At 62.7% G+C, this 115,343-nt stretch carries 94 protein-coding genes and 1 tRNA gene (1 of these 95 running past the window's edge); 49 read left to right on the forward strand and 46 right to left on the reverse strand.

Features of this window, described 5'->3' with window-relative positions; translation table 11 throughout:
- On the forward strand, positions 1–702 hold a 702-nt coding region (locus AC07OK_RS08660; RefSeq protein WP_494689930.1), incomplete at its 5' end, for a transposase.
- A 31-nt stretch (positions 703–733) separates the two neighbouring features.
- Here the strand turns inward: AC07OK_RS08660 and AC07OK_RS08665 are convergent.
- Genes AC07OK_RS08665 through AC07OK_RS08680 form a run of 4 tightly spaced genes read right to left on the reverse strand, consistent with a single transcriptional unit; the run spans position 734 to position 5,624 of the window.
- Positions 734–1,708, reverse strand: a complete 975-nt coding sequence (locus tag AC07OK_RS08665; RefSeq protein ID WP_494689931.1) for a quinone oxidoreductase family protein — start codon at positions 1,706–1,708, stop codon at positions 734–736.
- A 42-nt stretch (positions 1,709–1,750) separates the two neighbouring features.
- On the reverse strand, positions 1,751–2,137 hold the full coding sequence (locus AC07OK_RS08670) for a methylglyoxal synthase (protein WP_217946156.1): 387 nt from the start codon (positions 2,135–2,137) through the stop codon (positions 1,751–1,753).
- A 7-nt stretch (positions 2,138–2,144) separates the two neighbouring features.
- Positions 2,145–3,053 (reverse strand): DMT family transporter, encoded by a 909-nt coding sequence (locus AC07OK_RS08675; protein ID WP_494689932.1) that lies wholly within the window; start codon positions 3,051–3,053, stop codon positions 2,145–2,147.
- Between the two features lie 54 nt (positions 3,054–3,107).
- Positions 3,108–5,624, reverse strand: a complete 2,517-nt coding sequence (locus AC07OK_RS08680; RefSeq protein WP_494689933.1) for an alkaline phosphatase D family protein — start codon at positions 5,622–5,624, stop codon at positions 3,108–3,110.
- 179 nt (positions 5,625–5,803) lie between these two features.
- Between AC07OK_RS08680 and AC07OK_RS08685 the strand changes: the two genes are divergently transcribed.
- The 10 genes from AC07OK_RS08685 (at position 5,804) to AC07OK_RS08730 (ending at position 14,757) form a co-directional block, all read left to right on the forward strand.
- Positions 5,804–6,913: a glycosyltransferase family 9 protein gene (locus AC07OK_RS08685; protein ID WP_494689934.1), complete on the forward strand. Its 1,110-nt coding sequence runs from the start codon at positions 5,804–5,806 to the stop codon at positions 6,911–6,913.
- A 51-nt stretch (positions 6,914–6,964) separates the two neighbouring features.
- Positions 6,965–7,690 (forward strand): YebC/PmpR family DNA-binding transcriptional regulator, encoded by a 726-nt coding sequence (locus AC07OK_RS08690; RefSeq protein ID WP_494689935.1) that lies wholly within the window; start codon positions 6,965–6,967, stop codon positions 7,688–7,690.
- A 6-nt stretch (positions 7,691–7,696) separates the two neighbouring features.
- Positions 7,697–8,965: a phosphoribosylamine--glycine ligase gene (gene purD, locus AC07OK_RS08695; protein WP_494689936.1), complete on the forward strand. Its 1,269-nt coding sequence runs from the start codon at positions 7,697–7,699 to the stop codon at positions 8,963–8,965.
- Between the two features lie 6 nt (positions 8,966–8,971).
- Positions 8,972–9,886: an oxygen-dependent coproporphyrinogen oxidase gene (hemF, locus tag AC07OK_RS08700; protein ID WP_494689937.1), complete on the forward strand. Its 915-nt coding sequence runs from the start codon at positions 8,972–8,974 to the stop codon at positions 9,884–9,886.
- 13 nt (positions 9,887–9,899) lie between these two features.
- Complete coding sequence (locus AC07OK_RS08705) at positions 9,900–10,559, forward strand: nicotinate-nucleotide adenylyltransferase (RefSeq protein WP_494689938.1); 660 nt, start codon at positions 9,900–9,902, stop codon at positions 10,557–10,559.
- Positions 10,560–11,249, forward strand: a complete 690-nt coding sequence (gene rsfS, locus AC07OK_RS08710) for a ribosome silencing factor (RefSeq protein ID WP_217946163.1) — start codon at positions 10,560–10,562, stop codon at positions 11,247–11,249.
- A gap of 20 nt (positions 11,250–11,269) precedes the next feature.
- On the forward strand, positions 11,270–11,740 hold the full coding sequence (gene rlmH, locus AC07OK_RS08715; protein ID WP_020701344.1) for a 23S rRNA (pseudouridine(1915)-N(3))-methyltransferase RlmH: 471 nt from the start codon (positions 11,270–11,272) through the stop codon (positions 11,738–11,740).
- A gap of 11 nt (positions 11,741–11,751) precedes the next feature.
- Positions 11,752–12,372, forward strand: a complete 621-nt coding sequence (locus AC07OK_RS08720; protein ID WP_494689939.1) for a Maf family protein — start codon at positions 11,752–11,754, stop codon at positions 12,370–12,372.
- A gap of 77 nt (positions 12,373–12,449) precedes the next feature.
- Complete coding sequence (gene rng / locus AC07OK_RS08725; RefSeq protein ID WP_494689940.1) at positions 12,450–13,916, forward strand: ribonuclease G; 1,467 nt, start codon at positions 12,450–12,452, stop codon at positions 13,914–13,916.
- A gap of 67 nt (positions 13,917–13,983) precedes the next feature.
- The gene (locus AC07OK_RS08730) at positions 13,984–14,757 is read left to right on the forward strand and encodes a hypothetical protein (RefSeq protein ID WP_494689941.1); all 774 of its coding nucleotides are present in this window, start codon (positions 13,984–13,986) and stop codon (positions 14,755–14,757) included.
- A 27-nt stretch (positions 14,758–14,784) separates the two neighbouring features.
- Here AC07OK_RS08730 and AC07OK_RS08735 read toward each other — a convergent pair whose 3' ends face one another.
- Positions 14,785–15,237 (reverse strand): hypothetical protein, encoded by a 453-nt coding sequence (locus tag AC07OK_RS08735; RefSeq protein WP_494689942.1) that lies wholly within the window; start codon positions 15,235–15,237, stop codon positions 14,785–14,787.
- A gap of 92 nt (positions 15,238–15,329) precedes the next feature.
- Here AC07OK_RS08735 and AC07OK_RS08740 point away from each other — a divergent pair, with 92 nt between their 5' ends.
- Both AC07OK_RS08740 and AC07OK_RS08745 read left to right on the forward strand, forming a co-directional pair.
- Positions 15,330–15,989, forward strand: coding sequence for a hypothetical protein (locus tag AC07OK_RS08740; protein ID WP_494689943.1), 660 nt, complete (start codon positions 15,330–15,332; stop codon positions 15,987–15,989).
- A 16-nt stretch (positions 15,990–16,005) separates the two neighbouring features.
- The gene (locus tag AC07OK_RS08745) at positions 16,006–16,716 is read left to right on the forward strand and encodes a thioesterase (protein WP_494689944.1); all 711 of its coding nucleotides are present in this window, start codon (positions 16,006–16,008) and stop codon (positions 16,714–16,716) included.
- On the opposite strand, the gene AC07OK_RS08750 is transcribed toward AC07OK_RS08745, so the two are convergent.
- Complete coding sequence (locus AC07OK_RS08750; RefSeq protein ID WP_494689945.1) at positions 16,713–18,272, reverse strand: GGDEF domain-containing protein; 1,560 nt, start codon at positions 18,270–18,272, stop codon at positions 16,713–16,715. The two genes, AC07OK_RS08745 and AC07OK_RS08750, sit on opposite strands and share 4 nt — an antisense overlap.
- Positions 18,273–18,285: 13 nt before the next feature.
- Positions 18,286–19,353 carry a lipopolysaccharide heptosyltransferase II gene (gene waaF / locus AC07OK_RS08755; RefSeq protein ID WP_494689946.1) on the reverse strand — a complete coding sequence of 356 codons (1,068 nt, stop codon included), beginning with the start codon at positions 19,351–19,353 and terminating at the stop codon, positions 18,286–18,288.
- Positions 19,354–19,513: 160 nt separating this feature from the next.
- On the opposite strand from waaF, the gene AC07OK_RS08760 reads away from it, so the two are divergent.
- Positions 19,514–21,775 (forward strand): glycosyltransferase family 9 protein, encoded by a 2,262-nt coding sequence (locus tag AC07OK_RS08760; protein WP_494689947.1) that lies wholly within the window; start codon positions 19,514–19,516, stop codon positions 21,773–21,775.
- Positions 21,776–21,803: 28 nt separating this feature from the next.
- On the opposite strand, the gene AC07OK_RS08765 is transcribed toward AC07OK_RS08760, so the two are convergent.
- Positions 21,804–22,406: a response regulator transcription factor gene (locus tag AC07OK_RS08765; RefSeq protein WP_494689948.1), complete on the reverse strand. Its 603-nt coding sequence runs from the start codon at positions 22,404–22,406 to the stop codon at positions 21,804–21,806.
- Positions 22,396–24,033 carry a sensor histidine kinase gene (locus AC07OK_RS08770; RefSeq protein WP_494689949.1) on the reverse strand — a complete coding sequence of 546 codons (1,638 nt, stop codon included), beginning with the start codon at positions 24,031–24,033 and terminating at the stop codon, positions 22,396–22,398. The genes AC07OK_RS08765 and AC07OK_RS08770 overlap by 11 nt, the downstream gene beginning before the upstream one ends.
- Before the next feature lie 338 nt (positions 24,034–24,371).
- Between AC07OK_RS08770 and AC07OK_RS08775 the strand changes: the two genes are divergently transcribed.
- Complete coding sequence (locus tag AC07OK_RS08775) at positions 24,372–25,346, forward strand: VirK/YbjX family protein (protein ID WP_494689950.1); 975 nt, start codon at positions 24,372–24,374, stop codon at positions 25,344–25,346.
- Positions 25,347–25,387: 41 nt separating this feature from the next.
- Positions 25,388–25,621, forward strand: coding sequence for a DUF6139 family protein (locus AC07OK_RS08780; protein WP_217941119.1), 234 nt, complete (start codon positions 25,388–25,390; stop codon positions 25,619–25,621).
- Here the strand turns inward: AC07OK_RS08780 and dnaE are convergent, their stop codons facing one another.
- Positions 25,622–29,179 (reverse strand): DNA polymerase III subunit alpha, encoded by a 3,558-nt coding sequence (gene dnaE, locus AC07OK_RS08785; RefSeq protein WP_494689951.1) that lies wholly within the window; start codon positions 29,177–29,179, stop codon positions 25,622–25,624.
- A 132-nt stretch (positions 29,180–29,311) separates the two neighbouring features.
- Between dnaE and AC07OK_RS08790 the strand changes: the two genes are divergently transcribed.
- Complete coding sequence (locus AC07OK_RS08790; RefSeq protein ID WP_494689952.1) at positions 29,312–29,623, forward strand: type II toxin-antitoxin system HicB family antitoxin; 312 nt, start codon at positions 29,312–29,314, stop codon at positions 29,621–29,623.
- 253 nt (positions 29,624–29,876) lie between these two features.
- Here the strand turns inward: AC07OK_RS08790 and AC07OK_RS08795 are convergent, their stop codons facing one another.
- Together AC07OK_RS08795 and AC07OK_RS08800 are read right to left on the reverse strand one after the other, a co-directional pair.
- Positions 29,877–30,050 (reverse strand): TA system antitoxin ParD family protein, encoded by a 174-nt coding sequence (locus AC07OK_RS08795; protein WP_494689953.1) that lies wholly within the window; start codon positions 30,048–30,050, stop codon positions 29,877–29,879.
- Between the two features lie 10 nt (positions 30,051–30,060).
- Entirely contained in the window at positions 30,061–30,330 is a 270-nt protein-coding gene (locus AC07OK_RS08800) for a BrnA antitoxin family protein (RefSeq protein ID WP_494689954.1), read from the reverse strand.
- A gap of 199 nt (positions 30,331–30,529) precedes the next feature.
- Here AC07OK_RS08800 and AC07OK_RS08805 point away from each other — a divergent pair, with 199 nt between their 5' ends.
- Positions 30,530–31,420, forward strand: a complete 891-nt coding sequence (locus AC07OK_RS08805; RefSeq protein WP_494689955.1) for a sulfurtransferase — start codon at positions 30,530–30,532, stop codon at positions 31,418–31,420.
- A 37-nt stretch (positions 31,421–31,457) separates the two neighbouring features.
- Here AC07OK_RS08805 and AC07OK_RS08810 read toward each other — a convergent pair whose 3' ends face one another.
- The 6 genes from AC07OK_RS08810 to AC07OK_RS08835 all read right to left on the reverse strand — a co-directional run bounded on the left by AC07OK_RS08810 (position 31,458) and on the right by AC07OK_RS08835 (position 41,835).
- Positions 31,458–31,661 (reverse strand): DUF6447 family protein, encoded by a 204-nt coding sequence (locus AC07OK_RS08810; RefSeq protein WP_494689956.1) that lies wholly within the window; start codon positions 31,659–31,661, stop codon positions 31,458–31,460.
- 26 nt (positions 31,662–31,687) lie between these two features.
- Complete coding sequence (locus tag AC07OK_RS08815; protein ID WP_494690160.1) at positions 31,688–33,016, reverse strand: TolC family outer membrane protein; 1,329 nt, start codon at positions 33,014–33,016, stop codon at positions 31,688–31,690.
- 8 nt (positions 33,017–33,024) lie between these two features.
- Positions 33,025–34,386, reverse strand: a complete 1,362-nt coding sequence (locus AC07OK_RS08820; protein ID WP_494689957.1) for an HlyD family type I secretion periplasmic adaptor subunit — start codon at positions 34,384–34,386, stop codon at positions 33,025–33,027.
- A gap of 3 nt (positions 34,387–34,389) precedes the next feature.
- Positions 34,390–36,258 (reverse strand): type I secretion system permease/ATPase, encoded by a 1,869-nt coding sequence (locus tag AC07OK_RS08825; protein ID WP_494690161.1) that lies wholly within the window; start codon positions 36,256–36,258, stop codon positions 34,390–34,392.
- Between the two features lie 341 nt (positions 36,259–36,599).
- On the reverse strand, positions 36,600–40,049 hold the full coding sequence (locus AC07OK_RS08830) for a beta strand repeat-containing protein (RefSeq protein WP_494689958.1): 3,450 nt from the start codon (positions 40,047–40,049) through the stop codon (positions 36,600–36,602).
- Between the two features lie 358 nt (positions 40,050–40,407).
- The gene (locus tag AC07OK_RS08835) at positions 40,408–41,835 is read right to left on the reverse strand and encodes a FecR family protein (RefSeq protein ID WP_494689959.1); all 1,428 of its coding nucleotides are present in this window, start codon (positions 41,833–41,835) and stop codon (positions 40,408–40,410) included.
- Between the two features lie 261 nt (positions 41,836–42,096).
- Here AC07OK_RS08835 and AC07OK_RS08840 point away from each other — a divergent pair, with 261 nt between their 5' ends.
- The 14 genes from AC07OK_RS08840 (at position 42,097) to AC07OK_RS08905 (ending at position 60,807) form a co-directional block, all read left to right on the forward strand.
- Positions 42,097–43,920 carry a CHASE2 domain-containing protein gene (locus tag AC07OK_RS08840; protein ID WP_494689960.1) on the forward strand — a complete coding sequence of 608 codons (1,824 nt, stop codon included), beginning with the start codon at positions 42,097–42,099 and terminating at the stop codon, positions 43,918–43,920.
- Complete coding sequence (locus tag AC07OK_RS08845) at positions 43,908–45,188, forward strand: tetratricopeptide repeat protein (RefSeq protein ID WP_494689961.1); 1,281 nt, start codon at positions 43,908–43,910, stop codon at positions 45,186–45,188. The genes AC07OK_RS08840 and AC07OK_RS08845 overlap by 13 nt, the downstream gene beginning before the upstream one ends.
- Positions 45,189–45,270: 82 nt before the next feature.
- Complete coding sequence (locus AC07OK_RS08850; RefSeq protein ID WP_494689962.1) at positions 45,271–46,023, forward strand: Crp/Fnr family transcriptional regulator; 753 nt, start codon at positions 45,271–45,273, stop codon at positions 46,021–46,023.
- A gap of 167 nt (positions 46,024–46,190) precedes the next feature.
- Positions 46,191–46,991, forward strand: a complete 801-nt coding sequence (locus AC07OK_RS08855) for an ABC transporter permease (RefSeq protein ID WP_494689963.1) — start codon at positions 46,191–46,193, stop codon at positions 46,989–46,991.
- 21 nt (positions 46,992–47,012) lie between these two features.
- A complete protein-coding gene (locus tag AC07OK_RS08860; RefSeq protein WP_494689964.1) occupies positions 47,013–48,233 on the forward strand; it encodes an ABC transporter ATP-binding protein in 1,221 nt (406 codons plus the stop codon).
- On the forward strand, positions 48,230–49,666 hold the full coding sequence (locus tag AC07OK_RS08865; RefSeq protein WP_494689965.1) for a class I SAM-dependent methyltransferase: 1,437 nt from the start codon (positions 48,230–48,232) through the stop codon (positions 49,664–49,666). Before AC07OK_RS08860 ends, AC07OK_RS08865 begins: the two co-directional genes overlap by 4 nt.
- A complete protein-coding gene (locus AC07OK_RS08870) occupies positions 49,666–53,388 on the forward strand; it encodes a glycosyltransferase (protein WP_494689966.1) in 3,723 nt (1,240 codons plus the stop codon). The genes AC07OK_RS08865 and AC07OK_RS08870 overlap by 1 nt, the downstream gene beginning before the upstream one ends.
- 183 nt (positions 53,389–53,571) lie before the next feature.
- On the forward strand, positions 53,572–54,564 hold the full coding sequence (locus tag AC07OK_RS08875; protein WP_494689967.1) for a glycosyltransferase family 2 protein: 993 nt from the start codon (positions 53,572–53,574) through the stop codon (positions 54,562–54,564).
- 51 nt (positions 54,565–54,615) lie between these two features.
- Positions 54,616–56,691, forward strand: a complete 2,076-nt coding sequence (locus AC07OK_RS08880; protein WP_494689968.1) for a DUF7024 domain-containing protein — start codon at positions 54,616–54,618, stop codon at positions 56,689–56,691.
- A 7-nt stretch (positions 56,692–56,698) separates the two neighbouring features.
- On the forward strand, positions 56,699–57,076 hold the full coding sequence (locus AC07OK_RS08885) for a GtrA family protein (protein WP_494689969.1): 378 nt from the start codon (positions 56,699–56,701) through the stop codon (positions 57,074–57,076).
- Positions 57,073–57,960 carry a GNAT family N-acetyltransferase gene (locus AC07OK_RS08890; RefSeq protein WP_494689970.1) on the forward strand — a complete coding sequence of 296 codons (888 nt, stop codon included), beginning with the start codon at positions 57,073–57,075 and terminating at the stop codon, positions 57,958–57,960. Before AC07OK_RS08885 ends, AC07OK_RS08890 begins: the two co-directional genes overlap by 4 nt.
- Positions 57,950–58,747, forward strand: coding sequence for a PIG-L family deacetylase (locus AC07OK_RS08895; protein ID WP_494689971.1), 798 nt, complete (start codon positions 57,950–57,952; stop codon positions 58,745–58,747). Before AC07OK_RS08890 ends, AC07OK_RS08895 begins: the two co-directional genes overlap by 11 nt.
- A complete protein-coding gene (locus tag AC07OK_RS08900; protein WP_494689972.1) occupies positions 58,744–59,886 on the forward strand; it encodes an acyltransferase family protein in 1,143 nt (380 codons plus the stop codon). The genes AC07OK_RS08895 and AC07OK_RS08900 overlap by 4 nt, the downstream gene beginning before the upstream one ends.
- A 69-nt stretch (positions 59,887–59,955) precedes the next feature.
- Positions 59,956–60,807, forward strand: coding sequence for a class I SAM-dependent methyltransferase (locus tag AC07OK_RS08905; protein ID WP_494689973.1), 852 nt, complete (start codon positions 59,956–59,958; stop codon positions 60,805–60,807).
- Between the two features lie 25 nt (positions 60,808–60,832).
- On the opposite strand, the gene AC07OK_RS08910 is transcribed toward AC07OK_RS08905, so the two are convergent.
- On the reverse strand, positions 60,833–62,404 hold the full coding sequence (locus tag AC07OK_RS08910) for a DEAD/DEAH box helicase (RefSeq protein ID WP_494689974.1): 1,572 nt from the start codon (positions 62,402–62,404) through the stop codon (positions 60,833–60,835).
- Positions 62,405–62,713: 309 nt separating this feature from the next.
- Between AC07OK_RS08910 and AC07OK_RS08915 the strand changes: the two genes are divergently transcribed.
- Both AC07OK_RS08915 and AC07OK_RS08920 read left to right on the forward strand, forming a co-directional pair.
- The gene (locus AC07OK_RS08915; RefSeq protein ID WP_494689975.1) at positions 62,714–65,818 is read left to right on the forward strand and encodes a ligand-binding sensor domain-containing diguanylate cyclase; all 3,105 of its coding nucleotides are present in this window, start codon (positions 62,714–62,716) and stop codon (positions 65,816–65,818) included.
- A 7-nt stretch (positions 65,819–65,825) separates the two neighbouring features.
- Positions 65,826–66,017, forward strand: a complete 192-nt coding sequence (locus AC07OK_RS08920; RefSeq protein ID WP_494689976.1) for an oxidoreductase-like domain-containing protein — start codon at positions 65,826–65,828, stop codon at positions 66,015–66,017.
- On the opposite strand, the gene AC07OK_RS08925 is transcribed toward AC07OK_RS08920, so the two are convergent.
- The 3 genes from AC07OK_RS08925 to AC07OK_RS08935 all read right to left on the reverse strand — a co-directional run bounded on the left by AC07OK_RS08925 (position 66,014) and on the right by AC07OK_RS08935 (position 71,690).
- The gene (locus AC07OK_RS08925; protein ID WP_494689977.1) at positions 66,014–67,639 is read right to left on the reverse strand and encodes a methyl-accepting chemotaxis protein; all 1,626 of its coding nucleotides are present in this window, start codon (positions 67,637–67,639) and stop codon (positions 66,014–66,016) included. The genes AC07OK_RS08920 and AC07OK_RS08925 overlap by 4 nt on opposite strands.
- A gap of 97 nt (positions 67,640–67,736) precedes the next feature.
- The gene (locus tag AC07OK_RS08930) at positions 67,737–69,440 is read right to left on the reverse strand and encodes an alkaline phosphatase family protein (protein WP_494689978.1); all 1,704 of its coding nucleotides are present in this window, start codon (positions 69,438–69,440) and stop codon (positions 67,737–67,739) included.
- Complete coding sequence (locus tag AC07OK_RS08935; RefSeq protein WP_494689979.1) at positions 69,441–71,690, reverse strand: TonB-dependent receptor; 2,250 nt, start codon at positions 71,688–71,690, stop codon at positions 69,441–69,443. It abuts the gene before it with no gap.
- A gap of 210 nt (positions 71,691–71,900) precedes the next feature.
- Here AC07OK_RS08935 and AC07OK_RS08940 point away from each other — a divergent pair, with 210 nt between their 5' ends.
- Together AC07OK_RS08940 and AC07OK_RS08945 are read left to right on the forward strand one after the other, a co-directional pair.
- The gene (locus AC07OK_RS08940; RefSeq protein WP_494690162.1) at positions 71,901–73,175 is read left to right on the forward strand and encodes an NRAMP family divalent metal transporter; all 1,275 of its coding nucleotides are present in this window, start codon (positions 71,901–71,903) and stop codon (positions 73,173–73,175) included.
- Positions 73,176–73,214: 39 nt separating this feature from the next.
- On the forward strand, positions 73,215–73,541 hold the full coding sequence (locus AC07OK_RS08945; RefSeq protein ID WP_494689980.1) for a hypothetical protein: 327 nt from the start codon (positions 73,215–73,217) through the stop codon (positions 73,539–73,541).
- Here AC07OK_RS08945 and AC07OK_RS08950 read toward each other — a convergent pair.
- Positions 73,534–75,315: a putative bifunctional diguanylate cyclase/phosphodiesterase gene (locus AC07OK_RS08950; protein WP_494689981.1), complete on the reverse strand. Its 1,782-nt coding sequence runs from the start codon at positions 75,313–75,315 to the stop codon at positions 73,534–73,536. The genes AC07OK_RS08945 and AC07OK_RS08950 overlap by 8 nt on opposite strands.
- A gap of 823 nt (positions 75,316–76,138) precedes the next feature.
- The gene (locus AC07OK_RS08955; protein ID WP_494689982.1) at positions 76,139–76,744 is read right to left on the reverse strand and encodes a LysE/ArgO family amino acid transporter; all 606 of its coding nucleotides are present in this window, start codon (positions 76,742–76,744) and stop codon (positions 76,139–76,141) included.
- An 87-nt stretch (positions 76,745–76,831) separates the two neighbouring features.
- On the opposite strand from AC07OK_RS08955, the gene AC07OK_RS08960 reads away from it, so the two are divergent.
- The gene (locus AC07OK_RS08960) at positions 76,832–77,716 is read left to right on the forward strand and encodes a LysR family transcriptional regulator ArgP (protein WP_494689983.1); all 885 of its coding nucleotides are present in this window, start codon (positions 76,832–76,834) and stop codon (positions 77,714–77,716) included.
- Here the strand turns inward: AC07OK_RS08960 and AC07OK_RS08965 are convergent.
- Entirely contained in the window at positions 77,708–78,790 is a 1,083-nt protein-coding gene (locus AC07OK_RS08965; protein WP_494689984.1) for a histone methylation protein DOT1-like protein, read from the reverse strand. The two genes, AC07OK_RS08960 and AC07OK_RS08965, sit on opposite strands and share 9 nt — an antisense overlap.
- Positions 78,791–78,801: 11 nt before the next feature.
- The gene (locus tag AC07OK_RS08970) at positions 78,802–79,164 is read right to left on the reverse strand and encodes a DUF5710 domain-containing protein (protein ID WP_445230050.1); all 363 of its coding nucleotides are present in this window, start codon (positions 79,162–79,164) and stop codon (positions 78,802–78,804) included.
- A gap of 104 nt (positions 79,165–79,268) precedes the next feature.
- Between AC07OK_RS08970 and AC07OK_RS08975 the strand changes: the two genes are divergently transcribed.
- From AC07OK_RS08975 to AC07OK_RS08985, 3 genes are all read left to right on the forward strand, one after another.
- Positions 79,269–80,156 carry a bifunctional helix-turn-helix transcriptional regulator/GNAT family N-acetyltransferase gene (locus AC07OK_RS08975; protein WP_494689985.1) on the forward strand — a complete coding sequence of 296 codons (888 nt, stop codon included), beginning with the start codon at positions 79,269–79,271 and terminating at the stop codon, positions 80,154–80,156.
- 67 nt (positions 80,157–80,223) lie between these two features.
- The gene (locus tag AC07OK_RS08980; RefSeq protein WP_494689986.1) at positions 80,224–80,853 is read left to right on the forward strand and encodes a hypothetical protein; all 630 of its coding nucleotides are present in this window, start codon (positions 80,224–80,226) and stop codon (positions 80,851–80,853) included.
- A 69-nt stretch (positions 80,854–80,922) separates the two neighbouring features.
- Positions 80,923–82,482, forward strand: a complete 1,560-nt coding sequence (locus AC07OK_RS08985) for a S10 family peptidase (RefSeq protein WP_494689987.1) — start codon at positions 80,923–80,925, stop codon at positions 82,480–82,482.
- A gap of 60 nt (positions 82,483–82,542) precedes the next feature.
- Here the strand turns inward: AC07OK_RS08985 and AC07OK_RS08990 are convergent, their stop codons facing one another.
- Positions 82,543–83,925 (reverse strand): aminotransferase-like domain-containing protein, encoded by a 1,383-nt coding sequence (locus AC07OK_RS08990; RefSeq protein ID WP_494690163.1) that lies wholly within the window; start codon positions 83,923–83,925, stop codon positions 82,543–82,545.
- 134 nt (positions 83,926–84,059) lie between these two features.
- Here AC07OK_RS08990 and AC07OK_RS08995 point away from each other — a divergent pair, with 134 nt between their 5' ends.
- Positions 84,060–84,299: a hypothetical protein gene (locus AC07OK_RS08995; RefSeq protein WP_494690164.1), complete on the forward strand. Its 240-nt coding sequence runs from the start codon at positions 84,060–84,062 to the stop codon at positions 84,297–84,299.
- A 285-nt stretch (positions 84,300–84,584) separates the two neighbouring features.
- Here the strand turns inward: AC07OK_RS08995 and AC07OK_RS09000 are convergent, their stop codons facing one another.
- The 3 genes from AC07OK_RS09000 to AC07OK_RS09010 all read right to left on the reverse strand — a co-directional run bounded on the left by AC07OK_RS09000 (position 84,585) and on the right by AC07OK_RS09010 (position 86,086).
- Positions 84,585–85,007 carry a helix-turn-helix domain-containing protein gene (locus tag AC07OK_RS09000; protein WP_494689988.1) on the reverse strand — a complete coding sequence of 141 codons (423 nt, stop codon included), beginning with the start codon at positions 85,005–85,007 and terminating at the stop codon, positions 84,585–84,587.
- Positions 84,995–85,276, reverse strand: coding sequence for a type II toxin-antitoxin system HigB family toxin (locus tag AC07OK_RS09005; RefSeq protein ID WP_494689989.1), 282 nt, complete (start codon positions 85,274–85,276; stop codon positions 84,995–84,997). The genes AC07OK_RS09000 and AC07OK_RS09005 overlap by 13 nt, the downstream gene beginning before the upstream one ends.
- Before the next feature lie 609 nt (positions 85,277–85,885).
- On the reverse strand, positions 85,886–86,086 hold the full coding sequence (locus AC07OK_RS09010; protein ID WP_494689990.1) for a hypothetical protein: 201 nt from the start codon (positions 86,084–86,086) through the stop codon (positions 85,886–85,888).
- A 246-nt stretch (positions 86,087–86,332) separates the two neighbouring features.
- On the opposite strand from AC07OK_RS09010, the gene AC07OK_RS09015 reads away from it, so the two are divergent.
- On the forward strand, positions 86,333–87,013 hold the full coding sequence (locus AC07OK_RS09015) for a hypothetical protein (RefSeq protein ID WP_494689991.1): 681 nt from the start codon (positions 86,333–86,335) through the stop codon (positions 87,011–87,013).
- A 158-nt stretch (positions 87,014–87,171) separates the two neighbouring features.
- Here the strand turns inward: AC07OK_RS09015 and AC07OK_RS09020 are convergent, their stop codons facing one another.
- On the reverse strand, positions 87,172–89,343 hold the full coding sequence (locus AC07OK_RS09020; protein WP_494689992.1) for an AAA family ATPase: 2,172 nt from the start codon (positions 89,341–89,343) through the stop codon (positions 87,172–87,174).
- Positions 89,344–89,558: 215 nt separating this feature from the next.
- A complete protein-coding gene (locus AC07OK_RS09025; RefSeq protein WP_494689993.1) occupies positions 89,559–90,128 on the reverse strand; it encodes a recombinase family protein in 570 nt (189 codons plus the stop codon).
- Between the two features lie 316 nt (positions 90,129–90,444).
- On the opposite strand from AC07OK_RS09025, the gene AC07OK_RS09030 reads away from it, so the two are divergent.
- Positions 90,445–95,391 (forward strand): DEAD/DEAH box helicase, encoded by a 4,947-nt coding sequence (locus AC07OK_RS09030; protein WP_494689994.1) that lies wholly within the window; start codon positions 90,445–90,447, stop codon positions 95,389–95,391.
- 28 nt (positions 95,392–95,419) lie between these two features.
- Here the strand turns inward: AC07OK_RS09030 and AC07OK_RS09035 are convergent, their stop codons facing one another.
- Positions 95,420–96,088: a hypothetical protein gene (locus AC07OK_RS09035; protein ID WP_494689995.1), complete on the reverse strand. Its 669-nt coding sequence runs from the start codon at positions 96,086–96,088 to the stop codon at positions 95,420–95,422.
- Positions 96,089–96,417: 329 nt separating this feature from the next.
- Between AC07OK_RS09035 and AC07OK_RS09040 the strand changes: the two genes are divergently transcribed.
- The gene (locus tag AC07OK_RS09040; protein ID WP_494689996.1) at positions 96,418–96,741 is read left to right on the forward strand and encodes a hypothetical protein; all 324 of its coding nucleotides are present in this window, start codon (positions 96,418–96,420) and stop codon (positions 96,739–96,741) included.
- 268 nt (positions 96,742–97,009) lie between these two features.
- Here the strand turns inward: AC07OK_RS09040 and AC07OK_RS09045 are convergent, their stop codons facing one another.
- Positions 97,010–98,602 (reverse strand): hypothetical protein, encoded by a 1,593-nt coding sequence (locus AC07OK_RS09045; RefSeq protein ID WP_494689997.1) that lies wholly within the window; start codon positions 98,600–98,602, stop codon positions 97,010–97,012.
- A gap of 383 nt (positions 98,603–98,985) precedes the next feature.
- Here AC07OK_RS09045 and AC07OK_RS09050 point away from each other — a divergent pair, with 383 nt between their 5' ends.
- A complete protein-coding gene (locus tag AC07OK_RS09050; RefSeq protein ID WP_494689998.1) occupies positions 98,986–99,282 on the forward strand; it encodes a DUF6626 family protein in 297 nt (98 codons plus the stop codon).
- 81 nt (positions 99,283–99,363) lie between these two features.
- Positions 99,364–99,816, forward strand: coding sequence for a DUF6641 family protein (locus AC07OK_RS09055; RefSeq protein WP_494689999.1), 453 nt, complete (start codon positions 99,364–99,366; stop codon positions 99,814–99,816).
- A gap of 55 nt (positions 99,817–99,871) precedes the next feature.
- Here the strand turns inward: AC07OK_RS09055 and AC07OK_RS09060 are convergent, their stop codons facing one another.
- The 8 genes from AC07OK_RS09060 to ybiB form a co-directional block, all read right to left on the reverse strand.
- On the reverse strand, positions 99,872–101,260 hold the full coding sequence (locus AC07OK_RS09060) for a site-specific integrase (RefSeq protein ID WP_494690000.1): 1,389 nt from the start codon (positions 101,258–101,260) through the stop codon (positions 99,872–99,874).
- Positions 101,261–101,417: 157 nt separating this feature from the next.
- Positions 101,418–101,496, reverse strand: a tRNA-Ile gene (locus tag AC07OK_RS09065).
- Between the two features lie 102 nt (positions 101,497–101,598).
- On the reverse strand, positions 101,599–103,839 hold the full coding sequence (rpoD, locus tag AC07OK_RS09070) for an RNA polymerase sigma factor RpoD (protein ID WP_494690001.1): 2,241 nt from the start codon (positions 103,837–103,839) through the stop codon (positions 101,599–101,601).
- Positions 103,840–104,329: 490 nt separating this feature from the next.
- Positions 104,330–106,126, reverse strand: a complete 1,797-nt coding sequence (gene dnaG / locus AC07OK_RS09075) for a DNA primase (protein ID WP_494690002.1) — start codon at positions 106,124–106,126, stop codon at positions 104,330–104,332.
- 94 nt (positions 106,127–106,220) lie between these two features.
- The gene (locus tag AC07OK_RS09080) at positions 106,221–106,670 is read right to left on the reverse strand and encodes a GatB/YqeY domain-containing protein (protein ID WP_116991516.1); all 450 of its coding nucleotides are present in this window, start codon (positions 106,668–106,670) and stop codon (positions 106,221–106,223) included.
- A gap of 141 nt (positions 106,671–106,811) precedes the next feature.
- A complete protein-coding gene (gene rpsU / locus AC07OK_RS09085; RefSeq protein WP_008451879.1) occupies positions 106,812–107,024 on the reverse strand; it encodes a 30S ribosomal protein S21 in 213 nt (70 codons plus the stop codon).
- Between the two features lie 194 nt (positions 107,025–107,218).
- A complete protein-coding gene (locus AC07OK_RS09090; protein ID WP_494690003.1) occupies positions 107,219–108,427 on the reverse strand; it encodes a BaiN/RdsA family NAD(P)/FAD-dependent oxidoreductase in 1,209 nt (402 codons plus the stop codon).
- Positions 108,428–108,487: 60 nt separating this feature from the next.
- Positions 108,488–109,477 carry a DNA-binding protein YbiB gene (gene ybiB, locus AC07OK_RS09095; protein ID WP_494690004.1) on the reverse strand — a complete coding sequence of 330 codons (990 nt, stop codon included), beginning with the start codon at positions 109,475–109,477 and terminating at the stop codon, positions 108,488–108,490.
- Positions 109,478–109,551: 74 nt separating this feature from the next.
- Between ybiB and AC07OK_RS09100 the strand changes: the two genes are divergently transcribed.
- On the forward strand, positions 109,552–110,610 hold the full coding sequence (locus AC07OK_RS09100; protein ID WP_494690005.1) for a 3-deoxy-7-phosphoheptulonate synthase: 1,059 nt from the start codon (positions 109,552–109,554) through the stop codon (positions 110,608–110,610).
- Between the two features lie 6 nt (positions 110,611–110,616).
- On the opposite strand, the gene AC07OK_RS09105 is transcribed toward AC07OK_RS09100, so the two are convergent.
- Positions 110,617–110,931, reverse strand: coding sequence for a Rieske (2Fe-2S) protein (locus AC07OK_RS09105; protein WP_494690006.1), 315 nt, complete (start codon positions 110,929–110,931; stop codon positions 110,617–110,619).
- A gap of 186 nt (positions 110,932–111,117) precedes the next feature.
- Between AC07OK_RS09105 and tsaD the strand changes: the two genes are divergently transcribed.
- The gene (tsaD, locus tag AC07OK_RS09110; RefSeq protein ID WP_494690007.1) at positions 111,118–112,158 is read left to right on the forward strand and encodes a tRNA (adenosine(37)-N6)-threonylcarbamoyltransferase complex transferase subunit TsaD; all 1,041 of its coding nucleotides are present in this window, start codon (positions 111,118–111,120) and stop codon (positions 112,156–112,158) included.
- On the opposite strand, the gene AC07OK_RS09115 is transcribed toward tsaD, so the two are convergent.
- Complete coding sequence (locus AC07OK_RS09115; protein WP_494690008.1) at positions 112,155–112,334, reverse strand: hypothetical protein; 180 nt, start codon at positions 112,332–112,334, stop codon at positions 112,155–112,157. The two genes, tsaD and AC07OK_RS09115, sit on opposite strands and share 4 nt — an antisense overlap.
- Positions 112,335–112,467: 133 nt before the next feature.
- The gene (locus AC07OK_RS09120) at positions 112,468–113,388 is read right to left on the reverse strand and encodes a LysR family transcriptional regulator (protein WP_494690009.1); all 921 of its coding nucleotides are present in this window, start codon (positions 113,386–113,388) and stop codon (positions 112,468–112,470) included.
- A gap of 108 nt (positions 113,389–113,496) precedes the next feature.
- Here AC07OK_RS09120 and AC07OK_RS09125 point away from each other — a divergent pair, with 108 nt between their 5' ends.
- Positions 113,497–114,357 (forward strand): oxidoreductase, encoded by an 861-nt coding sequence (locus AC07OK_RS09125; protein ID WP_494690010.1) that lies wholly within the window; start codon positions 113,497–113,499, stop codon positions 114,355–114,357.
- On the opposite strand, the gene AC07OK_RS09130 is transcribed toward AC07OK_RS09125, so the two are convergent.
- Positions 114,354–115,343: the 3' portion of a metal-dependent hydrolase gene (locus AC07OK_RS09130; RefSeq protein ID WP_494690011.1), read on the reverse strand. The gene runs 261 nt beyond the window's last position; only the last 990 of its 1,251 coding nucleotides appear in the window; its start codon lies beyond the right edge, outside the window — the gene reads right to left on this strand; the stop codon is at positions 114,354–114,356. The two genes, AC07OK_RS09125 and AC07OK_RS09130, sit on opposite strands and share 4 nt — an antisense overlap.

Genomic DNA, 115,343 nt, shown 5'->3' on the forward strand with positions numbered 1-115,343 from the left:
CGCGCCACTTGGTTCAAGATGCTTGATCAGCAAGGATGGGCGTGGATCGGGCGTATTCGCAATCGCGATATGGTGTGTGCAGACGGGGCCACTGATTGGGCGGGCTGCAAGACTTTATATGCCTCGGCGAACTTACAGCCCCGCGATCTCGGCAACTTTTCTTACGCCCGCGCCAATCCCGTTCGATGCGGCCTGATGATCTATCGCCGCTTACCCAAGCAGCGTCACCATAAGACAAAGCTGGGCAAGCCTTGCCATAGCTCCAATAGCAACAAGGCGCGTGCAGCTCAAAAAGAACCCTGGTTGTTGGCGGTGTCGCCTCGTCTGAAGTCGCTCAGTGCAAGGGAGGTGATTCGTGCTTACACAGGGCGGATGCAGATTGAACAAACCTTTCGTGATCTGAAGTGCCAACGCTCGGCATTGGGATTGAGTACCTGCCAAACCCGCAGCGGGCCACGGATGGCTATGCTGCTACTCATTGGCGCCTTGGCTTCCTACGCGCTATGGATCATCGGTCTGGCAAAACGTCGCAGTGCCCCCGCTATCAACTACGGAAGTGTCAAGCAGTCGACGCCCACCTTGTCTGTCGTGGGCCTAGCCATGTTCTGGCTGGATCAGAACCGTCACCTCAAAATTACTCGAAGTCAGCTCACCATCGCTCTTGGCGAGCTGAGATCGTTAATCGCTATCTTCAAAATTTGAGGGGAAGGTTCAGGACTTGACCCCCGAGGTTTTACGGCAGCAGGATGGAGGAGCCGGTGGTCTTGCGCGCTTCCAGTTCGGCATGGGCCCGGGCCACGTCGGCCAGCGCGTAACGCTGGCGGACGTCGATCTTGACCTCGCCGCTGGCGACCACGCCGAACAGCGACTTCGCCGCCGCCTCCAGATCCTCGCGCCTGGCCATGTAGGACATCAGCGACGGCCGCGTGATGAACAGCGAACCGCGATTGGCCAGCTCGCTCAGGCTGAACGGCGGCACCGGCCCCGAGGCGCTGCCGAAACTGACCATCGTGCCCAGCGGCTGCAAGCAGTCCAGCGAGCCGATGAAGGTGTCCTTGCCGATCGAGTCGTACACCGCCGCCACACCCTTGCCGTCGGTGATCTCCCTGACCCGCTCGGTGAAGTTTTCCTGGTTGTAGTTGATGACGTGGTGCGCGCCGTTCTCGGTGGCCAGCGCCGCCTTCTCTTCCGAACCCACCGTGCCGATCAGCGTCACGCCCATCACCTTGGCCCACTGGCAGGCGATCAGCCCGACGCCGCCGGCCGCCGCGTGGAACAGGATGGTGTCGCCGGCCTTCAGCGGCACCGTGCGGTGGAACAGGTACTGCACCGTCAAGCCTTGCAGCATCATCGCCGCCGCCGTGTCGAAGCCGATTTTCTCCGGCAGCACCAGCAGCTGCGAGGCCGGCATATTGCGCGCCTCGGCATAGGCGCCGATCGGCCGGCCCGCATAGGCCACGCGGTCGCCCACCTGTACCTCGGTCACGCCCTCGCCCACCGCCTCGACCACGCCGGCGCCCTCCATGCCCAGGCCGTTCGGCAGCGGCTGCACATACTGGCCGCTGCGGAAGTACACATCGATGTAGTTCAGGCCGATCGCCTCGTGGCGCACCTGCGCTTCACCGGGGCCGGGCGGCCCCAGCTCCACGTCCACCAGCTCCATTACTTCCGGACCGCCGACGCGGTTGATGCGGATTGCCTTGCTCATGTCTGACTCCGTTGTGGGGGAATGCGAAGAGTGTAGTCCCGGTCAGGCCGTCGCGGCGCGCAGCTGCAACTGCGACAGCACCAGGTGCGCCGACGAGAGGTTGGTGGCGCACGGCGTGTTGTGCACGTCGCAGGCGCGCACCAGGGCGTTGATGTCCGGTTCGTGCGGCTGCGGCGTCATCGGATCGCGCAGGAAGATCACGCAGTCGATCAAGCCCTCGACCAGCATCGAGCCGATCTGCAAGTCGCCGCCGAACGGGCCCGAATGCTTGCGGTCCACCGTCAGCCCCAGTTCGTTGATCAGGCGGCCGCCGGTGGTGCCGGTGGCGGTCAGGGTGCAGGTGGCGAGGAAGTCCTTGTACTCGCCGGCCAGCGCGATCATGTCGTCTTTTTTCTTGTCGTGGGCAATCAGGGCAATCCGGGTTTTCATGTCGATCCTATTTTTTTGACAGCAGATAAATCCCGGCCAGCACCAGCGTGGTGCCTCCCAACTGCCAGGACGTGACAGGCTCGCCCAGCAGCAGCGCGCCCAGGAACAGCGTTGAAACGGGGCCGATCATACCAGCCTGCGAGGCGGTGCCGGCGCCGATGCGCTGGACCGCGGTCATGGTCATAAACACCGGCATCACGGTGCACACGATGCCGTTGACCAGCGACAGCCCATACACCGGCAGCGGCTGGATCAGCCCGGAAGCCGGCCGCAGCAGGAAGAACTGGCCGATGCAGGCCACGCTGGAGACGCACATCGCATACGACACCAGCCGCAGCGCGCCGAGGCGCCGCACCATCTCGCCCGACAGCAGCAGGTACACCGAATACGCGGCGGCCGAGCCGGTGACCAGCGTGGCGCCGAGGATGACGTTCTTGCTGCCGCTGTTGAGGTCATGCAGGAACACGAAGACGATGCCGCAATAGGAGGTCAGCAGCGCCAGCCACTGCTTGCGGCTGATGTGCTGCTTGAGCACGGTGGAGGAGATCAGCAGCACGAAGGTCGGCGTCAGGAACAGGATCAGCCGTTCGAGGCCGACCGAGATGTATTGCAGGCCGAGGAAGTCGAGGAAACTGGAGAGGTAGTAGCCGACCAGGCCGAGGCCGACAATGCGCCAGCGGTCGGCGTTCGACAGCGGCGCTTCGGTGCGCATCTTCCACAGCGCGACGGCGGCGAACACCGGCAGCGAGAAGATCATGCGGAAGGCGATCAGCGTGACGGCGTCGATCTGATAGCGGTACAGCAGCTTGGCCACCACCGCCTTGGTCGAGAACAGAACCGCCCCGCCGATGGCGATACCCAAGCCGCCCAGATAGGCGGCACGCGCCGGCGCGCTGTCCGTGATGCTTTTTTCCATACCGGAATTGTACGGGCAAACGGACAGCGCCGCTGGCGGCGTCTGGTTTTACGCTCAGCTGATAGCGACGGCGGCCGAACCGGCCGTCACGGTGGCGGTGGTCACGCGGGCCACCACGCTGGTCGGCGCGTTGCCGCCCACCAGCTTGTTGACCTGCTTGAACTGCGCCACCATCTTGCCCGGCGTGAGCGTGACCAGCGTGAAACCCTGCGCATCGGTGTTCAGATGCTTGATCCACGGGTTGTTGCCCAGGCCGGCCAACTGCTGTGCCAGCGCCAGCAGCGAGACGCTGAAGTCGCTGCTCGCCTGCAGCCCCGCCAGCACCGCGCTGGTGGTCGGGTCCAGCTGCGCCTCCGGCAAGCCCTTGGCGCCCAGCGCGCCGCGCACCTGCACGCGGATCTGTTCCAGCAGGCTGGCCACGGTCGGCGCGGCCTTGCCCATGGTGTAGTCCAGCATGTTGATCGAGATGCTCAGGGTGCCCAGGCCGGTGACCGGGATCGCCAGCGGGTACGACACCAGCGCCGCGATGTCGCCCAGCGCCGACGCCGCGTCGCGCAGGTAGCTGAAGAACGAGTCCGAGCTGATGCCGGCCGACACCAGGTCCACCATCACCGGCGTGCCGCCGCCGGTGGCGTCGAAGTCGTCGCTGACGGTGCCGGCGAAGAAGGCGTGGATGTCGCCGGTGATCGCCACCACGTTGCTGATGCTGTTGGTCTTCAGGTGGCCCATCAGCGCCTTGCGTTCGCTGTTGTAGCCGTCCCACTGGTCGCAGTTGAGCAGGAAGCGCGCGAAGAACGGCGCCAGCGTCGCCTTCTTGCCCGACGCCGCCACGAACGGCGAGTCGATCTTCTTGGCCTGGATGTCCGGCTTGATGTAGCCGAAGGCGATGGTCTGCGCGCCGGCGCCGGCCAGCAGCGCCGGCGTCGCGCCGTTGGCCACGAGGTAGACGCGGCTGTACGCGGCCGCCGCGATGCTCGCCTGCGCAACCGTCAGGCCGGCCTTGACGCCTGCTGCGACCTGCGTCTCCAGCGTGCCGGCGGGGCCGGTCTGGGCGATCGCGCCGCCGCCCTGTTGCGCCACGGCCGCCGAGGCGCCCGCGGTGACCGCCGCCACGATCGCGGCCGCCAGCGGGAAGTTGCCGCCGGTGGCGACGGCGGTGCTGCCGATCGAGGCCGCGATGGTCGGCACCGCGTTCAAGGCCAGCAAGGTGGCGATGGCGTCCACGCCGTTCAGGCCCATGCGCAGCAGCGACACTTCATTGCCCCACAGTTTCCAGGTCGAGGTGGCGGCCTTCATCTTGTCCATCCACCACTGGCGCTGGGTGGTGCCCAGCATGGTGACGGTGGCCAGCGGCTCCAGGCCGATGGCGGTCGAACCGGCCATCTTCTGCGCCTCGACCGTGTTGAACACGTCCTGCTGCACCAGGTAGCGCGAGCCGATGCGGCCCAGCGGCAGGCCGGTGGCCGGATTGATCGACGATTCCGGGATCACGTGGTCGGCGCGGTACAGGCGCTCGTCGGTCATCACCAGCTGCATCAGCTTGCCGAACTGGAAGTCGCGGTAGATCTTGATGTTCTGGAAGCTGGTGGTGGCGGTGTCGAGGTTGACGTCGGCCGGCATGTATTCGAACCAGGCCTGGTTGGCGTTGCGGCGACGGCCGGTCTGGTGCAGGTCCGAGCCGTCGGCGTTGAAGCTGCCGTCGTAGGTCTGGGCGTCGCCCCAGGCGTCGTCCGAGAACTCGTGGTCGTCCCAGATGGCGATGAAGGCGAAGCGCTCGTGCAGCGCCTGCAGGCGGGCGTCGGTGCGGTACTTCTTGTACAGGTAGCGGTAGTCGGCCAGCGTGGTGGCGTACTTGGCGCCCGAGGTGCCGCTCTTGAAGGCGCCGTCCGGCAGCGTGAGCGCGTCATGGCGCGCTTCGACCGCGCCCTGCTGGAAGCTGTCGCCCACGGTTTCGTAGATGTAATCGCCCAGGTGGACGATGAAGTCCAGGTTTTCGCCGACGATGCTGGTCATCGCGCCCCAGTGGTTGACGCTCCAGTCCTGGCAGGTCATGTAGGCGAATTGCAGCTGCGAGACGTCGGCGTCGGCGGCCGGCGCGGTCTTGCAGCGGCCGACGTTGGAGCGCGTGTCGCCGGCGACGAACTGGTAGTAGTACACCGTGTTGGGATTCAGGCCGGTCACCTTGTGGCGCACGGTGTTGTCGTACTGCGACTGCAACGGCAGCTTGATGTCGACCACGGTGGCGCCGCTGAGCGCGGTGCTGCCGCCCAGGGCCGCGCCGTTGTCGACGGCGGTCATCACCAGGCGGATCGCGCTGTCCGAGGCGCTCGGCGCGGGCGCCACGCCGTCGGCAGCGGCCGGCACGGCGCGGGTCCACAGCATGATGCTGTCGCTGTGCGGGTCGCCGGAGGCTACGCTCTGCGGGAACTTCCAGGCGCCGCTGGCCAGCGGCAGATCGGTGGCACCATCGGCGGATGCGGAGCTGCTGCCGCCACAGGCAACCAGGCCGGCGCCGGAGGCGACCGAAACCGTAATAAAGCTGCCGTATTTGAGAAACTGCCTTCTATCCATGTCTGCTCCGCTTTTTTATAATGTGAAAATGTGAAAATATAAATAGTAGCAGCAAGATATGACAGCATCTCTACAAAAAATGGAGGACCGCCTCTAGGAGTAATATTCTTCCAGTTGCTTAACATAATTTGACTTTCTTACACCTGTACAGCGCCGACAATTACTGGCAAGCTCCACAAATGAAACAACTGATTCCCCCGACACTGCTTGCCCAGGCAAAAAAAATCCTGATCGTCACCCACATGGCGATCGGCGACTTCACTTACATGCAAATGTGCTTCCGCGCCCTCAAGCGCGCCCATCCGCACCTGGAAATCCACCTGTGGGTCGACGAGCGCCGACGTTCGGCCAACCCCGAGGATTGGCCGCACCTGAAGAACTACTCGCTGTACGACTGGCTGGCCGCCAGCCCCTACATCGACAAGACCTACGACCAGAACTACAGCCCGGCCCTGCACGCGCAATCGATCGCCGAGGCGCGCCGCGAGGACTATCCGATCGTCGCCTCGCTGACCCACATGGCCTGCCACCGCTACGCCAGGCTGACGCGCGAAATCTGCCCGCGCGGCTTCATCCTCGGCCTGGCCAAGCAGAAATACCGCTTCTTCGAGCTGTCCAAGAAGCTCAGCATCCTGAAATTCAACGCCACCATTCCGCTCTACGAATCGCAGGAACGCGACGTGCCGCACGTCAGCGACATCTACGCGCAATGGTTCACCAAGGCCTTCGGCCTCGACATCCCCAAGCTGGACCGCTACCCGGTGATCCACATCCCGGACCAGTGGACCGCTTATGCGCGCGATCAATTTTCCACCTGGGGCCTGGGCTCGAAGGTAGTGTTCATCAACACCTACTCCAAGGGCCCGGAGCGCTGCTGGCCGCTGGAGCGCGCCTTCGAGCTGATCAGGGAAATGCGCAGCCATCCGCAATGGCGCGACGCCGGCTTCGTGGTCAACGTGGTGCCGGAAGACCTGCCGGCCGCGCGCGAGATTTATAAAAATGCAGCCTTGCCTGATACGCATCTTTTCTCCGCGGTCGACAACTTCTTCCAGCTGCCCGCCATCCTCGCCCTGTGCAGCCTGATCGTCACCGTGGAAACCGCGGTGATGCACCTGGCGAACGCGGTGCACGTGCCGGTGATCGCCCTGATGCGCCAGAACAATCCGGAATGGGTGCCGATCGACCGCGAAAACAGCGCCGTCATCCTGGTCAAGGAGATGGACGCGTGGGTGACGAAAATCGAGTTGCCAGAGGTGATGGAAAAGGTTTTGAGTTGGCCCCTATGCTAGAATACCGCCCTCACCGCACACCAATGACATACCGCCGAAGGAAGACCGAACATGGCTGGACACAGCAAATGGGCCAATATCAAGCACAAAAAAGCAGCAACCGATGCTAAACGTGGCAAGATCTGGACCCGCCTCATCAAGGAAATCACCGTGGCTGCACGCATGGGCGGCGGCGACCTGACCTCCAACCCGCGACTGCGCCTGGCCGTGGACAAGGCGGCCGACGCCAATATGCCCAAGGATAACGTGCAACGCGCGATCACCCGCGGCACCGGCGGCGAGGACGGCGCGGCCTACGAAGAGGTTCGCTACGAAGGCTACGGCATCGGCGGCGCGGCCGTCATCGTCGACTGCATGACCGACAACCGCGTGCGCACCGTGGCTGAAGTACGCAACGCCTTCAACAAAAACGGCGGCAACATGGGCAACGAAGGCTCGGTGGCCTTCATGTTCAAGCACTGCGGCCAGTTCCTGTTCGCCCCGGGCACCAACGAGGACGCGCTGATGGAAGTGGCGCTGGAAGCGGGCGCCGAAGACGTGGTGGCCGACGACGAAGGCGGCTTCGAGGTGCTGTGCGGCCCGCACGACTTCGCGACGGTCAAGGATGCGCTGGAAGCGGCGGGCTTCAAGGCCGAAGTGGCCGAGATCATCATGAAGCCGGCCACCGAAACCGTATTCACCGGCGATAACGCCGTCAAGATGCAAAAACTGCTGGACGCGTTGGAAGCGCTGGACGATGTCCAGGAAGTCTATTCCAACACGCTGATCGAAGACTGAGGATTTATGAAAATATTGGTAGTCGGCTCCGGCGGCCGTGAACATGCGCTGGCTTGGAAATTGGCGCAATCGGAACGTATCCAGATGGTGTATGTCGCCCCTGGCAACGGCGGCACCGCGCGCGATTCGCGCCTGGTCAACGTCAACATCACGGACCTGCATGAACTGGCGACCTTCGTCGAGCAGGAGCACATCGGCCTGACCGTGGTCGGTCCCGAGACCCCGCTGGCCGGCGGCATCGTCAACCTGTTCCGCGCGCGCGGCCTGAAGGTGTTCGGCCCGACCAAGGAAGCGGCCCAGCTGGAGTCGTCGAAGGACTTCGCCAAGGCCTTCATGCAGCGCCACGGCATCCCGACCGCCAAGTACCAGACCTTCTCGGACGTCGCGCAAGCGCACGCCTACGTCGACGCCAACGGCGCACCGATCGTCATCAAGGCCGACGGCCTGGCCGCCGGCAAAGGCGTGGTGGTGGCGATGTCGCTGGAAGAAGCGCACCAGGCGGTGGACGACATGCTGGCCGATAACCGCTTCGGCGACGCCGGCGCCCGCATCGTCATCGAGGAATTCCTGGCCGGCGAAGAAGCGAGCTTCATCGTCATGTGCGACGGCAAGAACATCCTGCCGCTGGCCACCAGCCAGGACCACAAGCGCCTCAAGGACAACGACGAAGGCCCGAACACCGGCGGCATGGGCGCGTATTCGCCTGCGCCTATCGTCACGCCGGCCATGCACGCCCGCGTGATGCGCGAGATCATCAACCCTACCATCGCCGGCATGGCGAAGGACGGCATCGTCTTCACCGGCTTCCTGTACGCCGGCCTGATGATCGACGCCCAGGGCAATCCGCGCACCTTGGAATTCAACTGCCGCATGGGCGATCCCGAGACCCAGCCGATCATGTCGCGCCTGAAGACCGACCTGGTGGCGGTGATGGAACACGCCGTCAACGGCACGCTGGACCAGGTCGAACTGGAATGGGACCGCCGCACCGCCGTCGGCGTCGTGCTGGCAGCGGCCGGCTACCCGGACGCGCCGCTGAAAGGCGCCGTCATCGACGGCATCCCGGCCGAAACGCCGGAATCGGTGACCTTCCACGCCGGCACCACCGAAGTGGGTGGCCAGCTGCAGGTGACCGGCGGCCGCGTGCTGTGCGTGGTCGGCCTGGGCGACAGCATCAAGATCGCCCAGAAGCAGGCTTACGAAGTGGTCGACCAGATTTCGTTCGACGGCATGCAGTGCCGCCGCGATATCGGCTGGCGCGGCCTCAAGCATTAGGATAAGATGTCGTCCTTTCCGCACCCTTCCGCCGTCAAGGCCTACCTGCTCGGCCTGCAAGATCGTATCGTGCAGGCGCTGGAGGCCGTCGACGGCAAGCCTTTCCTGCGCGACGCGTGGGACCGGCCCGAGGGTGGAGGCGGCATTTCGCGCCTGATCGAGGAAGGCAACGTCATCGAGCGCGGCGGCGTCAACTTCTCGCACGTGATGGGCGCCAAGCTGCCGCCATCGGCGTCGGCGCACCGCCCCGACCTCGGCGGCCAGCCGTGGGAAGCGATGGGCGTGTCGCTGGTGATCCATCCACGTAATCCATACGCGCCGACGGTGCACATGAATGTGCGCTTCTTCACCACGACCACCGCCGACGGCGAGCCGGCGTGGTGGTTCGGCGGCGGCATGGACCTGACGCCCTACTACGGCGACAAGCAGGACGTGAAGCACTTCCACCAGGCCTGCGCCGATGCGCTGCAACCGTTTGGCGATGCGCTGCACCCGCGCTTCAAGCAATGGTGCGACGAGTATTTTTACCTGAAACACCGCCAGGAAGCGCGCGGCGTCGGCGGCATCTTCTTCGATGACTACAACGAAGCGGGCTTCGAGCAAAGCTTCGCCATGATGCAAAGCGTCGGCGACGCTTTCCTCAAGGCCTACCAGCCCATCCTGGAACGCCGCAAGGACACGCCGTACGGCGAACGCGAACGCGACTTCCAGGCCTATCGCCGTGGACGTTACGTCGAGTTCAACCTGGTGTTCGACCGCGGCACGCTGTTCGGCCTGCAATCGGGCGGCCGCACCGAGGCGATCCTGATGTCGATGCCGCCCATCGTCAAATGGCGCTATCGCTGGGAGCCCGAGGCCGGCACGCCGGAAGCGGCGCTGTACAGCGATTTCCTGCCGCATCGCGACTGGCTCGCCGCGTGACGATGGCCTGCTGATGGTCTACCGAACTGCACTGCTGGGAGGCAGCTACGATCCGGTGCATCATGGTCACGTCGCACTGGGCGCGCTCTTTGCGCAGCTGCTGCAAGTAGACCAGTTGCGCGTGATCCCCGCCGGCCTGCCCTGGCAGAAGTCCACCCTGAAGGCGACGCCGCGCCAGCGCGCCGAGATGGTGGCGCTGGCCTTCGCCGGCGCGGCATACGACGTCGTGGTCGACCTGCAGGAAATCGAACGCGGCGAACAGGGACTGGCCACCTACACGATCGACACGCTGCGCCAGGTGCGCGCAGAGCTGGGCCCGTCGGCCTCCATCTCTTTTTTGATGGGCGCCGACCAGCTGCAACGGCTCGATACCTGGCATGAATGGCAGGCGCTGTTCGACTACGCCCATATCTGCGTAGCCGCCCGCCCCGGCTTTAACCTGGCCACCGCCGGCCTTGCGCCGGCAGTGGCCGAGGCGATTTCCCGCCGTCTGGGAACGCCTGAACAAATCCGCAACACGCCGCACGGTCTGACTTATCTGGCACAAGACTTCGCGGTGGATATCTCCGCCACCGAAATACGTGCGGCATTACAACGGGGGGATAGCGCAAACTCGCTTATCCCGCCGCTAGTGCTAGACTATATTGAACAACATAATCTATACAAAAGCTAAATGGACATCAAAAAACTGCAATCCCTCGTCGTTGACGCCCTCGAAGACGTCAAGGCCCAAGATATCGCCCTGTTCGATACCACCCACCTGACCAGCCTGTTCGACCGGATCGCCATCGCCTCCGGTACCTCCAACCGCCAAACCAAGGCGCTGGCCGCCTCGGTGCGCGACAAGGTCAAGGCCGCCGGCGGCGACGTCTACGGCATGGAAGGCGAGGACACCGGTGAATGGGTGCTGGTCGACCTGGGCGACATGATCGTCCACATCATGCAGGCGCCGATCCGCGCCTACTACCGCCTGGAAGAGCTGTGGGGCGACAAGCCGGTCAAGGTCGGCGCCGCCAAGCGCAAGTCCACCGCCGAAGGCGAAGCCGCCGACGAGCCGAAGAAGATCAGCAGCCACATGGCCGCCGGTAAAGCCAAGGTCGACGTCAAGCCGGTGATCGAGAAGAAAACCCCGGCCCGCAAAGCCGCCGCCGCCAAACCGGCCGCCGCCGCGAAAAAGCCGGCCGCCAAGAAAGCCGCTGCTGTCCCGGCCGGCAAGACCATCAAGGTCGGCAAGACCAAGTCCGCCGTCGCCGCCGCCGAAGTGCTGAAGTCCCTGCCGCCTAAGCGCAAGGTCGCCAAGCCCAAGGCCGACGAAGCGCCGGTCAAGACCGTCATCAAGCGTATCAAAAAAGTCGAAGAGTAACGCTGTATGGGTAACTGCGCATGCAGCTGATCATCGCTGCGGTCGGTCACAAGATGCCGGCCTGGATAGAAACGGGCTTCGCCGAATACGCGAAGCGCATGCCGCCGGAACTGAAAATCGTGCTGAAGGAAATCAAGCCGGTCGACCGTTCGGGCAGCAAGACCGCCGCCACCGCGATGGCGCTCGAACGCGAGCGCATCGAGGCGGCGCTGCCCAAATCCGTCCGCATCATTGCGCTCGACGAGCGCGGCAAGGACCTGACTTCGGTCGGCCTGTCGCAGCAGCTGGAAGCCTGGCAGCAGGACGGCCGCGACACGGCCTTCCTGATCGGCGGCGCCGACGGCCTCGATCCGGAGCTGAAAGCCCGCGCCGAAGGCTTGATACGCATTTCCAGTATGACGCTGCCGCATGGTATGGTACGGGTACTGCTGGCGGAACAGCTGTACCGTGCTTGGTCCATCACACAGAACCACCCTTATCACCGCGTTTAAAACATAACTATATGAAGCCGGTCGACAAAAAGATTTACCTCGCGTCCAAGAGCCCGCGACGCCGCGAACTGCTGCGCCAGGTGGGCATCGATTTCGAATTGCTGCTGCTGCGCAGCGACGGCCCGCGCGGCCCCGACGTCACCGAGGACGTGCAGCCCGGCGAAGCGCCGCTCGACTACGTGTCGCGCGTGGCGCGCGAAAAGGCCGCGTTTGCGGCCGACCTGGTGGTCAAGCGCCGCATGGCGCCGCGCGTGGTGCTGGCGGCCGACACCACCGTCACCATCGACGGCGCCATCCTCGGCAAGCCGGCCACGCCCAACGAAGCCATCGCCATGCTGCAACAGCTGTCCGGCCGCACCCACCAGGTGCTGACCGCGATCGCCGTGCATTCGGCCGATTTCGCCGGCCAGATCACGCAGGTGTCGGACGTGACCTTCGGCGTGCTGTCGCCGGCCGCCATCAGCGCCTATTGCGCCACCTCGGAACCCTACGACAAGGCCGGCGGTTACGGCATCCAGGGCCCGGCCGCGCAGTTCATCGAACACATCACCGGCAGCCATTCCGGCATCATGGGCCTGCCGCTGTACGAGACCGCGCAGCTGCTGCGGCAGGCGGGTTTGCCGCTACCCTGAGCGGCGTGTATGATCGTCGTTCAGCCACAGCGATTACAGAAGCCGCAGTTTGCAAAAACCAGCGGCCGATGAGACAAATGAACGAAGACATCCTGATCAACATCACCCCGCAGGAAACCCGGGTCGCCCTCATCTTGCAGGGCGCCGTGCAAGAGCTGCACATCGAACGCACGCTCACGCGCGGCCTGGCCGGGAATGTCTACTCCGGCAAGGTCGTGCGGGTGCTGCCCGGCATGCAGTCGGCCTTCATCGACATCGGCCTGGAGCGCGCGGCCTTCCTGCACGTGGCCGACATCTGGGAAGCCCGTCCGCACGACGGCGGCCAGAACGCCGTGCCGACCCCGATCGAGAAGATCCTGTTCGACGGCCAGGTGCTGACGGTGCAGGTGATCAAGGACCCGATCGGCACCAAGGGCGCGCGCCTGTCGACCCAGATCTCGATCGCCGGCCGCATGCTGGTCTACCTGCCGCAGGACGCCCACATCGGCATCTCGCAGAAGATCGAAAAGGAATCGGAGCGCGAAGCGCTGCGCGTGCGGCTGCAAAGCCTGCTGCCGGCCGACGAAAAGGGCGGCTACATCGTGCGCACCCAGGCCGAGGACGCGTCCGACTCGGACATCGCGGCCGACGTCGAATACCTGCGCAAGACCTGGGGCGCGATCGTCCTCGGCGCCAAGACCAAGCCCGCCACCACCCTGCTGCACCAGGACTTGAGCCTGGCCCAGCGCGTGCTGCGCGACTTCGTCCACGACGACACCGCCACCATCCAGGTCGACTCGCGCGAGAACCACCTGGCCTTGCTGGAATTCGGCCAGGCCTACACGCCGGGCGTGCTGCCGCGCCTGCAGCACTACACCGGCGAGCGTCCGCTGTTCGACCTGTACGGCGTGGAGGAAGAGATCCTGCGCGCGCTGGGCCGGCGCGTGGACCTGAAGTCCGGCGGCTACCTAATCGTCGACCAGACCGAGGCGATGACCACCATCGACGTCAATACCGGCGGCTTCGTCGGCGGCCGCAATTTTGCCGACACCATCTTCAAGACCAACCTGGAGGCGGCGCACGCGATCGCCCGCCAGCTGCGGCTGCGCAACCTGGGCGGCATCATCATCCTCGACTTCATCGACATGGAAAACACCGAGCACCGCAACGCCGTGCTGCAGGAGTTGAAGAAGACGCTGTCGCGCGACCGCACCAAGGTGTCGGTGTCGGGCTTCTCGGCGCTGGGGCTGGTGGAGATGACGCGCAAGCGCACCCGCGAATCGCTGGCCCACATCCTGTGCGAACCGTGCCCGGCGTGCAGCGGCAAGGGACAAGTGAAGACCTCGCGCACCATCTGCTACGAAATCCTGCGCGAACTGCTGCGCGAAGCCAAGCAGTTCAACCCGCGCGAATTCCGCATCCTCGCCTCGCAGGAGGTGGTGGACATGTTCCTGGAAGAGGAATCGCAGCACCTGGCGATGCTGGGCGACTTCATCGGCAAGAAAATTTCGCTGCAGGTGGAGACCGCCTACCATCAGGAGCAGTACGACGTGATCCTGATGTAGTTTTTTATTGCCAAATTCAAAAACATGCCCTTACACTTAGTTTCCCTGGCAAAACAAAGAGGATGGCATGATCAGCAAAAAAACGACCTGCGCGCCGCTGGCGGCGCTCTTTCTTGCTCTCGCCGGATGTGGCGGCGGCGGCGGTGGTAGTAGTGGCGCTGCAAGCCCGTCCGCGCCGGCGCCGAGCGCGCAGGGAGCCTACTCGGGCAGCTACTCGAACGGCAGCCAGCATTTCACGGTGGTGCTGGAGAACGATCAGTTCTATACGCTGTACGGCAACACCACCGGCGGCGTGTTCGCGCTGGCCGGCTTCGTGCAGGGCAACGGCAGCTCCAGCAACGGCAGCTTCACCGCGAGCGACGTCAGGGACGCGACCGCCGCCGGCCAGCTGCTGTCCGGCTCACTCAGCGCCACCTATATCGCCGGCACCAGCTTCAACGGCACGCTGACGGAAGGCGCCAACACGGTCGCGTTCAGCGGCGCGCCGCTGGCGAGCAGCGTCTACAACTACAACGCCGCGGCGAACCTGGCCGACATCGCCGGCGTCTGGAACCTGACCTCGCTGCGCGGCTTCGCCAACACCTTCACCATTGCGGCCACCGGCAGCTTCACCGCCGTGTCGGGCGGCTGCTCCTTCAGCGGCAGCTTCACGCCGCGCAGCTCCGGCAAGAACGCGTTCGACGTCGCCGTCACCTATGGCCCCGCGCCCTGCCTCCTGCCCGGACAATCGCTCAGCGGCCTGGCGATCGACTACCCCATCTCCGCCGGCTCGCGGCAGCTGGTCATCGCGCTGCTGAACCCGGCGCGCACCAGTTCCTCGGCCTTCGTCGGCGTGCGCTGATGCTGATGCAAGCGGCCGGCGCGACGCCTAGCGGGTCGGCGTCACGCTGATCACGGTGCGGCCCAGGTCGATACCCCTGATCTGCACCGAGCCGAAATTGCTGCTGTCGTTGACGCCGGCGCGGATGTTTTGCAGGTCGAGCTCGCCGATCGTCGCCGGCAGCGCCAGGTTGACCGAGCCGTCCGCGTTCATGCGCAAGGCCGCGCCGTCCGTCCCATACGCCACATCCCTGGCCGTCACGTCGGCATTGAGCAGGCCCAGCAGCGGGAACAACTGCGTTCCCATGCCGGCGGCCTTGCTGTCGCCCCCGCCCCCGAACAAGCCATGCAGTGGAAACAGGCTCCGGCTCAGCGACCTGGCCGGCAGGCGCGGCGCGGGCGCCGGGATCGGCGTCGACACGCCACGCAACTCGGCGTCGTTCAGCACGTGCAGGGTGCCGCCCGTTTCGGCGGCCGCGATGGCGGCGGCGCCGAGCAACATGGTACCTGCAAGAATTTTAAGAATAGCCATATGGGACCTCAGCTTGATGTGATGGCATAATTGTAATATCAATCACACTGATCGGAGACAGCATGACGATACCTTACACCCTGGCGGCACTCGGATTGGGCCTGGCGCTGGCGGCGCCGTTCGCGCCGGCGGACGACCACGCCCCGGTGGCGGCGCCCGCGCCGGCCGTCGGCGATTCCTGGACCTACCAATACACCGACGTCTGGAAGGGCGCCAAGGGCAACCTCAACCGCATCGAGGTGACCGCCGTCGACGCCGCCGGCGTGCACGTGGACATCAAACGCGCCGCCAGCGGCGCCCTGCTGACCAGGCAGCTGTTCAGCGCCGAGATGAATCCCATCGACCGCGGCGCCATGCACTTCGCGCCCGCGTTCGCGCGCTACGCCTTCCCGCTGGCACCCGGCAAGGAGTGGACCACCAACGCCACCGGCGACAATCCCAAGTCCGGCAAGCACTGGCGCTACCGCATCAAGGGCAAGGTGCTAAACTGGGAGAAGATCACGGTGCCGGCCGGCCAGTTCGACGCGCTGAAGCTGGAGGTGGAAGCCTTGTACAACGGCGAGGAGCCCAACAGCCCGGGCGGCAGCGGCCAGCTGACCGAGACGCTGTGGTTCGCGCCCGAGGTGAACAACTTCGTCAAGCTGGACTACCGCGATACCGACTGGAATGGCCGCATCTTCAACCGCGACAGCTGGGAGCTGACCACCTATGTGCGCAAATAGGCACTTGTGAGACCGCATGGACGGCGCCGACACCCACCCAGCGCCCTACAGTGACGGACGGCTGCACGCCCGTCCCGCGCTGCTGCGCCAGCAAGCGACCGCCCTGCCCCTGGCGCTGCCGCCCGGCAGCCACCGGCTGGGCTTCCCCAACCATCGCCACGCGCGCCTGCATGTGCCGCCGCACGACGGCGCCACGCCGCTGCCGCTGCTGGTGCTGCTGCACGGCGCCGGCGGCCAGCACGGCGGCGGCGACGCCATCGCGCTGGCGCACGCCACCCTGCACGGTTCGCTGCTGCTGATGCCGGAAGCGCTGTCGACCAGCTGGGACGTGCTGCGCGGCGGCTACGGCCCCGACCTGGCCTTCATCGACCGCCTGCTGGTGTGGACCATGCAGCGCTACGAGGTCGACGCCGACGCCGTCACCCTCGGCGGTTTTTCCGACGGCGCCTCGTATGCGCTGTCGGTCGGGTTGATGAACGGCGAATTGTTTTCCGACATCCTGGCGTTCTCGCCCGGCTTCATGGCGCCGCTGCGGCGCAGCGGCATGCCGCGCGTGTTCATCGCCCACGGCAAGGGCGACCAGGTGCTGTCGGTGGAACGCGGCAAGGCCATCGCCGTGCGCCTGGCCGGCGAAGGCTACCAGGTGCGCTATGCGGAATTCGACGGCGCCCACGTGGTCTCGCCGCCGGTGGCCCACGCCGCGCTGCGCCAGCTGGCGCTGCGCTAGGCGGCGCTGTCCGGCGGCGGCGTGGTGGCCGGCGGCGCGGCCGGCATGGCGGCCACGCCGACCTGGTTGCGGCCGGCCGACTTGGCCGCGTACAGCGCCTTGTCGGCCGCCGCCACCAGCTGGCCGGAGCTGTCGCCCCGCCGCGGCGCCATCGCCGCCACGCCGGCGCTGATGGTCAGCACGCCGAACGGGCTGCCGCGGTGCGCGGTCTGCAAGGCCTCGATCGCCAGCCGGATGCGCTCGGCCACCGCCTGCGCGCCGGCGAGCTCGGTGTCCGGCAGCAGGATGGCGATTTCCTCGCCGCCGTAGCGCGCCACCACGTCGCCGGCGCGCTTGGGCGTCAGCGCGCGTATCAGCTTGCTCACGGCGCGCAGGCAATCGTCGCCGGCGCCGTGGCCGTACAGGTCGTTGTACTGCTTGAAGTAGTCGACGTCGATCATCACGAAGGCCAGCGTGTCGGCGTGGCGCATGGCGCGGCTGAACTCGTTGCCGAGCGTGACGTCGAGCTGGCGGCGGTTGGCCAGCCCGGTCAGGCCGTCCTGCATCGCCAGCCGCTCCAGCGTGCGGTTGGCGCTTTCCAGCGCGTCGCGCGCCTGCAACAACTCGGCCTGGGCCTGCACCCGCAAATTGATCTGGGCCACCAACCGCTTGCCGAAAAAGCCCAGCAGCGCGGCCAGCACGATCACGCCGATCGAGCGGGTGAAGCTGTCGTGGCGCCAGTGCTCCAGCATCTCTTCCTGCGACAGCGCGGCCGTCACGAACAGCGGATAGTGCTCCAGCGCGCGGTAGCTGTTGTAGCGCAGCTCGGCGTCGTAGGGCGAGGCGAACAGGCCGCTGCCGTTGCGCTGGGCGCGGTAGGCCTGGAACAGCGGGGTATCGCGCAGGCTGGTGCCCACCCGCTGGTCGTCGAACGGCTGGCGCAGCATCAGCACGCCCTGGCTGGAGATCAGCGCCACCGCGCCGCGCGCGCCGATGTCGAAGCTCTGGTAGAAGCGGCGGAAGTAGTCGATGTCCAGCGTGGCCAGCGCCACGCCGGCGAAACTGCCGTCGGCCTTGTTCAGGCGGCGCGACACCGGGATGATCCACTTGCCGCTGCTGCGGCTGATCACCGGCCCGCCCACATGCGGCCCGCGCCCGGCGTGGGTGCGGTGGTACACAAAGTATTCGCGGTCGGCATTGTTGAGCGACGGGCCCAGCACGGCGGGCGAGTTGACCAGCCACTGGCCGGCTTCGCCGTAGATGAACAGGCCGGCCAGCTGCGGCAGGTTGGTCACGTGCACCAGCATTTGCCGGCGCACCCGTTCCAGCTGCGGCGCGCCCACGCCGTCGGTCTCGACGCGTTCGACCAGGTCGGCCAGCGAGGTGTCGGCGGCCTTGATGGTGTCGTCGGCGTGCTGCGCCATGGCGCGCGCCACGTTCGAGGTCAGGCGCTCCATCTCCAGCACCTGGGCGTCGCGCGCGATCAGGCTGCGCCAGACGTCGACCGCCACCAGCGACAGGCAGACCACGCCGACAAACAGCGTGGCCCAGAACGTGATCGTGTAGCGTTTAAACATGGCGGCGCATGGCTCAGCCCACCGGCAGCATGGGCTGCAGGCTGCGCCACACCAGCGCCGGCGTCAGCTTGACCATGCAGTCCTGGTGGCCCAGCGGGCACTCGCGCTGCTTGCACGGCGCGCAGGTCAGCCGCAGCGACAGCGCCGCCGCCATATCGGAAAACGGCGGCGCGTGGTCGGGATCGGTGGGGCCGTACAGCGCCACCACCGGCCGGTTCAGCGCCGAGGCGATGTGCAGCAGGCCGGAATCGTTGGCGACCACGGCGGCGCTGGCGGCGATCAGGGCGATGGCCTCGGCCAGGCTGGTCGAGCCGGCCAGGTTGAACAGGGCGCCGCCCGCCACGCCGGCCGCCACCTCGGCGCAGGCCGGCTGGTCCTTGGGCGAACCGAGCAAGGCGATCTGGGTGGCGCCGTCGCGCGCCAGCAGCGCTTGCGCCAGGCCGGCGAAGTGCGCCGCCGGCCAGCGCTTGGCGCCGCCGAATTCGGCGCCGGGCGCGAACGCCACCAGCGGCCGCGCCGGGTCGATGCCGTGGCGCCGCAGCACCTCGGCCCTCTGCTGCGCGCCGACCGCCATACGCGGCTTGGGCAGGGCGGCGCGCCGGGCGGCGTCCTGCAGCGCCTGCGGCGCGGTCGCCAGCGCGGCGTAGAACGCCACCATCGGCCGCGGCGGCGTTTCATCGTGGTGCATCACATTGATCAGGCCGTGCCGGCTCTCGCCCTTGTAGCCGACCCGGCGCCCGATGCCGGCCAGCCAGGGGATCAGCGCGTATTTGATGGTGTTGGGCAGCACGTAGGCGTCGGCGTAGCCGCGCCGGCGCAGCAGGCGCGCATATTTCCAGCGCTCGCGCAGTTGCAGCGCGCCGTGGCGGAACGGGGTTTCCAGCACCTCGTCGACTTCGGCCATCTGCCGCCACACCGGCGACACCGCCGGCGGCGCCAGCACGTCGATCGGCCGCTCCGGATGGGCCGCGCGCAGCAGTTGCAGCAGGGGCTGGGCCATGACGGCGTCGCCGATCCAGTTGGGGGAAATGACCAGGGTGCGCGGGACGCTCCCGGCGGTGACGTTTTTATCTTGTAACACGGAGTCTTTCTTCGTCAGGCCGGTGGCCCATGCCGGCTCGATTATCGCCCATCGCGGCCCCAGCCACAAGCCGACCATGGCCCGGAATCCCCGCGCCGAACTGCTATAATCGGCCTTTTTAGCCGGCCTCCGCCGCCTCCACCGCCCTCACCGTGTGACCATGACTCCAGCCAGCTCCTCGACGCCGCAAACCGAATATGGGGGGCCGCTTTCCTCCACGATGATTTTCCTGCTGCCGGCGCTGGCGCTGTCGAGCAAGGTCGGCCTCGGCCTGGTCCAGTTGCTGATCCTGCTGCTGCTGTTCCGCCGCGGCCCGCTGATGCTGGCGCTGTACCGCCGCCACTGGAGCGACATCGGCGGCGTGGTGATGGCCTTCGGCGGCTATTTCCTGGTATCGCTGCTGCGCCTGCTGCTGGACCGCCAGAGCCTGCACACCCTGGACGGGCCGTCGCGCCTGCTGTTCGGCCTCAGCTGCATCGGCGTGATGTACTACCTGCGCCCGCGCGCCCGCCATTTCTGGCTGGGCCTGGGCTTTGCCGCCGTGCTGTCGGCGCTGGTCGCGCTGTACCAGGTCACGATCGGCGGCCTGGACCGGGCGATCGGCTTCACCCATCACGAAATCACCTTCGGCGACCTGGCGCTGGCCTGCGGCCTGATGTCGCTGTGCGGCCTGAGCGACCTGCGCCACACCCGCTTCGCCTGGCTGCCCGTGGTCGGCCTGCTGTGCGGCCTGTTGGCGTCGATGCTGTCGGCCTCGCGCGGCGGCTGGCTGGCGCTGCCGCTGGTGCTGATCCCGGTGGTGCGCTACGGCGCGCGCATGTACGGCCGCCGCCTGCTGCTGGCCGGCGCCGTGCTGCTGGCGCTGGTGCTGCTGGCGTTCGCCGTGCCGGCCACCGGCGTGGCGGTGCGGATCGCCCAGGCGTTCGCCGACATCAACAACTATCTGGTGCTGGGTGACGCCAACACCTCGGTCGGCATCCGCCTGGAGCTGTGGAAGGCGTCGTGGATGATGTTTTCCGAACATCCGTGGCTGGGCGTGGGCCGCGAACAATTCGACGTCGCGCTGCACGCGCTGGCGGCCCAGGGCCGCTTGCAGCAGTCGGCGGCGCTGCTCTACAGCAGCAGCCACAACGACATGCTGAACTGCCTGGCCACCGGCGGCCTGCTCGACTTCAGCCTGCTGCTGACGATGTATATCGCGCCGCTGTGCTTCTTCGCCGGCCAGCTGCGCCGTCCGGACCAGGGCCAGCATCCGCTGGCGCTGGCCGGCATGGTGGCGGTGGTGGCCTTCTTCGCCTTCGGCCTGACCGACGTGATGTTCTGGCTGATGATGCCGAAAGTGTTTTACGTGATGATGGTGTGCAGCCTGGTCGGCATGTGCCTGGCCGCGCAATACCCGGCGCCGGTGCCGCGCCGCATCCTGATCGCCCGCACCGACAATATCGGCGACGTGGTGCTGACCCTGCCGCTGGCGGGCTACCTGAAGCAGTTGTATCCGCAGGTCGAGGTGGTGTTCCTGTGCCGCCGCTACGCCGCCGCCGTGGTGGCGCAGTGCCGCCACGTCGACCGGGTGCTGACCCTGGAAGAACTGGGCGACGACTGGGCGCACGGCCTGGCGCAGACCGGCTGCGACACCATGATCTTCACCTTCCCGCAGCGCACCCTGGCGGCGGCGGCGCGCCGCTCCGGCATCCAGCGCCGCATCGGCAGCAGCCACCGCATCCACCACTGGTACCACTGCAACCGCCTGGCGACCTTCAGCCGCGCCAATTCGCCGCTGCATGAGGCGCAGCTGAACTTCAAGCTGCTGCTGCCGCTGGGCGTGGACGTGGAGCCGCCGCTGGAGCAGTTGAAGACCATGTACGGCCTGGACACGCCGCACCATCCGGCCGCCGACGCCGTGCTGGCCGCGCCGGGCTTCAAGCTGATCCTGCATCCCAAGTCCAACGGCAACGGCCGCGAATGGCCGCTGCAACACTACACGACGCTGGCGCGCCTGCTGGGCGCGGCCGATGGCGTGCGGGTGCTGGTCACCGGCAGCGCGGCCGAAGGCGAGCTGTTGGCGCAACAGGCGCCGGCGTTGCTGGCCTTGCCGAATGTGGAGAATCTGTGCGGCCGCCTGGACCTGGACGGCTTCACCGCGTTGATCGGCGGCTGCGACGGCCTGATCGCCAGCGGCACCGGGCCGCTGCACCTGGCGTCCGCGTTGGGACGGCCGGCGCTGGGCCTGTTCCCGCCGCTCAAGCCGATCGACATCGTGCGCTGGGGCGCGCTGGGCCCGCGCGCGCGCAGCCTGTGCACGCCGGCGGCCTGCGGCCATTGCGAGGACGCGGCGCGCTGCACCTGCATGCTGGCGATTACGCCGGAGCAGGTGTTGGAGGTGGTGGAATCGTGGCGTGCCGAGGCGCTGGTGCCGGCCTAGTCCTGCACGCAGTTAGGCCGGCACGCAGTTAATCCTGCATCGTTATCCGCACCAGGTCGGCGACATTGTCGACCCCCAGCTTGGCCATCAGCCGCGCCTTGTGCACTTCCACCGTGCGCACGCTGATGCCCAGCGCCGGCCCGATCTCGCGGTTGTGGCGGCCCAAGACCACCAATTGCATCACCTCGCGCTCGCGCGGCGTCAGCTCGCTCAGCAGGCTGACGCTGCGGCTGCGCCGTTGCTGCTCGCTGTGCACGCTGCGCGCGCGCGCCAGCGCCTCGTCGATGGCGGCAATCAGCTTGACGTCGTCGAACGGCTTTTCCAGGAAGTCCACCGCGTCCGCCTTGAACGCCGCGCGCGCCATGCTGACGTCGCCGTGGCCGCTCATGATGATCACCGGCAGCCCCCAGCCGCGCCGTTTCAGCTCCATCTGCAGGCTCAGCCCGTCCATGCCGGACATGCGGATGTCGATCAGCATGCAGCCGCGCCAGGCCGGCTGCCACGATTGCAGGAAAGCCTCGCCGCTGGCGAACATCGCGGTGCGGTAGCCGCGCACGCCCAGCAACAGGCCCAGCGCGTCGCGCACCGACGGGTCGTCGTCGACGATGAATACGGTCAAATCATGCTGCATAGCTCACCTGCTCTCCATCCTGCTCCAAAGGACGCGCCAAAGGCAGCGCCATCCTGAAAATTCCATGCTCGCCCACTTCGGCCCACAGCGATCCGCCGTGCGCCTCCATGATGGCGCGGCTCAGCACCAGCCCCAGTCCCAGGCCGCTGGCCTTGGACGACACAAACGGCTCGAACAGCCGCGCCGCCAGCGCCGCCGACACGCCCTTGCCGCTATCCTCCACCGACAGCTGCAGGCAGCCGCCCTGCTGCTGCTGCCCCTTACCCTTACCCTTGCGCTTGCCGTCCAGCCGCTGGCCCGACACGGTGATGCGGCGCGCGCCGGCCGGCTGCTCCTGCACCGCCTCCAGCGCGTTGGCCAGCAGGTTGCGCAGCACCAGTTCCAGCTGCAAGCGGTCGGCCAAAATCGTCAGCGGCGGAATCTCGCCCACCACCAGCTCGACCCCATGCTCGCGCAGCTGGGCGAAGAACTGCTGGCTGATGCCCGACACCAGTTGGCCGGCATCGACCGGCTCCAGCTTCATCGCGCCGGTGCGGAAGAAATCGCGCAAGCGTCGCACCACGTCGGCGGCCCGGCCCGATTCGGCGATCATGCGCTGGATCGCGCCCTTGAGCACGTCGCCGCTCTCGCCCCGCTCCAGCAAATATTCGCATGCCTTGCCGTAGGCGGCCAGCGCCGTCAACGGCTGGTTCAATTCATGCGCCAGCGCGGCCGCCATCTCGCCGGCCGCCGCCAGCCGCATCGTCTGCTTGAGCTCGCTGGCCACCTTGCGCAGCTCGTCTACCGCGATGCCGATCGAAAAACCCACCAGCGCCAGCACCGCGTCCAGCATCTGCAATTCGTGCACGGCGATATTGACCGCGTTGTTCCATTTGACCAGCGCGCCTATGCCCGCCTGCAGCATAAACACCATCAGCGCCGTGCCGAACAGGCCCTGGCGGAACGCCGCCCAGATCACCGGCAGGAACAGGAAATAAAAATGCTTGAACTCCGAGGTGGCGATGGTGCCGAACACCATGTCCAGCACGCCGATCGCCAGCGCCAGATAGGCCAGCGTCTCGGCCCGCCACACCGTCGCCCGCAAGCGCTGGCGGTCGCCCGCGCTGGCCAGCATCCAGATCAGCGGCATCGACACCAGCACCCCGACCATGTCGCCAATGCCGAAGCGCAGCACCGCCTCGCCCCACTGCCCGGCCGGAATCAGCCCGGCCGCCGACAACACGGAGATATAGCCGACATCGTTGATCATGGTGCCGACCACCACGATCAGCACCCACCGGAACAGCCGGTCGCGGCTGTCGAACACGCCGCCGTCGCCGAACTGGCGCCGCAGCGCCGCGCCCAGCAGGCCATAGCCGGCGCTCAGCCAAAGCGAACTCAACAAGCTAACCGTCCAGCCGGCCGGCATGCCGCGCACCAGCAACTCGCCGCCCACCAGCGCCACGAACCACGGCAGCGCCGCGCGCCAGCCGTGCCGCAACCAGAACACCAGCCCCAGCGCCGGATCGGGATTCCATGGCGTGATGTTCAAGCCATAGAAGGGGTCGATATAGGTCGCCCAGTCAAATAGCAGGTACAGCGCTATGAAAGCGGGAAATTCCAGGTAACGCAGACGGGAGAGAGACATACGGGAGGCTTTGTATCGTTATGTAGCATTATGCATTGCCAGAATTCATCGCGCATTGCTTTTTGCAACTACGCGTTCCCCTTACGCCCGCGCTTTCCCCTCTATACAACACTTACACTTCCGAAGCTGTAATTATTAAGGGAAAACCGTAAGCCTTTACCCCAATTTACAATACGTTACACTGGATTTACGATGATCACATGTCGTAATGGCACTCCCCATTGACGAGAAGACACTAAAGTAGCCGTGCCGCCTTATCCCGCCGGCCGTCAATGATGTCTCCCGTGCAGCTGCCGCCATACCATCCCTTGCAGCCCGATTTACATGAGAGACGTCAGATGTCGCAGTTAATCACCCTCCGCTCCGGTGCGGCCGACTTTAGCGGGTTGAAGCAGCTACGCGAAACCTTCAAGCTGTCGCTGCGCGCCCTGCTGCATCGCCAGGCCACGGTCGGCTGGCTGCAACTGCTCAACTCCCATCCGCTGTTCATGGACCTGGTCAAGGCCCGCCCGCGCCTGCTCTACAAGATTTACCGTCCCTACCTGAGCAACACGATGAACTGCGCCCAGCGCGTCGACCTGCTGCAACAGCACTACCGCTTCATCTTCCGCCAGGGCCTGGGGCCGCTGACGGTGCGCGCCGCGCGCGGCGCCGTGGTGCTGGGCAGCGTCGAGGGCAAGACCGGCCTGCGCTACCAGCTCGAATTGCGCGCCATCGAGCCGATGGAACGCGAAGGCGAACTGGTGCTGCAACTGAAACAAGATGGCGTGCTGGTCTACAGCTGCGCGTTTTCCTTCCTGCAGGGGGTGCGCGGCATGGTGCTGGGCATAGGCTGCATGCAGGGCTCAAAAAGCGAACAGGGCCTGCAAGTGATCAAGGACGCCACGCGCGAGCTGCACGGCCTGCGGCCGAAGAACATGATGGTCAAGCTGCTGAGCCAGATCGGCCACGACTATGGCTGCGTCGAGCTGCGCCTGGTCAGCAACGTCAACCGCGTGGTCTGCGGCGCCTCCCGCCAGGGCAAGGTGCACGCCGATTACGACACGCTGTGGCAAGAGCTGGACGCCAGCCGCCGCGCCGACGGCGACTGGCGCCTGCCGTGCGAAGCCATCGCGCCGCCGGACCTGGCCGCGATCGCCTCGAAGAAACGTTCGGAAGCGCGCAAGCGCCATGAAACGCTGATCGCCGTCAGCGCCGCCATCCGCGCCGGCCTGAGCGCGCCGCGCTTCGAAGCGGTGCCGACGCCGCTGGGCCAGAACTACAGCACCCGCCCCGCCGTCGCGCACGACGACGACGAATACGCATTGGCCTGAAAAATCCGGTACCATGGGTTTTTCGTCCAAGGAGAAATACCATGCGTGTGGATATTTATTACCGAGATGAAGCAAAAGGCAAACACAGCTACCTGGCTGTGCCGGAGGGCAAACCCATCCCCGAGGAAGCCACCAACACCGACTGGCATCCCGAGGCCAGCCACGTCGAAGTCGACGATGGCCTCGACGATCTGTCCCGCTACCACATCGTCCACCCCCTGGAGCAGATAGGCGCCAAGGGGTATGCCATTACCAGCATCAGCGAACAGATGTAACTAGTACTCGATCGCGACATCCTTGGCGCCCAGCACCTGCTGGAGCGCCAGCTGCAGCTCGTCCGACGGCGCCACGCGCCACGCCTCGCCCAGCTGCACCACGCAGCCCACGCCCTGCGGCGTGATGCGCGCCGACACCGGCAGGCCGTCCGCGTGGCGGTGCGGCGCCAGCACTTCGGCCATCTTGCGCACGTCCACCGAGGTCGGCAGCGCCATGCCCAGCTGCTTGCCGTAGTTGACGCGCGCCGTCACGATGTCGAACACCTTCTCGGCCGAGATCCGCAGGCCGCCGGAGAAGCGGTCTTCCGACACCTTGCCGACCACGGCCAGGAACTCGTCGTCCTTGAACATGCGCTTGTTCTCTTCGTACACTTCCGAATACACGGTCACCTCGACCACCGCCGTCTTGTCGTCCAGCGTGACGATCAGGATCTTGCCGCGCTGCGTCATCTGCGGGCGGATGCCGGTGATCACGCCGCACAGCATGCGCGGCTCGCGCGAGGGCTCCAGCTCGGCCAGCTTGGTGCGGGCGAAGCGGCGCGCTTCCGGCGCGAACGAATCGAACATATGGCCCGACAGGTAGAAGCCCAGCGCGATCTTTTCCTCGGCCAGCTTCTGGCGGTCGGTGAACGGCGCGGCCTTCACGTACTCGGGCGGCGCCACCAGATCGGAATCGTCGCCGCCGAACAGGCTGACCTGGTTGGCCGCCTTGGCTTCCTGGTCGGCGCACTCCATCGCGAAGCTGACCGTGGCCAGCAGGATGGCGCGGTCGATGGCCAGGCAATCGAAGGCGCCCGCGCGTATCAGCGATTCGATGGTGCGGCGGTTGATCTGCTTCTTGTCGACCCGCTTGCAGAAATCGAACAGGCTGGTGAACGGGCCGCCGGCAGTGCGCGCGGCGATGATGGCCTCGATCGCGTTCTGGCCGGCGCCCTTGCAGGCGCCCAGGCCGTAGCGGATCTGCGTGACCTTCTTGCCCGTCACCGAAGGCGGCGGACCGTCCGGCATGAAGCGGAAGTCGGACTTGTTGATGTCCGGCGGCAGGATGGTCAGGCCGCAGATGTCGATCGAATCCTCAACCAGGATCTTGACCTTCTCGGTGTCCTCCATCGCCAGCGACATATTGGCCGCCATGAACGCGGCCGGATGGTGGGCCTTCAGGTAGGCCGTGTGGTAGGACAGCAGCGCATACGCGGCGGCGTGCGACTTGTTGAAGCCGTAGCCCGCGAACTTTTCCATCAAGTCGAAAATCTCGTCGGCCTTCTGCGCGGTCAGGCCGTCCTTGGCGGCGCCGGCGCGGAAGATCTCGCGGTGCTCCGCCATCTCCTCGGCCTTCTTCTTACCCATCGCGCGGCGCAGCATGTCGGCGCCGCCCAGCGAGTAGCCGCCGACGATCTGCGCCATCTGCATCACCTGCTCCTGGTACACCATGATGCCGTAGGTTTCGGACAAAATGGATTCGGTGCGCGGATCGGGATAGTCGAATTTTTCGCCGTGCTTGCGCTTGCAGAAGTCCGGGATCAGGTCCATCGGGCCCGGACGGTACAGCGCCACCAGCGCGATAATGTCTTCGAAGCGGTCGGGACGGGCGTCCTTCAACATGCCCTGCATGCCGCGCGACTCCAGCTGGAACACGGCCACGGTCTTGGCCTTGGTCAGCAGCTCATACGAAGGGCGGTCGTTCAACGGCAGGCGCGCCAGGTCGAACTCCGACTCCTTGGGATCGAGCATCTTGATGTAGCGGACCGCACGGTCCAGGATGGTCAAGGTGGTCAAGCCCAAAAAGTCGAACTTGACCAGGCCGACGGCCTCGACGTCGTCCTTGTCGTACTGCGACACCACGCCGCCGTCGCCGCCCTGCGTGTACAGCGGGCAGAAGTCGGTCAGCTTGCCCGGCGCGATCAGCACGCCACCGGCGTGCATGCCGATGTTGCGGGTGATGCCTTCGACCTGTTGCGCCAGGTCCAGCAGCTGCGCCACTTCTTCCTCGTTCTGCTGGCGCTCCTTGAGCATCGGCTCTTCCTCGATCGCCTCGGCGATCGACACCGGCTTGCCCGGCTTGAACGGAATCAGCTTGGAGACGCCGTCGCAGAAGTTGTAGCCGAAGTCCATTACGCGGCCGACGTCGCGGATAGCGCCCTTGGCCGCCATGGTACCGAAGGTGGCGATCTGCGACACCGCGTCGCGGCCGTACAGGTCCTTGACGTGCTGGATCACGAGGTCGCGCTTTTCCTGGCAGAAGTCGATGTCGAAGTCGGGCATCGAAACGCGTTCGGGATTGAGGAAACGTTCGAACAGCAGGTTGTACTTCAGCGGATCGAGGTCGGTGATCTTCAGCGCATACGCCACCAGCGAACCCGCGCCCGACCCCCGGCCCGGCCCGATCGGCACGTCGTTGTTCTTGCCCCACTGGATAAACTCCGCCACGATCAGGAAGTAACCGGGGAACTTCATGTTGATGATGGTGTTGTTCTCGAACTCCAGGCGCTCCTCGTAGCGCGCCCGTTGCGCCTCGCGCTTGACCGGGTCCGGATACAGCTGCTCCAGGCGTTCCTCCAGGCCCTTCTTGGTCTCCGTGCGCAGGAACTCGTCGATGGTCATGCCCGGCGTCGGGAAGTTCGGCAGCTGCGGCTTGCCCAGCGTCAGCGTCAGGTTGCAGCGCTTGGCGATCTCCACCGAGTTTTGCAGCGCGGCCGGCAGGTCGTGGAACAGCTCGCGCATCTCGGCCTGCGACATGAAGCGCATCTGCTCGTTGAAGCGGCGCACGCGCTTGTTATTGGCCAGCATTTCGCCTTCGGCGATGCAGGTGCGCGCCTCGTGCGCGATGAACTCGTCCTGGCGGATGAACTGCATCGGATGGGTCGCCACCACCGGCAGGCCGAGCCTGGCGGCCAGCGCCACCGCGTGGCGCACCTGGGCTTCCTGGTTGGCCTGGCCGGCGCGCTGGATCTCGATGTAGAAGTGGCCGGGGAAGATCTCGGCCCACTTCTGCGCGTTTGTCTCGGCCAGCGCCGGGTTGCCGTTTTCAATCGCCGTGCCGACGTCGCCGAAGTGCGCGCCGGACAGCGCGATCAGGGCGTTGGCGGGACTGACGTCGGGCAGCAGCGCATAGGTCTTGGCGGTGCGCTCGACCAGCCACTCGGTGCGGATCTCGGCGCGGCCCTTGTATTGGTTGGTCAGCCAGGCTTGCGACAGCAGCTCGCACAGCTGCAGGTAGCCCATGTGGTTTTTGGCGAACAGCATCAGGCGATGCGGCTTGTCGCGGTTGTCGTCGTTGGTGATCCAGACATCGACGCCGATCACCGGCTTGATGCCCTTGCCGCGCGCGGCCTTGTAGAACTTGACCATGCCGAACATATTGGACAGGTCGGTGACGGCCAGCGCCGCCTGCTTGTCCTTGGCGGCGGTGGCGACCAGGTCGTCGATGCGCACCAGGCCGTCGACAATGGAGTATTCCGAGTGCACCCGCAGATGGACAAAGTCTGGTCCCGCCTTGGCGACGGTGGGGACCATCGCCTGGGTTGCCGCCACTTCTTGTTCGTTTGCTACCATGTTCATATGCCGCTCAATGCTGGTTCAATAACCAGCTATTTTACCGTGCGGCGGCCGGGTTCGATGAATCTGATTTACAGCCCCGTTTGCGCCAGATCGGCATGCAGTGTTACGCTGTACATACGATAGGTGCATATCATGAGATATCCGATTGCAATTGAACCCGGTGACGCAACCCATGCTTTTGGCGTTGTCATACCTGATCTTCCCGGTTGTTTTTCTGCGGGCGACACGCTGGATGAGGCGATCGACAATGCTGGCGAAGCTGCGGAACTCTGGCTGGAAACTGTGATTGCGGAAGGAGGCGATGTTCCGCAGGCACGTTCTTTCGCAGAACACCACGCGAACCCTGAATTTTCCGGGTGGGTTTGGGCGATAATTATGATCGACCTAACAACACTAAAAATCAGGAACGCCGCTCAAACTGCTCGCAGATCTGGCACATCTTAGGGGCACCTTGGCGACGCCCGATTGGCGCGATCAACCTGATCGACATTGGTCCGCTCGAACACCCACACCAGCGTCCTGGATAGATAGCTTATGGGCCAGAAAGCGCTCCAGCAAATCACTATACATTTCAAATGCTTTATTCATGATGCCCCTCCTCCCAACCTGCCAGTTCTAAATACACACTCTAGTTGCAGCGAACTCAATCGCCAAGCGGAAAGAAAGCTAGCCAAGCTTCTCGTATTTTTGGCGCATCCTAATCACTTGCCTCGCTCCTATTCGGAATGAAAGGCTGCGCCAACTCGCGAGGCTCCGCCAAGGACGCCAGCGATTCCGCAACAAAGCTAACCGGCAGATCCAGATTATCCAAGGCCGCACGCCCTACTCGCGCCCAGAATTCGATCAGGCCAGCGATAGTGCGGTGCTCCAATCACATCCCCTTACTCACCAGGATGCGATACCAGCCATTCCTGTAAAGCCCGGTTGATACGCGTCTGCCAACCAGGGCCATCCACCTTGAATGCGGCAACGACATCGCGGTCCAGCCGCAGTTTGACCGCGACTTTGGTCACGGTTTGCAAAGGACGTCCTCGCCTCACCAACGCCCCTTCACGATACATATTCGCTGTCGCGAACCAAGCCTCAGTCAATTCCGGCGCATCATCGCTATCGGCCAGGTTGGCGTTTGAAGAATCTTGTTTCTTTCTCATTTGCGTACCTCATCGAAATGATGCGCCGCGCATCGCCACGTAATTATTGTAGCCCCATTAAATGTCCGCGGAATTGGCGCAGCCAGTTCCCGGTTTGGCATCAGGTGTCCAATGGTGCCTATTTTTGTGGCATTCTGGATGAAACCCCATACAACCCGCGTATAATGTCGGCTCTTCACAATTTTTGATCATGTCCACCATGCACGCTAATACTGCTTTACAAGCTGAAGCGCATGCCGCCGCCATCGCTGCCGCTGCCGCTCACGTCAACATCGCCGCCTACAAGTTCGTCACCTTCGACGACACCGAAGCGATGCGCCCGCTGTACCAGGACATCTGCCAGCGACTGGGGCTCAAGGGCACCATCCTGCTGACGCCGGAAGGCATCAATATGTTCCTGTCCGGTCCGCGCAGCCACATCGACGAGTACCTGGCCTGGGTCCGCAGCGACGCCCGCTTCGCCGACCTGGAAGTGAAGGAAAGCTATTCGGTCGAGCAGTCGCACAAGCGCATGCTGGTCAAGATCAAAAAAGAAATCATCACCATGCGCATGCCGCTGATCAAGCCGGAAGAAGGCCGCGCGCCCTTCGTCGAAGCGCACACGCTCAAGCGCTGGCTGGACAGCGGCGTCGACGACAACGGCCGCCCGGTGGTCATGGTCGACACCCGCAACGATTTCGAAGTCGACGTCGGCACCTTCGACAATACCGTCGACTACCGCATCACGAAATTCACCGAGTTCCCGGAAGTGATCGCCGCCCACAAGGACGACTTCGCCGGCAAGACCGTGGTCACCTTCTGCACCGGCGGCATCCGCTGCGAAAAGGCGGCGATCCACATGCAGAACATCGGCTACGACAACGTCTACCAGCTTGAAGGCGGCATCCTCAAGTACTTCGAGGAAGTCGGCGGCGCCCACTACACCGGCGACTGCTTCGTGTTCGACTACCGCACCGCGCTCAATCCGCAACTGGAGCCGACCGAGACCGTGCAATGCTTCGTCTGCCGCGCCGTGGTGACGCCGCGCCAGCAGCTGGCGCCGGAATACGTGTACGAGAAATCCTGCCCGCACTGCTACGGCAAGGAATAATTGAAAACGGCGCCCGAGGGCGCCGTTGTTGTATGGCTTATTGCGACAGGCGCGGTACGAGTTGTTGCAGCACCGACTGGTAGGCGTTGCGGGCGGTCTGGTACACCGCCAGCTTGGCGTTGAGCTCGGCCATCTGCGCATCGACGAACTGCAGGTTGGCGACCTGTTCCTGCGCAGCCTCGCTCAGTTCGCTGAGCTTGTAGCTGATGCCGTCGACAGTGACTTCAATTTCATCATCCATGCTGTTTCTTCGCCGATCGATACGGCTTAATGGAAATATGCCGCGATCTCGCGCACATCACTATCACCCAAAGTACCCACCGATGCCCGCATGCGCAGCGAAGTCAGCAGATAGTTGTAACGCGCCTGAGCCAAGTCCCGCTTCGCGGTGTACAACTGCTGTTTGGCGTTCAGTGCATCCAGGTTGATACGTACACCACCCTTGATACTCTGCTCGGTTGCGGTGATCAACAGTTCGGCCGACGCGACTGACTTCATGAGGGCATCCACGCGTTTGACGCTGCTGAACATGACGCCATAATCCTTGCGCAACTCCAGCAGGACCTTGTCCGTCTGTGCCTGCAAATCGGCCTTGGCTTTTTCCTCGTTGGCGACCGTCTGGCGTCTTTGCGCGCCAAGCTGGCCGCCGGAATACAGGGGGACATTCAGCTGAACACCGATGCTGCGAACGATCTGGTCCTGATTGACGGTCGAAATCGCATCCGACGAGGTCTTGCCGTAAGTGGCCACGAAGTCGACGCGCGGCGTATAGGCGGCGCGGGCCTTGTTGTATTCCTGATGCGCGATTTCCACGTTGAACGCCATGGCTTTGATATCGGGATTGGTTTCAATCGCGATCTGCTTCCAGTACTCGAACGTCTGGCCATCACTGGGGCGAATGCGGAAATCCGGCGACAAGCGGTCCACTTCGCCCACCTCTGCGCCGATGATAGTCGCAAGGGTCTCACGCGATACCATCAAGTTCTCTGTGTACTCCAACACCTGAGCTTCCGCCCCATCGAGCCGCGCCTGGGTTTCCAGCATGTCGGTCTTGGTCCCTTCGCCCTTCTCGAACATGCGGTCGTTGACCTTGCGCTGCTCCGCGTACATGTCGCGCTCGACGGTGGCAAGCGCCATCAGGTCTTCCTTGAACAGCAGGTCGATATAGGCGTTGGCTACGCGGAAGATCACTTCCTGACGCTGGCTGTCATAGACCGAAGCCGCGTAATTGCTTTGCGCCTTGCCCTGCTTGAAGCGCGCCCAACCGTCGAGGTTGAACAGCGATTGCCGCAACTGCAGCGTCGCCGAACGCGAAATATAATCGTAGGGCGCGACCCGATCGCCTTGCGTCACGGTTGTGCGGTTCTGACTGGCGCTATAGCCGCCGCTCAGATTGGGCAGCAGGTTGGACAAACCCAGTTGCCGGTTTTCCTTGCCAGCCTCGTTGGTGTAGTAGGCCGAGCGGAAGGTCGGATCGTTTTTCAGCGCCGCCTCGTAGGCCTGCAAGAAACCCAGCGCCTGTGCGCCCGAGGCTTGCAGCAGGACAGCGGCGAGGCAAGCCGCCGCCAGCAGGCGCGGCTTTGCTTTTGACATCATGGCCACGGTTACTCCTCTGTCATCGAAGTCTTGGCGCGATCGAAGATCGGCTTCAACAGATAGCTCATCATCGAACGCTCGCCCGTCTTGACGAACATTTCGACCGGCATGCCGGGCACGACATTCAGTTTCTTATCGGCGATCAGCTTGGCGCCTTCCGGCGTCACGCGCGAACGGACCTTGTAGTATGGCTGGCCGGTGCGCTCATCCACGGTGCGGTCGGCTGCCACCTGTATGACTTCGCCAGGGATGTGCGGCGTCTTGTTGGCGTTGAACGCCGAGAAGATCAAATCCACTTTCAGGCCGGGATGGACTTTGTCGATCAGATTGACGGGCAGTTGGCCTTCCACCACCAGGGTATCGTTGCTCGGCACGATTTCCATCAGGCGCGCACCAGCACCTACCACGCCGCCGCGCGTGAACACACTCGAACCTACGACGGTCCCAGCTACCGGCGCTTTGATTTCTACGCTGGCGAAATCGAAGGCCTGGCTTTGCAGACGGCTTTCCAGCGCGTCAGCCTCCTTCTGCACATCGGTCAGTTGGCCACGCAGTTCTTTCTGATATTCCTGGCTACGCTGCAGCTTGCGGAATTTCAGTTCGGTGACCTGGCGTTGCGAACGGCCGATATTGCCGATGTCCTCGGAAATCGAACCATTAATCTGCGAATAGGTACGCTCCAGTTCCAAGAAGCGGTTGCGGGCGATGTAGCCATCCTTGGCCAGATCGCGCGTGTCGTCGAGCTGCTGTTTCAACAGCGCCTTCTGTTCTTTCTTGGCGGCCAGCGATTCCTGCACGCCAGCGATCTGCAACCCCAGTCCGGTAATACTCTCGTCAACGCCGGCCAGTTCGCTTTGCAGGGCCATGCGGCGCGAATTCATCAATTGGCTTTGTACCGCAACGTTCTCGGCAAGGCGCGGATCATCCTTGTACTGGTTAAGCGATGCCGGCAGCGTAATCACTGCCTGTCCGAGCAGTTCGGCTTGCATACGGGCCGCCGTGACGCGCCCGGAAATGTACTGCGCGCGGGTCATTTCCAGCGCGGACTTGGCCTGGATATTATTCATCCGTACCAGCACTTGGCCAGCCTTGATCAGGTCGCCGTCCTTCACCAGGATGTCCTGCACTATCCCGCCTGGCAGCGATTGGATGGACTTGCGGCTAGACTCGCTAGCCAGCGTACCCGGCAGCGGCACACCTTTGTCGAGCGGAGCAAAAATGGCCCATGCCAGAAAACCCAACACGCCGCACAATACGATGATCCAGCCAAACTTGGAATACGCACCGGCATCCGTATTGACGGTCAATGGAGTGACGTCATGGCTGATGACCTCCACCGGGGCTTCTTTCTTGGTAATGAGATTCGACATGATTTATTCCTGTTCCGTTGGTGCCGCATGTTGCGAAGCGGCTTGTTGCTGTGCTGCCCGCTGCTGGACGACCAATTGCTGCTCAGCCTGCTGTGCAGCCTGTTGCTGGGCCGCCTGTTGCTGGGCCGCCTGTTGCTGGGCCGCCTGCTGCTGCGCAGCCACCTGCTGCTGCACGTGGGCGTTCTGCGCCTCCTGCAATGCCGCCAGCACCTGGCTGGTCGGGCCGAAAGCAGACACAGCGCCGTCGCGCAGCAACAACAGCTTGGTCGTGGCGCTGATGATGCTGGTGCGGTGAGTGATCAGCACAATGGTCTTGCCGCGGGCGCGCAAATCGTTGATCGCCATGAGCAGCGCGGCTTCGCCGACGTCATCCAGATTGGAGTTCGGTTCATCCAGCACTAGCACCGACGGATCGCCATACATGGCGCGCGCCAGGCCGATGCGCTGGCGCTGTCCGCCGGACAAACCCGCGCCGCCTTCGCCCATTATGGTGTCGTAGCCTTTAGGGAAGTGCAAAATCATATCGTGGACGCCGGCGCGCTTCGCAGCCAGCACCACCTTGTCGGCATCGACCTCGCCAAAGCGGGCAATGTTGTCGCTGATGCTGCCGCCGAACAGTTCGACGTCTTGCGGCAGGTAACCCAGATGCGGGCCGAGTTCCCCTTTGTTCCACTGGTAGATATCCGCACCGTCCAGGCGCACCTTGCCCATCATCGCCGGCCACACCCCTACCAACAAGCGGGCCAGTGTCGACTTACCCGAACCGCTGGGGCCGATCACGCCCAGCACGTCACCGGGCTCTACAGCAAAGCTGACGCCTTTCAGCACCGCCACCGTCGTGCCCGGTGGCGCCGACGTCACATTCTCCACATTTAACACGCCTTGTGGCTTCGGCAGCGCCATACCGACTGCGCGTTCCGGGTTGTCGGTCAATAATTTATTCAGCCGCTCGTAAGCGCTGCGCGTGCTGGCGAACGACTTCCATACGCCGATCAGCTGCTGCACCGGCGCCAGCGCGCGGCCCACCAGGATCGATGCGGCAATCATCATGCCGGGGGTAATCTTGTTTTCCAGGACCAGCAACGCGCCAAAGCCCAGTACCAACGATTGCAAGGATACTTGCACAAACTTGGTGATGGCGCCGATCTTGCCGGCTTTTTCGCTGGCGTCCGCTTGCAGGTGCAAGAAACGACTGTGCAGCTTGAACCAGCGGCCGATCAGATCGGGCAGCATGCCCATCGACTCGATCACTTCGGCGTTCCGCAGATTATTGCTGGCCAGGTTATTGGACATGATCGCCATGCCGTTGGCATCGGCCAGCGGCTTGTGCGTGACACGCTCGTTGACATAGGCCAGCACCACCAGGACGATCGTGCCGCCCAGCGCGAACAGTCCCAAGGACGGTTCAAAGACAAAAATAACGATAAGGTAAACCGGGAACCATGGCGCATCAAAGAAGGCGAACAGCGCATTCCCGGTCAGGAACTGGCGCAGGTTGGTCAGGTCGGACAGCGCCTGACCTGCGTTGCCGCCGGATCGCTTCAGGTTGGACTCAAAGGCGGCGGTATAGACTCGCTTGTTGAGCTCCATGTCGAACTTGGCTCCGACCCGTATCAATACAAAGCTACGGATCAGGTCCAGCGCACTCATCACCAGATAGGCGCCCAACATGATCAGCGTCAGCATCAACAGCGTAATTTCGTTGCGGCTCGCCAGGACGCGGTCGTAGACCTGCAGCATGTAAAGGGACGGCACCAGCATCAACAGGTTGCTGACGGCGCTGAAGGTTCCGACCGTGACGAAGGTACTCTTGAACTTTCGCAGCACCTGTTCAATTTCACTTTTGGAATTGTTTAGAAAGTTGTTTTTCATATATATGCCTGCGCAGTGCAACGATGAAGAAAGTCTCCACCGACTGGAAGAATACCCACAACCAGCCACTGCTTATGCTTTAGGTAATGAGCGAGGGATTCTACAAAAAATGCTACGAAGTAGCGGACGAAGAGATTATCGCCGAAAACGAGGAAGAAATGTGATGCCCATCACATTTTTTTGGTTTATACGCACAAAAAAATAGAATTGGCTACGAATGGCGCAAACCGCAGGTTACTCAAGCAGTGTAGCGGCCAAGCACGGCAGGATCAACCGCGCGGAATGAAAAAAAGCCGGGCTTGCGCCCGGCTTTTTAGACAACTAGGACCAGGTCCCGGTTATTACAGGGTGATACCGTGAGCAGCGATTGCAGCAACGCTACCGGTAGCAGCCAGGTCAACCAGGCCAACCAGTTTAACGATGTTGTCGGCGCCGGCAACGAACGAAGCGCCAGCCGAAACGTCGTCAACAACGTAGGTGTTGCCACCGAACTGGAACCAGCTGATCTGGCCGTGGGCCGAACCGTTACCCGAGCTAGCTTGAGCGATGTAGTCGGCGAACTGCGCGGTCAGCGGGTTCAGCGCGATTTTCGCCGTCGACACGGTGCCGCCGTTGAACGCAACGGTGTTACCGGTGGAATCCAGTACCAGGGTATCCAGGTGCTGCAGGCCAGTAACCGATGCGTAGGTGTTAGCCGAGGTGGCAACGCCAACGGTCAGCGAATCCACGGTACCCGTAGCGTGTGCACCGAAGGTGACCACGTTCTGGCCCGAACCAACGGTCACGGTGTTAGCACCGGTACCTACGACCAGGGTGTTGTTACCAGCGCCAGCCAGCGTTACACCGTTGGTGCCGTTACCCAGGGTAACGATGTTGTTACCAGCAGCTTCGCTGATGGTGTTGTCGCCATTGCCAGCGGTGATGGTGTCAACCTTGCCAGCAGCAGCGGCGCCGGTGAACACCAGGTTGCCACTGGCTGCGGTGACGGTTGCACCAGCAGTTGCGGTAGCAGCGGTGGTCAGGGTGAAGGTTGCGCCCTTGGCTACGCCGGTTGCATCAACGGTGGTGATGCTGTTGCTGGTCAGACCGGTCAGGGTCAGGCTTTCAGCGCCGGTCACAACCAGTTTGGTCACAGCCGCGTCGGTCAGTGCCAGCGAGTTGGTGCCGGTGCTGACGCCGCTCGTCACGGTGCCATTGCTGGCGATGTTGACGGTTTCGATAGCACCGATGCTCGCGCCGCCGACGAAGGTCACGCCGGTGGTTTTCGAGGTGCCCAGGTTCAGCTGGATGCTGTCGGTAGCGGTGTCAGCCTTCAGGCCGAAGGTGACCAGGTGGCCAGCGCTAGCCAGCAGCGACAGCGAAGTGCCGGCAGCTGCGTTGGAGAAGGTTACAGCCGAACCACCGTCTGCGCCGACTTGCACGGCTTTGATGCCGGTCAGTACGGAAACGTCGTACGAACCGGTACCGCCGGTAGCGTCCACCACTTCGAAGTTCACCAGCTTAGCGCCGGTCGATGCGGTCAGCAGGGTTGCGCCTGCGCCAACCAGGTTGATCACGTCAGCCGAACCAGCGCCGCCGTCGATCTTCGAGGTAGCAGCTGCGGACACAACAACGGTGTCCACACCCGAGCCACCTTCGTAGGTGGTTTGAGTAGCGTTCACGGTCACGGTGTTCGCGCCGGTCGAAGCAGCAGCGTTCACGTCGGTGATTGCGGTCAGAGCGCTAACGTCAGCGGTCAGGCCAGCAGCGCCGGAAACGGTGATGGTCTTCAGGTTCGTCAGGCCAGCAACCGAAGTCATGGTCAGCGCGTTGGAACCTGCAACGGTCAGGGCAGTAGCAGCGGTGTCAGCGATGTTAGCGATCGTCGAATCCTTGCCTGCGGTCGTCACGTTGATGGTCGTGAAGTGATTGCTAGCGTCGGTAATAGCTGCGCCGGTCAGGTTGTTGACGGTCAGAGCCAGGGTTTTGCTGGTTTCGGTGGTCAGGCCGCTGGTCAGGCTCAGGGTGCCGCCGGTGCCGCTCAGGCTCAGTTTCGACAGAGCGCTGGACGAGATTGTCGATGCGCCGTAGTTAGCCAAGGTAACCGACGAAATGGTCGCGGCCTTGGTGGTGCTGCCAGCGTTCAAGTCGGCGATGGTAACAGTGCCATCAACGATTGCTTGCGACGACGTACCTTGGGTGGTTGGAGCAGCAACGGTAACGGTGGTGGTCACGCCAGCACCGCCTTCAACGAAGCCACCGGCGACGATGTCAGTACGAATACCTGCGGTCTTGGCAGTGAAGGTGACGGTAGCATTGCCGTTATCAACAGCAACCCAGTTCGCAGCCGGTGCTGCATTGTAAGCGGCAACGAATGCGGTTGCGGTAGCAGTAGCGCTCAGAACACCGGATGCGGTGTAAGTCACACCATCAAAGGTGGTGGTATCAGTGCCAGCACCGGCACCGACCGTGAAGGTCGCGGTAAACACTTCCTTAACGACGCCAGCAGTAGCAGCAGCAGCGGTCTGGTTCACGGTCACAGCGGTGGTGGTTGCATCGCCGGTGATCGACACAGCGCCTTGGGTAAAGGTTGCAGCGGTAGAGGCAGCGGTCGAAGCGGTCGCGGTTTCGGTGACGCTAACGGTCTTGCCGCCGGTCACGGTGATGGCGCCAGCAGCCGAGACACCAGCTGCTTTTTCAGCGGCGGTAACAACGACGTTGCCAACAGCGCCGGTCACGGTCACGTTACCGGAAGCAGCAACGCCCAGTGCGTTCACGGTAACATCGGAACCGCCGGTAACCGAAACAGCGTTACCAGCCAGTGCCGAGTCGGTTACCGACACGGTGGTGGTGGTAGCTGCGGTCGCGGTAGCGCCGCCAACCGAGCCAACTTTCAGTGCGGTCGCGCCGGTGAAGCCGGAGGTATCGACGGTAACGGTGTTGTTAGCCGAAGTGACGTTGATGTTCTGAACGTTCTTGACGGTGATCGAGGTCGGAACCACGAAGGCGGTACCAGCAGCGATGGTATCGATAACGTTCAGGGTGTTGGTGCCGGCGCCGCCGTCGATGCTGTCCAGTGCGGTCAGGGTCGCGGTGTTGGTGGCGCTTGGAACTGCATTGAACACGTCGTTGGCTGCGGTGCCAACCAGGGTATCAACGCCGGTGGACAGAGTGGTGCTAACGGTTACTGGAACGATCAGACCGGCGATCGCGTCGGTCACATTGGTGTGGAACGCGGTCAGGTCGGTGGTCGCGGTAACTTGCGTCAGCAGAGCGGCGGCCTTAGCGGCAGCAGCGTCACCCGAGAAGGATACGACCTTGGCGATGGTGTCCAGCGAGCCGGTGAAGTCCGTAGCGACAGCGTTGACCTTGGCAACCAGCGCCGCATCGATCAGGCCTTGTGGCGAGCCGTTGGTCATAGCACCTTCGGTGATGGCCAGAGCAGCGTTTTCACGGCTCAAGGAACCGGTCTCGATGGCGTTGACCCAGAAGTTGCCGCCTGCGTCAGCGTCACGGTGGAAAATGTTGTTGTAGACGTCGTTGACGAATTTCAGGATCGACAGGTGATCACTACCTGGAGGGGTGACCTTGTTGGCGAAGCTGCCAACCAGCAGGCCTACTGCCGAAGTTGGGTGAGCCTGGGAGTATGCGCTCAGGGCTGTGGTGGTGGTCAGTGCGTCAGCGGTGCCGGCATTTGGGTCAGCAGCCAGCATTTGGGCCGTGAAGTTGGTCAGACCAGTTGGGTCTGCAGGACGGCCGAAGTAGGAAATGTACAGTTGCTGTACGACTTGAGTGTAGTCAGTTGCCGCCATGATTGATAGTTCCTTAAAAAGTTTGGTTTAAACCAGAAATTCTGCGGCTCAGAGCATACAGCGCCGTATAACACTGAGCCCTTTTGCAGAAGGTGGGAGTATATTGCCATACCAAGGGACAATTGTTGTGACGGGCGTCACAAAACAAATGTTTTTCTTCCGACTTTGCAACTTGTTGTAAATTATTTGCGCATAATTTATGCAACATCGATAAATGTACACAAATAATCACATTACTTTTGCGCTATCAGCCCCATCCGGGCGCCTTTATATCACAGGCGGCGGGTATACACAAAATGGGCAATGCTGCTTGCGCAACATTACCCATTTTTTTCATCCGACTACCGAAACAGACCGTTCAACGGCTCCACTTGGTTGCGCCGTTCACCGTGACGAAGTTCGACTTGTATTGGAATAAATAAGCCGCCTCCTCCACATTGGCGCCGCCCAGATATCCTTTGATACGGTTATCGGTGATCTGATTGGGATTGACCAGCATGCCGCTCCTATCGATATTGCCCGCGACACTGTACGGAACGCGCATATTGTCGCCGATCACGTCCAAGCTGGTTTTAAACGTGCGCTTGGCGAAATCCACATCCAGTTGCGCATTCTCCACTGTCGCCGGGACCCAGTTGCCACCAGCACGCTGAAGCACCGCATCGCTGCCGGTCAACACAAACGAGGCGGTCCCTTCGCGCGGCGCCACGTAGGCGGTCGATTTCAGGCGGGCAATATTATATGGCCCCAACACCAACTCCAGGTCATAAGCGCCGGTCTTCAACTTGGCCTGCATCTCGGCATTCGCGCTGCCGCCAGCGATCGCCTGGTAGCGACCCCAGATCACCTCTTCCGGGCCGCGCACCACCACCGGCGGCACCACCGGCGGCACCACCGGCGGCGTCACCGGCGGCGTCACCGGCGGCACGACCGGCGTCACCGGCGGCGTGCTCACGTCCGGCTTCTGATCCACCAGCGGCGGCACCGACGCACCGCCGCCGCCCGGCGGCGTGGTGTTGGCCTGGGCAACCTGCTTGCTGTTGTTGAGCACGTTGTTGGATTTCTGCGCGTCGAGGTTGACGTCGGCGCCCGGGCTGCTGGCGCCCACCTTGCCGACAGGTTCGTCAGGACGCGCCGGCGCGCCCTGATCGGCCGGCGACATCACCGGGCTGCGCAGCAGCTGCGGGCTGGTCTGGCCGCGCTGCACCTGCAGCATCAGCCCGGCCTGGCCGGCGAACAGTTCGCGGCTGGCGCCGCCCTCGCAGGGGCCGCCGCCTTCCGGACCGCAATTGCCGGCAAAGCCGCTGACCACCACGCCGCCGGACATCACCGTCACGCGCGAGGTCTGCTGGTCGGTGTAGACCACGAAGTCGGTGCCGCGCACGCCGATCGCGGCGACCGGCGTGTTGAAGCGGAAGTTCTGCCGCGCCTGCTTGACGCCCACGCCGGAAATACTGCGCGCAACGCCTTGCAACAACTCCAGCTTGACGCGGGTGTTGGCCGGGTTCTGCGCGTCGATGTGGTAGGCCACGATGCGCGCCTTGCTGTTCGGGCGCAGCACGAGAAAACCCTGGTCGATGGTCTTGACATACACATAACCGTCGGCGCCGGTGGTCAATTCATCCCCCTCCTGCACGGCGGCGTCGAGCGCGAGCGGGCGCGCGGCGACACTGACCTGCCCAGTGACGAACACGACTTTCCCCGCTTCGCCGGCCTGGGCTGCCGATGCCAGCATCCCCAGTCCCAGCAACATCCCTGCAAATATGGTGTGAATTTGATTGCGCATAATAAGTTTCTCCCTCAGCCTACATTGTCCGCTACTTTCCCTGAAAGTATGTGATCCTGGTCACATACTTTCAATTGGATACAATTGACCGGGCGCTGCCGCCACAGCGTCGGCCCCGCTGACGAAAGAGATGTAAAACTATTAATTTTGCACTATTCCATCCCGGTACAAGCCGTTATACTGGGCGACTATTTTACTTCAGCAACTATTATTGTAACGTGCGGCCCGCTGCTGGCCGCCCCACCCAGACCACCGCTCATCTTGCGCATTCCGTTCATCTCCGCCGCCGCCGTCGCGCGCCACTGCATCGCCGTTGCCGCGCTGCTGATCACCGCCTGGGTCCAGTGGGACCACGACGGCGCCTCGCAGCGGCTCGACAACTGGCTGCGCGACCGCTACACGCTGATGCGCGCCAGCGCCCAGCCGGAACAGCGCATGCTGCTGGTGGACATCGACGAAACCAGCCTGGAACGCTATCCCTGGCCATGGCCGCGCACCCGCATGGCGGAAATGGTGGAAGCGCTGCTGGCCGACGGCGCCCGCGGCGTGGCGCTCGACATCCTGCAGGAAAAACCGGCCGACGCCGGCGGCGACGCCCGCATCGCGATGCTGTCCCGGCACGCGCCGCTGGTGATGGCCCAGCTGTTCGATTTCAGCGAACGCGACGATCCGCTGCACAGCGGCGTGCTGTCCGGCGGCGATCCCGGCACCGTGGCCGGCAGCGTGCCGGCCCGCGGCTACATCGCCAACCACGCCGGGCTGGCGCCGGCCGCCCACTTCGGCAACATCGGCGTCGCGCCCGACAGCGACGGCGTGCTGCGGCGGGTGCCGATGTACACCAACTTCAACGGCCGCAGCTATCCGACGCTGGCGCGCGCGCTGTTCGACTGCTGCGCCGGCGGCCGCCCGCTGCCGGCCACCGCCACCGGCTGGGTGCGCATTCCCTACACCCGCGCCTGGCCCGCCTACGAGGTGGCCAAGGCCGCCGACCTGCTGGACCGGCGCGTGCCGCCCGAATTCATCCAGGGCCGGCTGGTGCTGATCGGCTCGTCCGCGCTGAGCATCGGCGACCGCGTGGCCACGCCGCTGGGCGCGCTCAGCGCCGGGCTGATGGTGCACGCCTCCTTGCTCACCGGCCTGCTGGACCGCCAGGCCGGCCTGGCGCCGACGCCCTGGCCCGGCGGCCTGCTCGCGCTGCTGTTCTGCCTGGGCGTGACCGCGCTGGCCACCTACACGCTGCCGCGCCGCACGGCCGCCGTCAACATCGCGCTGCTGGCCGCCGGCGCGGCGCTGTGGCTGCCGCTGGCCTACGTCATCGCCCCGCACGACGCCGGCTTCGGCCCGTCCGGCCCGCTGCTGTCCATCCTGTTCCTGCTGCTGGTGGCCGTGCCGTTCCACTGGCAGCAGGCGCAGACGCGCTCGCGCCGCCTGCTCGACACGCTGCGCCAGTACGTGGCGGGCGACGTGGTCGACGAGCTGTTGCGCAGCAACCTGGAGGATCCGCTGGCCCCGCGCCAGCTCGACGTGACCACGCTGATCGCCGACATGGAGGGCTACACCACCCACGTCGAGGCGCTGCCGGTGGAGGAGGCGGCGCGCCTGACCACCGAGTTCCTCGACTGCCTGACGCGCCCGGTGCTGGCCATGCGCGGCACCCTCGACAAATACACCGGCGACGGCATGGTGGCGTTCTGGGGCGCGCCGCTGCCCAATCCCGACCACGCCAACCTGGCGCTGGACGCGGCGCGCGCCATGCTGCAGGCGGTGCGCCACCTGAACGCGCGCCGCGCCGCGGCCGGCCAGGCGCCGCTGCGGGTGCGCATCGGCATCGAAAGCGGGCTGGCGATGGCGGGCGACTTTGGCACCGCCATGCGCAGCATCTATACTGCGGTGGGCGACAGCGTCAACACGGCCTCGAGGCTGGAGCAGGCGGCGCGCGACTACCCTTACGACATCATCATCGGCGAAGGAACGGTGCGCCGCGCCAGCCGCCACCGTTTCCGCCAACTAGGCCAGCGCACATTGCGCGGCAAGGAGCACCCGATTAATCTGTACACCCTCGAGGACGCGTCATGCGCGCCGTAACCCCCCTGCTGCTGGCGCTGCTGCTGGGCGCCGGCGCGCCCGCCGTGGCGCAATCGCTGGCGGCGACGACCGTGGCGGTGGCCGACGCCGGCGCCGAGGCCGCGCCCTACGCGCCGCTGCAGCAGGAGGAGCTGTACCTGGAGGCGATGCGGGCGCTGGCCTCCGACCAGCCCGAACGCGCCAACGCCCTGCTGCTGCGCTTCCTGGAAGGCGAGCCGCGCCATGCGGGCGCCTGGCTGGACCTGGCGTTCAGCCAGTGCACGCTGGGCCACGGCGCCGAGGCCGAACGCCTGTTCCAGGAGATCGAGCGCCGCTTCAAGCCGCCGCCGGCGATCCAGGAGCTGATCGACCAGCACCGCGCGCGCGGCTGCGACACGCGGCCGTCGTGGCGGCCGCTGTGGGCGCTGTCGCTGGGCCGCGGCTACGACAACAACATCAACCAGGGCGCCAGCAGCAGCCAGTTTTCCACCGGCAGCGGCAGCACGCTGACGCAATGGGAGCTGCCGCCCGACTCCATGCCCAAGCCCGACCGTCAGACGACGGCCGGGGTCGACTATCTGCAACAGCTCGACGAGACCGGCTCGCTGCTGATCGCCCAGCTGCGTGTGCGCCAGAACGACCAGGTGCACACGCAGGACTCGGCCTCGCTGCAGCTGGGCTACGAACGGCCGTGGCAATGGGGCGCGTGGCGCGGCTACGGCACCGTCGCCGCCAGCGTGCTGCAGCTGGAACACCAGTTGTACCAGCGCCAGGAACAGGTGCAGCTGCGCGCCACGCCGCCGCTGGCCGTGCCGGAGAACCTGCAATGGTCGCTGTTGGCCAGCCTGAGCCATGTGCGCTATCCGACCCGCACCAAGTACGACTCCAACACGCTGGAGCTGGGCACCAGCCTGTACTGGCGCGGCGCCCAGCAGGTGACGTTCTCGCTGAGCGGCCTGCTCGACACGGGGCAGAACGGCCGCCTGGGCGGCGACCGCCACGGCTGGTACAGCGCGCTGCAACTGACCCAGCCGCTGCCCTACAACCTCAAGGGCGAGCTGGGCTGGACGCGCCAGGTCTGGCAAAGCAGCGACGTGTACTCGCCGGAGATCATCGACATCGTGCGCCACCAGGACACGCGCCAGCTGCGCGCGGCCGTGCTGATGCCGCTGGGCGCGCACCAAAGCCTGCAGCTGGAGTGGCGCGCGGTAAGAAATCAGGAAAACATCTCGCTGTTTCAATATAATAGCCATACCATCCAGCTCAACTGGCGCTGGGATAATTTTTAACAACCGCTAGATGGCCTAGCGTCACCGCCGACCCGATGATTCCACACCGCCCCGCCCCCACCGCCATCGCGGCGCCGTCGCCATGACCGCGCCCGACGCGCCGGCGCCCGCCGAGACGCCGCTGGACCCGGTCGCGGCGGCGCTGGAGTCCGGCCAGCCGTACAGCATGCAGGTCCACCTGCGCAAGATCCCGTTGCTGGCCAACCTGACCGAGGAGGAAATGGCGCTGGTGCGCGCCGACCTGCGCATCCGCCAGTACGCCAAGCGCGAGGTGGTGCTGCAGAAGGGCGCCAGCGGCGACAGCCTGCTGTTCCTGCTGCAGGGCCAGCTGCAGGTGGTCGACATCACCGAGGACGGCCGCGCGATCGGCCTGCGCATGCTGGCGCCGGGCGACTTCTTCGGCGAGATCGCCGTGATCAACGGCACCATGCGCTCGGCCTCGGTGGTGGCGACCAGCGCGGTGCTGGTGGCGCTGCTGCCGCGCAACACGGCGCTGCACCTGTTCTCGCACTCGCCGTCGGTGGCCAACCAGATGCTGCGCTTTTTGGCCGCCAAGGTGCAGCGCGATTCGGAATTCCGCGCCCTGCTCAGCATCCACAACACGGCCAAGCGCATCTACAGCTTCCTGGAACTGGTCAAGGAAAAACAGGACGGCGACGTCGAGGTGGTGGAGAACCTGCCGACCCACCAGGACATCGCCAACATGATCAACACCAGCCGCGAGACCGTCACCCGCACGCTGCTGGCGCTGGTCCAGCAGGGCATCATCAAGAAGGGCACGCACCGGCTCATCATCGTCGATCCGGCAGGCTTGCAGAAACTGGCCCAGAGCTGACGCGGCCGGTGCGCCGCCCGGTTGGACGCCTTCGTCCGCGCGGGGCGCCATGCTATAATCCGCCGCTTTGCCACCCGGCCCGAGCGCCACCGCCCCATGACGAAAACCACCTGCCCGCTCCACCGCCGCGCCGCGCGCCGGCCCGTCAGCCAGACCGGAGTGGCACGATGATTTCGCGCGCCATGTTCAGCGGCGTGTGGCGCTACCGCGGCTTCGTGCTGGGCAGCGTGCAGCGCGAGTTCCAGTCGCGCTACCGCAACTCCCTGCTGGGCGCGGCCTGGACCGTGCTCAACCCGCTGGCCATGATCGTGGTCTACACCGTGATCTTCTCGCAGGTGATGGGCAGCCGCCTGCAGGGCAGCAACGCCACCTTCGCCTACAGCATCTACCTGTGCGCCGGCGCCCTGACCTGGGGCCTGTTCGCCGAGATCACCGCGCGCAGCCAGTCGGTGTTCATCGACCACGCCAACCTGATAAAAAAACTCCAATTCCCGCGCATCTGCCTGCCCATCATCGTGGTGTGCAACGCGCTGGTCAACTTCGCCATCATCTTCGGCCTGTTCACCGCCTTTCTGCTGGTGTCGGGCACCTTCCCCGGCTGGGTCTACTTCGCGGTGTTCCCGGTGCTGCTGCTGCAGATCGTGTTCGCCATCGGCCTGGGCATGGTGCTCGGCGTGCTCAACGTCTTCTTCCGCGACGTCGGCCAGTTCTTCGCCATCGTGCTGCAGTTCTGGTTCTGGTTCACGCCCATCGTCTACCCGGCCAGCACGCTGCCGGCGCCGGTGCGCGCGCTGCTGGTGTGGAATCCGATGGCGGCCGTGATCGGCGCCTACCAGCAGATCCTGGTCAGCGGCCAGGCGCCGCAATGGGGCAGCCTGCTGCCGGTGGCCGTCGCCGGCCTGGCCTGCTGCGCGCTGGGCCTGCAGCTATTCCGCAAGCGCGCCGGCGAGATGGTCGATGAACTGTAAGCGCCACACCGAAAGCACACCATGGGCAGCATAAGCGTCAAACAACTGGGCAAGGCCTACAAACAATACGGCAACCGCTGGGGCCGCCTCGTGGAATGGGTGCTGCCCTCGCTGGGCCCGCGCCACCGCCTCAAGTGGGTGATCGAGGACGTCAGCTTCCAGCTGGCGCCGGGCGAGGCGGTCGGCATCATCGGCATCAACGGCGCCGGCAAGAGCACGCTGCTCAAGCTGATCACCGGCACCGCCCAGCCCACCACGGGCAGCGTCCACATCACCGGCCGCGTGGCCGCGCTGCTGGAGCTGGGCATGGGCTTCCATCCCGAGTTCAGCGGCCGCCAGAACGCCTACATGGCCGGCCAGTTGCTGGGCATGGCGGTCGAGGAGATCAGCGCGCTGATGCCCGAGATCGAGGCCTTCGCCGACATCGGCGAGTACATCGACCAGCCGGTGCGGGTGTACTCGTCCGGCATGCAGATGCGGCTGGCCTTCAGCGTGGCCACGGCGCGCCGTCCGGACGTGCTGATCGTCGACGAGGCGCTGTCGGTGGGCGACGCCTGGTTCCAGCACAAGAGCTTCGAACGCATCCGCCAGTTCCGCAAGCTCGGCACCACGCTGCTGATCGTCAGCCACGACCGCGCCGCGATCCAGTCGATCTGCGACCGCGCGCTGCTGCTCGACCGCGGCCGCCTGGCGTTCCAGGGCCGGCCGGAGGAGGTGATGGACTACTACAACGCCCTGATCGCCGAACGCGACGGCGCCAACATCGAGCAGAGCACCGGCGCCGACGGCCGCACCCAGACCAGCTCGGGCAACGGCAAGGCCAGCGTCGAGGCCATCAGCCTGGAGGGCGCCGACGGCGCCCCGCTGGAGCTGGTCAACGTCGGCGCGCCGGTCACGCTGCGCGTCACGGTGCGGGTGCGCGAAGACCTGCCGCGCCTGGTGCTGGGCTATATGATCAAGGACCGCCTGGGCCAGCAGATCTACGGCACCAACACCCACCACATGGAGCAGCCGCTGACCGGGCTGCGCGCCGGCGAGCGGATCGAATACCGCTTCCGCTTCCCGCTCAACCTCGGCCCGGGCAGCTACTCGGTGACCACCGCGCTCACCAGCAGCGAGACCCACCTGGCCGACAACTACGAGTGGCGCGATCTGGCGCTGCTCTTCATCGTCATGAACATGAACCGCAAAGAATTCGTCGGCAGCAGCTGGATGGAACCGGCGATCGAGATCGCCCGATGAGCGCCGGCTTCTACCGCGCCTTCGAGGACCGCTACCGCGGCTCGCGCGAACTGATCAAGGAGCGCCTGCGCGCCTACCAAGCCTTCATCGCGCCGCTGGCCGCGCTGCAGGCGCCGCCCGCCGCGCTCGACCTCGGCTGCGGCCGCGGCGAATGGCTGGAACTGCTCGGCGAACAGGGCTTCCGCGCCCGCGGCGTCGACCTCGACGACGGCATGCTGGCGGCCTGCCGCGAGCGCGGCCTGGACGTCGAGCTGGGCGACGCCATCGCCTGCCTGCGCGCGCTGCCCGACCAGAGCCTGGCGCTGGTGTCGGCCTTCCACCTGGTCGAGCACATCCCGTTCGAGCTGCTGCAGGCGCTGGTGGCCGAGGCGCACCGCGTGCTGCTGCCGGGCGGCCTGCTGGTGATGGAGACGCCCAACCCGGAAAACCTGGTGGTGGGCGCCTCCAGCTTCTACCTCGACCCCACCCACCTGCGGCCGATCCCGCCCCAGCTGCTGGCCTTCGTCGCCGAGTTCGGCGGCTTCGGCCGCCACCAGGTGGTGCGCCTGCAGGAAGAGGCGGCGCTGCGCGGCGATGCGCCGGTCGGCCTGATCAACGTGCTCGACGGCGTCAGCCCCGACTACGCGGTGGTGGCGCAAAAGCAGGCCGGGGCGGCCGTGCTGGCGCGCTTCGACGCCGCCTTCGACGCCGGCTACGGCCTGGCGCTGGGCCAGCTGGCGCAGCGTTTCGAACAAGGCCTGCAGGGGCGCGACGACGCCCTGCGCGCCGCGCTGGCGCAGCTCGAGCAGCACACCATCGACAACAAGCTGCGCCTGGCCGGCGCCGAGTCCGCGCTGGACGGCGTGACCCGGCTGGGCCAGGCGAACGCCGCGCGCAGCGAGGAACTGGCGCGGGCGCTGGGCGGCCGCATGCAGGCCGTCGAGCAGGGACTGCGGCTGGCCGAGCAAGCGCGCCATCAGGCCGAGGCGGCGCGCGGCCAGGCCGAAGAGGCACGCGGCCAGGCCGAAGAGGCACGCGGCCAGGCCGAGCAGGCGCGCCTGCAAGCCGAGGACGCGCGCCGCCAGGCCGAAGAGGCGCGCCACCAGGCCGCGCAGCAAGTGATCGCGCTGCTCGAGAGCAGCTCGTGGCGCATCACCGCGCCGTGGCGCATGGTGGGCGGCTGGGCGCGCCGCGCGCGCGTGGTGCTGCGCCCGCGCACGCGCGCCAGGGCCACCCTGCTGCGCGCGGCCCGCGCCGTGCTGCGCCGGCCGCGCCTGCTACGCCTGCTGCGTCCGCTGCTGCGCATCCCCGGCGTGATCGGGCTGTACCAGACCACCATCGCCGCCAGCCAGGCCATGCCGCCGGAACCGCAGGCGCCGCTGGGCGACATGTCGCCGCGCACGCTGCGCATCTACCGCGATCTCCAAACCGCGCTCAAGAATAGGAAACATTGATGCGTATCGTCATCGATTTGCAGGGAGCCCAATCCGAAAGCCGCTTCCGCGGCATCGGCCGTTATTCGCTGGCGCTGGCGCTGGGCGTGGCGCGCAACGCCGGCCCGCACGAGGTCTGGCTGCTGCTCAACGGCGCGCTGGCCGACGCCATCGCCGACCTGCGCGCCGCCTTCGCCGGCCTGGTGCCGCCCGAGCGCATCTGCGTGTTCGACGCGCCCACGCCGCTCGCCGAGCTCGACACCGGCAACAGCGCGCGCAGCCGCGCCGCCGAGCTGCTGCGTGAGCACGCGATCGCCCAGCTGCGCCCGGACGCGGTGCTGGTCACCAGCCTGTTCGAAGGCTACGTCGACGACGCCGTGGTCTCGGTCGGCAGCTTCGCCGGCGCCGAGCGCACCGCCGTGGTGCTGTACGACCTGATCCCCTTCCTCAACCCCGACGCCTACCTCGGCACGCCGGCCCAGCGCCACTACTACGATCGCAAGATCGCCTCGCTGCGCCGGGCCGGCCTGCTGCTGTCGATCTCCGACTACTCGCGCCAGGAGGCGATCGACGCGCTGCAGCTGGCGCCGGAGCGGGTGGTGGCCATCTCCACCGCGGTCGACGGCAGCTTCCGGCCGGCCGCGCCGGACCTGCGCCTGTGGTCCGAGCTGCGCAGCCGCTACGGCCTGACGCGCGCCATGCTGATGTACGCGCCCGGCGGCTTCGACGCGCGCAAGAACATCGACGGCCTGATCACCGCCTACAGCCTGCTGCCGGCGCCGCTGCGGGCCGGCCACCAGCTGCTGGTGGCGAGCAAGGTGGGCCAGCACGACCGCGACACGCTGCTGGCGCACGCGGCGCGCGCCGGCCTGACCGACGACGAGCTGATCTTCACCGGCTACGTCAGCGACGCCGATTTGATCGAGCTGTACCGCAACACCGCGCTGTTCATCTTCCCTTCGCGCCACGAGGGCTTCGGCCTGCCGGCGCTGGAGGCGATGGCCTGCGGCGCGCTGGTGATCGGCGCCGACAACACCAGCATCCCGGAAGTGATCGGCTGCGACGAGGCGCTGTTCAACGCCGACGACCCGGCCGCCATCGCGGCCAAGATCGCCGAGGTGCTGGGCGACCCGGCGCTGCAGCAGCGCCTGCGCGAGCACGGCCGCCGGCAGGCGGCGCGCTTCTCGTGGGACACGACCGCGCAGCGCACCGTGCGCGCGCTGGAGGCGTGGCGCGGCGCCGCCGCCCCGGCCCCGGCCGCCCGCAAGCCGCGGCTGGCCTTCGTCACGCCGCTGCCGCCCGAGCGCACCGGCATCGCCGACTACGCCGCGCAGCTGCTGCCGGCGCTGCTGGAACACTTCGACATCGAGCTGGTGCTGCAACAGGACCAGCTGAGCGTGGCGCCGGCGTTGGCCGCGCTGCCGCAACGCAGCGTGGACTGGTTCGACCAGCACGCCGGCGAGTACGACCAGATCCTCTACCAGTTCGGCAACAGCCCCTTCCACAGCCACATGTTCGGCCTGCTGCGCCGCCATCCGGGCGTGGTGGTGCTGCACGACTTCTTCCTGAGCGGCGTGCTGGCCTACGAGCAGCGCACCGGCAACCTGCCGGGCGCGTGGTGGCAGGCGCTGTTCGACAGCCACGGCTATCCGGCGCTGCTGGCCGGCCAGCAGGCCGACGGCGCCGCGGCGATCCGCGACTATCCGTGCAACTTGGCGGTGCTGCAGGACGCCACCCGCGTCATCGTCCACTCCGAGCACGCGCGCAGCCTGGCGCGCCAGTGGTACGGCGCGCAGGCGGCGGCCAACTGGAACGTGGTGCCGCTGCCGCGCGCGCTGCCGGCGCGCCAGGACCGCGCCGCCGCGCGCCGCGCGCTGGGCGTCGCCGACGACGCGCTGCTGGTGTGCAGCTTCGGCTTCATCGCCCCGACCAAGCTGACGCTGGAATTGATCCAGGCCTGGCTGGCCTCGCGCCTGCACGCCGATCCGCGCTGCGTGCTGGTGCTGGTGGGCGAGAACCACGGCGGCGACTACGGCGCCGACGTGACCGCCGCGCTGGCCGGCCATCCGCGCATCCGCATCGCCGGCTGGACCGACGACGAGGTCTACCACCAGTACCTGCAGGCCGCCGACGTCGGCGTGCAGCTGCGCAGCGTGTCGCGCGGCGAGACCTCGGCCGCCGTGCTCGACTGCATGAACTACGGCCTGGCCACCATCGTCAACGCCAACGGCTCGATGGCCGCGCTGCCGGCCGACACGGTCTGGCGGCTGGACGACCATTTCGAGTTGCCGGCGCTGACCGCCGCGCTGGACGGCCTGCGCGACGACGCCGGCCGCCGCCTGGCGCTGGGCCGCGCCGCCGCCCACCTGCTGCACACCGCGCACAGCCCCGAACACTGCGCCGCGCTGTACGCGGCCGCGCTGGCCGAGGCCGCCGACGACGCGCGCCACGACCGCCCCGCCCTGCTGCGGGCGCTGGCCGCGCGCGACGACCTGCCGGCCGACGACGCCGCGCTGCAGCAGCTGGCCGCCGCCATCGCCCGCCTGCCGGCGCCGGCGCAGCCGCGCCAGTTGCTGGTGGACGTGACCTCCATCGCCCGCCACGACCTCAAGACCGGCATCGAGCGGGTGGTGCGCACCCAGGCGGCCGAGCTGCTGCGCGCGCCGCTGCCGGGCTGGCGGGTGGAGCCGGTGTACCTGAGCGACGAGGGCGGACGCTGGCACTACCGCTACGCGCGCCGCTACACCGCTCAGCTGCTGGGCATAGCCGCCGAGCTGCAGGACGCGGTGGCCGACGCCGGCGCCGGCGACGTGTTCTACAGCGCCGACTACACGCCCGGCGCGGTGATGGCCGCCGCCCGCGCCGGCCTGTACGCGCACTGGCGCGCGCGCGGGGTCGCGGTCAATTTCCTGGTGCACGACCTGCTGCCGGTGTTGCGGCCGGAGTTCTTCCCGTCCGGCGCCGAGCGCACCCACGGCGACTGGCTGCTATGCATCGCCGCCCAGTCCGACCGCCTGATCTGCATCTCGGCCGCGGTGCGCGCGGAATTGCGCCAGTGGCTGGCGCAGCAGGACGGCGCGGCGCCGCCGATGGCGGTGCTGCACCACGGCGCCGACATCGGCGGCGATAATGGCGATGGCGGCGGTGGTAGCGATGGCGCGCCGTCGCGCTACGCCGAGCTGCCGAGCTTCCTGATGGTGGGCACCATCGAGCCGCGCAAGGGCCACCTGCAGGCGCTCGACGCCTTCGAGCAACTATGGGCCGAGGGCGTCGACGCCAACCTGGTGATCGTCGGCGCCGAGGGCTGGAAGCCGCTGCCGGCGCACGAGCGGCGCACCATCCCGCGCATCGTGCAGCGCCTGCAGCAGCACCCGCAGCGCGAGCGGCGCCTGTTCTGGCTGCAGGGCCTGGACGACCACGCGCTGCGCCAGCTGTACCGCGACTGCGCCTGCCTGCTGGTGCCCAGCGAGGGCGAGGGCTTCGGCCTGCCGCTGATCGAGGCGGCCAGCCACGGCCTGCCGCTGCTGGCGCGCGCGCTGCCGGTGTTCCGCGAGGTGGCGGGCGCGCACGCGCAGTATTTCGACGGCGCCGACGGCGCCGCGCTGGCCGCGGCCGTGCGCGCCTGGCTGGCGCTCGACGCCCAGGGCCAGGCGCCGTCCCCGGCCGGCATGCCGTGGCAGACCTGGGCCGACAACGCGGCCGAACTGCTGGCGGTGCTGCGCGGGGAGCGCGACCAGCTGTGACGCCGGCCGCAGGCCGGCGGCCGGATAAAAAATTGCTTTAGTGAATATTCACGCCGGCGCTGCCGTATAATCACGTCCGGCATACTTGCCTTATATGTAACTGGCTGTAACGGCGCTTGCCGGTACCGGGTGCGCCCCTTACCGTTTACGCCCCGTTCTTGCGCAACAAACCTATCGGACTCTATGCAGCAAATCAAAGCCCCTTCCGTCGCCGTCGTCATTCCTTGTTACAAGGTGACGCGCCACATCCTCGGCGTGCTGGCCGCGATCGGCCCCGAGGTCCACCGCATTTACGTGATCGACGACCGCTGCCCGGACCAGTCCGGCGCCTTTGTGCGCGCCAACAACGCCGACCCGCGCGTGGTGGTGCTCGAGCACGCGGAAAACCAGGGCGTGGGCGGCGCCGTCATGACTGGCTACCAGGCCGCGATCGCCGACGGCGCCGACATCATGGTCAAGGTCGACGGCGACGGCCAGATGGACCCGGCGCTGATCGGCGACTTCATCGCCCCCATCCTGGCCGGCGAGGCCGACTACACCAAGGGCAACCGCTTCTTCAACCTGGAGCAGATCGGCAGCATGCCGCCGATGCGCCTGTTCGGCAACGCCATGCTGTCGCTGCTGACCAAGCTGTCGTCGGGCTACTGGGACTTGTTCGACCCCACCAACGGCTACACCGCGATCCACCGCGACGCCGCGCGCCATCTGCCGTTCACCAAGATCAGCAAGCGCTACTTCTTCGAGACCGACATCCTGTTCCGCCTCAACACGCTCGGCGCCGTGGTGTACGACGTGCCGATGGACGCGGTCTACGGCGACGAGGTCAGCAACCTGAAGATCTCCAAGATCGTCACCGAGTTCATGGCCAAGCACGTGCGCAACTTCTGCAAGCGGGTGTTCTACAACTACTACCTGCGCAATATGTCGCTGGCCTCGATCGAGCTGCCGCTGGGCCTGCTGATGGTGACGCTGGGCAGCGTCTACGGCGGCGTGCGCTGGATGGAGTCGGCCCACGCCGGCCTGCCGACGGCGGCCGGCACGGTCATGCTGTCGGCCATGCCCATCCTGATGGGCACCCAGCTGCTGCTGGCCTTCCTGGCCTACGACATCGCCTCGGTGCCGCGCCGTCCGCTGCAACACCGCGGCCGGCTGGCGCGCGCCGCCGCGCGCACCTGACGGCGGCGCCCCGCCGCCGCGTCCGCCACATCCAACCAGACCACCGACTCAATGCGCCTTCCACACCGCTACGCCCCCCGCCTGTCCACCCCGGCGCTATTCCTGCTCGCGCTGCTGGCGACCTACCTCTACCTGGTGCTGCGCAGCGCCGGCCTCTACCCCACGGTGTTCAGCGACGAATGGTCGTATAGCAGCTTCACGCGCCTGATGCCGTTCCGCGACACCCAGGTGCCGTCCTACCTGTACTACACGGTGTACCGGCTGACCAACTTCTGCGGCGACGGCTTCCTGCAGTGCGCGCGCCTGATCAACGCCGCGTTCTACGTCGGCGCCGCGCCCTTGATCTACCTGGTGGCGCGCCAGTACATGCCGGCCCGGATGGCGGCGCTGGTGGCGGTGCTGGCCATCCTGATGCCGAGCAACAGCTACACCACCTACTTCATGCCGGAGGCGATGTACTTCTGCGGCTTCTGGCTGTTCAGCTGGACCGTGCTGCGCGCGCAGGGCCGCAGCGACGTGCGCGCCGTCATGCTGAGCTCGGCCTTGCTGGGCCTGCTGGCCATGGTCAAGGTGCACGCCCTGTTCCTGGTGCCGGGCTACCTGGTCTACCTGGTCTACCTCGCCTTCGCCCAGCGCCAGCCTGGCGGCCGCTGGCTGCGCCAGGCCGTGCTGCTGGTGACGGTGGCGCTGCTGACGGCCGCCGCGGTGCGGCTGGCGGTCGGCTATCTGTACGCCGGCCGCAACGGCTTGTATTTGCTGGGCACGCTGTACGCCAACCAGGCGCAAACCCGTCCCGGCCTCGACGTGCTGGTCCGGCTGGCGCTGGTCAGCCTGCAGGGCCACCTGATGGCGCTGGCGCTGATGTTCGGCGTGCCGCTGGCGGCCGCCGCGCTGCAATGCTGCAGCAGCCGCCAGCGCCACGGCGCCGCGCGCGGCAGCAACACGCTGCTGGCCTACGCCGCGCTGATGATCCCGTCGCTGGTGGCGGTGACCGCGCTGTTCACCGCCATGGTGGCCGGCAGCGGCAGCGAGAGCGGCGCGCGGCTGCACATGCGCTACTACGACTTCGCGCTGCCGCTGCTGCTGATCCTGGCCGGCGCCCAGCTGACGACGCAGCGCGACACGCTGAGCTGGCGCCACCGGCTGGCGGCCGCGCTGCCGCTGCTGCTGGTCATCGGCGCCGCCGGCGCCTGCCTGATGCCGGCCTTCACCCCGAACTACATCGACAGCCCGACCCTGTTCGGCATGACGCAGAAAGCGCTCAGCCTGCATGTGCTGACCGGCGTCGCGCTGGCGGCGCTGCTGCTGTGGGTGGCCCACGCGCGCAACGGGACGCGGCTGTTCGTCTACCTGTTCCTGCCGCTGGCGCTGCTCGTCTCGACCCACCGACTCAACCTGTACACGCGCGGCGCCTACCAGCCGGACGCCTACGTCAAGGCCGGCCAGTACGCCCACCAGTACCTGTCGCGCGGCGACGCCGACCAGCTCACCATCGTCGGCGGCGACTTCGCCAACCTGCTCAAGAGCCGCTTCTTCGTCGACAACACCAACGTCGCGCTGCTGCAGGTGGCGCCGGGCCAACCGATACCGCTGGCGCAGCTGGCCCATCCGAACGGCTGGCTGCTGGTGGTGGGCGACTATCCGCTGCCCGAGGGCGCGGTGCGCCACAGCGGCTTGCGCGACTACACGCTGGCGCGCCTCAATCCGGGCGCCGACGGCCGGCTGTACCGCTTCGCCGAGACCGAGGACTACAGCATGCGCAGCACCGGCCTGTCCGGCTACGAGGACTGGGGCCGCTGGTCCGACAGCGCCCTGGTGACGCTGACCTTCGCCCAGCCGCTGCCCCGCAAGCTGCTGCTGCGCCTGGACGTGGCGGCCTACGGCCCGAACGCCAGCCAGGCCTTCCTGGTCGCCGCCGGCGGCCAGCCGGTGGCGCTGCGCGCGCAGGGCAGCCACGCCGTGCGCGAGCTGCGCCTGGAGACCGACGGCCAGGCGCGCAGCCTCACCATCGCGGTGCCGCAGCCGACCTCGCCGCACGAGCAGGGCCTGAGCGCCGACCAGCGCAAGCTCGGCATCGCCCTGTACAGCATCGAAGTGATCGACGCGGCCGCGCCGCGCCGGCAGTAGGCTCCCCATGGTGAAACAGATGTTCCTGCAGCGCCAGTTCCTGGTCTTCGTGGCCGGCGGCGTGCTGACCGCGCTGATCGACATCGGCCTGATGCAGCTGGCGCTGCGCGCCGGCCTGCCGTCGCTGACGGCCGCCAGCCTCGGCTTCGCGGCCGGGCTGGCGGTCAACTACGTCTTCCACGCCCGCGTCACCTTCGCCCGCCTGAGCCAGCGCCACAGCATGCTGCGCTACCTGGTGGTGGTGGCCGTCAACTACGGCCTGACGCTGCTGCTGGTGGCGCTGGCGCAGGCGCTGCTGGGCAGTCCGCTGGCGGGCAAGCTGATTTCGCTGCCGGTGGTGGCCGCCAACGGTTTCCTGTTGAGTAAATTCTGGGTATTCAAATGACTGCTGACACCTCCGCCCCCGCCGCCGCGCTGACCTTCGCGCCGGTGCGCTACGACGCCGCCGCCCTGACGCAATACGGCGCGCTGTTCGCCGCCTGTTTCCCGGACGCGAGCAAGTTCACGCCCGACTATCTGCGCTGGCTGTACGCCGACAACCCCGACGGCGTGGCCGCCGGCTTCGACGCCTGGGACGGCGAGCGGCTGGCCGCGCACTACGTGTGCGTGCCCGGCGTGGCCCGCATCGGCGGCCAGGACGTGCGGGTGCTGCTGTCGCTCAACACCGCCACCCATCCCGACTACCAGGGCAAGGGCCTGTTCACCAAGCTGGCCGCGCTGACCTACGACAGCGCCCGCGAGCAGGGCTACGACTCGGTGTACGGCGTGGCCAACGCCAACAGCACGCCCGGCTTCCTGCGCAAGCTGGGCTTCCAGCTGGTGCGGCCGCTGGAGGCGCGCTTCGGCTGGGGCGGGGTCGGCACGCCGCCGCCCGGCCAGGGCGCCGCGCCCAGCTTCGAACGCCGCCGCAGCCCCGCCGCGCTGGCCTGGCGCTGCGCCAATCCCGACAATCCGGTGCGCCTGCGCCGCCACGGCGCGCTGTGGCAGGCCGACGCCGCCGCGCTGGGCCTGGCGCGCGCCTACGCCGAGCTGGCGCTGCCGGCCGGCGAGCCGTGGCAGGCCACCGACGCCGGCGGCGGCTGGGCCCCGGCGCGCCTCTACCTGGGCCTGGTGCCGGACGCCGAGCGCCGCTTCACCGGCTATCCCGCCATCCCGCAGCGGCTGCGGCCGTCGCCGCTGAACCTGATCTACCGCTCGCTGTCGGGCCGCGTGCCGCAGCTCGACGCGGCCGCCATCCGCTTCAGCTTCCTGGACTTCGATGCCTACTAAGTCCGCCGCCGGCGCGGCGCTGTTCCTGTTCGCCCACCAGGACGACGAGTACGGCGTGTTTCAGGTCATCGAGGACAGCCTGCGGCGCGGGCGCCGGGTGGCCTGCGCCTACCTGACCGAGGGCGCGGCCGGCTCCGGCCCGCGCCGCAACGCCGAATCGCTGGCGGTGCTGGCCGGCATGGGCGTGGACCCGCGCGAGGTGGCCTTCGCCGGCGACCGCCTGGCCATCGTCGACGGCGCCCTGCCGCGCCACATGGCGGCGGCCGGCGACTGGCTGCAGGCCTGGCTGGCGTCCTTCGACGAGGTCGAACTGATTTGCGTCACCGCCTGGGAGGGCGGCCACCACGACCACGACGCCCTGCACTTCCTGGCCGCCCACGCGGCCGAGCGGCTGGGCCTGGCCGCGCGCCTGCGCCAGTATTCGCTGTACAACGCCTGGCGGCGCCGCGCGCCGTGGTTCAACGTGCTGGCGCCGCTGGCGGACAACGGCGCGGTGGAACGGGCGGCGATCGGCTGGGGCGCGCGCATGCGCCACCTGGCCCGGCTGCTGCGCTACCCGAGCCAGTGGAAGACCTGGATCGGCCTGTTCCCCTTCGTGCTGTGGCACTACCTGCGCCACGGCTGCCAGCAGCTGCAGCCGGTCGCGCTGGCGCGCCTGGCGCAGCGGCCGCACGCCGGGCCGCTGTACTACGAGCAGCGCCGCTTCTACACCTGGGAGGCGATGCAGCAGGACATGGCGGCTTGGCTGGCGCGCCCCCACGACAACGACCACCAGACCCGACGATGAACCAAGAAAAAAACCTGGACTGGATACAGCTGCTGCGCGGCGTGGCCGCCGTGCTGGTGGTGCTGACCCACGCCCGCTATCTGCTGCTCGACACCCCTTCCTGGCCGCTGGTCGAGCAGCTGCTGATGCCCGGCGCGCTGGGCGTGGACCTGTTCTTCCTGATCAGCGGCTTCATCATGTACTACTCGACCGCCGATTCCGTGGGCGGTCCGGCCGAGGCGGCGCGCTTCCTGATCAAGCGTTTCTCGCGCGTGTGGCCGGCCTACGCGATCGCCACGCTGGCCTCGGTCTACGTGGCCTACGGCCTCGACTACTTCCACGTGGCCGCCAACCGCCTGGCCTTCTGGCACACGCTGGGCATGCTGCCGGCCGATCCGCGCCAGGCGCCGTATTTCGGGCTGTCGCTGGTGGTCGGCTGGACGCTGGAATTCGAGATGTATTTCTACCTGATCTTTGCCGCCAGCATGCTGTTCAAGCGCCTGCGCTGGCTGGCGCTGGTGGCCTGGGTGGCGCTGACGGTGCTGGTGCTGCCGTACGCCGAGCGCGGCTTCAACCTCGGCGTCGAGGGCGGCCCGGTGTACTCGGTCGGCTACCTGGGCATCGTCACCAACCCCTTCGTGCTGGAGTTCCTGGGCGGCGTGCTGATCGGCTGGCTGTACCGCCAGCCGTGGCTGCGCCTGCCCAACCGCCAGCTGGCCTGGCATGTGCTGGCGCTGGGCGTGACGTTCGCGCTGTGGGCCATCTACAGCCGCGCCGTCGACACCCACGGCCCCAGTCACTATGGCTGGCCGCTGGCGCTGATGGTGCTGTCCATGGCGGTGGCCAGCAAGACGGTGCGGATCCGCGTGCCGGCGCTGTGCATGTGGCTGGGCGCGATCTCTTACTCGCTGTACCTGACCCATCTGATCACCGCCAATATGCTGCAGCACCGCCTGATGGCGGCCGGCCTGGAGCCCTTGTGGCATACCTGGTCGTCCATCCTGTTGACGACCGTGTGCTCGGTGGCGGTGGCGGCGCTGTCGCACCGCTACCTGGAGCAGGGACTGTCGAACCGGGTGCGCGACGGCTTGCTCGGGCTGCTGCCCGAGCGGGCCGCGCGCCAGCCGGCGCCGGCCGCGCAAGTCGCGCGCCGGGCCTGAAACGCTGGCCCTGCGGCCAATATTGTTATACATTTAACCCTTCGTTCGCACGCCTGACCTGGGGATACAATGAATTGCATCATCTGTAAGCATCAAACCGCGCCGGGCCTGTCGGCCTGGCACCGCGTCTGTCCCAACTGCCGCTATGAGAGCGCGGCGCTGCTGCCCACCATCAACGACGCCGAGGTCCATGGCCACGTGGACGAGGCGCAGCGCGAAGCCGGCCTGAAGGCGATACGGCAGGAGAATTTCAAGACCATCATCGGCTACGCGGCCGAACTGGCGCCGCCCGGCGCGCGCCGGCTGCTGGACGTGGGCGCGGCGCACGGCTGGTTCCTGGAGGTCGCGCGCGGCCAGTTCGAGGTGCTGGGCATGGAGCCGGACCAGGCGGTGGCGGACAAGACCGCCGCCCGCGGCCTGCCGGTGCGCAACGGCTACTTCCCCGACGCGCTGGAGGCGGACGAACGCTTCGACGTGATCGTCTTCAACGACGTGATCGAACACATTCCGGACATCCGGGCGGCGCTGGCCGCCTGCCGCGAACGGCTGTCGCCGGGCGGCATCCTGATCCTCAACCTGCCCAACAGCCGTGGCTTCTTCTACCGCCTGTCCAAACTGTTCGCGCGGGCCGGCTGGCGCGCGCCGTTCGAGCGCCTGTGGCAGAAAGGCTTGCCGTCGCCCCATGTGCACTACTTCGAGGCCGGCAATTTGAGCAAGCTGGTGGGGGAACAGGGGATGACGCTGCAGCTCAAAGCCGAACTGCCGGCGGTGCGCGCCAAGAGCATGCTGGAGCGGCTGCGCTGCGCCGGCCAGGGTTCCTGGCTCAGCATCTACGCGCAGTACGCGGCCGTCATGCTGACGATCCCGGTGCTGCGCGCCTTCCCCAGCGACATCGTGGTCTGCGTCTACCGCAAGACCTGAGCGCCGGGGGCGGGCTTATTGCCGCCTACTGCTTGGGCGCGCCGCCCAGCAGGAAGGCGATCTTCTGCTTGGGCTTGGCCGCTGCCGCGCTGCTCAGCGTGGCGGCCGGCGCCGGGGCCGGCGCCTTGGCCGGTTCGTACGGCTTGAGGAACCACGGGTCGACCTTCTCGCGGCGGCTGCCGTAGGACGGCGCACCGGCGGCGCGCGGCGGACGCTCGCTGCGTTCGCCACGGTCGCTGCGCTCGCCACGGCCGGCCGGCGCGGACGACGACGGCGCGCCGCGGCCGCCCTCGTCGCGCCGCGGACGGCGTTCGCCGCGCTCGTCGCCGCCATAGCTAGGCGCCGGGTTGAAGCCGTCCAGCTCGCCGCGGCGGATGGTCTGCTTGATCAGTTTTTCGATGTCGGCCAGCAGGCGTTCATCCTTGTCCGAATAGATCGACAGCGCGTCGCCCGAGGCGCCGGCGCGGCCGGTGCGGCCGATGCGGTGCACATAGTCTTCGGCGTTGTACGGCAGGTCGTAGTTGATCACGCACGGGAGGTCGGTGATGTCGAGGCCGCGCGCGGCGACGTCGGTGGCGACCAGGATGTCGATCTCGCCCTTCTTGAACGATTCCAGCGCCGCCATGCGCTCCTGCTGGGTCTTGTCGCCGTGGATGGCGACCGCCTTCATGCCCTCCTGCTCCAGGCCCTTGGCCAGGCGCGAGGCGCCGATCTTGGTGTTGGAGAAGATGATCACCTGCTTCAGCTCGCGCTGGCGCAACAGGTGCGCGGTCAGCGCGTGCTTCTGGTTTTCCGGCACCTTGTAGACCACCTGGCTGACCTTGTCGGCGGTCTGGTTGCTGCGCGCCACTTCGATCGTCACCGGGTTGTTCAGGAAGGTGTTGGCCAGCTTCTTGATCTCCGGCGAGAAGGTGGCCGAGAACATCAGGTTCTGGCGCTTGGCCGGCAGCAGGTTGATGATGCGCTGCAGGTCGGGCAGGAAGCCCATGTCGAGCATGCGGTCGGCTTCGTCCATGACCAGCATCTGCACCTGGCCGAGGCTGATGTTCTTCTGTTCGACGTGGTCCAGCAGGCGGCCCGGCGTGGCGATGACGATCTCGACGCCGGCCTTGAGGATGATGGTCTGGCCCTTCATGTCCATGCCGCCGAACACCACGGTCGAGCGCAGCGGCGTGTGCTGGGCGTAGGCCTTGACGTTCTCGGCCACCTGCACCGCCAGTTCGCGGGTCGGGGTCAGGATCAGCGCGCGCACCGGGTGGCGCGCCGGCGAGGTGCTGGCGCTGGCGTGGGCCAGCAGCATCTGGATGATGGGCAGCGCGAAGCCGGCGGTCTTGCCGGTGCCGGTCTGGGCCGCGCCCATGACGTCGCGTCCCTGCAACAGCACGGGGATGGCCTGGGCCTGGATCGGCGTCGGGTGCACATAGCCCTGGTCGGTCAGCGCGCGCAGGATGGCCGGCGACAGGCCGAAGTCGGCAAAACGGACTTCGGCGGGCTCGGCGGCTGCGACGACGGCAGGCGCGGCCACGGCTTCGGCGGCGATCGCCTGCTGGGCGGCGGACTCAATAACGGTCGGGGTGATGATCTCGGTTTCGGACATAATGTGTGCGGCGGCCCTGCGGCGGACAGCCAAGCTTTCTTCAATTAACGGCATATCTGTGCTGCCGGCCCGGCGGAGGTACGACTTGGAGGAGTGCGGTGGGGCCGGCGGGCGGACACGCGGTGAGCAGGATACAATGAGCGCCGTAAACTATACCCTAATTTCCGGCAACTGCGCTAAAAACCACCGGCTTTTATATTAAAACCCTTGCATCAATGGTATGTATAATAGCCAATCCGACCAGATTAGCTGATTAAATCGAGCGCTGCTCCGCACGCGCAACCCGTTACGCCACCGGATATCCTCTACATGCACGTGCTGCGCCGCTGCCCTTCCCTCCTGCTGTCACTGTTGTTGTTGCTGACCTCCCTGCTGGCCTGGCTGCCCTCGGCCGACGCGCTGGCCGCGCCCGCGCCCTCGCTGCGTTTCAAGAAACTGGGTCCGCTGGGCGGCGACGAGCCGTCGATGCTGTCGCTGTTGCAGGACCGCAAAGGCTATATCTGGGTCGGCACCCACACCAACGGCCTGTACCGCTACAACGGCTACCAGGCGGTCAAGTACATCAACAACCCCAACGATCCGCGCAGCCTGCCGCACGACCGCGTGTCCGCCATCTACGAAGACCAGCAGGGCCGCATCTGGGCCGGCACCCAGAACGGCCTGGCGCGCTTCAACCCGGAGAGCAACGACTTCACCCTGTTCGCGCCGCCCGGCAAGGCGCCCAAGAACCACCGCATCATCAAGAACATCATCTCGGACGGCAAGAACGGCATGTGGGTGGGCAGCTGGGGCGGCCTGCAGCATTTCGATCCGAACAGCGGCCAGTTCACCGTCTACGCCCACGACGACGCCGATCCCGCCAGCCTGGCCAGCAACGACCTGAACGCGCTGGCGCTGGACGCCCGCGGCGGCGTCTGGATCGGCACCTGGCCCGGCGGCCTGGACTACCTGGCGCCCGGCGCGGCCAGCTTCCAGCACCACCAGGTCGACCCGGCGCCCAAGCCGGACGCCCGCGTCAACATCGTGCGCGCGCTGCAGTTCGACCGCAACGGCATGCTGTGGATAGGCACCGAGTCGGGCGTGATCCGCTGGGACGGCAAGCGCGACTGGGACAGCCGCCAGGCCATCGCCTCGCCCTACAGCCGCATCACCAACTTCAACCTCGACAACAAGGGCACTTTGTGGTGCACCACCCTGTCGGCCGGCCTGCTGCGCTGGAACGAGGCCAGCGGCGAGTTCGATCAGTTCGTGCACGCGGCCGACGATCCCTACAGCCTGCCCGGCGACAATCTGCGCGCGGTGCTGCAGGACCGCGGCGGCATGCTGTGGATCGCCTCCTTCACCGACGGCATCAGCCTGGCCAACCTGTCGAGCGAGGGCTTCACCCGCCACGTGCCGTTCCGCATCGACAGCCGCTCGGCGCCGGCCAGCAACGCGCTGCTGAGCCTGGCCCGCGCGCCGGGCGGGCGCATCTGGCTGGGCGGCAATGTCGGCATGAGCTTGTACGATCCGGCCACCAGCACCGTCGTCAAGAGCTACCACGCGGACGACAAGCGGCCGGGCATGCTGAGCCACTCGATCGTCTACAGCATGTACCAGGACGAGGCCGGCAAAGGGCCGCTGTGGCTGGGCACCTCCAACGGCCTGAACCGGCTGGACACGCCGGACAGCGCCTTCCAGGTCATCCACTTCGGCAACACCGCCAGCGACTACATCAACGCCATCGCGCCCGGCGCCGGCGGCGTGCTGTGGCTGGCCACCGGCAACAGCCTGATCCGCTACGACATCAAGAACGACGCCCGCAAGATCTACTACAACGATCCGCAAGACCCCGGCACGCGCAGCGTCAACGGCACCTCGGCGGTGCTGGAAGACCGCAACGGCCGGGTGTGGGCCGGCTCGGAATGGAATGGCGGCGGGCTCGACCTGCTGGACACGGCCAGCGGCAAGTTCCGCCACTACCGCCACGCCAGCAACGACCGCGCCAGCCTGAGCGACGACAACATCGCCAGCCTGCACGAGGATGGGCAAGGCCGCATCTGGGTCGGCACCAGCAAGGGGCTGGACCTGGTGGTGCTGGCGGCGGACGGCCAGGTCAGCTTCAAGTCGTACGCGGCGGCGATGCGCGCGCCCAAGATTTTGTCGATCGAGCACGACCGCGAAGGCAAGATCTGGTGCAGCACCATCGCCGGCCTGTACCGGCTGGACCCGGCCACCGGCCAGGTCAGCCACTTCAGCGCGTCCGACGGGCTGACCGAGGGCTACACCGTCAACTCCTCCTCGATGGGCGAGAACGGCGTGCTGTACTTCGGCGGCGTGCACGGCATGACGGCGGTGACGCCGTCGGCGGTGCGCACCAGCTCGGTGCCGCCGCAGGTGGCGATCACCGACATCACCGTCTTCAACCACTCGCTGCAGGACGGCAAGCCGGGCGAGAACGTCAAGGCCGAAGGGCCGGTGACCGCGCCCACCGCGCTGACCCTGTCGGCGCAGGCGACCGTGTTTTCGCTGGAGTTCGCGGCGCTGCACTACACCGAGCCGAGCGAGAACCGCTACGCCTACCAGCTGCAGGGCTTCGACCGCGATTGGGTCGAGACCGACGCCGCCCACCGCAGCGCCAGCTACACCAATCTGAACCCCGGCCACTATGTGTTCCGGGTCAAGGCCGCCAACCACCTGGGCGTGTGGAATCCGGAGCCGGCCACGCTCAACATCACCATCACGCCGCCGTTCTGGCAGCGCTGGTGGTTCCGCGCCGGCGGCGCCGTGCTGATCGTCGGCTCGCTGCTGCTGGCCTACAAGATCCGCATCCAGCGCCTGACCCGCCACCAGGCCGAGCTGAAGCAGCTGGTGGCCGCGCGCACCGGCGAGCTGGAGGAATCGAACCGCAAGCTGGCCGCGCTCAGCACCACCGACGGCCTGACCGGCGTGGGCAACCGGCGCGGCTTCGACCTGGCGCTGGAGGCCGAATGGCGGCGCGCCGCGCGCACCGGCCAGACGCTGGCGCTGTCGATGCTGGACGTCGACTACTTCAAGAAGTACAACGATCACTACGGCCACCTGGCCGGCGATTCGACCCTGCGCACCGTGGCCGAGCTGATCACCACGCACGGCCGCCGCACCACCGACCTGGTGGCGCGCTACGGCGGCGAGGAGTTCGCGCTGCTGGCGGCCGCCACCGACGCGGCCGACGCCTTCGGCGTGGCCGAGGAAATCTGCGCCGAGCTGGCGCGGCGCCAGTTGCCGCACGCGCAGTCGCCGTTCGGCATTTTGACCATCAGCATCGGCGTGGCGGTGATGGTGCCGACCGAGGATAGTTCGCCGGAACTGCTGGTGCAGATGGCCGACCGCGCGCTGTACCGGGCCAAGGAAAAGGGCCGCAACATGGCGCTGCTGGCCATGCCGCCGATGTAGGCTAGAGATGGACGCGAATCAAGATAAAGCCGACGCGGCGGCCGACGATGCCATGCCGCTGCCGCCGCAGGCGCCGCAACCGGGCGACTGCTGCCACAGCGGCTGCAGCTTCTGCGTGGAAGACATGTACCAGGATGAACTGGAGCGCTACCGCGCCGCGCTCAAGGCGTGGCGCGAACGGCATCCCGGCGCTGCCTAGAACGTTTCCCACTCGTCGCCGGTGCTGGCCTGGGCCGGCTTCTTCAGCGCCGGACGGGCCGCCGGCGCGCTGGTCGCCAGCAACTTGAACACACTCACCACCTCGCTCAACCTGGCCGCCTGATCCTGCATCGACTCGGCCGCCGCGGCGGCCTGTTCCACCAGCGCGGCGTTCTGCTGCGTCACCTGGTCCATCTGCACGATGGCGGTGTTGACCTGCTCGATGCCGCTGCTCTGCTCCACGCTGGCCGAGGTGATCTCGGCCATGATGTCGGTCACGCGGGCGATGCTGGCGACGATTTCGGTCATCGTCTGCCCGGCCTGTGCCACCAGCTGGGAGCCGGCCTCCACCTTCTGCACCGAATCGCCGATCAGCTGCTTGATGTCCTTGGCCGCCGCCGCGCTGCGCTGCGCCAGGTTGCGCACCTCCGACGCCACCACCGCGAAACCCCGGCCCTGCTCACCGGCGCGGGCCGCCTCCACGGCGGCATTGAGCGCCAGGATATTGGTCTGGAAGGCGATGCCGTCGATGACGGAAATGATGTCGACGATCTTGCGCGACGACTCGTTGATCGACGCCATGGTGCCGACCACCTGCCCCACCACGTCGCCGCCCTTGACCGCGATGCCGGACGCCGACTGCGCCAGCACATTGGCCTGGCGCGCATTGTCGGCGTTCTGTTTGACGGTGGAAGTGAGCTCTTCCATCGACGACGCCGTCTCTTCCAGCGAGCTGGCCTGTTGCTCGGTGCGCGCCGACAAATCCTGGTTGCCGCTGGCGATCTGGCCCGATGCCGTGGCGATGGTGTCGGTGCCGCTGCGCACCTGGCTGACCAGGGTTTGCAGATTGCCGGTCATGTCCTTGAGCGCCTGCATCAGCTGCCCCGTCTCGCAGGCGGACTTGACGTCGATGGCGCGCGTCAAATCGCCGCCGGCCACCTCGCGCGCCAGCGCCACCGCTTCCTGCAGCGGCGTGGCGACGATGCGCGCCACCCACATCGCCAGCGCCATGCCGATCACGATGTTCAACGACAGCAGCACGATGGCGGTCCAGCGCGCAGTCTTGAAGGTGTCGGTGGCGGCCTTGCTGGCGGCGTCGCCGCCGTCCGCGTTGAGCTTGACCAGCTTGTTGGCGGTGACCGTCAGTTCGCCGAGGATCTTGGCCGAGGCGCCGCTGGCCACGGCGCGCGCCTCGACCTTCTGATTGGCGCGCGACAAAGTCATCATCTTGCCGTGCTCGCCGAGGAAGGCGGCCAGGCTGGCATCGAATTCAGTGGCCAGCGTTTTTTCCTCCGGGCTGGTGATCAGCTTTTCATAGCCCTGGCGATGCGCCTTGAGAGTCGCCAGGGTGTCTTCCATGCGCTTTTCGTAACCGGCCATGCCTTGCGCATCCTCATTGAGCAGATGCGCCAGCTCCCAGCGCCGGTAGTCGCCGACGTCGGCGCGCAGCTCCAGCACCGCGCGCACGCTGGGCATCCAGTTTTCCGCCAGCTCGGTCGAGGCTTGATTGACCTGGCCCATCGACAGGATGGAACACACGCCCATCACCAGTGTCAGCAACAGCACGGCGCCGAAAGAAACGATGAGCTTGCTGGCTATCTTCAGGTCGTAAAACCATTTCATGGGGAGTCTCCTCATCGCCGCCTGCGGCCGTCCAGTATGCAACGATGTCGGGCCCGCCACCAGCGACAAGCTCGCACTGTGTTGCGCCAGCAACAGGTCAGCGGCGGGCGCTGGAGAAGTCGAACAGGTTCATCAAATCGCCGATGGCCGGGCGGTTGCGCGGCACGTAGGGGGAGCCCTTGTCGTGGACGGGATTGGGCAGGTTGTCGCGGCTGCGCGCCGACAGCGGCGGCAGCGACCAGTTGCGCTCGATGAACTTGGCGATCGAGGCGTGGTCGTAATAAGTGTGGTCGACCGCGCCTTTTTTGGACCACGGCGAAATGGCCAGCAATGGAATCCGGGTGCCGTCGCCGAAGAAGTCGATCGGCTGCACATAGCCGGAATCGTAGTAGCCGCCGCCCTCGTCGAAGGTGACCAGGATGACGGCGTCCTTCCACAACGCCGGATTGGCCTGCACGCGCTCCAGCACGCCGGCCACCAGTTCGTCGAAGCTGGTTTCCATCGCATAGCCGGGGTGGCCGGAGATGCTGTCGTAGGGGGCGATCACGGCCACCGACGGGAAGCTGGCGGCGTCCTTGACGTCGACGTAGAACTGCATCAGGTCGACCAGCTTGTCCTTGTCCGGGCCGTTCATTGTCGCGCTGAAGAAGGTCGGCGTGTCGCACATGCCGCAGTATTCCTTGTCGACTTTCTTGCCGTCGTTGCGGCCGCCGCTATACCACTTCCATGACACGCCGCCGGCCGTCATGGCGTCGCCGATGTGCGGCATCGGCTGCGGCGGCAGCAGGAATTTGTCCGGGCCCAGCGGCAGCGCTTCGCCCAGCGGGCCGAAGCCGGGGTCGAGGTTGTTGACCATGTAGTAGTGGCCGGGCGCGCAGTTGCCGTCGTTGAAGGCCGGGTATGGCAGTTGCGCCAGCAGCGCGCGGATGCCGGCCACGCCGGGCTGGTCCGGATCGGCGCAATTGACGTAGCTGCCGCCGCGATAGCCGTCCTCGGTGTACCAGTTGTTGCTGCCAGGCTGGGCGTCCGGGTTTTCGATCTGCCTGGCCGGCGGCACGGCGGCCAGGCCGTCTTCCGTGTAGTAGCCGACATCGGCCGTGGCCAGCGCGAAGTAGTTGGCGGTGGTGCCGCCCATGATGGGTTGGTGGTAGTTGTCGGCGATGGCGTACTGGTCGGCCAGCCGTTTGAACAGCGGCGCGTCGCCGCGCGCCATATTGTAGAAGCCCATGGCGACCGCGCCCTGCCCGGTCCTGCCGGGCGCCAGCGGCGCCGGGTTGCTGGGGCCGGGACCGGTCTGGTCGGCCACCCAGACGAACAAGTCGTTCTTGCCGCCGTCGACCTGCTGCCACATCTGGAAGAAGCGGTGGGTCGGATCGCCGGTGTGGGCGCCGTAGCCGACGTGGTGGGTGATCTGGAACGGGCCATTGGGCAGGTTGGACGGGAAGCGCGCGTCCGCCACGTCCTGGCGCTGGCCGAAAGCGCCCCAGGCCCAGGGCTGGGGCAAGGTGCCGTAGACGCCGGTGAATGCCGGCGTAGGCGTGTAGGCGCCGCTGGACAGGCCCAGCTTCTGCGCCGCGTCCGCGAAGCGCGGGCCCGGCGTGCCATCCCGGTTGACGATTTTCTTCGACAACAGGTTGGCCACCGTCTGGCCTTTGCGTGCTTCATACACGCCGTACAGATTGTCGAACGTCCGGTTCTCGCCGACCAGCACGATCACGTGCTGGATCGGCGTGATGGCCGCTCCGCTGGCTGTGGCGGCGGCCGATAACAGCAACGCGCCGCAGGCCAGCGAACGGTCCATTTACAGCTTGCCGTTCAGCGTGATGAACACCTGGCGCGGCGCGCCGGTCAGCAGCGTTTGCGCGGTGCCGTTGACATCGCTGGCTTGGAAGCCGTTGGTGCCGATCGAGCTGATGTACTGCTTGTCGAACAGGTTGGTGACGTTCACTTGCAGCGACAGGTCCTTCAGCATGCCCAGCGATTTCAGCTTGTAGCCGGCCGACAGGTTGGCCAGCCAGAACGATGGCACGCCGCCGTCGTTCAGGTAGGTGTAGTAGCGCTTGCCGGTGTACTTGCCGCCGACGCGGGCGAACCAGGTGCCGTTTTCATACGAGGCTTCGGTGTTGAACAGCGAACGCGGCGCATCGACCACTTGCTTGCCGCTGACGGCCACCAGGTTGACGCCGTCCTGGTAGTTCGACTTGTACTTGGAATCGTTGAAGGTGTACGAGTTGAACCAGCTGATCTCGCGGTTGAACTTCCACACGGCGATCGCTTCCAGACCCTTGGTGTCGACCTTGCCGACGTTGACGAAGGTCGACGGGCAACCGACGATGCCGGCGCAGGTGGCCACGCTCAGCTGGCGGTCGTCGAAGCGGGCGTTGTAGACCGCCACCGAACCCTGGATGTCGGCGCGCTTGAAGCGGTAGCCGAGGTCGATGTTGACCGAGGTTTCAGGCTTGAGCTTGGAGATGCCGGCGTTGTAGGCGGCCTGGGTCTGCGAGAACGGACCGTTGACGCCCGGCTGGAAGGCGCGCATGTTTTTCGATGCGGAAGCGAACACTTCGTCGTCGCTGCTGAGCGCGTAGTTGACGCCGGCCTGCGGCAGGAATTTCTTCTCCGCGTCGAGGTCGCCGGCGGCGCGGCTGCCGAGGAGGTTGGTGGCATGGATGTCGACGTCCATCGCCTTGAAGCCGGCGTTGAACTTCAGCTTGCCGTCCATGGCGCTGAAGGTGTCGGCCACGTAGTACTGCGAGGTGGTGGTGACGAAGTTCTGCTTGAAGTCGGTGCGGAAGGGATTGGACAGGAAGAACATGGTGTCGGCCGGGCCGGTCACCTTGTAGTAGTTGCGGCTGACGTTGTGGTTGCTGCGCTCGCCCCACAGGCCGGCGGTGATGGTGTGGCTACCCAGTTCCCAGGTCAGGTCGCTGGTGACGCCGTCGCGGCCGATCGAGTACTCGGTGGTGCGCAGCGAGATCGGGTTGGCGGCGTCGGTCGCCACGTACGGCGTGTACCAGTGGCCCTGGCCTTCGTTGTCGTGGTGGTAGATGGTGGTCTTCAGTTCGATCGACGGACCGAAGTTCAGCGCCAAGGTCAGGCCGCCGATGGTGTCCTTGCGCAGGCCGCCGGCCGAGTAGTAGGCGTCGTCCAGGCTGTTGACGCCGCCGCTGAATTTGTTCTTGGCCGCGTCCACTGCGCGCTGCCAGTCAGGCTGGTAGTTGTCCCAGCCGTAGCCCAGGCGACGCACCATTTCCAGCGACACGTCCTGGTAGTCGACTTCGCGGCGGTCGGAATAGTTGAGGAAACCGGTCAGGCTGTTTTCGCCGAAGTTGAACACGAACTTGGAGTTCAGCTGATCCTGGTCCTGGCCGCCTTCGCCCTTGGTCTTGTCGGTGCGCTGGCGGGTGCCGCTGATGTAGGCCTTGACGGCGTTGTTGATCAGGCCGGTATCGACGCGGGCGAAGGTACGCGAGGTCGAGTCGCTGCCGAAGGTTTGCGCGAAGGTCAGGCCGCGCACATCGCTGGGGGCCAGCGTGAAGAATTGCACGGTGCCGCCCAGGTTGCTGGTGGAGGCGGTGCCGACCGCGCCCGCGCCCTGCGACACGGTGACGTTGCCGACGTTTTCCGACGAGATGGCGCGGCTGATGTGCAGGCCGTTGTTGTTACCGTAGCTCATGTCGCCCAGCGGCACGCCGTCCAGCGTGAAGCCCAGCTGGTTCTGGTTGAAGCCGCGCACGCTGAAGCGGGTCGACCACTCGTAGGCGCCGAACGGATCGGCGGACTGGAAGTTCACGCCTGGCAGTTTTTCCAGGACTTTCAGCGGGCTGGTGCCCGGCAGCGCTTCGGCCAGGTCGGCCTTGTTGATGTTCTGCACCTGGCGCGACTGGCCACGGCCGGTGATTTCCACCGTTTGCACGGGACCGACGATGGCGCCGGCGACCGAGCTGTCGGCGGATGCATCGACCGCGTCGGCGGCGTAGGCGTAGGTCTGGCACGCCAGGGCTTGCAGGACCACCAGGCACAAAGGTTTCAGAGGGAAGCGCTGTTGCATGATTTGTTCTTCTTTCTTGCTGGTTAGTGTGGACTTAGACTGGAAACTAAACTCGCAAGATTGTAGGAACTGCATGTGACGCAGCGATGACGGGAGTGTGACAACTTGGTGACATGGCAACATTTATACACCCAGGATAAGTACGCGAGCGTACGGACCGCCGGCTGGTGTCCGCCTTAGCATGATGGTCAACAGGGAGATTTCATGGACATGACCACGCCGCCGCACACCGCCAAGCAAGGTTGGCTCAGCAAGCTGGGGCCGGGCCTGATCACCGGCGCGGCCGACGACGACCCGAGCGGCATCGCCACCTATTCGCAAGCCGGCGCGCAGTTCGGCTACGGCATGCTGTGGACCGTGCTGCTGACCTATCCGCTGATGGTGGGCATCCAGGCGGTCAGCGCGCGCATCGGCCGCGTCAGCGGGCACGGCCTGGCGACCAATATCCGCCGCCACTTCCCGGCGCCGCTGCTGTATCTGCTGGTCGGCCTGCTGCTGGTGGCCAACACCATCAACATCGCCGCCGACATCGCCGCCATGGGCCAGGCGGTCGCGCTGCTGGCCGGCGGCCCGGCGCACTGGTATGCGGCGGCGGCCGGCCTGCTGTCGCTGGCGCTGCAGGTGACGCTGCCGTACAGCCGCTACGTCAAGGTGCTGAAGTGGCTGACGCTGAGTCTGCTGGCCTATGTCGCCACCGCGCTGACGCTCAAGCTGCCGTGGCTGACCCTGCTGCACGAGGCGCTGCTGCCCAAGCTGTCCTGGCAGGCGGCCTACATCACGACGGTGGTGGCCATCTTCGGCACCACCATCAGCCCCTATCTGTTCTTCTGGCAGGCGTCGCAGGAAGTCGAGGACCTGCACGCCGAACCCGGCGCCCGGGCGCTCAAGCACGCCCAGGAGCAGGCGCCGCGCAACCTGCAGCGCATCAAGACCGACACCGTGATCGGCATGGGCTTCTCCAATCTGGTGGCGCTGTTCATCATGCTGACCACGGCCGCCACGCTGGGCGCGCACGGCATCACGCATATCGCGTCCTCGGCCCAGGCGGCCTCGGCGCTGCGGCCGATCGCCGGCGACTTCGCGTTCGCGCTGTTCAGCATGGGCATCATCGGCACCGGCCTGCTGGCGGTGCCGGTACTGGCCGGCTCGGCCGCCTACGCCATCGCCGGCGCCATGCACTGGAAGAACAGCCTGGAGCTGCAATATTCCGGCGCACCCAAGTTCTACTCCATCATCATCGGCGCCACCGTCATCGGCACCGCGCTGTGCTTCACCGATATCGACCCGATCCGGGCGCTGTACTGGAGCGCGGTGCTCAACGGCGTGATCTCGGTGCCCATCATGGCGGTGGTGATGTTGCTGGCGGCGCGGCCGGCGGTGATGGGCAAGCTGGTGATCCCGCGCCGGCTCAGCGTGCTGGGCTGGCTGTGCACCGGCGTGATGGCGGCCGCCGTGCTGGCGATGTTCGCCACGCTGGGAAAATAATCGGGTAAGCTGGGGCCTCATCGTTTGAGGAGCTCACCTATGCTGCGATTCTGTGCCTTGCTGGTGGCGGGTTTGCTGTCGCTGTCGGCGCTGGCGTTCGAGCGGCCGTTTCCGGCCAAGGCCCTGCGCGGGAAGATGACGCCCGGCTACTTCCCCGAGGTGAGCATCGACGGCAAGCCGCGCCAGCTGTCGCCGGCCGCGCGCATCTTCAACCGCGACAATATGATCGACATGCCGGCCGCCCTACGCGGCAGCGACATCGTGGTCAACTACACGGTGGATAGCCAGGGCAATATCGACCGCATCTGGATTTTGACCGCCGAGGAAGCGGCGCAAAAGCTGCCCGCGGCGGCCGAGACTAGATAGCGAAGTTGTCAATGTGCGGCCTGGCTAGCAGGCCGTCCGCAAAAACAAGGAGTTCCTCCGCCGGTATGGGTCGGGAAATATGGTAGCCCTGCAGGTAGTGGCAACCCATTTTCTCCAGGATGGCCGCCTGGCCGGCGGTTTCCACCCCCTCCGCCACCAGCTGCAAGCCCAGGCTGTGCCCCATCGCGATGATGGCGTGCACCAGGTTGTTGCTGCGCTCGCTGTGCTCGATATCCATGACGAAGGCGCGGTCTATCTTCAGCGTGTTCAGGTGGAACTGGGTCAGGTAGCTGAGCGAGGAATAGCCGGTGCCGAAATCGTCCAGCGAAATGCTGACGCCCAGCGAGCGCAATTGCGCCAGCACCGCCTGCACGTGGCCACCATCGTCGATCAGCACCCGCTCGGTCAGCTCCAGCTCCAGCTGGCGCGCCGCCAGGCCGTTGCTGGCCAGCGCCTGCCGCACCAGCCCGACGAACGCCGGATCGGCCAGCTGCCAGGCCGAGACGTTGATGCTGATGGTGATCTCGCCCAGCGGACTGGCCTTCCACTGCGCCACCTGGCGGCAGGCCTGGTTCAGCACCCAGGTGCCAAGTTCGACGATCATGCCGCTATCTTCGGCCACTGGTATGAAACGGTCCGGCGGAACCGCTCCCAGCAAGGCGCTGTCCCAGCGCAGCAGCGCCTCCACCTTGGTCAGTTTGCCGGTGTGGGAATTGGTGATGGCTTGGTAGACCAGATGGAATTCGCCGGCCTCGATGGCGCCGCGCAAGGCGCCGTCGATCACCAGCGCATCCTTGGCGGCGGCGTTCATGGCGTCGTTGAAGAAACGCATTTCGCCGCGGCCTGCCTTCTTGGCTTCGTACATGGCGATGTCGGCGTTGCGGATGAGCGTATCGCTATCGGTGCCGTGCAAGGGATAGCAGGCGACGCCCACGCTGGCCGACACGCCTATCGCGTGGTGCAACAGGTTGAAACTGTCGGACATGGTGGCGATGATGCCGGCCGCGCAGTCGCTGGCGGTTTGCTCGCTGGCTCCCAGCGGCAGGCCGGGCAGGATGACGATGAATTCGTCGCCGCCGAAGCGGGCCAGCACGTCCTGCCGCCGCAGGATGGCGTGCAGGCGGCGCGCGAACTGGCGCAGCAATTCGTCGCCGACGGCATGGCCGAAGGAATCGTTGACGCGCTTGAACTTGTCCAGGTCGATGAACAGCACGGCGCATTCGTGGCGGTCGAAGGCGGCATTCGCCAGCTCTTCTTCCAGCCGTTTGGACAGCGCATGGCGGTTGAAATAGCCGGTGACGGGATCGATGCGGGCCGCCTGATACAGCAGATCGTCCTTCTTTTTGCGCTCGCTGATGTCCAGCAACTGGACCAGGCAGTACACCCGGCCGCGCTCTTCGTAGGGCGAACCGAGCATCTCAAGCGGCAGTTTATTGCCATTATGCAAAGTCACGACGGCGATATCGACGATGGGGTACTGGACGCCCTCGGTGACGAACAGGCTGAAATACTGGTCCGCCATTTCACGGGTGAGGCCAGGCAGCAGATCGGTGACATGGCGGCCGATCAAGTCGGCCGGACGGTTGAAACCCAGTAAACGGGCGCAACGCTCATTGGCCACCATGACATAGCCACGGCGGTCGCGGATTAAAAAACCATTACTCAGGCTATCGATGGTGCGGGCATAGCGTTGCTGGATCTCATCCTGCACCGCATAAATCAAACCCAGCATGCTGAGGGTTTTCAATATCGTCGTGCCGACAAACCAGATCAAATATAACTCGGGGCCCAGCGTTACCGCGCTCAGGAGGTTAAACCCCCCGCGCAAAACCAGGGTAATGCCCAACAGGCGATAGCGGTTTTTATTCTTGATCAGGCGTTGACCGCACCACAGCATCATCGCGCCTAATATGGTGGCGCTGCCGGGCGCGATAATATCCGGATTACTAAACCATACGGCACCGGATATCGCGGCAATTAATATACCAACGGGTAATATCCAGCGTATTTGATAACGGTATAGCTCGCCCAGGAAAAACTTGGTTCCACTCCAATACCCTAACAGACCGGCGGTCAGCAATACGGCGCACAGTTGAATCCGCAGGGATTCGGATAATACCCTGTCGCCGATGAACCAGACAATTATTCCGCTCATGACCGACAACTGCCCCAGCCCCCAGAACAGGGCGTGCTTTTCCTTGCGCTGCATCAGCCAAAGGAAAATAAGCAATGTACTCAGAATAGCGTCCGCCGCAAAAGCGGCCGCTACTGCGGAGAGATGGGCGTAATTACTGAGGTCCGTGCTCATATATATCGGCCGTCTTCTGGCCCGGAATCCTGAAGAACTGTATTGAGGTGATTATCTCCATTGTATGCTGAACGGCTGCGCTGGCGGTATCTCGGGCCGGATACAGTGTTGCCGATTAGCACAATGCGCCCGTCCATCCGAAAAAGCCCCGGGAACCATGTTTTTTATGCCAAAAATTGGCACGTACTAGCCAGTTTTGAGCTTGGCTTGCCCATCAGGCGCAGCGCGCGGACAGGCGCTGGCGGACCCACTGGATCCGTCAGCCTTATTGCCGATCGATTCCCAACCATCAAGCGAATAAGGAAATAGCCAGGCCCCACATGACCAGTGCAATCACGCCGTCCAGTAACTGCCATGCGCGCGGCTTGGCGAATACCGGGGTTAAATAACGGGCACCCACTCCCAGGGTGCTAAACCATAATAAAGAAGCGAACATGGCGCCCAATGCGAAATACAGGCGTCCATTACCTGCTTGCTGCCCGCCTATCGAACCGAGTAACACCACGGTATCCAGATATACATGGGGATTCAATAAACTGAACGCCAACATGGCGGCGATAACCGTGCGGCGATCGCTGGCCGGCACGTTATCGCCGGCCTCCATGGCGCCGGGATTCAACGCCGACCGGGCTGCTCGCAATCCATACCAAAATAAAAATCCGGCGCCGGCGATCTTAATCCAGAATAAAAGCGCCGGCGCTTGCGTAATCAGCTGCCCCATGCCGGCCACGCCCGCACCAATTAAGACCACATCGCAGATGACGCAAATCGCAATGCAAGTCAATACGAATTCGCGTTTCAACGCCTGCCTCAGCAAATAAGCGTTTTGCGAACCGATTGCAATGATCAGACTGCCTCCCAGACCAATTCCTTTTAAAAAAGCAGTGGCTTCCATATTTTTCTCCCTGAATGATGGCGACAGCTTACCCAGCTCGCAAAGATAAGTATAATTAATATTATTGACCAAATATTAGAGCGGCTAATGAAGCAGATAGACTATCGCGGCCTGGCGGCGTTGGATGCCGTCATCGACCATGGCAGCTTTGACAAGGCGGCTTTGGCGTTATCGATCACCCAATCCGCCGTTTCGCAGCGGATACGCATGCTGGAAAACAGCGCCGGCGAGTTGCTGATCGTGCGCAGCCAACCGCCCGTACCCACCGAAGCCGGCCAGCGGCTGATCGCCCACTACCGCCAGGTGCGCCTGCTGGAGGCGGCGCTGCTCCACCGGCCGGACTCGGGCGAGGCGCGGCCGGAGATCGCCATCGCCGTCAACGCCGACAGCGCCGCGACCTGGGTGCAGGAAGCGGTAACGCCGCTGATGCTCAGCGGCCAGTGCCTGCTGCACATCCGCCTGGACGACCAGGACCACACGCTGACCATGCTGCGGGAAGGCCGGGTATTCGGCTGCGTGACCAGTGAATCGGCGCAAGTTGCCGGAACGACATCAACACCGCTGGGCATCATGCGCTATCACTGTGTCGCCAGTCCGGCATTCGCCCAACGCTGGTTCCCGGACGGCATGACGGCCGCCGCCGTGCAACAGGCGCCGGCGCTGAATTTCGACCGCAAAGATGCTCTACAAGAACGCTACATCGCCCGCCGCACCGGCTACAGCGGTCACTACCCCCATCATTCGCTGGCCAGTTCGGATGGTTTTGTACGGTTTATCGAGGCGGGCTTCGGCTACGGCATGGTGCCGTTCTTGCAGTGCGAGCAGCAATTGAAGGCGGGAACGCTGGTGGAAATGACGCCGGGCGACACGCTGGATGTGCCGCTGATCTGGCACCGCTGGGATATCCAGACGGCGCTGACGCGCGCTTTGTCTGACAATATGATCACTACAGCGCGCAAATGGCTACTTTAAGGCCCCATTGTCCATGGCCGCGAACTCTTGCCGGACCCGCTCTTCCCACGCGGCCGGGTCGGGTTCATATACGGCCGCCGCCGTAGTCGCCACATTCTCCAGCGGCCCGGTGCGCTGGTAAAGCATCACATTAGTCCAGGCCAGGGTGCCGGCCGGGAAGCTGCACAGCAACTTGAACGCCGGATGCTTCAAGGGATAGGTGGTCGTGCTGACCAGGGCGCCTTCCTGCATTTCGCGCGCCAGCTTGTCGCCCAGCGCGTCCATCAAGGGACCGAAGCAGGTGCTGTACATGAACACCAGGCTGGCGCCGCGCACATCGACCCGGAACATATCCGCCTCGATAAAGGCGATGCGGGAAGCGAGATCGAGCAGGTGGCTGCCGTTCGCCTCGCCGCCGAACGGCAGCCGCAGCGGCGTCTCCGGCGTCAACGGCGACGGCAACACCGCCAGCGCCCTCCCTGCCAGCGCCAGCAAGTTGTGCAGGCGCTGCACGGCCATCGCGTGCCGATAGCCGATCAACTCGACGCCTATGCAGCGCTGGAACGGAAACGCCAGCGCCGCCGACATCACCACCTTGCCCAGCCCGCTGCCCAAGTCGACCATCACGCCGCCGGGACGGATGACCGCGGCGATCGCATCGAAGTAATTATCCAGTTCATGGCGTTGCAGCTCACCGTAGATCAGGCCGCCGTCCTCCACCAGCCAGGCCCGCACTTCCGCGTCGCCGATCTGCTCCAGCGGACGAAAACCGGGCGGCGCCGCAGTGCGCGGCAGCATTCCCTGCGGCAGCAGGCCGGCCGGCAAGGTGCCGATGATCGCGCTCACGTGCGGACGCAAGCGCTGCACCAGGTAATCGCGGCGCGACTTGTCTTCCAGGCAGGCGCGCAGCGCGTAGCCGACTTCGATAAATGTGAGGAAGGGGGAATCGGGCCTCAGCTCCAGCGGCGGCCGCACATGCTGTTCGCCGCCCTGTATGCTTTGAAACAAGGTCTCGAACACATCATCGGGATGCCGGATGGCGGCGACCGGCCGGCTCGCCGCATCATGGGTGCGAAAAACCGGCGCGCTCTGCATGGGCTTGCAGGTCAGGCGCGCAGCGCCGACAGCATCTGGTCGACGCTGTCATGGGCGGCTTGCCAGCCGGAGCTGGCAAGCACCGGCGCGCAGACCGGGCAGGCCTCGAAGGGATTGCAGTCGTGCGGCAGCTCCTGGTAGAACTTGCCCACCACCGACTTGCCCACATACGAATCGACCGACAGCGGCTTGGCTTTAGGTGCCACCGAGGCCTTGGCCGGCACGAAATCGGCGCCGCCGGGCGCCAGCCAGCGTTCGAAGGGTTCGGTCGGCTTACCGTCGGGAACGTACCACGCCTTGCGCTCGCCATTCCAGCGCGCGCCCAGGGCTTTGGCTTCGTCTTTTTCCGCAAACGGAACTTTTAAAAACATCATCGTCGCTACTCCGCTAATGGAAGCTGTCATTTTACATGCAGCTCCGGTTGACTGCACCGCCCTTCGTCGATATAGTTGCCAAAAGCAAGCATCAGGAGAAACCCATGCCCCAGGACATGCAACAGCAAGCCGACATCGTGCGGCAATTCAATCGCTACTACACCGTACACCTGGGCCTGCTGCGCGGGCGCTACTTGGACACGGATTATTCGCTCAGCGAAGGCCGCGTCATGTACGAACTGTCGATGAATCCCGGCTGCACCGCCAACCATCTGCGCAACAAGCTGGACCTGGACGCCGGCTACATGAGCCGCCTGGTGCGTTCGCTCGGCGAGCGCGGCCTGATCAACGGCGTGCGCTCGGAGCAGGACAAGCGCGCCACCCTGCTGAGCCTGACCGACGCGGGCCAGGCCGTCATCGCCGACATCAACCATCGCGCCTCGGCGGAAACGGTGCGCATGCTGGGCCAGCTGGGCGCATCGCAGCGCACGGAATTGCTGGAGGCGATGCGCAAGGTGCAGCACATCCTGTCGACCCCGGCCACGCGCGTGGTCCGCGCCACCGCCGCCCAGCTCGACGATGCGCGGCATCTGCTGGTCGAGTATTTCGACGTCATCAACGTCGTGCTGCGCGACGACGACGAGGCCATCCGCGCCTTCCTCAATGACGCCAGCTCGGCCATGTGGATCGCCTATGTGGACGGCGAAGCGGCCGCCTGCGTGGCCATGCGTGCGCTGGCGGAAGTGGCCGGCGCGACCGAGTGCAAGCGCCTGTACGTGGCCGAGCGCTTCCGCCGGCGCGGCCTGGCCGAAGCGCTGATGCAGGCGCTGGAAAGCCACGCCGCGCAAGCCGGCTACGACGCCGTCTACCTCGACACCAAGGACGACCTGCACGCGGCGATCCGGCTGTACGAACAACTGGGCTATGAACGCTGCGAACGCTATAACGACAATCCGCAAGCGACCATTTTCATGCGCAAGCGCCTGCGCTGAGGCGTGCGGCGGATGGCCGGACGGCGTCTGTGAGAAAATCCGGGTTTGGAATTTACGAGCTAGAACCATGCCCATCATCGAACCTGTCACCCTGACGCTGGCCGAACTGGCCAGCCGTTGGAACAAGACCTCCAGCCAGCTGATCGAACAGGGCCTGCCGATGTATTTTTACTTCGACGGCCTGGTGTTCGATTTCAGCGACAAATGGCACCGCGCCAACGGCGACGTGAAGGAACAACAGGATCTGGAAGCGCATCAACTGCGCCTGTCCACGGTCGACCTGGACCTGCAACGGCAGGGCCTGCACAAACGCGGCCTGCTGAAGCTGACACAATGGGAAGACGCGCTCAGCGACGACGACCTGCGCAAGCTGCAAACCGAGTCCGACCGTCTGCACAAGGAAGTTGAACGCCTGACGGCGCTGCTGAAAGAGCGCAACGAAGAGCGCCAGCGCCACGTCCGCAACGGCCTGCTGCGCGCCGCCCCGCGCACCTTGCGCGACATCGCCCAACACGGCGAGACCAGGTTCCCACAGTTCGCCTTCATACCGAATTCGCCAAGCGGCAACGAGAAGATCGCCGCCGGCGCCGTGGTGGCGTTGGAGGATGGCTTCCCGGTCAAGACGATGCTGGCCGAGGCCGATCTGGTGATCGCGATGGTCGATGTGCGGGCGGCTGAAGCCGCAGCCAAAACCTGAGCGACAGCAAACTGGACTGCAAACCCGAAGCTGAACTACTATTGGTTATTTCACCTCCGGGAGTTGTGTATGAAATCCAAGCTTGCCATGTTGCTGCTGGTGTTGAGCGCGACCGTCTCCGCGCAAGATGCGGAATCCGCTGCGCCCGCGCCCGCCGCCGCGGCCGCCGCGCCTGCGCTCGGCAAGGAGCGCGCCGCCGACCTGCTGGCCCATGAGCGCGTACTCAAGGCCGACACCCAGGTCAGCAAAACGGCGCAGGTCGTCATCAAGGGCAAGAACGTTCCATACAAAGTAACAACCGGTACCCAGCCGGTGTGGGACAAGGACGGCAAGGTGATCGCGTCGCTGTTCTACACCTACTACCAGCGCACCGACGTGGCTGACAAGAGCCGGCGCCCGCTGGTGCTGTCGTTTAACGGCGGGCCCGGTTCGGCATCGGTGTGGATGCACATCGCCTACACCGGTCCCAAGCTGTTGAACCTCGACGCCGAAGGCTATCCCACCCAGCCGTACGGCGTGCACGACAATGCGCACTCCATCCTCGACGTCGCGGATATCGTTTATATCGATCCGGTCAACACCGGCTTTTCGCGCGTGTTGGACGGCAAGAACGACCGCGCCCGCTTCTTCGGCGTCAATGCCGATATCGCCTATCTGGCCGAATGGGTCAGCGCCTTCGTGTCGCGCGAAGGCCGCTGGACCTCGCCCAAGTATCTGATCGGCGAAAGCTACGGCACCTCGCGCGTGGCCGGCCTGGCGCTGGAACTGCAGAACGCGCAGTGGATGTATCTGAACGGCGTGGTGCTGGTGTCGCCAACCGAGCTGGGCCTGAAGCGCGAAGGCGCGGTGGGCGAGGCGCTGGCGCTGCCGTATTTCGCCGCCACCGCCTGGTACCAGAAAGTGCTGCCGGCGGACCTGCAAAGCCGCGACCTGAAAGATGTGCTGCCGGAAGTCGAAGCCTTCACCGTCGATGAGCTGCTGCCGGCGCTGGCCAAGGGCGGCTTCCTCGACCCGCAGAAAAAAGCCCAGATCGCCGCGAAGATGGCGCGCTACTCCGGACTGTCCGAGACTTTCCTGCTGCAGCACAATCTGGTGGTGCCGCCCGAGCATTTCTGGAAGGAGTTGCTGCGCGCACAGGGCAAGACCGTCGGCCGCCTCGACTCGCGCTACCTGGGCATCGACAAGAGCGATAGCGGCAACGCGCCCGACTACAACGCCGAGCTCAGTTCCTGGCTGCATTCGTTCACGCCAGCCATCAACCAGTACTTGCGCAACGAGCTACAGTTCAAGACCGACCTCAAGTACGCGCTGTTCGGCGACGTCCATCCATGGGATTTCAAGAACGAAAAAACCGGCGACAATCTGCGCCTGGCGATGGCCGCCAATCCGTATCTGAAGGTGATGATACAGTCCGGCTACTACGACGGCGCCTGCACCTACTTCGACGCCAAGTACACCATGTGGCAGCTCGATCCAAGCGGCAAGATGAAAGACCGCCTGCGCTTTGAAGGCTACCGCAGCGGCCACATGATGTATCTGCGTTCGGAAGACCTGGCCACGTCCAACGAAGACCTGCGCGACTTCATCCGCAAGGCGACGCCGGCGCCGAACGCGCCGGCCAGGTATTGAGCCCAGATGAGGCTGGCCCAGCTGTTGGCGAGTTCAGGCTGGTCTGATCGACGGCGCCAGTTAAACCACGGCAGCGATGTACGACTCGGGCCGCCGCGCAAGCAGATGGGACAGCCGTTGAAGACCCGCCTGTAAGCGTCCACGGTCCTTGATGCTGCCCAACGAGATCCGAATGGCATTCGCGGATACGCTGCCAGTGGCGAAGGCCTCCGCCGGCGTGACTGCGATGCCCTCGCTGTCGGCTGCACGCGCCAGCTGCGAGGAGTTCCAATACGCCGGCAACTCGAGCCATATATGCAGGCCGTCGCCGGCGCCGCTGTACCGCCCTGCCAGAATATCGCTAGCCATCCGGTGGCGCAGGCGCGCCTCGTTGCGTACGCCTTCGAGCAATCCGTCAGCCGAACCGTCGAGTATCCACTGAGTGGCCAGTGCTGCCGTCAGAGGAGCGACCATCAGCGCAAACGACCTTAGCGCGGCCAGGAAGCGTTCGCGTTCGTGCGGGTCGCGTATGAGCACGAAGGCGACACGCAAGCCGGGCGTCAGGCATTTCGACAGGGTGGAGATGTAGGTCACCTGCTCCGGGGCAAACGTGGCAATCGGTGGCGGCGGGGCATCGGCAAGGAGCCAGTAGGGATCGTCCTCGACGATGCGCACATGGCAGCGCTGCGCGATGCCGGCGAGCTCCTTGCGCCGGCGTTCCGGCATGGTGGTGGCGGTCGGGTTCTGTAATGTCGGATTGAGGTAGACCAGCCCAGGCTTGTGCTGGCGGCACGCTTCCTCCAACACCTCAGGCAACATCCCATGCTGGTCCGCTGCCACCGCAATGATGTGCCGGCCGAATTGGGTCGCTGCGGCACGCAAGCCGGGATAAGTCGTTGGCTCTGCCAGGATGATATCGCCAGGCTCCGTCAGCGCAAGGATCAATGCGGCGATCGCCGCTTGCGCACCCGGACAGACTACAAGCTGCCGGAAATCCAGATGTCCAAACATCGGTTCCAGCCATTGGGCGCCAGCCTTACGGTCGGAGTCGCTTCCTCCGCCCAGGTGGTAAGTCATCAGCAAAGCATTATCTGCCCTCATCAGTACTTGCGACAAACCTTGCTTCAACATGTCGTCGAAGTCCACGCCGTCCGGCGGTGGTGGGGTGTTCATGCTCAGGTCGAGGAGCGAGGTCAATTCGACTTTCGGCGCCGCGACATAAGTGCCTCGCGCGCCGCGCCCCTCCAACAAGTTGCGGCGCCTGGCTTCGTCGTATGCGCGCGTGATCGTCGTCAGGTCGACGTCCAGCTGTGCTGCCAACTGGCGCTGCGGCGGTAGACGGTCGCCCGGTTTTAGCGATCCGTCTGCCAGCGCCGCCTGCAACGCATCCGCAATCTGCAAAAAACGTGGCCCTTTGTTCCCGGCCAATCGCGGCAACCAGATTGGCGCATTTTCATCTTGCATGGTTTTCGGCTGGGACATTTTGTCTCAATGTATGGAAATTGCTTTTAGGTAGTATGCATCAGAGCGTACAGCAGCACCATCTTTGCATGGCAGTCGCCGACGATTGCTCCGCTCTCAGCCAGGAAATACTCAAAATGATGGATTGGATACCAATAGTCTTCGTTGCATTCAAGGCTCTCGTGCTCGGCACGGGCATGTTCTTCGCCATCAAGTGGCATTACGATCAAGGGAAAAAGGGGAAGGAGAATGAGATGCGCGCGGTGCTACGCGCGGGCGGCAAGGTGGCCGCAGTCTTCGTCCTGGCGCTCATGGGCCTCGGGCTCGTCACCTTCGTCCTTATCAGGATGCTCGGTATGGACTTGACCGTCCCATGATGGCAAAGAATAGTCGTCCAGTATGTTCGTGTGTTGGCCGGACTGCCCCTCTCAGTTTGACCCGCCCTCCAGGTCCTCGCGAACGCCGCGCCCCTGCCGTGAGCCCCCTCGAACCCCAATTCCTTTAGGTGCCTCTCGGCGTAGGCCGGCTCTATGGTTTCCGAGCGCAGGTAGCGCGGGACGGTTTCTGGATTCGCTGCAAAGCAACAGCGGCGTTACCGGTCGCCGGTTACCAGTGTGGTTACCATGGTAGAACTCGGTAACTGGCTTGTACCCATACGCGAGCTATAAAAAGAGCGACGCCGGAATATTGAAGCGCCCAGACAATGCTTTAATCTGGCGTACGTTTAACTCTCGCTTTCCATTCAACACCTCGGAAACAACGCTCTGTCCACCAATCTCCGGCAGGTCTGACTGAGAAAGGCGATGCTGCTCCATCAAAAAGCGAATCATCGCTATTGGAGAGACCTGCTCAGCGGGGTACTGCTGATCTTCGTAGTCGCCGATCAGATTACCTAGAGCGTTGACCAAATCAGCAAGCGGATGCTCGTCACTAGCTGCGCCAGCGTCCAGAAGCCGGTTGAGTGCAAAAATAGCCTTCTCGTAATCTTGTTCGTTGCGAATAACGCGCAGCGGAACGAGCGACGAAAGGGCTTGGTAGTGCGACGTGATCTCAGCGACCACGTCTTTATCCATTAAGGCTTCCATTTGTTGTACTCCTCATGAGTAAATACATACCGGATGTACAGCTTCTGATGCCGAAAGCTGATCCCCGTAATGATCCGGTACTTATTACCGCCAATGTCAAAAATATAACTATCCCCAGCCTTGTCCGTGGCGTTGAATGCGCTCTTGATATCGGCAAAGTTCACAAACGGGCGAGATTCGATGATCTTCCTCCATGCTTGCATCGGCGCATGGGCAAGAGGATGAACTGTCGAGAAATCGACCAGAGCTTTGTTGGAAATTACTCGCATGCCTGAGCATATCGCAATCTGCGATATTTGAATGTGATGCACCGCACCTTTTCACTGACAATTTTTGAAAACTTTGTTTCCATATGCAAATTGGCAATGAAACAATTTCATTAAAGCAATGCTGTCGTGAAATGCGGCCTGTTAGAAAACGAACAATTTCCAACAGGTATGAAAGGGAAGCGATATCCATGTTGAAAATATAAGGCCTGCTATTTCTAACGGGCCAATATATCCCAACTGTGTTTTCTAACACCCAACCGGGAAAAACCATGGCAACCCGTCAGCTAAATCCGCTTGCAAGGCTAAATCTCTGTTGAACTTCCGTTGAACCTTTGAAGAGCTCAGAATAAAAAAAGGGGTTACGATCTAACGTAACCCCTTGTTTTTCATACTAAATTTGGTGGGCCTCCCGTGAGTCGAACACGGCACCAACGGATTATGAGAGCATTTACTCTAAAATAGTCATTCAAAATCAAAGCGTTACAGCGTATTTGGCACGGTGTGTATCAAAGTGTGTAAGCTACCGTTTTGGACAGCAGCCTACAGGGACTGGCGCTTTGCGGCTGCTCCACAGCGGTGCAGGCGCCGCTGTGGCAGCCTTTGACAGCACTACTTGCCCATTTTCTTGGCTGCTTGGCGCACATCCTTTTCACTCACCTGTCCCGTTTTTTCCCTCATCGTTCCCAGCGTTGTCTTAGGCCCGAAGCCGGGGATAGGTTGCGACAGGTTCTGATTCTGCGTGTCGCTGCGCTTCTGCTGAATCGTTCCATCCTTGTCACGGTGACGATTATCCAGTCCTGGTTCTTTCATCTGCGTTCCCCTTCTGTAAGGTTGAGACTGCAAGGTTGAAATAGCACTGCCAAACGAGGCCATTATACCTCAACAGTTCCCGTGCACTGTGTTTTTATACAGCACCACTCACCTATACGTGACCCTGAATTTTCTGCTGCGCGTATTTCAGCGCCAAGGTCGGTGGTACATCTTCTTTGCTGCATACCTGATGAGTGGGAATTTCAGACATCACTTTTGAGCGCCGGTAGGTGATACGATTCCCCTATGGAAAACATTGTCTTCAGACTAAAGGTTCTTGTCGGCCTATGCTGGGTCTTTTTTGCAGTGTGCGGGCTGCTGATTTTCCATTACCTGGCGTTGAAGCTCTTTACTGCACACCATTGGACACCCCCGGCAAGCGGCGACTGGGCTACTTGGTTTGGTAGCGTTGGTTCTATCGGTGCGTTTGGAGCGGCCATTTGGTTGGCTACAGAGCAGAATCGACAAAAGCGTCGCGAAGCGTTCACTGCGGCACGACTTACTGCGGCAAATGTATACTTCCAAGTTGTGCACAACGACGCCCATTGTGAAAATGCACTGAAAACGCTGGCGATAGTGCTGGACAACAAGCCGCCCTTCCTGATGACGCTGGAAGGCATACTGAAGACCATTCTGGTTGCACAGCAATTCCTGCAAAAATTCAAGCCGCTCACCTCTGCCGAGCTGGCAAGCTTGGCCGTGCTCCCTGAAGATATTGCTGTGCATCTTGCTGCGGCTCAAGGGCGAATAAGTTCAACGATAGCACTGCTCACGCAGATTGAAGATCGAGTATCGAGCGAAGACGAGCTGAATAAGCAATTGCTGCTGAATATTCAGGTATTGGCGACCGCCCAACACGCTCTTTCAAAGGGCAGCAAAGCAATCGGTCGCCTTGTGGATCTTGAAGGCATCCAGCCTCCACCGTGATGTCAGGACAGCATCGGCAGCGCGTGTATCCGCCCTATTGTTCGCTCGGAATTTTCAGCTGCGCGTATTTCAGCTCACAGGCTGGTTGTTCAGCTTTTCTGCTGCATACCTGACGAGTGGGATTTTCCGAGCTTCGAGCCTCCATCCACCACTTCCCCTTACTTCCCCTTAGCCATCGCTTTGTAATGCTCCGGGAAACCAGTCTCATCGAAAACTATTTTAAAAGCCTCCTTGAATCTGGCGTAGTCAAACTCTTTGTGATCGAAAAGGTTTTGACCAACAGAATGCGACTCACGGTTCATAAAGCGGTAAAACGCCTGGTGCTTAGCTTCTTTTAGCTTTGGTTGCTGGTAAACGTTGGCCAACGGCATTTTTCTCACAAAACTAAAGAAGTATTCGATGACATTTCTCATACAGTTTGCGATCAAGGCCGGATGCTGCCCTTCATCCATAATGACGTTCCAGTAAGCCTGATAGTCATTTTGGATTTCTTCATACTTCATATCGACAATCCTACTACCCGTTGAGTTCTTTGTAATTCGCATCAACTTCTGTTTCTCGTGTCGTCGCTCCTCTTTAATCTCCGTAAGCTCATAGAAGAAATAAAGGCTATGACTAAGAATGATGACGTGCTCAAACTTATCAGAATTACTAAACTCCACCTTGATTAGTTCACCGATATTGAATATGTAAATGTGCGACAGGCTAGAAATCGGATCGTCGATAACAACAATTTTTTTATCACCAATTTGTGTAGGAGATTTCTTTCCTTTGCATAACTCAACAAAATAGAGAAAGCTAATAACGGTTTTCTCACCTTCACTTAATGAAAGAAAATCTTCGCCAGCAATTCCATTTCTAGAAACCTTGTAGCGATTGTCTCCTGATTTAATAATATTAAAAGAGTCGATACCTAAATCAACTAATCGACCATTGATAGTGTCAACAGCCTCATCAATGTTGACGGTCTTTCTTTGCAATTCGGCGAGGCTGTTTCCTATTGTCGTCTTGTCGGTCTGGAGCTTCGTCTTCTTTGTCTGCTCTTCTGCCCGCTCTTTCTTACGTTCTTCGGTATGGTTGCGGTAAGTCTCGATAGCAGAGTTATACTCCCAACGGCATATTTTCCAGAATTCGTCCTTAATATCGGCTAGCGCCGAATCCCTGTTCTCAATCTTCGCATTGTGTACCTCTATGGATTTATTGACTGCATCAATAACCTGATTCAGAGCTTCGATAGTCTCTTTCGACATCGTGAGTGCCACAGGCAATGAAGGCGCTTTAATCTTGCGCTGAATTGCTTCTAAATTTGCCGCCCAGGTCGCCGTGAGTTGCCCGTGCAGTGCGTCGATTTCTAACTTCCGCTCTATATAAAATGGGTTTTCCTGATAATTATCAAAGACTGCTTGCCCATCCACAAAAGTGCGATACTTCGCCAATAGCCCCTTCAGCGATGTCATTGAAGATTCGAAGGTTTCATCGAAATAATTTTTTATGGTAGTAGCTACCGCAGCTGAAAGAGTCTTGGCTTGGCAGAAAGGGCAGGTTTCGTCACCTTCCGATTGCAGAATATCAACGAATGGAATACCCTCACTGACCCAATCCGCACTTCCAAGTTTCTTGATTAGGTTAGCAGCGGGGCTGTCCTGATTTCCGATGATTGGTTGCCCAAGGATCGCATCACTCTCAGAATCAATACCGGCCACTGTCAATTTCGGAAGTTTTTGATAGGACTTTGCCTGATCCCCCTGCAACGCCTCAACCTCCTTACGTAAAGCTTCAATATTTTTCGTTGGCGGTTCGCTTGGAGCCGGAAGTGCAGAAATATGGTCAAATAAGCTGCTCTTTGATTTCATTAAATTCTTGAGGCAATATTCAAGAACCCTATCACCGCCTGAATATTTTGTCTTAATTTTCCAAGTTTCGTCCTCTGCTGTACCCTTCTTCTCGGACAGTTCAGTGTCTTTCTTAGATATGCTCGCCTCAAGTGTTTTTTGCTCAGCATTAAGTTCGCCAAGAGCTTTAGTCTTTTGTTCTATTTCTTGCTCAATCTCCTTGTTTACCTTTGATAAGGTAAATATTCCACTTAGCTTGTCGATTTCGTAGAAATTATCCCGAACAAATTTGCTGTTATAAACGTAGACGTGTGCATCAGCAAATCCTTCATTGCTGCAAGCGTGAAATTTACTATCTGTTGGATCGTACAGGTAGTTTGATAAAGTGCTTTTCCCTGTGCCGTTAAGCCCATAGACTAAGGTCACTTTCTTTTCGGATTGCAAGATCGCCGGGGTCAAATAGCTTGCAACGCCGTTCATAGTAACTTTAAATGCCACGATGCCTCCACAGTAAAGCCGCGTTTATAGGAATAGTCCTACCTGATCGTACACCTTTCCCACTGGCAAAATCTATCTAATAGTCACGCCAGTGAAGAATTACAGGACCAAAAGAAAACCGGAAACCTGGCACAGCCAAGTTCCCGGTAAAAAGTCCCGGAGTAAAGGAGATAGAATATTCAAGCTATCACTGTGGCAGCGATCGTACCGTCGCTTTAAGCGACGGAGTTGCAGTAGCGATGGACCGTTGCTCGGTCAATGCCAAACTGTCGGGCCAGTTCACTGCGATTTTCGTTTGCGGTATAGCGGCGCTGAAGCTCGGCTTGTTGCTCGGGGGACAGCTTAGGCTTGCGTCCCTGATACTTGCCCTCAGTTCGCGCCCGCGCAATCCCCTCGATCTGGCGCTCTTTCCTGATGCTGTGTTCAAATTCAGCAAAGGCGGCAAACATCGTCAGTGCCAGTTTGCCCGCCGGCGTATCCGTATCGAATCCCTGCTTGAGAATCACCAAGCGTATCCCGCGCTCAGTAAGTAGGTTGATTTGCGTCAGCACATCAACAGTGCTGCGGCCAAGCCGATCCAGCGCATATACAACCAGCGTGTCGCCGTCGCGTATGTAGTTCACGCAAGCAGCCCAGCCAGTCCTGCTGGCCGCGTTGGTAGTGCCGCTAACAGCCTCGTCTGCAAACTCCTTATCCACTTGCCAGCCAGCGCCAGTAATTGCCTGCCGCTGATTTTGAACGGCTTGCTCACTTGTTGAAACCCTAAGATACGAAATGACGCTCATTCTGGCGTGCCCTCTGTGAAATTGTTGCATTTAAGTCCATATCTAATTTTGCAACATAAACATCAATTTCGCAACAGAATACGCAACGGTTTCGTGACAGCTTTGCCCTGTGGTGTATGGGTAAACGCTATTACAACATTGCCACAACTGCCTCCCTATAGCGCGTGTGCGGCAACTATGCAGAAGTATGCCGTCTCGGCTTTCCCTAAGAAAGGAAGCCGGCGAGTACCTTGATATGGTGAACTTTTCGCCCCCGGTAAACACTGTGTGATTCATAATGGCAAACATTGAATTTTGCCTATAGAAAGAGTCACATATGGCCGCACTCCCCGATCTTCTAAACACTTACCGCAATGCCTCCGTCAGCGAGCGGGAGAAAGGCACTTACTTTGAGGAGTTGATTTGCACTTACCTCCGCAACGAGGCGACTTACCGCGATCTCTACAGCAAAGTTTGGTCATATGCGGATTGGGCAAAAGAGCAAGGTCTGGATGGTCGTGACACTGGCATTGATTTGGTAGCACAAACACAAGGGACGGGTGAATTCCACGCAATCCAGTGCAAGTTCTACGCAGCCGATTACAAAGTTCAGAAGGCCGACATCGACAGCTTCTTCACTGCCTCCGGCAAGAAGCCATTCACTCATCGCATCATCGTGGCCACCACCAACAATTGGAGTGAGCACGCCAACGACGCATTGCAAAACCAGCAGCCGCCAGTCAGTAAGATCGACTTGAACGTTCTGGAAAACAGCCAGATTGATTGGGAAAAATATCACCCCGACCAAGCGCCCGTACTGAAAGCGAAGAAGCAACTTCGCGAACATCAGCAAACAGCGCTGATTGCCGTTGAGCGCGGCTTACAAACGGCTGATCGTGGCAAGCTCATTATGGCTTGCGGCACAGGCAAGACGTTTACCAGCTTGAAGGTTGCGGAGAAATTGGCAGGCGCTGGCAAACGTGTGCTGTTTTTGGTCCCGAGTCTTTCACTGCTATCACAGTCACTGACCGAATGGACGCAAGAAAGCGCCACGCAACTCCATAGCTTCGCTGTTTGCTCAGATAGCGATGTGGGTCATAAACGCAAAAAGGATGATGATGTGGTGCAGACGTTCGCCCACGAATTGAGTTATCCAGCAACGACCCAGCCTTCGCGCCTAGCCGTAGAAATGTCCAAGCGACACGACGCTCAGCATATGAGCGTCGTGTTCAGCACGTACCACTCGATTGATGTCATCAGCCAAGCACAGCATCAGTTTGGACTTGGTGATTTCGACCTGATTATCTGCGATGAGGCCCATCGTACTACTGGTGCTACGTTTGGTGATGAGGACGAAAGTACTTTCGTCAAGGTTCACGACGCCGACTTTATTCGCGCAAACAAGCGGCTTTATATGACCGCTACGCCGCGCATCTACGGCGACTCAGCCAAGGCAAAAGCAGAAACGGACAACGTTGCTCTGTGCTCGATGGATGACCCTGCACTTTATGGCTCAGAGCTGTTCGTCATTACGTTCTCCGAAGCAGTCAGGCAGCAGCTGCTGGTCGATTACAAAGTGATTGTGCTGTCCATTGAAGAGTCGCACGTCAATCGTCGCTTGCAGCAGTTGCTAAAAGACGAAAACAACCAGCTCAAGGTCGATGACGCTGCAAAGATCATTGGCTGCTGGAAGGCGCTGTCCAAGCAAGGTCTATCGGAAGAGCTTGTTGGTGATTCACACGCAATGAAACGCGCCGTCGCATTTTGCCAAGTCATCGAAATTGCCAACGCAGCGAAAGCACACAAGGTCAGTTCCAAGCAGATTTCCGGGATGTTCCAGAAAGTCGTTGAGGAATACCAGCGCACGGAAGAATTCGAACAGGTATCACAGCTGATTTGTGAAGCCGAGCACGTCGATGGCAGTATGAATGCCAGCGCCAAAGAAGAAAAACTAAATTGGCTCAAAGCTGATGCCGCGGACAACACCTGCCGCATTTTGAGCAACGTCCGCTGCCTGTCCGAAGGCGTTGATGTCCCAGCGCTGGATGCCGTGCTGTTCCTGACACCACGTAACTCCCAGGTTGACGTAGTGCAGTCGGTCGGGCGTGTAATGCGTAATGCGCCGGGGAAAAAACGCGGCTATGTAATTTTGCCTGTCGTCATTCCCGCTGGCGTTGAGCCACACGAAGCACTGAACGATAACAAGACGTATGCCGTCGTATGGCAAGTACTCCAAGCACTACGGTCGCACGATGATCGTTTTGATGCGATGGTGAACAAGCTGGACCTGATCGGCAAAGACACCAGCAAAATGGAAGTCATTGCCATCACCGACAAGATTCAAAAGAAACAAGATAAGAATAGCAGCACAAAGAACAAGGATGCGGGAAAAGGAAAATTCAATATTGGCCAAGACCTTGCAGGGTATAAAGTTCCAGCACAAGCGTCGTTGCAATTTGAAATTGGCGAGATTGAAAAAGCGATCTACGCGAAACTGGTGCAGAAGGTAGGTAACCGGCACCACTGGGAAGATTGGGCGAACGATATCGCCAGGATTGCCCGCACCCATATCGACCGCATTAAGGCCATTCTGGAAGACCCAGAGCATACCAAAGAAATTTCCGCATTCAATGCTTTCGCCGCTGAGTTACGTGACGATTTGAATGACAGCATTACCGATGGTGAAGTAATCGAAATGCTGGCCCAGCACTTGATTACGAAGCCGGTATTCGATGCACTCTTTAGCGATTACAGCTTTGCACAGCACAATCCAATGTCGCTTGCAATGCAAGGCGTGCTGAATGTCTTGCAGGAGCATCAGTTAGTTAAAGAAGCAGACACACTGCAATCATTCTACGACAGCGTAAAAATGCGAGCTGAAGGCATCGACAATGCCAAAGGTAAGCAAAAAATTGTCGTCGAACTTTACGATAAATTTTTCAGAAACGCTTTTCCAGCGATGACGAAAAAATTAGGCATTGTATATACGCCAGTAGAAGTCGTAGATTTCATTATTAACAGCGTCAACGACATTCTTGAAAGTGAGTTCGGTCAAACACTGGGAAGCGACAATGTTCATATCCTTGACCCATTTACTGGTACTGGCACCTTCATCACACGCCTACTGCAAAGTGGACTGATCGATAAGAACGATTTGGCAAAAAAATATGCAAGCCAAATACATTGCAATGAGATTGTTCTGCTTGCCTATTACATTGCAGCCATCAACATTGAAGCGGTTTTTCACGACATTATGGGTGGCGAATATCAGCCGTTTGAAGGAATCTGTTTAACTGACACATTCCAACTTCACGAAAAAGAAGACCTTATAAGTGAATTAATGGTCGAAAACAGCGATCGTAGAAAAAAACAAAAAGCACTTGATATACGAGTTATTATCGGAAATCCGCCATATTCGTCCGGCGACAAGGATGACGACAATATTAAGAATGTTGAATATCCGTCCCTAGATAAAAGGATTTCAGAAACGTACATTAAGAATTCATCAAAAAGCGTTGGAAAGAGCAAGATTTACGACTCTTATATTCGTGCAATTCGCTGGGCTAGTGACCGATTGGGAAACAGTGGCGTCGTTGGGTTTGTGACAAATGCTGGTTTTTTGGAAGCCAATACAGCCGATGGTTTGCGGAAATGTCTAGTTGAGGAATTTAGTAGTATTTATGTATTTCATCTTCGTGGAAATCAACGCACATCCGGAGAGTTATCAAAAAAGGAAGGCGGCAAAATTTTTGGCAGCGGCAGTCGTGCACCAATTGCAATAACCTTGCTTGTTAAGAATCCTTCAACCAAGGATATCGGCAAAATATATTGGCACGACATAGGTGACTACCTAAGCCAAGCTGAAAAATTAGAGCGCATTGCTCAATTTAAAAGCGTTTCTGGAATTACTGCGAAAAATTCGTGGAAAAAAATAGAACCAAATGAACACGGGGATTGGGTAAATCAACGAAACGATAGCTTTAGCACGCATATTGTTATTGGTAGTAAAAATCCCGGAGCAGAGCCATCAATTTTTAGTTCTTATTCAATGGGAATAAAGACTAACCGCGATGAGTGGACATATAATCCATCAAAGACACGGTTGTCCACAACAATAGAGGAAATGGTTGGTTTTTACAATCAAGAAGTCGCCAGATATCGTGACAATGAATGCGATTCTGAGAGTATTGAGAGTTTCCTATCCAGAGATAAGACAAAGATCAAATGGACTACTGATGTAATAAATGATGTGAAAAAGCTTCGCGTCCATACTGTCAATGAAAGCGATATTACCATTTCACTCTATAGACCGTTTTCCAAGGAATGGGTTTATTCAAATAAGAGCTGGAATTGGACTCGGCATTTAATGCCAAGATACTTCCCAACAAAGAAAGAAAAAAATCTAGTAATTTGCGTTACTGGAGTTGGGGAAACTAAGGGATTTACCGCTCTCATTTCGGACACCGTGCCTAATCTTCACGTTGTTGCCGGCGCTCAGTGCTATCCGCTTTACATATACGAAAATGTCAGAGAAATAGATGAAAACCCGTCGGACCCAATCAATCAGACAGAGATGTTCTCAAAAGATAATCAAACAAGCGACAAAGATAAAATTTCGCAGGGAAACCGCATAGATGGAATTTCCGACGCTGGGCTTGAACATTTCAACCTTGCATACAAAGATGCCAACATCAGCAAGGAGGATTTGTTTTATTACATTTATGGCCTTTTGCATTCACCAGATTATCGTGAGAACTATGCTGATAGCTTAAGTAAAGAATTGCCGCGTATCCCTCGAGTGAAGACGATTTCTGATTTTTGGGAATTCTCACAAGCGGGCCGTAAATTAGCTGATTTGCATATCAACTACGAGACGCAGCCGTGTTATCCAGTGCAATACACAGGCGGCTCGTTACTGATGAAAACTCTGGACGATATGGCCTACCGCGTTGAGAAAATGAAGTTCGGCAAAACAAAGGCCAACGGCAAAAATGTCGATGATAAATCAACCGTTATCTACAACACCAAGATCACGATGACCGGAATTCCGCTTGAAGCATACGATTACGTTGTCAACGGGAGGCCTGCCTTGGAATGGGTAATGGAGCAGCAAGTCTCCGAAATTCACAAGGAAAGTAGAATTATTACGGATGCAAATGATTGGGCAACGGAGACGATGGGCAATGCTCGCTACCCGCTTGAACTATTCCAGCGGGTTATTACGGTGAGCCTTGAAACTATGAAAATAGTGCGAGCATTGCCAAAATTGGAAATCTTTACTTAAGGTGGAAGGGCTCTGGAATAATAAATTACTACAAAAACTGCTTGATGTGTTCAATAGCATCAAGCAGTGATGTATATTTGTTTTTTCGCTTTTGGTCAAAGATGGTCGGTTCGGCGTTGGTCAAACAATGACCAGACCTGCTACCGCAGACGCGTGGCATACTGATTGGATCGAGGCTGGGTTCATAACCAGGCGTCATATCAACTGGTCTATCAAGCCACATCTCGATCAATGCCCTGCTATGGGCGTTGACATTGAGTTGTTCAGCCAAGTATTCCACTGCTTTCTCGTATGCAGTTTCAGCATCGGTATGCAACCGGTGGCGCCCCGGTCGGCTATGATGATCGATTCGGCTACGATCAGTGACTAAGGTGCTTTCAGCACGCGAATGGTAAAAGTCTGCCTTACGCAGCATTTCGATATAAGTGTCCAAAACAGATGGTCTCGCGCCAAGATGGCCGGATCGAATGAAGCTGTCGCTTTGTTCGTATCTGGCCCATTCATCTGCTGTTAAAGCATTTTTGAGATCGCGACGGGCAACATCATTGCCAGCATCCATTCGTAAGCGCAGCTCATTTAGTCTTGCAAGACGGCGTGCAAGTTCATCTTTTGTCGGCTGCTCGGCCGCGACGGCAGTTTGATCCTCGATCTGTTGCAGCTTTGCAAGGCGTTTGAGAAGGTCAGAGTGGTCAGGCATAACGCACAAGGGTCAAAAGTTTGTGCAAGGCATTGTGCACGAACTTTTGACCCTTGTGCGTCTCGCAAGACCAGTGACTGCACTTTTTGCACAAAAATGACTAATTCAGTGCGGCAGGTGGTCTCCCGGCCTTTCCTTGCTCATCCTCCAAAATTACGCGAAAAAATGATATCTAAAGTTAACTCTTCCTAAAACTTGATTTTACATTTATGGCAATGTATCGTTGATATAAGGTCAGTGTCAGCGCTGCCCTAATCACCGCTCTGTGCTATTTCTGCAAAAGGTTTGCAGTTATTAGATATAGTGCGAAATATAATGGAACTGCAAATATGGAAAACAATTATAGAAATAAGAAGAAACCTAATTCACTTACACAACTGATCCCCATTGTGCTTGATGCACTCGATGCTGTGGGGGCATATGCCGGGAATAAGCTAGAGCTGTCAGTGATCCAAGAGGCAGTGTCAGCCAAAGTCATCGAAGCTGGGTGGAACTTCGAAGATTTTATGGTTGCCCTGGAGATTTGGACTAATACTCGCAAAGATACATTCCTTGGAGAAATTACAACTCACTACCCGGAATCAAGTGTCGGCGAAGGAATTGTGCGTGCCACACCCGACCACGGAGTTGCTGATCTTTGTATAGCTTCCTAGCGACAACTAATAGTGAAGCGAGTAGTTGTGGCAAGTCTGCGCTTGTTTGCATAGACTTGCCACCTCAGAATTAAATATTGATGCAAGCCCACATAGCTCAAACATTGTTTTATTGCATCGCGAAACGCATAAAAGGGGGCACGCTACGCTTGCAACGACGCCAGGCTGGCGTGGGTAGCGGGAATTTCTAAAAATGCGCTGCAGGGCTGCTGCTTGGAAATTTACACAATGGGAGCTTGCGGCTCTCTAATTTTTCGCGGACAGCTTCTCAAACCTCGCAAGTCGGAGCGTATCGTGGGAAATAATCCACTGCGGCATTTTCCTGTGCCAGCAGGAACGCTTTGTGCTCGTTGTCCTTCTGCTGATATCCATTTTTTACAGTCCACGATACATATTTGGATCGCTCCAACTGAATGAACGACTTGTCCGCGATGAACGGCAGGCGCATCAGCCACCAAATACTCTGATGATCGACTGAACAATCAAAGTAAGCACCATCGTGCAAGGGTAGCAACAGCGTCGCACCTTGCGTTGTGGCTCCACAAACGAACTCATTCAGAATCACGCTTTCGAAATGCTGATAGATATGAGCCAGCAACTGCTTCGATTTCATTGCTGGATCAATGCGCGAATTGGTTTTCAAATAGTCGCTGAATTCGTCGTTGTGTTTGTATGAAATCGCAACCACCTTCGCAGCCAGCTCGTATTCCGCGATGATGTCCTTCGCCAGCGTGTGCGTCAGAAACGCATCGGCTTGGGCACCAAGTATCGCCTTGAGCGATGATGTATTCCAATTTCCCGCAGCATCCATCCACGAGCCACCTACGGTCTGCCTTGCGCCAAATCCTATTGCTGTAAAGGCTTCCTTGACTTTACGGTAGCCGTAGAATTCCTTGATGTCGTCGCAGTGCTTTGCATCCTCGTAGATGTCTCGTGTAATCGCCGAGCGTATCTCATTGCGATGCTGGATGTAATTCTTGATGGCGTGAAATTTCAACTCGTCGGCGGTGAATCCATTTGCTAATGCAGCAAATACGCCCAAAGCCCCGCAGCGCAAATCGTATGCAACTGACCGACCAAGTGCTGCGTGTCGGACTTCTTTCGGAGCAGTTTGCAAATTCACGCCTCTAAGATACAGGCGACCGGCGGCAGATTTGCTTGCCTCCTGCCATAGTTCATCGTTACCGTCGATGCTGCGGGCGATGGCAATGGCATAGCCCAACTTGTATTCCAACTTCTGGCGCTTGTCCTCTATGATTCTGTCCATCGCCTCATCATCGCTGAGTATCGCCTTCGCCAGTTTTCTTCTCAACTCCGCAGCATATGATTTCGTGCTGAGTTGTTTTGCGACATCGGCGATATAGTGGCGTAGTGATGGGAGGTCAATGCTGGTGACGCAGTAATCAGCTTCGGCATTCGCGACCGTTTCAACATCAGTTAAACGCGCCCCTTGCTGTTGGCTGACATATTCAAGAATCGCATTGACCACGACAGGCTTGGTGAATTGAACCGCCGACGCCGTCTGTGTGGTATTGCTGCCTGTGAGCAGCGTCGTGAACAGATATCGTGACAGCAGCGCATTCAACCAGTGCTGCTTGCCGCCAATCTGGATGCGCCCCCACGCAACCTCCATTTTTTTTGATCGCATTACTTTGATATCTGGATTGCTGGCAAACCAGTTGTGCCGTGCCTGACTGAAATACACTTGCGTCAGGTCTGCCAAGATAGCTGCGTGCTTTTTTTCGACACATCGTTCAATCTTGGGTTGATGCTCTTCTCCGCATTCGGCGATCAGTGCCTGCGTGATGTAAGCAACGAATGCGTCTATTGCTGTGGCTGGTGTTTCTGGTTCTTGCGTCATATCCCTTTCCTGTTGTTGTTTTGATTTTTTTGCTTCGCACCGGTAGCAGGATCATCGCTGACATAGATGTCTTTCGCCTTCGGCTTGTCTTCATTCGTTGCCTGCATCGGCTCGTCTACACATACTATATTAGCGCTACTATTTTTACGGACGACTTAATAATAGCGCTACTATTTTTTGCTCTACGGTCGTTGTGGTTGATGTCGTTGAACCTGAGCGGATGTCGAGACAGACACGCACTTTTCGCTGTCTATCAGCATCGTCCTTTACGGCCAGTTGCGTCAGTAGCGCTACTACTATTTATGCTTGATCGTGACAGGCCAGCGCGAATCTTGTTTGCGTAGCGCGGCGATAAATAGTTACTCAACGAAGGAGTGACGACAATGCAGATACAAGCAATTTACGAAGAACTGAAGCAGGAGCGACTGGTCAGGTCCGCATACGATTTCAGTCAGAACTATATGGGCCGTGATAGAAGTTATTTCGCGGTGCTCAAAGCACGAGCAAAACAACCCAGTATCGAATCGTGGCAGATGTTGGGCTGTGCGCTACAGCAGCGAGCCGTCGCATTCGGCAGCAGTGACTATCAGCCGGTGCGTGACAAGGGTGCGAAATTGGCGAAATTGCAAGCTGACATAGCTGCTGATTTGATGAACGAATGCGCCGAAAAACTGCGATGACCCACATTGCCTTTTTCGGTAGACGATGCTGGGATACGACCACATACTTACTCCATAGACAACAATTTTTAGGAGTGAGAAATGAGCAAATCCATCTTGGGCAGTCTGAAAATTATCGCTATGCCAGCGAAAACCACCAGCACCGATCCAATCGTTGCGCGCCGTGAAAAACTGCTGACCCGTTTGCAGGAGCAGCGTGAAATTGCGTTGTGCTTTGTTGATGGCAAGCCGTATGCAGCGCCGGACAAGCAGCGGGTAAAAATCAATAAGGAAACTGGCGAAAAAACTACCGAATCTACGCCGAAACGTGTCAAGGCTTGGTTCAGCGGCGCAGCCGATAACATTGTGCTGGAAGTTCGCTACGGCAACGTGCCTATCGAATTCGCTCCAGGTAAGACGGCAATCGAAGTTGGGAAAGCTGCCCGACTGGTGTCGACCATCGAAACGGTTATCGAGGCCGTAGCAGCCGGTGAAGTTGATGAGCTGCTGAAGGCGATCAAGAAGCCAGCGAAGATCAAGGCCACTGCTCAATAGTGCGACGGATCGCGAGTAAGTAGGAGCGTCAATTGAAGTGACGCTCTGGTCGCAACTACTTGCTTTTCTTGGCCGCTGATGCCGTTTTCTTCATTGGCGTTTTGCTTTCGGCTTTCGCCGCAGCTTTAGACTGGTAATTTTCGTCAACGATGCTGCCGGCGGCAAGCAGTCGTTTCGTCTCTTCCCCGCGCAACTGGTCGATAGCCTGAACAACTTTCAAGTGGCTGTAGTGCTTCTCGATCATCAGCACGCTCGTTCCCATCTGTTTAGCCAGCGTATGAATCGGCACCTGATCGTGGGTCAGTGCCAGCGTGGCGTAGGTATGGCGCAGGCTATAAAACACGCGCTTCTGATTCGTTCTCGGATCGACCAACAAGCTATGATCTTCCAAGAAGCTCGCAAACATCTTCTGAAAACTTTCGCTCGCATCGGTCTTGTCTTTCAGGCGCAGAACATAGTCATTGTTGCTGGGAATCGCAATGCCCTTCAGCGGATCAGTGATTGGATTCTTGACGCCGTAGTTGCGCTGAATAATTCGCACCATAGCAAACACGGTGCCGTTCATACCTACAATAGTGCGAGTGCCGGTTTTGCCGGTGACGACCATTTCACAGCTACGATTTAAATTCAGCAGCAGGCCGCCGGGCTCAATATCCGGGTCGTGCTCACCGTCGGAAGTCCTATACATCGGCTTCTTTGCGAACTTGATTTGGTTCCACTTCAGATCGAGCAATTCCTTACCCGGCCTTGCGCCAGTGTCGAGCAGAATATCCACGTAGTCGCGCATCAGTTCGCGCATTTCCTTGCTCTTGTTCGTCTTCGCCCGTGCGATCCAGCCATCGAAATTGTTGATGACGGCACGAATTTCACTCAGCTCAAATGCTGGGCGCCGGTCGCCGGTCTTACCCTTGGCTTCAAGTTTTGGCCGAGTGGCATTGGTAAGGAATTTCCGTTCTTCAGCCTCATCGAAAACCCGGTTCAATGCTGCGTTATGCGTGAGCAACGTGCTGTTTGCGGGAGCCTTGCCCATTTCCGTAATACGCCAGGCATCCAGCTCGTCCAGCGCGGCGTAATCAATGCTGGTGATACTGCGCTTACCCAAGAATGGGATGAGATAGTCTTGGATTACTCGGATGTAGTCGCTGTAAGAGACCTTACCTTTACCGCTGGCCTGCTCTTGCTCCATACGTTGGATGGCAAGCTTGGCGACATCGCGGAAGCGGCGTGTAATGACCGGCAAATTGGAACGCTTCCGAATCTCCGCTTCGATCATCAATTCGCGGGCCTTGGCCTTAGCTTTCTTGAGGTCACGCTCCTTAGTTGATGCGCGCTGCCAAAGGCCATCAACCTTGAAGCGACATTGCCAGATGTTGCTGCGCTCACGTCGATAGACGATGAGTTCGTTCTCCATCAATACGTGCGTGGTGTCGATTTTTTCTGCCATAGAGACACACTGTAATGCCCGTGCGTAAAAAGGGCAAATAAAGGGCGGTGTGTAAGGAAAAACGCGGGGTTGAAAGTGTGTAAGCGGTGTGTAAGCGGTTTCAGAAAAGAAAAATGGGTTAGCTTTTACGCTAACCCATTGTTTTCCTTACTGAATTTGGTGGGCCTCCCGTGAGTCGAACACGGCACCAACGGATTATGAGTCCGCTGCTCTAACCAAGCATGAGCTAGAGGCCCAGGGTCTTGCTTTGCGCTGGGAGCCTGGCAGCCCCTCTAACGCGCGCTCGTTTTTAAAACGAACTCGCGAGGATAAGGGCTAGCCCGGCCACTAGTCAAGTCTTAGTTGCCTTCCAAGAAGCTTTTCAGCTTGTCCGAACGCGATGGGTGGCGCAGCTTGCGCAGCGCCTTGGCTTCGATCTGACGTATCCGCTCGCGCGTCACGTCAAACTGCTTGCCCACTTCTTCCAGCGTGTGGTCGGTCGACATTTCGATACCGAAACGCATCCGCAGCACCTTGGCTTCGCGCGGGGTCAGCGAATCCAGCACGTCCTTGACCACGCCGCGCATCGACGCGTGCAGCGCGGCGTCCGACGGCGCCAGCGTGTTGTTGTCCTCGATGAAGTCGCCCAGGTGCGAATCGTCGTCGTCGCCGATCGGCGTCTCCATCGAAATCGGTTCCTTGGCGATCTTCATGATCTTGCGGATCTTGTCCTCTGGCATCTCCATCTTGATGGCCAGCGTCGCCGGGTCCGGCTCGGCGCCGGTTTCCTGCAGAATCTGGCGGGAAATCCGGTTCATCTTGTTGATGGTTTCGATCATGTGCACCGGAATCCGGATGGTGCGCGCCTGGTCGGCGATCGAGCGGGTGATGGCCTGACGGATCCACCACGTCGCATAGGTCGAGAACTTGTAGCCGCGACGGTATTCGAACTTGTCCACAGCCTTCATCAGGCCGATATTGCCTTCCTGGATCAGGTCGAGGAATTGCAGGCCGCGGTTGGTGTATTTCTTGGCGATCGAGATGACCAGGCGCAAGTTGGCCTCGGTCATTTCGCGCTTGGCCTTGCGCGCCTTCATTTCACCGGCCGCCATCTGGCGGTTGATGTTGCGCAGGTCCGGCAGCGGCAGTACGACGCGCGCTTGCAGGTCGATCAGGCGCTGCTGCAGTTCCTTGATGGTCGGGATGTTGCGGCCCAGGATGGCGCTGTACGCGTGCCCTGCGGCCACTTCGCCGTCCACCCATTCCAGATTGGTTTCGTTGCCCGGGAAGACCTTGATGAAGTGGGCGCGCGGCATGCCGCACTTGTTCACGGCCACGTCCAGGATCTGTTTCTCGATGTGGCGCACTTCGTCGACCTGGCCGCGCAGCGTGTCGCACAGCTTCTCGACCACCTTGGCGGTGAAGCGGATGCCCAGCAGCTCGTACGAGATCGCTTCCTGCGCCTTGACGTAGGCCTTGGAGTTGTAGCCTTCCTTCTCGAAGGCGCGGCGCATCTTGTCGAATTGCAGGGAGATGACGTCGAATTTTTCCAGCGCGGCGTTTTTCAACGCTTCCAGCTGTTCGGCCGAGAAACCGGCGGCGCCAGACGCGCTCGCTTCTTCCTCTTCCTCTTCTTCCTCTTCTTCCTCTTCCTCTTCTTCCTCGTCCTCTTCGGCCGGCGCTGCCGCTACCGGAGCGACCACTTCGGCGCTGTCATCGACCAGGCCGTCGACGATTTCATCGATCTTGATTTCATCGGCGCGGATGCGGTCGGAGGCGGCGATGATCTCGGCGATCGTCACCGGGCAGGCGGAGATCGCCTGGATCATGTCTTTCAGGCCGTCTTCGATGCGCTTGGCGATCTCGATCTCGCCTTCGCGGGTCAGCAGCTCGACCGAGCCCATCTCGCGCATATACATGCGCACCGGGTCGGTGGTGCGGCCGAAATCGGAGTCGACCGTCGACAGCGCCGCTTCGGCGGCCGCTTCGGCTTCGTCGTCGCTGGTGACGGTGGCGACGTTGTCCGACAGCAGCAGGGTCTCGGCGTCCGGCGCGTGCTCGTAGACGGCGATGCCCATGTCGTTGAAGGTGCCGATAATGCCCTCGATCGCTTCCGGATCGACGATATTTTCTGGCAAGTGGTCATTGATCTCGGCGTACGTGAGGAAGCCACGTTCCTTGCCGAACTTGATCAGGGTCTTGAGTTTCTGGCGGCGGCGCTCGAGTTCTTCCTCGGTGGCTTCCGTGTCCGAGGAGAAAGCGTCCTTCAGCAGCGCCTTTTCCTTGGCCTTACGGTCCTTGGCCTTGGCCTTGTCGACCGCCTTCAGTTCGGCGCGTTCGACCGCGTTCAGCGCTGCGACTTCGTCGTTTTCTGGCTGGAATTCTTTCGGCTTGCGCCCGCGCCGGCCCGGCACTTTGACCGACGGCAGCACATAGCCCGAGGTATCGATGGCGGCGAGCGTGGCCGCGTCGGTGGTCTGGCTGACCGCCGGCGGGTTGCTGGCGACACGCGTTTCCGACTTATCCGCTGTCTTGGCGGATTTTGCGGTCACTTTGCTCGGCTTTGCAGCCGCTTGGGATTCAGGTTTCTTGATTGGCACAGGCGCTTTCGATTACACAACGACTTGCTTATTTAGGATAAAGTTTCTTGCGGCCCTCACGGGCCTACGTCTTCGAACATGCCGACTGCACAAGTCCGACAATACTACGACTTACTTACACCTGGTCGGGCCGACCGGCCTCAACAGAACTCCACCTGCTCATGGCGGAAATTCTACTGCATCAGACACGTGCGTGGGGGCAAGAAACCATGACTAGGTTGGAAAACGAACGGAACGCTCGCTATACAGCGCCGCCGTAGCGCGCTGACTCAACCAAAGCTGGCCCTGGCCGCCGACACCCGTCTTTCCATGCCGATCAAGAGCCTAACTTACTGAAAACAAACACACTCTGAACTGAAAAACGATGCCAAAACATACAACACTTAGCGTTTTATTATAGCACGTCACTTTTCAATTTCCAGAGGGCAGAAGCCACTTCCAAGCACCACAACCATGACAGAAACATTACTATACAAAACGACCTGCAACATTATCGGTTAGCCAACTCCGCCTGCGCCTCGCGCAACAGTTGATCTTGCTGCGCCGTCAACTCGCGGTAGCGCACGCCGATCTCGTCGGACGACAGGCCGGCCGCGAACAACTGGCTCAACTCCTGCTTCAAGGCGTCGTTCTTCACCTGGCGGATCGCGCCGCGCAGGAACAGCCGCACCGCGTCGAAGTCCGATTCCGGCTCCTTGACGATCTCGCCGATGATGCCGTCGTACTCGTCGCCCTGCGACTTCAGGTGCTGGGCGAAGGCGGCGAAGCTGCCGTGCGGCCCCAGCGACTGGGCCGACGCCACCAGCTGCGCCAACCGCTCGGCCGGATCGGCGCCGAAGTACTGGAACGCCGCCAGCGCCGACTCGTCGATGTCCAGCGCCAGCGGCGGATGCGCCACCAGCAGCCGCACGATCTGCAACTCCAGCCCCACCGGCACCGGCCGCCCGGTGCGCGGCGGCGCCTGGCGGGCGATGGCGACCGGCTTGGCCAGCTCGAACAGCGCCTCGATCTCGGACGGCGTGGTCTGCGTCAGCTGCGCCAAGCCGCGCACGATCTGCAGGCGCAACGCGGTCGGCGTCATCGACTGCAACATCGGCTTGGCGTCGAACTGCGCGCGCGCCCGGCCTTCCGGACTCTGCAAATCATGCTCGCCGACCGCTTCCTTGACCAGGAACTGCGACAGCGGCATCGCTTCGTGGATCTCCTGTTCGAACGCTTCCTTGCCATAGGCGCGGACGTAGCTGTCCGGATCGTGCTCGGTCGGCAGGAACAGGAATTTGATGGTCTTGTTGTCCGTCACGTGCGGCAGACAGGCTTCCAGCGCGCGCCGTGCGGCGCGGCGGCCGGCCTTGTCGCCGTCGAAACTGAAAATCACCGTGTCGGTTTGACGCAACAATTTCTGTACGTGGTTGGTGGTGCAGGCGGTGCCCAGGGTCGCGACGGCTTGCGGGAAGCCCATCTGCGCCAGCGCCACCACATCCATATAGCCTTCCGTCACCAGCACATACCCCGCATCGCGGATCGCCTGGCGCGCTTCGAACAAGCCATACAGCTCGAATCCCTTTGAAAATAAAGGCGTTTCGGGAGAATTCAAGTACTTCGGTTCACCGTGATCGAGGACCCGGCCGCCAAAGGCGATGACCTGGCCCTTGGTGTTTTTAATCGGAAACATCACCCGCTCGCGGAAGCGGTCGTAGCGTTTGCGGTTGCCGCCGTCCTCGTCCACCTTGTCGATCACCAGGCCGGCCTCGGCCAGCGCCACGACGTCGTAGTCGGGGAAGATCGAGCGCAGGTTGTCCCAGCCGGCCGGCGCGTAGCCCAGGCCGAAGCGGGCGGCGATCTCGCCAGTCAGGCCGCGGTTCTTCAGGTAGGCGATGGCGTCGGTGGCGCCGCGCAGCTGGGCGCGGTAAAAGTCGCTGGCGCGCGTCATCGCCTCTGTCAATGCCAGGCTTTGCGCGGCCATTTGGGCGCGCTGCGCCGGCGGAATCTTGTCGTCCTGCTCGGGCACCACCATGCCGACGTTTTGCGCCAGGTCTTTGACGGCGTCAACAAAGCCCATGCCGGAGTATTCGATCAGGAAGCCGATCGAGGTGCCGTGGGCGCCGCAGCCGAAGCAATGGTAGAACTGCTTGGTCGGGCTGACCGTGAAACTGGGCGATTTTTCGTTGTGAAACGGGCACAGGCCCATGAAATTCGCGCCGCCCTTTTTCAGCTGCACATAACGTCCGACCACGTCGACGATGTCGACCCGGTTCAGCAAATCAGAAATAAAGGATTGTGGAATCACAGGGCTATGCGGTCTTGTTATGGATCAGACTATACCGCCGCGGCGATCCGGTTTTGATACGGATCAAACTGCGGCGGAGGGAACTACCGGGGCATTATGCCGGGGTCAGCGCTTTCTTGACCAGCGCGGACACCACCGTCATGTCGGCGCGGCCGGCCAGTTTCGGCTTGACGATGGCCATGACCTTGCCCATGTCCTGAGGACCGGCGGCGCCCGAGGCGGCCACGGCGGCGGCCACTTCGGCGGCGATTTCCTCGTCGGACAAGCCGGCAGGCATGTAGGCGGTCAGCACCACCAGTTCGGCTTTTTCGATGTCAGCCAGGTCGGCGCGGCCGCCGGCTTCGAACTGGGTGATCGAATCCTTGCGCTGCTTGATCATCTTTTCCACGATGGCCACGGTCTGGTCGTCGTTGACTTCGATGCGCTCGTCCACTTCCTTGCGCTTGATTTCCGCCAGGATCAGGCGGATGGTCGACAGGCGGCCGGCTTCCTTGGCGCGCATGGCGTTCTTCATGTCTTCGGTGATTTGTTCTCTCAAGCCCATGGAATTTCCTTCAAAAAAATTGTTGGAGTAAAAATGCGAAAACCCGCCGCGGCGAACCGGGGCGGGTATTCTCTTAGATGCAGCAAGAAGCAACCCGAGGCGTGAGCGCCATACTACCGGGTTGAATCTGCAAGCGCAGTCTTAGAAGAGTTTTTTCGGCAGTTGCTGGCTGCGGATGCGCTTGTAATGACGCTTTACTGCAGCTGCCAGCTTGCGCTTACGCTCAGCCGTTGGCTTCTCGTAGAACTCGCGTGCACGCAGTTCGGTCAGCAGACCGGTTTTTTCGATGGTGCGTTTGAAGCGACGCATTGCGACTTCGAACGGCTCGTTTTCTTTAAGGCGAATAGTGGTCATGTAAAAATTCAAACCGTTTGAGGTTATAGGGAGAAAGAGACTATAGCAGCTTTTGCAGGAAAATGGAAGACGCCTGGCCATCTGAACGGCCAACCGTAAGGCTTTGACTGCAAAAACAACGCGGCGTATGGTGCAATCTTTCAGGAACTTCAACGATTGCGTGACGCCACTAACTTCCAGAGACAGTCAGTATATCAGACTGCTTGCCCGGCCGCCACACCGGATGCCCACGCCCACTGGAAATTGTAGCCGCCCAGCCAACCGGTGACATCCACCGCCTCGCCGATGAAGTACAAGCCCGGCACTTTGTTGGCCATCATGCTCTGCTGCGACAGCTCGCGGGTGTCGACGCCGCCGCGCGTGACTTCGGCTTTCTTGTAGCCTTCCGAGCCGTTCGGCGTGATGGTCCACTGGTTGACGGCCGCGCCCAGCTTGCGCAGCTGCGCGTCGGGCAGGTCGGCCAGGCGCGCGTCCAGCGCGAAGCCATGCGCCAGCAGCAAACCTTCCGCCAGGCGCGCCGGCAGCCACTGCGACAGCACATTGCCCAGCTGCTTCTTGATGGTGCCCTTGCCTTCGATCAGCGTGGCCGCCAGGTCCAGCTCGGGAATCAGGTTGATGACGATGGGCGTGCCGGGCGTCCAGTACGAGGAAATCTGCAGGATCGCCGGGCCGGACAGGCCGCGGTGGGTGAACAGCAGGTCTTCACGGAAGCGGCCGCCGGTCGGGTTGCGGCCCTTGAAGGAGCCGGTTTCCACGTCCACTTCCAGCGCGATGCCGGCCATTTCCACGAACGGCGCCCACTGTTGCGGATCGAAGGTCAGCGGCACCAGCGCCGGGCGCGGCTCGACCATGCGCAGCTCGAACTGCTCGGCGATGCGGTAGCCGAAGTCGGTCGCGCCGATCTTGGCGATCGACAGGCCGCCAGTGGCGATGACCACGCTGTCGGCTTCAATTTCACCGGTGTCGGTTTGCAACACGAAGCCGCCCTGGTCCGCCTGCGCCAGGCTGGTGACCTTGCACGGCATGCGCCAGTGCACGTCGCCGCCCGCGCATTCGTCTTTCAGCATGTCGATGATCAGCTCGGCGGAGTCGTCGCAGAACAGCTGGCCGCGATGTTTCTCGTGGTAGCCGATGCGGTGCTTCTTCACCAGCGCGACGAAGTCGGCCGGCGTGTAGCGCGACAAGGCGCTCTTGCAGAAGTGCGGATTCTCGGACAGGAAGTTGGCCGGACCGGCATTGATATTGGTGAAGTTGCAGCGGCCGCCGCCCGAGATGCGGATTTTTTCCGCCAGCTTGGTGGCGTGTTCGATCAGCACCACGCGCTTGCCGCGCTGGGCCGCCGTGGCCGCACACATCATGCCGGCCGCGCCCGCGCCGATTACCGCTACATCAAACTTTGCCATATCAAATCCAATCGTCCAAAGGCGTATTGTACTTGAAGGGCTTGCCGGCTTATCGATCCCTTACTCGATCGGCTCGCTCACCCGCTGGCGCGACTGCAGGGTACGCGACACCAGCAGGCACTGCGCCACCTGCTCGGCGATCGACGGCGGCACCGGCACGTCGCCGTCCAGCACCGACTGGATCCAGGCCGCCGTGGTGGCCGCGTCCTTGTCTTCCGGCAGCAGCGGCAGCTCGCCCACCTGGGTCTGCTTGGGCACCAGCGTGGTGCGCAGGCCGCCGTGGAACCAGTCGATCTGCTGCGCCTTGTTGGCGTTGGCCACGGTCTCGCCCTCGGTGCCGCGCATCAGGAAGGCGTCGCCGCGCTCCGGCAGGGCCGCCGTGGTGAAGTATTCACCCAGCATCTCCAGATACTCGGGATGCGTGTACGACACCAGCCGCAGCGCCGGTCCGGCGAACGGCTGCATGATCTTGACCAGGGTGTGGGTCGAATTGCGCACGCCCAGCCGGCGCCGCAACGACAGCAGGTAAGCCAGCTTGGGCGCCAGCACATCGATGGTGATGAAGGCCGGATGCCCCTGCGACATGGCCTCCTCCGCCTCCGAGCGATGCCGCGCGACGGGCAGGCCCAGCGCCTCGAATACTTCGGCCGTGGCGACCCGGCCGGCGTCGTGCGCCACGCCGTGCACCAGCACCGGCACGCCTTCGCGCGCCAGCAACAGCGCCAGCAGCGGCGTCAGGTTGGCCATCTTGCGGGCGCCGTTGTAGGTCGGGATGCAGACCGGGGCGAACTGGCCCGGCGGCGCGCTGAGCGGCTCGAAAGCGGCCTCGGCCGCATCGAGGAAGCCGGCGATCTCTTCCACCGATTCGCCCTTGATGCGCATGGCCAGCAAAATGCCGCCCAGCTCCAGCTCGGAAACGCGGCCGTCCAGCATGGCTTGATACAGATCGTGGGCGTCGTCGCGGCTCATGCTGCGGGCGCCGTTTTTGCCGCGGCCTATTTCTTTGATGAAACGTGCGGCCAGGAATGGTTCGGTGGAGTGTGTCGTCATGACGTCAGCTTAAACCAGACGGCCGCATTTCGGCTACACTATCCCTCCCCCGCAATAAATATACGTAGAGAATCATGATCTCCCCAGATATCGAAAACATCAACGTCACCTCGTTCGCGCCGATGCCGTCGCCGGAAGCCTTGCACAGCAAGCTGCCGCTGACCGACAGCGCCTCGGACACCGTGATGAAGGGCCGCGAAGCCCTGCGCAACATCATCGACCGCCAGGACAAGCGCCTGTTCGTGGTCGTCGGTCCATGCTCGATCCACGATCCCGTGGCCGGCCTGGATTACGCCCGCCGCCTGAAAGCCCTGCAAGCTGAAGTGGCCGACACCATGCTGCTGGTGATGCGCGTGTATTTCGAAAAGCCGCGCACCACCACCGGCTGGAAGGGCTATATCAACGATCCGGACATGGACGATTCCTTCCGCGTCGACGCCGGCATGGAGAAGGCGCGCCAGTTCCTGCTGGACGTATGCGAGCTGGGCCTGCCGACCGCCACCGAGGCGCTCGACCCGATCTCGCCGCAATACCTGGGCGACCTGATCGCCTGGACCGCCATCGGCGCCCGCACCACCGAATCGCAGACCCACCGCGAAATGTCGTCCGGCCTGTCGACCCCGGTGGGCTTCAAGAACGGCACCGACGGCGACATCAGCATCGCCATCAACGCCATCCTGTCGTCGGCGCATCCGCACTCCTTCCTGGGCATCAACGCGCAGGGCAATGTGGCGATCGTGCGCACCCGCGGCAATGCCTACGGCCACGTGGTGCTGCGCGGCGGCGACGGCCGTCCGAACTACGATTCGGTGTCGATCGCGATCGCCGAGCAGGCGCTGGCCAAGGCCAAGCTGCCGGCCAACCTGGTGGTCGACTGCTCGCACGCCAACAGCTACAAGAAGCCGGAACTGCAACCGCTGGTGATGGCCGACGTCATCCACCAGATCGTGCAGGGCAACCAGTCGCTGGTGGGTGTGATGATCGAGTCCAACATCGTCGGCGGCAACCAGAAGATCCCGGCGGACCTGAGCGAGCTGAAGTATGGCTGCTCGGTGACCGACGGCTGCATCGACTGGGACACCACCGAGAAGATGCTGCTGGACGCGCACAAGCAACTGAAGCACCGCCCATAAATTAGCTCAGCCGAAGGCCATCACCCTGGTGGCCACGCCGAAAGCCCCCGCCAGCGCCGCCTCGGCCTGGCTGGCCGGGGCGCTCAGTTCATCGAGATCCAGATAGACCTTGCAATCCTCCACCTTGACCGAGTAACGGCGCGCATCGCTGTCGCACGGCGCGACGCCGCCGCCTTCCAGCACCGCATGCACCTGCTCCTCGCCGGTACGGAACAGCGCCACGCCCGGCAATTCCTGCCAGGCCAGACCGCGCGGCACCAGGCGCGTGCCGCTCATCGGCACATCCTTGAGTTTGCAAATCAGCTTCCATTGTCCGGACATCGCGCGCCTCCCTAGTCAACTTCCCCTGGTTGTCTAAGCAAAACCGGTGCCACGAAAAACGCGCGGAATCCTGACCGCGCGGCAAAACTTCGCACTTTGCCAGTGCGGCCCGGTCCCGCCGTGGTGCATGCTTGCACGCACTTTCCATTACAATGGCGGATTCCCCTTTTCATTTGTGCATCCTTCATGATCGTTCTCGGCGTCGAATCCTCCTGTGACGAAACCGGCCTTGCGCTGTACGACACGCAACACGGCCTGTTGTCCCACGCCCTGTATTCGCAAGTGGCGATGCATGAAGAGTACGGCGGCGTGGTGCCGGAACTGGCCTCGCGCGACCACATCCGCCGCGCCATTCCGCTGCTGACGCAGACCTTGGAAGACGCCGGCAAGACGCTGGCCGACATCGACGCCATCGCCTACACCCAGGGCCCCGGCCTGGCGGGCGCGCTGCTGGTCGGCTCCTCGGTGGCCTGCAGCCTGGGCCTGGCGCTGGACAAGCCGGTGCTGGGCGTGCACCACCTGGAAGGCCATCTGCTGTCGCCGTTGCTGGCGTCGCAGCCGCCGGAATTCCCCTTCATCGCGCTGCTGGTGTCGGGCGGCCACACACAGTTGATGCGAGTGGACGGCGTCGGCCAGTACACGCTGCTGGGCGAAACCCTGGACGACGCGGCCGGCGAAGCCTTCGACAAATCGGCCAAGCTGCTGGGCCTGGGCTATCCCGGCGGTCCGGCGATTTCGCGCCTGGCCGAGTTCGGCGACCCGACGGCCTACAAGCTGCCGCGCCCTATGTTGCATAGCAAGGATTTCAATTTCAGCTTCTCCGGCCTGAAGACGGCGGTGCTGACGGTGGTGAAGAACCACGAGGAAAAAATCATCGCGAACATTTGCGAGCAGGACAAGGCCAACATCGCGCGCGGCTTCGTCGACGCGATCGTCGACGTGCTGACGGCCAAGTGCATCTCCGCACTCAAGCACACCGGTCTGAAGCGGCTGGTGATCGCGGGCGGCGTGGGCGCCAACTCCCAGCTGCGCGCGTCGCTGAACGAGGCGGCGGCCAAGAAGAAGTTCAAGGTCTACTACCCTGAACTGGAGTTCTGCACGGACAACGGCGCGATGATCGCCTTCGCCGGGGCCATGCGCTTGATGATCAACCCGGACGCGGCAAAAAAAGACTACTCGTTCAACGTGCGGCCGCGCTGGCCGCTGGACGACATCAAAGTCGTTTAGGCAAACGCGACCGAGGCCAGCACGGCCAGGCCGATCAGCGCCAGCAGGTATTTGATCTTGCCCTTGCCCAGGCGCACGCCGCGCGCGGCGATGCGCTCGCTGCGCAGGCGGTGCTCGTCCGACGCCGATTCGTGGACCACATTGTTCATACTTTTTTGTTCAGTTACGGTATTCATAACAGCCTCCATGTTTAACGATATTCTTCCTTTCTGGAGGGCAATGCAATTGTCATGCCAACCATCTTGTCCAAAAGTGGCCTATACCATTTGATTTTAGGCCTTTTTGTGGCAAACACGCGACACGATACCGCTAGGCAAGCGCGGCGCGCTGGCCGGCCAGCCGCAGCGGCGCCCGCTCCGCCACAAAATCGATGAAGTGCCGCACCCGCAGCGGCATCAGGGTGCGCTGCTGGTAGTACATGAACACGCCGCTGTTGGAGGTGGCCGTCTGTGGCAGCAGCGGCACCAGCGCGCCGCTGGCCAGCTCGGCCTCGATCATGAAGACCGGCAGCTGGCCGATGCCCAGGCCGTTCAGCACCGCCGTCAATTCCCCCTCCACCGTATTGAAACTGGCCACCGCCGGCATCTCCTGGTAGACCGTGGCGCCATCCACCTGCAACTCCCACGGCATCAAGCGGCCGGTGGAGGGGCGGCGGAAGCCGGTGCAGCGGTGCAGCTGCAAGTCCGGCACCGTCTGTGGCGTGCCGTGCAGGGCCAGGTAGCCGGGCGTGGCGCACGGCACCAGCACGATCTCGCCCAGCTTGCGGGATATCAGGTTGCGTTCGGGCGGATTGCCGGCGCGGAAGCCGACATCGATCTTGCTCTCCACCAGGTCGGTGAAATGGTCGTCCAGCTGCAAATCGAAATGCGCGCCGGGATAGCGCCGCTGGAACTCCGGCAGCAGCGGCACGATGACCGCGTTGCCGATCGACATGGGCGCGACCACGCGGATCAGGCCGTCCACTTCGAGGCGGCTGTTCTGGATGTGGTCCAGCGCCTCGTCCAGCAGGCGCAGCCCGGGGTTGGCCAGCTCGAACAGGCGCGCGCCCTCCTCCGTCAGGCTCAGGCTGCGAGTGGTGCGGTGGAACAGGCGCACGCCCAGATGATCCTCCAGCTGCCGCACCGCCTTGCTGACGGCTTGCGGCGTCAGGCCGGCATCGACCGCCGCCTGGCTGAAGCTCTTGGCGCGCACCACGCCGATGAACAGACTGACGACCCTGGCTTTATCCATATTTACAACCAAATGGTGATAATCAAACAGCTTTCCTACGGCTAGTGTAACAGGTCGGCCCTGCCTACACTGGCATCCACCAACTCACCTCACACCAAGGAAACAATCATGACTGGCACTGCACAAAAAGTATGGTTCATCACCGGCGCATCCCGTGGCTTCGGCATGCTGACGGCGCAACAAGCGCTGGCGCGCGGCGACTGCGTGGTCGCCACCGCCCGCGATCCGCAATCGGTCACCGCCGTCCTGGGCGAGCATCCGAATCTACTGGCCTTGCGGCTGGACGTCAAACTGGAAGCGCAAGCCGTCACCGCCGCGCAGCAAGCGATAGCGCGCTTCGGCCGCATCGATGTGCTGGTCAACAACGCCGGCTACGGCCTGCTGGGCGCGGTGGAGGAAGCCAGCGCCGAGGAAGTGCGCGCGCTGTACGACACCAACGTCTTCGGCCTGCTCAACGTCACCCGCGCCGTGCTGCCGGCGATGCGCAAGCAGGGCGCCGGCCATGTCATCAACATCTCGTCGGTGGGCGGCTATTCGGCCTTCGCCGGCTGGGGCTTGTACAGCTCGACCAAGTTCGCGGTCGAAGGACTGAGCGAGGCGCTGGCGATGGAAATGGCGCCGCTGGGCATCCATGTGACGGTGGTGGAGCCGGGCTTCTTCCGCACCGATTTCCTCGACGCCTCGTCGCTGGTGTCCACCCGCGACCGCATCGAAGACTACGCCGCCACCGTGGGCGCGATGCGCGAGTTCGCGGCCGGCGTCAATCACCAGCAACCGGGCGACCCGGCCAAGCTGGCCGGCGCCCTGCTGCAACTGGCCGACAGCGCCAAGCCGCCGGTGCGCCTGCAACTGGGCTCGGACACGGTGGAACGCGTGCGCGCCAAGAACCAGTTCGTCGAAACCGAGATGACGCAGTGGCTGGAGCTGGCGGTATCGACCGACTTCAACGCGCAGAAAAAAGCCGCTTAAAGCTTGCCCGGCGGGTGCAGCGACAGCAGATCCTCGCGCGGGTAGCCCCAGCCGGGCACGCCCGCCGGACATTTGCCGGCCTGCCCCGCATGCAGCGTCGTGAAATTGCCGCGCGGCGTGGTCGCGAAGCGATAGTCGGCCAGCTCGCCGGTCGACAGCATCAGCGCCGGCATGCGGGCGAAGCGCAGCCAGGCATCCACCTGGCAGTTCTCGTCCTTCAGCGTGCGCAGCGCCGTCAGGCTGGCCAGCACCGTGCCGAATTGTTGCACGCCCGGCGACAAGGCCAGCACCTGCTCCGGCGATCCGACCAGGCCCGCCGGACAGGCCAACGGCGCCAGCCACTCCGGCGCCAGGCTGGCCACGCCCCGCCGCAAGCGGTAGTAGCCCTGCTTCTCGTTGGCCTCGACGCTGGCATACGACCAGCACAGAGGCTGCGACGGGAACGCCGTCATCGCCACGTCCATGACGCGCACGGACGGATCGGCCTTCTGCAAAGCGGCCGTGATCTGCTCACGCCCGTAATGCGAGGCCACACCCTGCACCGCGATGAAGCCAACGCTGACCACCAGCGCCAGCAGCAGGCCCGCGCGGCCGCGCGCACCGGCGCGCAATTGCGCCGCGCCGCACGCCGCCGCGATCAGCAACAGCGCGGCAAACGAAGTCCATGCCAGATAAGCCTTGGCGGCGAACACCACCAGCGCGCCGAACAAACAGGCCAGGCCGAGCATGCGCAAGGAACGCCAGCGCATGATGAGCGCCATCGGCACGCCGATCGCCACCCAGAACAGCGGCTCGACGATGAACACCATGTCGCCATAGAACCAGCGCCCGGTGAACGGATACCACGGGTGGATGCCGTAGGAATTGGCGAAGTCCATCAGCAGATGCAGCGCGAAGCCCAGCCCCACGCTCAGGGCCAGGCCGAGGCGCGCCGGCCGGCTGGCCTTGAGCAGCGCGCGCGCCGACGGCCAGCACAAGCACAGCAG

It is taken from the genome of Duganella sp. GW821-FHT07G03 (assembly GCF_059418605.1).

Coding starts and splice junctions, on each gene's coding strand:
- AC07OK_RS08665 (WP_494689931.1), bottom strand. CDS start 1,708: ATGAGCAAGGCAATCCGCATCAACCGCGTCGGCGGTCCGGAAGTAATG.
- AC07OK_RS08670 (WP_217946156.1), bottom strand. CDS start 2,137: ATGAAAACCCGGATTGCCCTGATTGCCCACGACAAGAAAAAAGACGAC.
- AC07OK_RS08675 (WP_494689932.1), bottom strand. CDS start 3,053: ATGGAAAAAAGCATCACGGACAGCGCGCCGGCGCGTGCCGCCTATCTG.
- AC07OK_RS08680 (WP_494689933.1), bottom strand. CDS start 5,624: ATGGATAGAAGGCAGTTTCTCAAATACGGCAGCTTTATTACGGTTTCG.
- AC07OK_RS08685 (WP_494689934.1), top strand. CDS start 5,804: ATGAAACAACTGATTCCCCCGACACTGCTTGCCCAGGCAAAAAAAATC.
- AC07OK_RS08690 (WP_494689935.1), top strand. CDS start 6,965: ATGGCTGGACACAGCAAATGGGCCAATATCAAGCACAAAAAAGCAGCA.
- purD (WP_494689936.1), top strand. CDS start 7,697: ATGAAAATATTGGTAGTCGGCTCCGGCGGCCGTGAACATGCGCTGGCT.
- hemF (WP_494689937.1), top strand. CDS start 8,972: ATGTCGTCCTTTCCGCACCCTTCCGCCGTCAAGGCCTACCTGCTCGGC.
- AC07OK_RS08705 (WP_494689938.1), top strand. CDS start 9,900: ATGGTCTACCGAACTGCACTGCTGGGAGGCAGCTACGATCCGGTGCAT.
- rsfS (WP_217946163.1), top strand. CDS start 10,560: ATGGACATCAAAAAACTGCAATCCCTCGTCGTTGACGCCCTCGAAGAC.
- rlmH (WP_020701344.1), top strand. CDS start 11,270: ATGCAGCTGATCATCGCTGCGGTCGGTCACAAGATGCCGGCCTGGATA.
- AC07OK_RS08720 (WP_494689939.1), top strand. CDS start 11,752: ATGAAGCCGGTCGACAAAAAGATTTACCTCGCGTCCAAGAGCCCGCGA.
- rng (WP_494689940.1), top strand. CDS start 12,450: ATGAACGAAGACATCCTGATCAACATCACCCCGCAGGAAACCCGGGTC.
- AC07OK_RS08730 (WP_494689941.1), top strand. CDS start 13,984: ATGATCAGCAAAAAAACGACCTGCGCGCCGCTGGCGGCGCTCTTTCTT.
- AC07OK_RS08735 (WP_494689942.1), bottom strand. CDS start 15,237: ATGTTGCTCGGCGCCGCCGCCATCGCGGCCGCCGAAACGGGCGGCACC.
- AC07OK_RS08740 (WP_494689943.1), top strand. CDS start 15,330: ATGACGATACCTTACACCCTGGCGGCACTCGGATTGGGCCTGGCGCTG.
- AC07OK_RS08745 (WP_494689944.1), top strand. CDS start 16,006: ATGGACGGCGCCGACACCCACCCAGCGCCCTACAGTGACGGACGGCTG.
- AC07OK_RS08750 (WP_494689945.1), bottom strand. CDS start 18,272: ATGTTTAAACGCTACACGATCACGTTCTGGGCCACGCTGTTTGTCGGC.
- AC07OK_RS08760 (WP_494689947.1), top strand. CDS start 19,514: ATGACTCCAGCCAGCTCCTCGACGCCGCAAACCGAATATGGGGGGCCG.
- AC07OK_RS08765 (WP_494689948.1), bottom strand. CDS start 22,406: ATGCAGCATGATTTGACCGTATTCATCGTCGACGACGACCCGTCGGTG.
- AC07OK_RS08770 (WP_494689949.1), bottom strand. CDS start 24,033: ATGTCTCTCTCCCGTCTGCGTTACCTGGAATTTCCCGCTTTCATAGCG.
- AC07OK_RS08775 (WP_494689950.1), top strand. CDS start 24,372: ATGTCGCAGTTAATCACCCTCCGCTCCGGTGCGGCCGACTTTAGCGGG.
- AC07OK_RS08780 (WP_217941119.1), top strand. CDS start 25,388: ATGCGTGTGGATATTTATTACCGAGATGAAGCAAAAGGCAAACACAGC.
- dnaE (WP_494689951.1), bottom strand. CDS start 29,179: ATGAACATGGTAGCAAACGAACAAGAAGTGGCGGCAACCCAGGCGATG.
- AC07OK_RS08790 (WP_494689952.1), top strand. CDS start 29,312: ATGAGATATCCGATTGCAATTGAACCCGGTGACGCAACCCATGCTTTT.
- AC07OK_RS08800 (WP_494689954.1), bottom strand. CDS start 30,330: ATGAGAAAGAAACAAGATTCTTCAAACGCCAACCTGGCCGATAGCGAT.
- AC07OK_RS08805 (WP_494689955.1), top strand. CDS start 30,530: ATGCACGCTAATACTGCTTTACAAGCTGAAGCGCATGCCGCCGCCATC.
- AC07OK_RS08810 (WP_494689956.1), bottom strand. CDS start 31,661: ATGGATGATGAAATTGAAGTCACTGTCGACGGCATCAGCTACAAGCTC.
- AC07OK_RS08815 (WP_494690160.1), bottom strand. CDS start 33,016: ATGATGTCAAAAGCAAAGCCGCGCCTGCTGGCGGCGGCTTGCCTCGCC.
- AC07OK_RS08820 (WP_494689957.1), bottom strand. CDS start 34,386: ATGTCGAATCTCATTACCAAGAAAGAAGCCCCGGTGGAGGTCATCAGC.
- AC07OK_RS08825 (WP_494690161.1), bottom strand. CDS start 36,258: ATGAAAAACAACTTTCTAAACAATTCCAAAAGTGAAATTGAACAGGTG.
- AC07OK_RS08830 (WP_494689958.1), bottom strand. CDS start 40,049: ATGGCGGCAACTGACTACACTCAAGTCGTACAGCAACTGTACATTTCC.
- AC07OK_RS08835 (WP_494689959.1), bottom strand. CDS start 41,835: ATGCGCAATCAAATTCACACCATATTTGCAGGGATGTTGCTGGGACTG.
- AC07OK_RS08845 (WP_494689961.1), top strand. CDS start 43,908: ATGCGCGCCGTAACCCCCCTGCTGCTGGCGCTGCTGCTGGGCGCCGGC.
- AC07OK_RS08850 (WP_494689962.1), top strand. CDS start 45,271: ATGACCGCGCCCGACGCGCCGGCGCCCGCCGAGACGCCGCTGGACCCG.
- AC07OK_RS08855 (WP_494689963.1), top strand. CDS start 46,191: ATGATTTCGCGCGCCATGTTCAGCGGCGTGTGGCGCTACCGCGGCTTC.
- AC07OK_RS08860 (WP_494689964.1), top strand. CDS start 47,013: ATGGGCAGCATAAGCGTCAAACAACTGGGCAAGGCCTACAAACAATAC.
- AC07OK_RS08865 (WP_494689965.1), top strand. CDS start 48,230: ATGAGCGCCGGCTTCTACCGCGCCTTCGAGGACCGCTACCGCGGCTCG.
- AC07OK_RS08870 (WP_494689966.1), top strand. CDS start 49,666: ATGCGTATCGTCATCGATTTGCAGGGAGCCCAATCCGAAAGCCGCTTC.
- AC07OK_RS08875 (WP_494689967.1), top strand. CDS start 53,572: ATGCAGCAAATCAAAGCCCCTTCCGTCGCCGTCGTCATTCCTTGTTAC.
- AC07OK_RS08880 (WP_494689968.1), top strand. CDS start 54,616: ATGCGCCTTCCACACCGCTACGCCCCCCGCCTGTCCACCCCGGCGCTA.
- AC07OK_RS08885 (WP_494689969.1), top strand. CDS start 56,699: ATGGTGAAACAGATGTTCCTGCAGCGCCAGTTCCTGGTCTTCGTGGCC.
- AC07OK_RS08890 (WP_494689970.1), top strand. CDS start 57,073: ATGACTGCTGACACCTCCGCCCCCGCCGCCGCGCTGACCTTCGCGCCG.
- AC07OK_RS08895 (WP_494689971.1), top strand. CDS start 57,950: ATGCCTACTAAGTCCGCCGCCGGCGCGGCGCTGTTCCTGTTCGCCCAC.
- AC07OK_RS08900 (WP_494689972.1), top strand. CDS start 58,744: ATGAACCAAGAAAAAAACCTGGACTGGATACAGCTGCTGCGCGGCGTG.
- AC07OK_RS08905 (WP_494689973.1), top strand. CDS start 59,956: ATGAATTGCATCATCTGTAAGCATCAAACCGCGCCGGGCCTGTCGGCC.
- AC07OK_RS08910 (WP_494689974.1), bottom strand. CDS start 62,404: ATGTCCGAAACCGAGATCATCACCCCGACCGTTATTGAGTCCGCCGCC.
- AC07OK_RS08915 (WP_494689975.1), top strand. CDS start 62,714: ATGCACGTGCTGCGCCGCTGCCCTTCCCTCCTGCTGTCACTGTTGTTG.
- AC07OK_RS08920 (WP_494689976.1), top strand. CDS start 65,826: ATGGACGCGAATCAAGATAAAGCCGACGCGGCGGCCGACGATGCCATG.
- AC07OK_RS08925 (WP_494689977.1), bottom strand. CDS start 67,639: ATGAAATGGTTTTACGACCTGAAGATAGCCAGCAAGCTCATCGTTTCT.
- AC07OK_RS08930 (WP_494689978.1), bottom strand. CDS start 69,440: ATGGACCGTTCGCTGGCCTGCGGCGCGTTGCTGTTATCGGCCGCCGCC.
- AC07OK_RS08935 (WP_494689979.1), bottom strand. CDS start 71,690: ATGCAACAGCGCTTCCCTCTGAAACCTTTGTGCCTGGTGGTCCTGCAA.
- AC07OK_RS08940 (WP_494690162.1), top strand. CDS start 71,901: ATGACCACGCCGCCGCACACCGCCAAGCAAGGTTGGCTCAGCAAGCTG.
- AC07OK_RS08945 (WP_494689980.1), top strand. CDS start 73,215: ATGCTGCGATTCTGTGCCTTGCTGGTGGCGGGTTTGCTGTCGCTGTCG.
- AC07OK_RS08955 (WP_494689982.1), bottom strand. CDS start 76,744: ATGGAAGCCACTGCTTTTTTAAAAGGAATTGGTCTGGGAGGCAGTCTG.
- AC07OK_RS08960 (WP_494689983.1), top strand. CDS start 76,832: ATGAAGCAGATAGACTATCGCGGCCTGGCGGCGTTGGATGCCGTCATC.
- AC07OK_RS08965 (WP_494689984.1), bottom strand. CDS start 78,790: ATGCAGAGCGCGCCGGTTTTTCGCACCCATGATGCGGCGAGCCGGCCG.
- AC07OK_RS08970 (WP_445230050.1), bottom strand. CDS start 79,164: ATGATGTTTTTAAAAGTTCCGTTTGCGGAAAAAGACGAAGCCAAAGCC.
- AC07OK_RS08975 (WP_494689985.1), top strand. CDS start 79,269: ATGCCCCAGGACATGCAACAGCAAGCCGACATCGTGCGGCAATTCAAT.
- AC07OK_RS08980 (WP_494689986.1), top strand. CDS start 80,224: ATGCCCATCATCGAACCTGTCACCCTGACGCTGGCCGAACTGGCCAGC.
- AC07OK_RS08985 (WP_494689987.1), top strand. CDS start 80,923: ATGAAATCCAAGCTTGCCATGTTGCTGCTGGTGTTGAGCGCGACCGTC.
- AC07OK_RS08990 (WP_494690163.1), bottom strand. CDS start 83,925: ATGCAAGATGAAAATGCGCCAATCTGGTTGCCGCGATTGGCCGGGAAC.
- AC07OK_RS08995 (WP_494690164.1), top strand. CDS start 84,060: ATGATGGATTGGATACCAATAGTCTTCGTTGCATTCAAGGCTCTCGTG.
- AC07OK_RS09000 (WP_494689988.1), bottom strand. CDS start 85,007: ATGGAAGCCTTAATGGATAAAGACGTGGTCGCTGAGATCACGTCGCAC.
- AC07OK_RS09005 (WP_494689989.1), bottom strand. CDS start 85,276: ATGCGAGTAATTTCCAACAAAGCTCTGGTCGATTTCTCGACAGTTCAT.
- AC07OK_RS09010 (WP_494689990.1), bottom strand. CDS start 86,086: ATGAAAGAACCAGGACTGGATAATCGTCACCGTGACAAGGATGGAACG.
- AC07OK_RS09015 (WP_494689991.1), top strand. CDS start 86,333: ATGGAAAACATTGTCTTCAGACTAAAGGTTCTTGTCGGCCTATGCTGG.
- AC07OK_RS09025 (WP_494689993.1), bottom strand. CDS start 90,128: ATGAGCGTCATTTCGTATCTTAGGGTTTCAACAAGTGAGCAAGCCGTT.
- AC07OK_RS09030 (WP_494689994.1), top strand. CDS start 90,445: ATGGCCGCACTCCCCGATCTTCTAAACACTTACCGCAATGCCTCCGTC.
- AC07OK_RS09035 (WP_494689995.1), bottom strand. CDS start 96,088: ATGCCTGACCACTCTGACCTTCTCAAACGCCTTGCAAAGCTGCAACAG.
- AC07OK_RS09040 (WP_494689996.1), top strand. CDS start 96,418: ATGGAAAACAATTATAGAAATAAGAAGAAACCTAATTCACTTACACAA.
- AC07OK_RS09045 (WP_494689997.1), bottom strand. CDS start 98,602: ATGACGCAAGAACCAGAAACACCAGCCACAGCAATAGACGCATTCGTT.
- AC07OK_RS09050 (WP_494689998.1), top strand. CDS start 98,986: ATGCAGATACAAGCAATTTACGAAGAACTGAAGCAGGAGCGACTGGTC.
- AC07OK_RS09055 (WP_494689999.1), top strand. CDS start 99,364: ATGAGCAAATCCATCTTGGGCAGTCTGAAAATTATCGCTATGCCAGCG.
- AC07OK_RS09060 (WP_494690000.1), bottom strand. CDS start 101,260: ATGGCAGAAAAAATCGACACCACGCACGTATTGATGGAGAACGAACTC.
- AC07OK_RS09080 (WP_116991516.1), bottom strand. CDS start 106,670: ATGGGCTTGAGAGAACAAATCACCGAAGACATGAAGAACGCCATGCGC.
- rpsU (WP_008451879.1), bottom strand. CDS start 107,024: ATGACCACTATTCGCCTTAAAGAAAACGAGCCGTTCGAAGTCGCAATG.
- AC07OK_RS09090 (WP_494690003.1), bottom strand. CDS start 108,427: ATGGCAAAGTTTGATGTAGCGGTAATCGGCGCGGGCGCGGCCGGCATG.
- ybiB (WP_494690004.1), bottom strand. CDS start 109,477: ATGACGACACACTCCACCGAACCATTCCTGGCCGCACGTTTCATCAAA.
- AC07OK_RS09100 (WP_494690005.1), top strand. CDS start 109,552: ATGATCTCCCCAGATATCGAAAACATCAACGTCACCTCGTTCGCGCCG.
- AC07OK_RS09105 (WP_494690006.1), bottom strand. CDS start 110,931: ATGTCCGGACAATGGAAGCTGATTTGCAAACTCAAGGATGTGCCGATG.
- tsaD (WP_494690007.1), top strand. CDS start 111,118: ATGATCGTTCTCGGCGTCGAATCCTCCTGTGACGAAACCGGCCTTGCG.
- AC07OK_RS09115 (WP_494690008.1), bottom strand. CDS start 112,334: ATGAATACCGTAACTGAACAAAAAAGTATGAACAATGTGGTCCACGAA.
- AC07OK_RS09120 (WP_494690009.1), bottom strand. CDS start 113,388: ATGGATAAAGCCAGGGTCGTCAGTCTGTTCATCGGCGTGGTGCGCGCC.
- AC07OK_RS09125 (WP_494690010.1), top strand. CDS start 113,497: ATGACTGGCACTGCACAAAAAGTATGGTTCATCACCGGCGCATCCCGT.